102 protein-coding genes and 1 rRNA gene (1 of these 103 running past the window's edge) are annotated in these 115343 nt (G+C 63.3%); 74 read left to right on the plus strand and 29 right to left on the minus strand.

Annotated features, from left to right (window positions below):
- Positions 1-135: 135 nt before the first annotated feature.
- Positions 136-252: ribosomal RNA gene (rrf, locus tag KOL99_RS19205) — 5S ribosomal RNA — on the plus strand.
- Between the two features lie 62 nt (positions 253-314).
- On the opposite strand, the gene KOL99_RS19210 is transcribed toward rrf, so the two are convergent.
- Positions 315-1844, minus strand: a complete 1530-nt coding sequence (locus KOL99_RS19210; RefSeq protein WP_216512090.1) for a radical SAM protein — start codon at positions 1842-1844, stop codon at positions 315-317.
- A gap of 248 nt (positions 1845-2092) precedes the next feature.
- Here KOL99_RS19210 and ung point away from each other — a divergent pair, with 248 nt between their 5' ends.
- Positions 2093-2785 (plus strand): uracil-DNA glycosylase, encoded by a 693-nt coding sequence (gene ung, locus KOL99_RS19215; RefSeq protein ID WP_216512091.1) that lies wholly within the window; start codon positions 2093-2095, stop codon positions 2783-2785.
- Between the two features lie 64 nt (positions 2786-2849).
- Here ung and KOL99_RS19220 read toward each other — a convergent pair whose 3' ends face one another.
- Positions 2850-4448 carry a methyl-accepting chemotaxis protein gene (locus KOL99_RS19220; RefSeq protein ID WP_216512092.1) on the minus strand — a complete coding sequence of 533 codons (1599 nt, stop codon included), beginning with the start codon at positions 4446-4448 and terminating at the stop codon, positions 2850-2852.
- Between the two features lie 302 nt (positions 4449-4750).
- Here KOL99_RS19220 and KOL99_RS19225 point away from each other — a divergent pair, with 302 nt between their 5' ends.
- Positions 4751-5053: a hypothetical protein gene (locus KOL99_RS19225; RefSeq protein ID WP_216512093.1), complete on the plus strand. Its 303-nt coding sequence runs from the start codon at positions 4751-4753 to the stop codon at positions 5051-5053.
- Positions 5054-5126: 73 nt separating this feature from the next.
- On the opposite strand, the gene KOL99_RS19230 is transcribed toward KOL99_RS19225, so the two are convergent.
- Genes KOL99_RS19230 through KOL99_RS19240 form a run of 3 tightly spaced genes read right to left on the minus strand, consistent with a single transcriptional unit; the run spans position 5127 to position 8479 of the window.
- A complete protein-coding gene (locus KOL99_RS19230; protein ID WP_216512094.1) occupies positions 5127-7292 on the minus strand; it encodes an ATP-binding protein in 2166 nt (721 codons plus the stop codon).
- On the minus strand, positions 7279-8154 hold the full coding sequence (locus KOL99_RS19235; RefSeq protein WP_216512095.1) for an HDOD domain-containing protein: 876 nt from the start codon (positions 8152-8154) through the stop codon (positions 7279-7281). The genes KOL99_RS19230 and KOL99_RS19235 overlap by 14 nt, the downstream gene beginning before the upstream one ends.
- On the minus strand, positions 8144-8479 hold the full coding sequence (locus KOL99_RS19240; protein WP_328760838.1) for a hypothetical protein: 336 nt from the start codon (positions 8477-8479) through the stop codon (positions 8144-8146). The genes KOL99_RS19235 and KOL99_RS19240 overlap by 11 nt, the downstream gene beginning before the upstream one ends.
- A gap of 221 nt (positions 8480-8700) precedes the next feature.
- Between KOL99_RS19240 and KOL99_RS19245 the strand changes: the two genes are divergently transcribed.
- The 3 genes from KOL99_RS19245 to KOL99_RS19255 all read left to right on the plus strand — a co-directional run bounded on the left by KOL99_RS19245 (position 8701) and on the right by KOL99_RS19255 (position 11226).
- The gene (locus KOL99_RS19245; RefSeq protein WP_216512097.1) at positions 8701-9627 is read left to right on the plus strand and encodes a DMT family transporter; all 927 of its coding nucleotides are present in this window, start codon (positions 8701-8703) and stop codon (positions 9625-9627) included.
- An 80-nt stretch (positions 9628-9707) separates the two neighbouring features.
- Positions 9708-10493: an Fpg/Nei family DNA glycosylase gene (locus KOL99_RS19250; protein ID WP_216512098.1), complete on the plus strand. Its 786-nt coding sequence runs from the start codon at positions 9708-9710 to the stop codon at positions 10491-10493.
- Between the two features lie 205 nt (positions 10494-10698).
- Complete coding sequence (locus KOL99_RS19255) at positions 10699-11226, plus strand: DUF4142 domain-containing protein (RefSeq protein WP_216512099.1); 528 nt, start codon at positions 10699-10701, stop codon at positions 11224-11226.
- Positions 11227-11550: 324 nt separating this feature from the next.
- On the opposite strand, the gene KOL99_RS19260 is transcribed toward KOL99_RS19255, so the two are convergent.
- Positions 11551-13089 (minus strand): cytochrome B6, encoded by a 1539-nt coding sequence (locus tag KOL99_RS19260; protein WP_216512100.1) that lies wholly within the window; start codon positions 13087-13089, stop codon positions 11551-11553.
- Positions 13090-13346: 257 nt separating this feature from the next.
- On the opposite strand from KOL99_RS19260, the gene KOL99_RS19265 reads away from it, so the two are divergent.
- The 5 genes from KOL99_RS19265 to aroC all read left to right on the plus strand — a co-directional run bounded on the left by KOL99_RS19265 (position 13347) and on the right by aroC (position 19455).
- Positions 13347-13883, plus strand: coding sequence for a hypothetical protein (locus KOL99_RS19265; RefSeq protein ID WP_216512101.1), 537 nt, complete (start codon positions 13347-13349; stop codon positions 13881-13883).
- Position 13884: 1 nt separating this feature from the next.
- Positions 13885-14412 (plus strand): glycine zipper family protein, encoded by a 528-nt coding sequence (locus KOL99_RS19270; protein ID WP_216512102.1) that lies wholly within the window; start codon positions 13885-13887, stop codon positions 14410-14412.
- A gap of 157 nt (positions 14413-14569) precedes the next feature.
- Complete coding sequence (gene lnt, locus KOL99_RS19275) at positions 14570-16120, plus strand: apolipoprotein N-acyltransferase (protein ID WP_216512103.1); 1551 nt, start codon at positions 14570-14572, stop codon at positions 16118-16120.
- 104 nt (positions 16121-16224) lie between these two features.
- Positions 16225-18357 carry a glycogen debranching protein GlgX gene (glgX, locus tag KOL99_RS19280; RefSeq protein ID WP_216512104.1) on the plus strand — a complete coding sequence of 711 codons (2133 nt, stop codon included), beginning with the start codon at positions 16225-16227 and terminating at the stop codon, positions 18355-18357.
- A gap of 15 nt (positions 18358-18372) precedes the next feature.
- Positions 18373-19455 (plus strand): chorismate synthase, encoded by a 1083-nt coding sequence (aroC, locus tag KOL99_RS19285; protein WP_216512105.1) that lies wholly within the window; start codon positions 18373-18375, stop codon positions 19453-19455.
- 6 nt (positions 19456-19461) lie between these two features.
- Here the strand turns inward: aroC and KOL99_RS19290 are convergent, their stop codons facing one another.
- Both KOL99_RS19290 and KOL99_RS19295 read right to left on the minus strand, forming a co-directional pair.
- On the minus strand, positions 19462-19890 hold the full coding sequence (locus KOL99_RS19290; RefSeq protein ID WP_216512106.1) for a hypothetical protein: 429 nt from the start codon (positions 19888-19890) through the stop codon (positions 19462-19464).
- A gap of 4 nt (positions 19891-19894) precedes the next feature.
- Positions 19895-20344 (minus strand): hypothetical protein, encoded by a 450-nt coding sequence (locus KOL99_RS19295; RefSeq protein ID WP_216512107.1) that lies wholly within the window; start codon positions 20342-20344, stop codon positions 19895-19897.
- Positions 20345-20557: 213 nt separating this feature from the next.
- Between KOL99_RS19295 and KOL99_RS19300 the strand changes: the two genes are divergently transcribed.
- Positions 20558-21073 carry a DUF1440 domain-containing protein gene (locus KOL99_RS19300; RefSeq protein WP_216512108.1) on the plus strand — a complete coding sequence of 172 codons (516 nt, stop codon included), beginning with the start codon at positions 20558-20560 and terminating at the stop codon, positions 21071-21073.
- A 49-nt stretch (positions 21074-21122) separates the two neighbouring features.
- The gene (locus KOL99_RS19305; protein ID WP_216512109.1) at positions 21123-21992 is read left to right on the plus strand and encodes a sterol desaturase family protein; all 870 of its coding nucleotides are present in this window, start codon (positions 21123-21125) and stop codon (positions 21990-21992) included.
- A 90-nt stretch (positions 21993-22082) separates the two neighbouring features.
- Here KOL99_RS19305 and KOL99_RS19310 read toward each other — a convergent pair whose 3' ends face one another.
- The 3 genes from KOL99_RS19310 to KOL99_RS19320 form a co-directional block, all read right to left on the minus strand.
- A complete protein-coding gene (locus tag KOL99_RS19310) occupies positions 22083-22268 on the minus strand; it encodes a hypothetical protein (RefSeq protein ID WP_216512110.1) in 186 nt (61 codons plus the stop codon).
- A gap of 129 nt (positions 22269-22397) precedes the next feature.
- Positions 22398-22910: a M48 metallopeptidase family protein gene (locus KOL99_RS19315; RefSeq protein WP_216512111.1), complete on the minus strand. Its 513-nt coding sequence runs from the start codon at positions 22908-22910 to the stop codon at positions 22398-22400.
- 82 nt (positions 22911-22992) lie between these two features.
- Positions 22993-24300, minus strand: coding sequence for a 4Fe-4S dicluster domain-containing protein (locus tag KOL99_RS19320; RefSeq protein WP_216512112.1), 1308 nt, complete (start codon positions 24298-24300; stop codon positions 22993-22995).
- 275 nt (positions 24301-24575) lie between these two features.
- Here KOL99_RS19320 and bioF point away from each other — a divergent pair, with 275 nt between their 5' ends.
- From bioF to bioC, 3 genes are all read left to right on the plus strand, one after another.
- Positions 24576-25745 carry an 8-amino-7-oxononanoate synthase gene (gene bioF, locus KOL99_RS19325; protein WP_216512113.1) on the plus strand — a complete coding sequence of 390 codons (1170 nt, stop codon included), beginning with the start codon at positions 24576-24578 and terminating at the stop codon, positions 25743-25745.
- Positions 25746-25849: 104 nt separating this feature from the next.
- The gene (locus tag KOL99_RS19330; protein WP_216512114.1) at positions 25850-26629 is read left to right on the plus strand and encodes an alpha/beta fold hydrolase; all 780 of its coding nucleotides are present in this window, start codon (positions 25850-25852) and stop codon (positions 26627-26629) included.
- 76 nt (positions 26630-26705) lie between these two features.
- The gene (gene bioC / locus KOL99_RS19335; protein WP_216512115.1) at positions 26706-27524 is read left to right on the plus strand and encodes a malonyl-ACP O-methyltransferase BioC; all 819 of its coding nucleotides are present in this window, start codon (positions 26706-26708) and stop codon (positions 27522-27524) included.
- A gap of 80 nt (positions 27525-27604) precedes the next feature.
- On the opposite strand, the gene ettA is transcribed toward bioC, so the two are convergent.
- Positions 27605-29290: an energy-dependent translational throttle protein EttA gene (gene ettA / locus KOL99_RS19340; protein ID WP_216512116.1), complete on the minus strand. Its 1686-nt coding sequence runs from the start codon at positions 29288-29290 to the stop codon at positions 27605-27607.
- 171 nt (positions 29291-29461) lie between these two features.
- Here ettA and KOL99_RS19345 point away from each other — a divergent pair, with 171 nt between their 5' ends.
- The 40 genes from KOL99_RS19345 (at position 29462) to ptsP (ending at position 72519) form a co-directional block, all read left to right on the plus strand.
- Entirely contained in the window at positions 29462-30838 is a 1377-nt protein-coding gene (locus KOL99_RS19345) for an RCC1 domain-containing protein (RefSeq protein ID WP_216512117.1), read from the plus strand.
- A gap of 143 nt (positions 30839-30981) precedes the next feature.
- Positions 30982-32460, plus strand: coding sequence for a lysine--tRNA ligase (lysS, locus tag KOL99_RS19350; protein WP_216512118.1), 1479 nt, complete (start codon positions 30982-30984; stop codon positions 32458-32460).
- Positions 32460-33710, plus strand: coding sequence for a lipoprotein-releasing ABC transporter permease subunit (locus KOL99_RS19355; RefSeq protein ID WP_216512119.1), 1251 nt, complete (start codon positions 32460-32462; stop codon positions 33708-33710). Before lysS ends, KOL99_RS19355 begins: the two co-directional genes overlap by 1 nt.
- Entirely contained in the window at positions 33703-34383 is a 681-nt protein-coding gene (locus KOL99_RS19360) for an ABC transporter ATP-binding protein (RefSeq protein WP_216512120.1), read from the plus strand. The genes KOL99_RS19355 and KOL99_RS19360 overlap by 8 nt, the downstream gene beginning before the upstream one ends.
- Positions 34384-34441: 58 nt before the next feature.
- Positions 34442-36853, plus strand: coding sequence for an outer membrane protein assembly factor BamA (bamA, locus tag KOL99_RS19365; RefSeq protein WP_268898964.1), 2412 nt, complete (start codon positions 34442-34444; stop codon positions 36851-36853).
- A gap of 25 nt (positions 36854-36878) precedes the next feature.
- Positions 36879-37394: an OmpH family outer membrane protein gene (locus KOL99_RS19370; RefSeq protein ID WP_216512121.1), complete on the plus strand. Its 516-nt coding sequence runs from the start codon at positions 36879-36881 to the stop codon at positions 37392-37394.
- 187 nt (positions 37395-37581) lie between these two features.
- On the plus strand, positions 37582-38625 hold the full coding sequence (gene lpxD / locus KOL99_RS19375) for a UDP-3-O-(3-hydroxymyristoyl)glucosamine N-acyltransferase (RefSeq protein WP_216512122.1): 1044 nt from the start codon (positions 37582-37584) through the stop codon (positions 38623-38625).
- Positions 38626-38685: 60 nt separating this feature from the next.
- Complete coding sequence (gene fabZ, locus KOL99_RS19380; protein WP_216512123.1) at positions 38686-39120, plus strand: 3-hydroxyacyl-ACP dehydratase FabZ; 435 nt, start codon at positions 38686-38688, stop codon at positions 39118-39120.
- A gap of 15 nt (positions 39121-39135) precedes the next feature.
- Positions 39136-39912 carry an acyl-ACP--UDP-N-acetylglucosamine O-acyltransferase gene (gene lpxA, locus KOL99_RS19385; RefSeq protein ID WP_216512124.1) on the plus strand — a complete coding sequence of 259 codons (777 nt, stop codon included), beginning with the start codon at positions 39136-39138 and terminating at the stop codon, positions 39910-39912.
- Between the two features lie 111 nt (positions 39913-40023).
- The gene (lpxB, locus tag KOL99_RS19390) at positions 40024-41142 is read left to right on the plus strand and encodes a lipid-A-disaccharide synthase (RefSeq protein ID WP_216512198.1); all 1119 of its coding nucleotides are present in this window, start codon (positions 40024-40026) and stop codon (positions 41140-41142) included.
- On the plus strand, positions 41139-42887 hold the full coding sequence (msbA, locus tag KOL99_RS19395; protein WP_216512125.1) for a lipid A export permease/ATP-binding protein MsbA: 1749 nt from the start codon (positions 41139-41141) through the stop codon (positions 42885-42887). The genes lpxB and msbA overlap by 4 nt, the downstream gene beginning before the upstream one ends.
- Positions 42888-43003: 116 nt before the next feature.
- The gene (locus KOL99_RS19400) at positions 43004-43915 is read left to right on the plus strand and encodes a lysophospholipid acyltransferase family protein (protein WP_216512126.1); all 912 of its coding nucleotides are present in this window, start codon (positions 43004-43006) and stop codon (positions 43913-43915) included.
- Between the two features lie 503 nt (positions 43916-44418).
- Positions 44419-45729, plus strand: coding sequence for a 3-deoxy-D-manno-octulosonic acid transferase (locus KOL99_RS19405; RefSeq protein WP_216512127.1), 1311 nt, complete (start codon positions 44419-44421; stop codon positions 45727-45729).
- A gap of 25 nt (positions 45730-45754) precedes the next feature.
- Entirely contained in the window at positions 45755-46798 is a 1044-nt protein-coding gene (lpxK, locus tag KOL99_RS19410) for a tetraacyldisaccharide 4'-kinase (protein WP_236026475.1), read from the plus strand.
- Between the two features lie 7 nt (positions 46799-46805).
- Positions 46806-47861 (plus strand): lipopolysaccharide heptosyltransferase I, encoded by a 1056-nt coding sequence (waaC, locus tag KOL99_RS19415; RefSeq protein WP_216512129.1) that lies wholly within the window; start codon positions 46806-46808, stop codon positions 47859-47861.
- A gap of 45 nt (positions 47862-47906) precedes the next feature.
- Complete coding sequence (locus tag KOL99_RS19420) at positions 47907-48140, plus strand: acyl carrier protein (protein ID WP_216512130.1); 234 nt, start codon at positions 47907-47909, stop codon at positions 48138-48140.
- Positions 48141-48145: 5 nt separating this feature from the next.
- The gene (locus tag KOL99_RS19425; protein WP_216512131.1) at positions 48146-49597 is read left to right on the plus strand and encodes an MBOAT family O-acyltransferase; all 1452 of its coding nucleotides are present in this window, start codon (positions 48146-48148) and stop codon (positions 49595-49597) included.
- A gap of 13 nt (positions 49598-49610) precedes the next feature.
- Positions 49611-50789, plus strand: coding sequence for an SGNH/GDSL hydrolase family protein (locus tag KOL99_RS19430; RefSeq protein ID WP_216512132.1), 1179 nt, complete (start codon positions 49611-49613; stop codon positions 50787-50789).
- A gap of 203 nt (positions 50790-50992) precedes the next feature.
- Positions 50993-52003 carry a UDP-N-acetylglucosamine 4,6-dehydratase (inverting) gene (gene pseB, locus KOL99_RS19435; protein WP_216512133.1) on the plus strand — a complete coding sequence of 337 codons (1011 nt, stop codon included), beginning with the start codon at positions 50993-50995 and terminating at the stop codon, positions 52001-52003.
- A 10-nt stretch (positions 52004-52013) separates the two neighbouring features.
- Complete coding sequence (gene pseC / locus KOL99_RS19440; RefSeq protein ID WP_216512134.1) at positions 52014-53183, plus strand: UDP-4-amino-4,6-dideoxy-N-acetyl-beta-L-altrosamine transaminase; 1170 nt, start codon at positions 52014-52016, stop codon at positions 53181-53183.
- The gene (gene pseF / locus KOL99_RS19445) at positions 53180-53875 is read left to right on the plus strand and encodes a pseudaminic acid cytidylyltransferase (RefSeq protein ID WP_216512135.1); all 696 of its coding nucleotides are present in this window, start codon (positions 53180-53182) and stop codon (positions 53873-53875) included. The genes pseC and pseF overlap by 4 nt, the downstream gene beginning before the upstream one ends.
- A 19-nt stretch (positions 53876-53894) precedes the next feature.
- The gene (gene pseH / locus KOL99_RS19450; protein WP_216512136.1) at positions 53895-54455 is read left to right on the plus strand and encodes a UDP-4-amino-4,6-dideoxy-N-acetyl-beta-L-altrosamine N-acetyltransferase; all 561 of its coding nucleotides are present in this window, start codon (positions 53895-53897) and stop codon (positions 54453-54455) included.
- Positions 54452-55510 carry a pseudaminic acid synthase gene (gene pseI, locus KOL99_RS19455; RefSeq protein WP_216512137.1) on the plus strand — a complete coding sequence of 353 codons (1059 nt, stop codon included), beginning with the start codon at positions 54452-54454 and terminating at the stop codon, positions 55508-55510. Before pseH ends, pseI begins: the two co-directional genes overlap by 4 nt.
- Positions 55511-55577: 67 nt before the next feature.
- Positions 55578-57056 (plus strand): capsular biosynthesis protein, encoded by a 1479-nt coding sequence (locus KOL99_RS19460; RefSeq protein WP_216512138.1) that lies wholly within the window; start codon positions 55578-55580, stop codon positions 57054-57056.
- Between the two features lie 135 nt (positions 57057-57191).
- On the plus strand, positions 57192-58202 hold the full coding sequence (locus KOL99_RS19465; RefSeq protein ID WP_216512139.1) for an NAD-dependent epimerase: 1011 nt from the start codon (positions 57192-57194) through the stop codon (positions 58200-58202).
- A gap of 172 nt (positions 58203-58374) precedes the next feature.
- A complete protein-coding gene (locus KOL99_RS19470; RefSeq protein WP_216512140.1) occupies positions 58375-59331 on the plus strand; it encodes a hypothetical protein in 957 nt (318 codons plus the stop codon).
- A 184-nt stretch (positions 59332-59515) separates the two neighbouring features.
- The gene (locus KOL99_RS19475; protein ID WP_216512141.1) at positions 59516-60055 is read left to right on the plus strand and encodes a transposase; all 540 of its coding nucleotides are present in this window, start codon (positions 59516-59518) and stop codon (positions 60053-60055) included.
- Between the two features lie 154 nt (positions 60056-60209).
- Positions 60210-61673 (plus strand): bifunctional D-glycero-beta-D-manno-heptose-7-phosphate kinase/D-glycero-beta-D-manno-heptose 1-phosphate adenylyltransferase HldE, encoded by a 1464-nt coding sequence (hldE, locus tag KOL99_RS19480; RefSeq protein WP_216512142.1) that lies wholly within the window; start codon positions 60210-60212, stop codon positions 61671-61673.
- Positions 61674-61745: 72 nt separating this feature from the next.
- Positions 61746-62798 (plus strand): GDP-mannose 4,6-dehydratase, encoded by a 1053-nt coding sequence (gmd, locus tag KOL99_RS19485; RefSeq protein WP_216512143.1) that lies wholly within the window; start codon positions 61746-61748, stop codon positions 62796-62798.
- A complete protein-coding gene (gene fcl / locus KOL99_RS19490) occupies positions 62788-63717 on the plus strand; it encodes a GDP-L-fucose synthase (protein WP_216512144.1) in 930 nt (309 codons plus the stop codon). The genes gmd and fcl overlap by 11 nt, the downstream gene beginning before the upstream one ends.
- 204 nt (positions 63718-63921) lie before the next feature.
- Positions 63922-64494, plus strand: a complete 573-nt coding sequence (gene lptC / locus KOL99_RS19495; RefSeq protein ID WP_216512145.1) for an LPS export ABC transporter periplasmic protein LptC — start codon at positions 63922-63924, stop codon at positions 64492-64494.
- A complete protein-coding gene (lptA, locus tag KOL99_RS19500; protein ID WP_216512146.1) occupies positions 64494-64985 on the plus strand; it encodes a lipopolysaccharide transport periplasmic protein LptA in 492 nt (163 codons plus the stop codon). Before lptC ends, lptA begins: the two co-directional genes overlap by 1 nt.
- Positions 64966-65703: an LPS export ABC transporter ATP-binding protein gene (lptB, locus tag KOL99_RS19505; RefSeq protein WP_216512147.1), complete on the plus strand. Its 738-nt coding sequence runs from the start codon at positions 64966-64968 to the stop codon at positions 65701-65703. Before lptA ends, lptB begins: the two co-directional genes overlap by 20 nt.
- 241 nt (positions 65704-65944) lie before the next feature.
- The gene (gene rpoN, locus KOL99_RS19510) at positions 65945-67492 is read left to right on the plus strand and encodes an RNA polymerase factor sigma-54 (RefSeq protein WP_216512148.1); all 1548 of its coding nucleotides are present in this window, start codon (positions 65945-65947) and stop codon (positions 67490-67492) included.
- 61 nt (positions 67493-67553) lie between these two features.
- Positions 67554-68102, plus strand: a complete 549-nt coding sequence (gene hpf, locus KOL99_RS19515; protein WP_183349769.1) for a ribosome hibernation-promoting factor, HPF/YfiA family — start codon at positions 67554-67556, stop codon at positions 68100-68102.
- 148 nt (positions 68103-68250) lie between these two features.
- Positions 68251-69201 (plus strand): HPr(Ser) kinase/phosphatase, encoded by a 951-nt coding sequence (gene hprK, locus KOL99_RS19520; protein WP_216499982.1) that lies wholly within the window; start codon positions 68251-68253, stop codon positions 69199-69201.
- Position 69202: 1 nt separating this feature from the next.
- Positions 69203-70066, plus strand: a complete 864-nt coding sequence (gene rapZ, locus KOL99_RS19525; protein WP_216512149.1) for an RNase adapter RapZ — start codon at positions 69203-69205, stop codon at positions 70064-70066.
- The gene (locus KOL99_RS19530) at positions 70063-70458 is read left to right on the plus strand and encodes a PTS sugar transporter subunit IIA (protein WP_216512150.1); all 396 of its coding nucleotides are present in this window, start codon (positions 70063-70065) and stop codon (positions 70456-70458) included. The genes rapZ and KOL99_RS19530 overlap by 4 nt, the downstream gene beginning before the upstream one ends.
- Before the next feature lie 53 nt (positions 70459-70511).
- On the plus strand, positions 70512-70778 hold the full coding sequence (locus tag KOL99_RS19535) for an HPr family phosphocarrier protein (RefSeq protein WP_183349776.1): 267 nt from the start codon (positions 70512-70514) through the stop codon (positions 70776-70778).
- Complete coding sequence (gene ptsP / locus KOL99_RS19540; protein WP_216512151.1) at positions 70759-72519, plus strand: phosphoenolpyruvate--protein phosphotransferase; 1761 nt, start codon at positions 70759-70761, stop codon at positions 72517-72519. Before KOL99_RS19535 ends, ptsP begins: the two co-directional genes overlap by 20 nt.
- On the opposite strand, the gene KOL99_RS19545 is transcribed toward ptsP, so the two are convergent.
- Complete coding sequence (locus KOL99_RS19545; RefSeq protein ID WP_216512152.1) at positions 72516-73295, minus strand: phosphorylase family protein; 780 nt, start codon at positions 73293-73295, stop codon at positions 72516-72518. The genes ptsP and KOL99_RS19545 overlap by 4 nt on opposite strands.
- Positions 73296-73450: 155 nt before the next feature.
- Between KOL99_RS19545 and hpnJ the strand changes: the two genes are divergently transcribed.
- From hpnJ to KOL99_RS19565, 4 genes are all read left to right on the plus strand, one after another.
- A complete protein-coding gene (gene hpnJ, locus KOL99_RS19550; protein ID WP_216512153.1) occupies positions 73451-74872 on the plus strand; it encodes a hopanoid biosynthesis associated radical SAM protein HpnJ in 1422 nt (473 codons plus the stop codon).
- 126 nt (positions 74873-74998) lie between these two features.
- Positions 74999-75865 (plus strand): hopanoid biosynthesis-associated protein HpnK, encoded by an 867-nt coding sequence (gene hpnK / locus KOL99_RS19555; RefSeq protein WP_216512154.1) that lies wholly within the window; start codon positions 74999-75001, stop codon positions 75863-75865.
- A complete protein-coding gene (locus tag KOL99_RS19560; protein WP_199390410.1) occupies positions 75858-76238 on the plus strand; it encodes an EamA family transporter in 381 nt (126 codons plus the stop codon). Before hpnK ends, KOL99_RS19560 begins: the two co-directional genes overlap by 8 nt.
- Before the next feature lie 165 nt (positions 76239-76403).
- Entirely contained in the window at positions 76404-77159 is a 756-nt protein-coding gene (locus KOL99_RS19565; protein WP_216512155.1) for a DUF3108 domain-containing protein, read from the plus strand.
- A 105-nt stretch (positions 77160-77264) separates the two neighbouring features.
- Here the strand turns inward: KOL99_RS19565 and asnS are convergent, their stop codons facing one another.
- Entirely contained in the window at positions 77265-78650 is a 1386-nt protein-coding gene (gene asnS, locus KOL99_RS19570; RefSeq protein ID WP_216512156.1) for an asparagine--tRNA ligase, read from the minus strand.
- Between the two features lie 109 nt (positions 78651-78759).
- Between asnS and KOL99_RS19575 the strand changes: the two genes are divergently transcribed.
- Both KOL99_RS19575 and KOL99_RS19580 read left to right on the plus strand, forming a co-directional pair.
- Positions 78760-79143, plus strand: a complete 384-nt coding sequence (locus tag KOL99_RS19575; RefSeq protein WP_216512157.1) for a S41 family peptidase — start codon at positions 78760-78762, stop codon at positions 79141-79143.
- A gap of 2 nt (positions 79144-79145) precedes the next feature.
- On the plus strand, positions 79146-79514 hold the full coding sequence (locus KOL99_RS19580; protein WP_216512158.1) for a glutaredoxin domain-containing protein: 369 nt from the start codon (positions 79146-79148) through the stop codon (positions 79512-79514).
- Between the two features lie 182 nt (positions 79515-79696).
- Here KOL99_RS19580 and KOL99_RS19585 read toward each other — a convergent pair whose 3' ends face one another.
- Positions 79697-80674: an HD-GYP domain-containing protein gene (locus KOL99_RS19585; protein ID WP_216512159.1), complete on the minus strand. Its 978-nt coding sequence runs from the start codon at positions 80672-80674 to the stop codon at positions 79697-79699.
- A gap of 257 nt (positions 80675-80931) precedes the next feature.
- On the opposite strand from KOL99_RS19585, the gene KOL99_RS19590 reads away from it, so the two are divergent.
- Complete coding sequence (locus KOL99_RS19590) at positions 80932-81114, plus strand: MerR family transcriptional regulator (protein WP_216512160.1); 183 nt, start codon at positions 80932-80934, stop codon at positions 81112-81114.
- A gap of 129 nt (positions 81115-81243) precedes the next feature.
- Positions 81244-81747, plus strand: coding sequence for a chemotaxis protein CheX (locus KOL99_RS19595; protein WP_224984964.1), 504 nt, complete (start codon positions 81244-81246; stop codon positions 81745-81747).
- Positions 81748-81907: 160 nt separating this feature from the next.
- Here the strand turns inward: KOL99_RS19595 and KOL99_RS19600 are convergent, their stop codons facing one another.
- The 4 genes from KOL99_RS19600 to KOL99_RS19615 all read right to left on the minus strand — a co-directional run bounded on the left by KOL99_RS19600 (position 81908) and on the right by KOL99_RS19615 (position 88117).
- Positions 81908-83533: a fumarate hydratase gene (locus KOL99_RS19600; protein ID WP_216512161.1), complete on the minus strand. Its 1626-nt coding sequence runs from the start codon at positions 83531-83533 to the stop codon at positions 81908-81910.
- A 231-nt stretch (positions 83534-83764) separates the two neighbouring features.
- Positions 83765-86257, minus strand: coding sequence for an Ig-like domain-containing protein (locus KOL99_RS19605; protein WP_216512162.1), 2493 nt, complete (start codon positions 86255-86257; stop codon positions 83765-83767).
- 25 nt (positions 86258-86282) lie between these two features.
- The gene (locus tag KOL99_RS19610; RefSeq protein WP_216512163.1) at positions 86283-87644 is read right to left on the minus strand and encodes an OmpP1/FadL family transporter; all 1362 of its coding nucleotides are present in this window, start codon (positions 87642-87644) and stop codon (positions 86283-86285) included.
- A 209-nt stretch (positions 87645-87853) separates the two neighbouring features.
- On the minus strand, positions 87854-88117 hold the full coding sequence (locus tag KOL99_RS19615; RefSeq protein ID WP_216512164.1) for a hypothetical protein: 264 nt from the start codon (positions 88115-88117) through the stop codon (positions 87854-87856).
- 247 nt (positions 88118-88364) lie between these two features.
- On the opposite strand from KOL99_RS19615, the gene KOL99_RS19620 reads away from it, so the two are divergent.
- Positions 88365-88946, plus strand: a complete 582-nt coding sequence (locus KOL99_RS19620) for a class I SAM-dependent methyltransferase (protein ID WP_216512165.1) — start codon at positions 88365-88367, stop codon at positions 88944-88946.
- 214 nt (positions 88947-89160) lie between these two features.
- On the opposite strand, the gene ubiE is transcribed toward KOL99_RS19620, so the two are convergent.
- Complete coding sequence (gene ubiE, locus KOL99_RS19625; protein ID WP_216512166.1) at positions 89161-89868, minus strand: bifunctional demethylmenaquinone methyltransferase/2-methoxy-6-polyprenyl-1,4-benzoquinol methylase UbiE; 708 nt, start codon at positions 89866-89868, stop codon at positions 89161-89163.
- Between the two features lie 188 nt (positions 89869-90056).
- Here ubiE and cdaA point away from each other — a divergent pair, with 188 nt between their 5' ends.
- The 3 genes from cdaA to KOL99_RS19640 all read left to right on the plus strand — a co-directional run bounded on the left by cdaA (position 90057) and on the right by KOL99_RS19640 (position 94157).
- A complete protein-coding gene (gene cdaA, locus KOL99_RS19630; protein ID WP_216512167.1) occupies positions 90057-91226 on the plus strand; it encodes a diadenylate cyclase CdaA in 1170 nt (389 codons plus the stop codon).
- A gap of 128 nt (positions 91227-91354) precedes the next feature.
- On the plus strand, positions 91355-92377 hold the full coding sequence (locus KOL99_RS19635; RefSeq protein ID WP_216512168.1) for a C40 family peptidase: 1023 nt from the start codon (positions 91355-91357) through the stop codon (positions 92375-92377).
- A gap of 64 nt (positions 92378-92441) precedes the next feature.
- Positions 92442-94157, plus strand: a complete 1716-nt coding sequence (locus tag KOL99_RS19640) for a B12-binding domain-containing radical SAM protein (protein WP_216512169.1) — start codon at positions 92442-92444, stop codon at positions 94155-94157.
- 194 nt (positions 94158-94351) lie between these two features.
- On the opposite strand, the gene KOL99_RS19645 is transcribed toward KOL99_RS19640, so the two are convergent.
- The 6 genes from KOL99_RS19645 to KOL99_RS19670 form a co-directional block, all read right to left on the minus strand.
- Complete coding sequence (locus KOL99_RS19645) at positions 94352-94771, minus strand: hypothetical protein (RefSeq protein ID WP_216512170.1); 420 nt, start codon at positions 94769-94771, stop codon at positions 94352-94354.
- A gap of 115 nt (positions 94772-94886) precedes the next feature.
- Positions 94887-98069, minus strand: coding sequence for a DUF3971 domain-containing protein (locus KOL99_RS19650; RefSeq protein ID WP_216512171.1), 3183 nt, complete (start codon positions 98067-98069; stop codon positions 94887-94889).
- A gap of 178 nt (positions 98070-98247) precedes the next feature.
- Positions 98248-100509, minus strand: coding sequence for a sensor histidine kinase (locus tag KOL99_RS19655; protein WP_216512172.1), 2262 nt, complete (start codon positions 100507-100509; stop codon positions 98248-98250).
- A gap of 129 nt (positions 100510-100638) precedes the next feature.
- Entirely contained in the window at positions 100639-101556 is a 918-nt protein-coding gene (gene lpxC, locus KOL99_RS19660) for a UDP-3-O-acyl-N-acetylglucosamine deacetylase (RefSeq protein ID WP_216512173.1), read from the minus strand.
- Positions 101557-101748: 192 nt separating this feature from the next.
- The gene (locus KOL99_RS19665) at positions 101749-103434 is read right to left on the minus strand and encodes an ABC1 kinase family protein (RefSeq protein ID WP_216512174.1); all 1686 of its coding nucleotides are present in this window, start codon (positions 103432-103434) and stop codon (positions 101749-101751) included.
- Positions 103422-103754 (minus strand): phasin family protein, encoded by a 333-nt coding sequence (locus tag KOL99_RS19670; protein WP_216512175.1) that lies wholly within the window; start codon positions 103752-103754, stop codon positions 103422-103424. Before KOL99_RS19670 ends, KOL99_RS19665 begins: the two co-directional genes overlap by 13 nt.
- Before the next feature lie 155 nt (positions 103755-103909).
- Between KOL99_RS19670 and KOL99_RS19675 the strand changes: the two genes are divergently transcribed.
- Together KOL99_RS19675 and msrA are read left to right on the plus strand one after the other, a co-directional pair.
- A complete protein-coding gene (locus KOL99_RS19675) occupies positions 103910-105697 on the plus strand; it encodes a GspE/PulE family protein (RefSeq protein WP_216512176.1) in 1788 nt (595 codons plus the stop codon).
- 47 nt (positions 105698-105744) lie between these two features.
- Positions 105745-106299 (plus strand): peptide-methionine (S)-S-oxide reductase MsrA, encoded by a 555-nt coding sequence (gene msrA, locus KOL99_RS19680; RefSeq protein WP_216512177.1) that lies wholly within the window; start codon positions 105745-105747, stop codon positions 106297-106299.
- A 16-nt stretch (positions 106300-106315) separates the two neighbouring features.
- On the opposite strand, the gene KOL99_RS19685 is transcribed toward msrA, so the two are convergent.
- The 3 genes from KOL99_RS19685 to KOL99_RS19695 form a co-directional block, all read right to left on the minus strand.
- On the minus strand, positions 106316-108454 hold the full coding sequence (locus KOL99_RS19685) for a hybrid sensor histidine kinase/response regulator (RefSeq protein ID WP_216512178.1): 2139 nt from the start codon (positions 108452-108454) through the stop codon (positions 106316-106318).
- Positions 108455-108542: 88 nt separating this feature from the next.
- Positions 108543-109784 (minus strand): glucose-1-phosphate adenylyltransferase, encoded by a 1242-nt coding sequence (gene glgC / locus KOL99_RS19690; protein ID WP_216512199.1) that lies wholly within the window; start codon positions 109782-109784, stop codon positions 108543-108545.
- Between the two features lie 51 nt (positions 109785-109835).
- Positions 109836-111095: a ChaN family lipoprotein gene (locus KOL99_RS19695; protein ID WP_216512179.1), complete on the minus strand. Its 1260-nt coding sequence runs from the start codon at positions 111093-111095 to the stop codon at positions 109836-109838.
- A gap of 431 nt (positions 111096-111526) precedes the next feature.
- Between KOL99_RS19695 and leuB the strand changes: the two genes are divergently transcribed.
- From leuB to truA, 4 genes are all read left to right on the plus strand, one after another.
- Entirely contained in the window at positions 111527-112615 is a 1089-nt protein-coding gene (gene leuB / locus KOL99_RS19700) for a 3-isopropylmalate dehydrogenase (protein WP_216512180.1), read from the plus strand.
- Between the two features lie 69 nt (positions 112616-112684).
- Positions 112685-113782, plus strand: coding sequence for an aspartate-semialdehyde dehydrogenase (gene asd, locus KOL99_RS19705; protein ID WP_216512181.1), 1098 nt, complete (start codon positions 112685-112687; stop codon positions 113780-113782).
- A gap of 135 nt (positions 113783-113917) precedes the next feature.
- Positions 113918-114937, plus strand: coding sequence for an aspartate-semialdehyde dehydrogenase (locus tag KOL99_RS19710; RefSeq protein WP_216512182.1), 1020 nt, complete (start codon positions 113918-113920; stop codon positions 114935-114937).
- A gap of 53 nt (positions 114938-114990) precedes the next feature.
- Positions 114991-115343: the 5' portion of a tRNA pseudouridine(38-40) synthase TruA gene (truA, locus tag KOL99_RS19715; protein WP_216512183.1), read on the plus strand. Its footprint extends 400 nt past the window's final position; only the first 353 of its 753 coding nucleotides appear in the window; it begins with the start codon at positions 114991-114993; its stop codon lies beyond the right edge, outside the window.

Here is a 115343-nt window from a genome sequence, read left to right on the forward strand (position 1 = left end):
AAATTCTTAGAGAGGGGGGTGGTTCTCCACCCCCCGATCATAAACTGCCGATGCTGCCAACCTACATTCATGATGATGCAATTGAAGAGAAATAGACTGTAGGGGCGAATGATTATTTGTCCTTACCAAGAGTTTCTCTGTGGCTATGCCGAGAGGGTCACACCCGTTCCCATCCCGAACACGGAAGTTAAGCCTCTCAGGGCCGATGGTACTGCACTGGTAACGGTGTGGGAGAGTAGGTCGCCGCAGGGAATTTAATAGAGAAAGCCCCGTCTGATAACCAGACGGGGCTTTTTCGCATTCTGGGGCCGATGTCACATGCCGCTCTCGGCCAGCACCATGGGACATTGAGCAGGCGGTACCAGCACCGTTCCCGACTGGAAGTAGGCATCGCGGAAACAATATCCCGCCTTGGTTTGGCACTTCGCCAAGTTCTTGCAGTCGTAGCACGCCGCTCCCTTGAGTTGCTCCGTTTTGGGAGTGGAATGGTTCAACAGAGGCTCGCTGTTCCATACCTCGAGGATCGAGTTGTGCGACACATCACCCACGAAGAGGGCTTCGTCTTCGGGCACGATGTCGTAGAGCATGACTTTCCCGTCGGGAGTTATCGTCATGCTGCTGTGCGCGCCAAAGGAATGATCCTCTTCCTTCCATCTCCTGATCCTCTCTTGGATCTCGATATCCTCGCCTGGTAGCGCATCCAGAGGTTTCGCGTTTAGCCGCTTTGGTACCCCGACCGTGTCCTGTGCAGGCTCGCACCCCGTAGTCCTCAGGTCTATCTCGGGGAAATCGACCCTGGCACGGCGACACTGCTCGGTTATCGAGTTTCTGTCTTCCTTGCTCAGGAACAACCTGTCATTTTTGCCGTAGATGCTCCTGTTGTACGCAGCCACGGATATCTGGCGCACACCCATGTCCTGCAGCTCGTCGACCCACTCGTAGATGTGCGGAACGGTGAGCGCGGTCGCCACCGTTTTTACTCTCAGGTTGAAACCCCTCTTCAGCAAGTTCCTGATGCTGTGCACCGCCCTGTGGTAGTAGCCCGGGCTGCCGGCGAGTTTGTCCGCTGTCGGTTCATCAGGGTCCAGGTTCAGTTGGATCTCGCGCACGTACTGGTTCACGGGTTGCGTCATCCCGATGGAAACCAGCCGGTCTGCTATCTCCTCGGTGATGTAGCACTTGGTGGAGAGGGCGAAGAGCATGTCCAGATCGATCAACTCCTCGATCAGCTTCAAGGCGTCCTTCCGGAACAGCGGGTCGCCGCCGGAAAGGGACACCTGGTCTATACCCAACCCCTCCGCTTCCCGTAGCAGTTCCTTCCAGCGCTCCGTCGAGAGCAGTTTGCTTTCTGGGACGCAGTGTCCCTTCGCGAAACAGTACGAGCAATTGGTGTGGCAATCATTGGAAAACATCAGGTTGAGGGACAACGGTACCGCCGGTCGCTCCTGGGACTTCCACTTCGCTGGTTGTACCGTTAAGTCGAAAGGATCGATCCTTTTGACATACGGCTCCAGCTCAGGAGTCATGTTGACGACGGCATCATCGTCCCGGTTGGCGGCCATGATGGCGCGGGTGACGAATTCCTGAGATTTCTCCTGGGACTCCAGGTCGAAGGCGTACTGGGCGATCATGGACAGGTGCCTGAAGGTCAACCTGCCGTCCATGAGCGCGAGCGTCGCGCCCATTTTGGGGGACAGCATGGAGTAGCGCACCTGCTCGTGCTCGTAGCGGCACAGCAGGCCCCAATGACCATTTCGTTTCAGGCGCCAGTAAGGAGAAATAACGGGAATTGTGGTCTCGGTGATAGCTACGTCCTTGCCCAAAACCGAACATTCTAGTGGCATGGTCTCCTCCTTCGGGTTTCGCCTCTGTTTTACAACCCCAACAGTCTACTCCAGCATTAAAAACTGTCAATGTCTGTTGCTTCGGGGCGCTATTCCTGCAACAAAAGTTGCTTTGCCTGTTGCGGAGGAACAGGTGAAGGAGGTGATGCGCAGCTACATTGGGTGCGTGTAAATTCGGCTTGGCTGTCGTTGGGAGGGTATGGTAGTTTCTGCTCTATTCAATGGATGAAGCACGCGGAGTTGGCACGATGACAAATGAATCGCAGGTGCGTTTGGAAGCGAGTTGGAAATCCCATCTCGTGGAGGAGTTCGAGAAACCCTACATGCGGGACCTCAAAGAGTTCCTGCGCCAGGAACTGTCCCGGCGGAAGGTGATCTATCCCAAGGGGAGCGAGTACTTCAACGCCCTGAACTCCACTTCCTTTGACCACGTCAAGGTCGTCATCCTGGGCCAGGACCCGTATCACGGCCCGGACCAGGCTCACGGGCTGTGCTTCTCCGTGCAGCACGGCATCGACATCCCCCCTTCGCTGGTAAACATTTTCAAGGAGATCCAGAGCGATCTTGGGCTGGCGCCGGCTGACTTCCGCCATGGACACCTGAGGGCGTGGGCGGATCAGGGCGTGTTGCTGCTTAACAGCGTGCTTACGGTGGAGGGGGGCAGGGCGGCGTCGCACCAGGGGAAAGGGTGGGAGGTCTTCACCGACCGCGTCATCGCGCTTTTGAACGAGAAGAAGGAGCACGTCGTTTTCATGCTCTGGGGAGCCTACGCTCAAAGAAAGGGAGCCGTCATCGACGAGAGCCGGCACCTGGTGCTGCGCGCCCCGCATCCCTCACCACTTTCGGCGCACCGCGGCTTCCTGGGGTGCCGGCATTTTTCCAAGGCCAACGCCTACCTGGTGCAGCACGGCCTGTCCCCCATCGACTGGCGCCTCCCCTGACCCACCAATAAAAACGGCCCGGGCATCGCCCCGGGCCGTCCTAGTCCTGGTCATACCTTTTTAGTTAGTAGCTGAACCGGCTGATCTGTCCTTTGAGGTTGGCCGACAGCGAGTTCAGTTTGTCCGCCGTGGTCATGGACTCGCGGTTGGCACGGGCCGTTCCCTGGATGATCCCCGTTATCTGGTGCACGTTGTTACTGATCTCGCGGCTGGTGGCGCTTTGCTCCTCCGCCGCCGTGGCGATCTGGCCTATCTGCAGGGTCACCTCGTTGATTTGCTTCAGGATACCTTCAAGGCTCTGCCCCGACTTCACCGAGTCCTCCGCCCCCTTGGCCGCTTCCCTTGCGCTTTCCTGCATCACTTGAACCGCCCGCGTGGTCTCCTCCTGGATGGACCGGATGTTGTTCTCGATCTCCTTGGTGGCGTGGGTGGTCCGCTCTGCCAGGCTGCGCACCTCGTCGGCGACGACGGCGAAGCCGCGACCCTGCTCGCCGGCACGGGCTGCCTCGATGGCGGCGTTGAGCGCCAGGAGGTTGGTCTGGTCAGCGATGTCCTGGATGGTGTTGATGATCTCTCCGATCTGCTGGGACATGGCACCCAGGCTGCTCACGCTTTCGGAGGTAAGGCGCACCTTCTCGTTGATGAGCTGCATGCCAAGGATGCTCCGCTCGACGTCGGCGGAGCCGATGGTGGCCATGTCGCAGGCGCGCTGCGCGCTTTCCACCGCCTGCAGGCAGTTCTTGGAGATGTCGGCGGAGGTTGCCGCCATCTCCTCTCCGGCGGTCGATACCGTTTCGGTCTGTCCCGCAACTTCTTCGGTGGTCCGGGCCAACTGTTCCGTGCTTTGGTGCAGCTCCGAACTCGCCTCTGTCACCGAGTTGGCATTGTCGGCTACGGTCTGGACGATGGCGTGCACCCTCTCGATGAAAAGGTTGAAGTAGCGGCTCGCGGTCCCGATCTCGTCATCTGACTCGGCCAGGCGCCGGGTCAAATCACCGTCCCCCTCGGCGACGTGTTTCAAGGTCGCGATCAGGGCCCGCATCGGCTCGAGCGCCCGGTGCATGACCAGGAAGGCGACCAGCGCCAGAAGCCCCGCCAGCAGTACCGAGATCCCCAGGCTCAGGTACTTCAGGTCGTCGAACACGGCCAGGAATTGCGACTTCTTATCGCCGACGAAGAGGGCGCCAATCACCTTCCCCTGATTGTCGAGCAGCGGCAGGTACGAGGCGAAATGGGGCACGCCGAGGATCTTGGCCTCGCCGAGGTAGGTGGAGGCGTGGTCCATGACTGCGTCCCTCGCCGCCCCCTGCAGGGAGGTCCCCACCGCACGACTGCCGTCATCCTTCTTGATGGTCGTGGCCACCCTGACGTCGCCCCGGAAGATGGTCGCTTCGCCCCCGAAGATTTCCTTCATCTTGTCGGTCAAATCGTTGCGCCCGTCCAGGACGGTGCCGTTTGCCTGCAGCTTACCGTCCACCATCGCGAATCCGGTGCCGTTCGGGGCCACGAACTCGCGAAAGGCCTTGGTCCGTGAGGTGAGCCCGACGGTGACCTGCCGGGTGATCTCCTTCTTGATCACGTAAAGCGTTACTGCCGATGTGGTGATGGTGGCGATCAGGACGATGGCCACATTGGCGATGACAATCTTTTTACTGATGTTCATTAATACGCACCTCTTGTCGCTGATGGTGGACGCAGTTGTCCGTCGATTTGTAATACATTTCGACTTACCGGCTAGAAAATTTAGGGATTTCCGCGGTTCTTTTTGTATACAGTATACGGATTGTCACAGGCTGGCATGTTCAGGGCAGGACACTGGCATAAATCGCCTTGAGGTGGGCATATCAGAGTCGCTGAAGACACGATTTGAGGATGAGTGTACGATATCGAAATTCACTTGCAAACAGAGGCGAGCCTTCCTATACTCATAATATCCTGAATTGTCGTTGAAAAAGGAGGCTCGCCATGAAAGGTATTGTCAGGAAGCTCGGTTTTCTTGCCGCTGTTACTCTCATATCCGCCCTCCCGGTAGCTGCCGAATCAGGCATGGGGATGAGCGGTTCGGATAGTGTTCAGAAAGATGAGTGCCTGCTGGTAGCGCAAACGTGCCGCGACAGTGTTGACTCACTACAGCAAAGGATCGCCAGGCTCCAACGCGAGATCGCCAAGGGGACCAGCGTGTACACCAGGGATGAGCTGAGGAGCCTGGAGTTCCAGCTCAAAGATGCGATTCAAACGATGGAAGTCTTGACCAGGGGCGGCGCGTAACCGAATCTCCGCCGCGAAAAACGGGATGCAACGGGATGGGGGCCGCAGCTTGGGCCTCCATTTCCGTTGCGCTTCATTCTTTCGGGGGGGCGGCAACCGCTACAAACGCCGCGAAGGCTTCCTGCAACTGGTCAAAAAGCGGGGACAGCAGCTGGAGATCGTTGTTCTTGACTGCCTGTTCCATCTGGGCCGCTAGCTTGCGCACGCGCGCCGCGCCCATGTTGGCGGCGGTTCCGGCGATTGTGTGCGCCTTGAAGTAGCAGGTCTCGTGGTCCCCGCGCCGCAGCGCCTCCTGCAGCAGGCGAAGATGCTCGGTCGCTGCCTCCATAAACTTCACCACGAACAGCCCCACCAGATCCTCGTCCCCATCGAGACGTTCCAGGAGGTCACCAAGGTCGAAATCCGGCTCCTCGCATGGCGTCCCCGACGAGGGTTTCGCTCCCTCCGGCACCTCCGCGGTGTGCAAGGAGCGCTGCCCGTCGCTGCAGATCCTCCTGATGACCGCGTTCAGTTCCTTTTCCCGCACGGGCTTGGAGATGTGGCTGTCCATCCCGGCCTGGCGACAGATCTCCACGTCCTCCTTCATCGCGTTGGCGGTCATGGCGCAGATGTGCACCCTTTGCCCGGTGTCTTTTTCACGGCAGCGGATGATCCTGGTGGCCTCCAGCCCGTCCATGACCGGCATCTGCACGTCCATGAAAATGAGGTCGTACGGCGCTTGCCCCCACTTTTCCAACGCCTCCTCGCCGTTGGCGGCGCAGTCGACCTGGTGATTGCCGGTCTTGGCGATGAGCTTCAAGGAGATGAGCTGGTTGATCGGCACGTCGTCGACCAGCAGTATGCGCAGCGGGCTGAGCCCTTCGGCGCCCGATTCTTCCGAGTCCTCAGTGGGCAGCTCTCCCGCCAGCGGGAGCCGCGCCTGCAGGGTGAAGCTGAAGACGCTCCCTTCGCCCAGCCGGCTCTCGACACCGAGGGTCCCCCCCATGAGCTCCACGAGGCTTCTGCTGATGGAGAGCCCGAGACCGGTACCGCCGTAGAGCCGCGTGGTGGAACTGTCCGCCTGGGAGAACTTCTCGAAGATCACATCCAGCGCCTGCGGAGCTATGCCGATGCCGGTGTCGGCGACGGCGAACTTCAGCAGCACCCCCCCCGCGGTGTGTTCCAGCAGCCGGCAGCTCACGGTGATGGTTCCCTTGTGGGTGAACTTGAGGGCGTTGCCCACCAGGTTGCCGAGCACCTGGCCGATGCGTACCGAATCCCCCACGATGAGCTGCGGCAACCCCTGGCCCACTTCCAGCTGGACCTGCACGCCCTTTTCCTGCCCGCGCAGTATGAAGGGCTGCAGGGAGCGGACCAGGAAACGATGCAGGTCGAACACGATCTTCTCCAGCGTGATCATGCCGGCTTCGACCTTCGATATGTCGAGGATCTCGTTGATGATGGTCAGCAGGCTCTCTGCGCAGTCGGAAAGCGATCCCAGGTAGTCGCGCTGCACCTCGTCGAGGGGGGTATCCATGAGCAGGCGGGCCAGGCCGATCACGCCGTTCATCGGGGTCCGGATCTCGTGGCTCATGTTTGCCAGGAAGATGCTCTTCGCGGCGGTCGCCGCCTCCGCCTGGACCAGCGCGTGCTCCAGCTCTGTCGTGCGCTGCTGCACCTTCAGCTCCAGGTTCTGCATGTGCTCCTGGAGCATGTCGTAGAGCTCGGAGTTTTCCACGGCGTAGGCCGTGTTGATCAGGATGCTGCTCAGGGCGTTGAGCGTCGATACCTCGGTGTTCAGATGGTTGCCCGGCATGATGCCGGCGAACATGCCCCTGATCCGGCTGTTGGTCGCCAGGACGTGCAGCACCAGCGTCTCGGCGCCGGATATGGTGGGTACCACCACCGGGTGGTTCTGGTTTAGGGCCCAGGCGAAGGTCCCGTCCTGCACCCTCGCCTCCACCTCTTTGCGGACGCTCGCCTTGGCGCGCTCCGGCTCGCACACCGTGAGCCCGAAGGAGGAGTCCTCGTCGATGCCGAACATGGAGAGGGTGGCGAAGGGAATGAGCCGCCTTAGTTGCCCGAAGACCGCCTTGATCACGAAGGAGGACTCCTTGAGGCGATAGATGTCGGACTGGAAGTCGCTGCAGGCGGTGAGGACGTCGAGGGTCTTCAGGTAGTTGAGGTTGGTCTCCTCGAGAAAGTTGACCCGCTCCTGGAGTTTGCGGATCTGGATGTCCCTGGGGTCATCGGGCGGCATCTTCACCCCCGAAGAGAGCGGAAACGGTCTGCTCGTAGGTGGAGTCCACCTGCTTCACCAGCGTCGGCAGGTAGAAGCTCGAAATCTGCAGCCGTTCCCAGACCCCGTGGTCCAGTTCCGGAACGAAGACCTCTCCGCTGTTGCCTATCTGCAGCGCGTGGGCGATCACGTCCGCGAAGTGCAGAATGGCCCCCTCCCTCGGGTACTGATCCCCCTTGCTGCAGTCGTGGTGGGTGCCTACCGGTTCGGCCACCCTTGGCGGGATTTTCCAGCGCTTGAGCAGGGCGCTCCCCACCTCGGCGTGATCGAAGCCCAGCCGCTCCCGCTCGGCGCGGTGCAGCAGCGATCCCGTGGCGCGGCATTGCTCGAGCAGCTCCAGGCAGATCTCCGGAATCTTCACGTACATCACCAGTCTCCCGACGTCGTGCAGGATGCCGGCCACGAAGAAGCGTTCCAGGTTTGACTCCCGCTGGCTGGTGGCCAGAAGCCTGGACGCGAGACCGGTGGCGATACTGTGCTTCCAGAACTGCTCCATGTTGACCAGGTCCCCGGGGATGCCCCGGAAGACGTCCATGACCGAGAGGGCCAGCGCCAGGTCACGCACCTGGAGGACCCCGATGATGGTGACCGCCTGGGTGATGGTGTCGATCTTGGAGAAATAACCGAACAGCGGGCTGTTGGCGAGCTTCAGGATGCGCGCGGTCAGCCCCTGGTCCTCCGCGATGATCTTGGCGATGTCGCCGATGGAACTGCGGGGATGGTCGATGGCCTCCGACAGCTGCGAATAGAAAAGGGGGAGGGAGTGGATGGTGGAGACGTCCTCCACCATGTGCTCCACCGACAGTTGGGGCTTACGCAGCACGGGTAGCCCTCCTCTCGGTGCAGATGCGCATCAGTTCCTTGATGGCGGGGTGTTCCGGATCGTTGTAGATGAAGAGCCGCTCCATCTCCGCCCTGGCGTGCGCCAGGAGCGCCGGGTCGATTTCCTGGCTCAAGGGGGGTGTTGCCTCGTCGTCATCTATAATGGCGTCTCCGGCCACCTCGACCTCGAGAACACCCCACATCCGGAAGATGGAAAAATGCTTGTCGGTAAGCTCGGCGCCGGCGGGGAGGAGCATGCGGCCGCTGCGGTCGCAGACGTTGCGGCTTAGGACCATGCCGGGTGTCAGGTTGTCGATGTGGACCACTGCCAAGGCAAAGCCTCCTTTCGGGGGACGCTGGCTGCACCAGCGCCAGTCTTCATAGTATCGGCGGGCGCCCACTTTTACTTTAGCGAAGATAGATGGACCTCCAAGTGCTGCCACCGCGGCTGAGGGTGCTTCTGTTACAGCCTTAGAGAAGTTTAAGTCATAGTGTTCCGGCGTCACAACAGTTGACATCCGCGGTCACCCCTGTCTTTAATAGGCGGATGCAAAGAACACAACACGACGATCAGCGCTCATCCAGAGCGACCTTCTGGCTGATACTGACCACGGTCTTTTGGGGTGGCAGTTTCATCTTCAACAAGATAGGGTTTCGCGAAATCCCCCCCGTAACTTTCCTGTTTTACCGCTTCGCCCTGGCGACGCTGCTCATGGGGCTACTCTGCCTGCCGCGCCTTAAGCGTTTCAACCGACGCACCTTGCGGACCGGCTTGCTGGTGGGGCTAGCGCTCGCCGCCACCAACCTCTCCTTCGTCCTCGGGGTGAGCGGAACCAGCGTTTCCCGGGCCGGGTTCCTGAACAACCTGTTCGTGCTCCTGATTCCGCTGCTTTGCTTCGCCTTCTGGCGGGAGCGGCTGGACCGCCTGAGCGCGGCCGGGCTGGTGCTGGCGCTTGCGGGACTCTGGCTGCTGGCCCGGGGGGGTGTTGACGGCTTCAACAAGGGAGACCTGCTGTCGACCCTCTGCGCGCTGTTCATCGCGCTGCACATCATCTCGGTGTCGAAGCTTCTGCGCGACGAGGACATCTACCTGCTGAGTTTCGTCCAGTTCGCCACGGTGGCCGTGGTTGGGGGGACCCTGGACCTGCTGCTTCCTTCCGCCCCCCTGTCCGTCACCTGGGTCTCGCTCGGCTCGCTCATCTACTGCGCCATCTTCCCGACCGTGATCTGCTTCACCTTGCAGAACACCTACCAGCGCTACACCACCCCCACCAAGGCGGGGCTCATCTACACCATGGACCCGGTCTGGAGCATGATGGGTGGTACCATGCTGCTGGGTGAGAGGCTCACCGTCGAGGAGTGGACCGGCTGTGCCCTGATCTTCGCCGCCGTCGTGCTCCCCCTGTCCGTGAAGCGCCTGCGCGAGCGTCAGCTCGGCGTCGACTACCGCGCCGAGGGCGCTGCCGCCGACTGAGGTACTCGCCCCCGGCGTTGACATCGCGCCGTCGCGGGCTACGCTCACCCGAGTGAATCTTCCGCTCAAAGGAGGCACCCATGCCCGAACTCCCCGATCTCACCGTCTATGCCGAGAACCTCGCCAAAGCCCTGACCGGCAAGAAGGTTCACGAGGTGGCGTACCACCAGAGGGGCAAGCTGAACGTCTCCGAGGCCGAACTCTCCAACGCGGTCGCGGGAGCCGCGGTGACCGGCGTCGAGAGAGCCGGCAAGCAGGTCGCCTTCCGGTTCGGCAACGGAAACATCGTGCGGGTGCACCTCATGCTGACCGGCGGCTTCGTCCTGTCCGACTCCGCCAAGCGGGACCGCCTGGGGTACCTCGTGCTCACCGTCACCTTCGAAGACGGTTCCGTCCTCGCCGTCACCGACGAGAAGGGGTGGGCGAGCGTGACCCTCAACCCCGGCACGGAGAAGGACGCACCCGATGCCCTGGCCGTCACCGAGGAGCTGCTGGAGCAGCTCTGCCGCAAGAAACCGAAGACCCTCATCAAGCCGCTGCTGCTCGACCAGGCGCTGATCGGCGGTATCGGCAACGCCTACGCCGACGAGATCCTTTGGGCCGCGCGCATCTCCCCGAAGTCACCCGCCGGCAAGCTCCCTTCCGAAGCGGTCCGGGCCCTGGCGGACGCGATCCCGCGGGTGCTTCAGGATGCCATAGCCGAGCTGAGGACGCGGCACCCGGACATGGTGTCGGGCGAGTACCGGGAATTTTTGAAGGTGCACCGCCCCGAACTGAAGACTTCGCCCACAGGCGCCAAGGTCATCAAGGAGAACGTGCAGTCAAAGCGCACCTACTACACGGAGGAGCAGCGGCTATACCAGTAACGGCGCGCCCCGGCGCCGCCGGCGACATCCATTTTCTCCAGTCATCCTCGAGCGCCCGCACGGGCGCTTTTTCGTTGTGCCCCCCGATGGTCCCCCGGCTACCGGTTCCTTCCGGTTGACAAGAGGGCGAAGGCCGCTACTTTTAGATGGTTAGATTTTGCTAATCTGACATATCATCGGCTTCGGCCAACAAAAAGGAGGCAACATGAAGAGAAAACTGGTGTGGATGGCGGTGGTTTCCCTGTTTGCGGTGTGCAGCCTGGTGCTCCCGGCACTGGCGGCCGACAAACTGACCATGGGCGAGAAATCGTTCGTGAAGGAGGCGGCCAGCGGCGGCATGATGGAGGTCGAACTTGGGCAGATGGCCAAGGAGAGGGGCAAGTCGCAGGAAGTGAAGGATTTCGCCCAGCGCATGCTGACCGACCATGGCAAGGCCAACGACGAGTTGAAGAGCGTGGTGGGCAACAGGGTGAAGCTGCCGACCAAGCTGGAACTGAAGCATAAGGCCACCGTGGAGAGGCTCTCCAAAGCTTCCGCCGACGAGTTCGACAGGAAGTACGCAGAGGCCATGGTGAAGGACCACAAGAAAGACGTGGAGAAGTTCACCAAGGAGAGCAAGAAGGTCAAGGATCCGGAACTCAAGGGGTGGATCGAAAAGACCCTGCCGGTGCTGGAGCAGCACCTGCAGCACGCCAAAGACATGGCTCACAAGCTGGGCGTGAGCGAGAAGTAACGCCGCGGCGTCAGCCGTGCACGGTGGCAATTGGGGAGGGGCTTCGTCGTCAGGCGAAGCCCCTCTTCGCTTCAGCGGGCCCGACCATACCTGACCGTCATGTCCGCCAGGCGAGGGGCGATGCCCATGAGGTCGCACGACGGCGGCAGCCGCCACTGCCAATTCCCCTCGGTCATCCCGGCGTGTTCGTCCTCGATTCCTCCACGCCTCCCAGCAGGTCCTGCACCTGGTTGATCGCGGTCCGCGCCACCGACATCAGTGAAAAAAGCCCCACTCGTGGAAGTGGGGCTTTGGCTGCAAGGTGACGGGTGCCGCGTGCTGAGGCTAGAGCACGCGCAGGAAGGCGACCAGGTTGTTCTGCTCCTCCTGGCTGAGGCGCAACCCCAGGACGAGATCGAAGAACTTCACCGTATCCTCGAGGGTCAGGCAACGGCCATCGTGCAGGTACGGGGGGCTCTCCTTGATGCCGCGCAGGGTGAAGGTCTTGATGGGGCCGTCGCCGGGCTCCCTGGTGAAGCGGTCCAGCTGCAGGTCGTGCATCTGTTGGTCCAGGTAGAACGGGGCCGGGTGGCACAGGCCGCACCTACCCTTGCCGAAAAACACCTGCTGCCCGGCAAGCTCGGCCTGGGTCGCCCTCTCTGGGACGAGGAAACCAGCCGGGTCGAGCTTGGGAGCCGGAGGCACGTCGAACATGTTCTGCATCTGGGCCATGTGGGCGACCTGGACGCGGCTGATCACGTTCATCCCCTTCTTGGCGGCGTGGATCTCGTCACCGTTAAAGTAGGCGGTGCGCTGCTCGAACTCGGAGAAGTCCTCCACCGAACGCAGGCTCCTTTTCGAGGCGTGGATCTGCTGGTTGAAAAGCCCCCTCAGGCTCACGGTATCGAGCCGGAAGCGCCGCTCCTGCGGGCGGATGTCGGGGCTCAGGTGAAACTGAGCTGTGGTGTGTCCGTTGACATGGCAGTCCAGGCAGGTGACCCCGAGGCTCGGCTGTTCGCTTTTCCTGTCGTCTGTGGGGTTGAACTCCTCCTGGGGGAACGGGGTCAGCAGCATGCGCAGGCCGTCAAGCTGGACCGGGGTGAGCAGGTCCTTGAACAGGCGGTAGTAGTTGTTGATGGAGACCACCTCGCCGCGGGAGACGTCGCCCAGTTCCGGCCGGTTCTGCAGGAAGATCGCCGGGGGGAATTCGGGCAGGAAGGCCTCGGGGATGTCGAAGTCGACGTCGAAGCGCTGCAGCCTCGGGAACATGTCGATCTGCATCTGTGGGAAGACCTGTCCGCCGTTGACCTGCTTGGGGTGGGGAAGCGGCGGGTAGGGGAACAGGTTCTTCGCCCTGATCTCGCCGGGAGGCATCGCCGCCAGTCTCTCCCACGAGGCGCCTTGGGCGAGCCGCGCCGTCGGGCCGACTGCGATCGGCTTGCCGCGCGACATCTTGACGTCCGGCGACAGCCTCGGGCGCAGGTCATAGCGCGATTCCAAAAGCCGGCGCTGGGTCTCCATCACCTTGGGCTTCTCCGCAACGTCCTTCTGGTACACCTCCTGAAAGGTCATCATCGGTTTCTTGGCGTCCAGCGGGTCGCGGTAGAACTCGAAGCCCAGGATCTTTCCTTCATCAGGCTGGTTCTTCAGGGCGGTCGAGACAGGGGCGGCTTTGGTCGCCTGGAAGATGTCCGACTGGTCGTGGCTTCCCTTTTGCTGTTCCGGACGTTTTTGCGGTACCTCCCTCGGTGTCTGGGCTTCCATGACGGCGTCCGGCGGTCCCTTGGGGGGGAGGTGCCGCTCGGCGGTCCACGAGTTGACGGCCGGGACTATCAGAGCTGCTGCAAGAAAAAGGGACGAGACGATGGTTGAATTTTTTCTCATACGTTAGCTCCTTTCAGACTGGGAATATTTAGAACCCGCTAATTTTTACATGGTCGGCAGGGAAGTCAAACTGCTTGGGGTGGAGGTGGCTTGGGCGCTGGTCGGTGCTGTATCAACCACACTGTTTGCGGTGGCAGCTTCACATTGACAGGGTAGACCCCGCGGGGTATGTTGTCTCCGGGTTAGCTTTTGCAGATATTTCGGGCAGGTAGTATACTGAAATGGTTGCAAAACATCCCTCAAAGGAGGGCTACGTCATGAAGATGATCCGGATTAGCACCCTTTTACTTCCGTTGTTCCTGGTCGCTGTGTCAGTGACCGCTTCCGTTACCGCCAGCCGTGCCGATTCGGGAGCGCGCGGGGAAACGTTCACGCGCGTCGCCGGCCGAGGCGGCGGTGAAGTCGGAGCCCGTGCGGCGGGGCGGGGTGGGGGCGGCTACAGCCGCGGCGGTTACGGCTACGGCGGCCACAGGGGCGGCGGGTACTTCTCCGGCAGCGTCTATATCGGCCCGGGGTGGGGCTGGGGGTGGGATCCCTTCTTCTATCCCTACTACTACACCTACCCGTACTACTACACTCCGCCCACCGTGGTGGTGCCGCAGGAACCGCAGGAATACATCTCCCCCGACACCGACACCGGGACCGGCACCGGAACCGAGCAAACCGGGTACTGGTATTACTGCCGCAAGCCGGAAGGTTACTACCCATACGTGGAGCGCTGCCCGAGCGGCTGGATGAAGGTCGTGCCCAATACCACGCCACCGGCACAGTCAGAGGACGACAAGGAGGATTGACATGAGAAAGACCAGGACCACAGTGTGGTCGTTGCTAGCCTTCCTGGTGCTGGGTGGTTGCGTCACCATGCCCACGGGCCCAAGCGTCAGGGTGCTGCCGACCCCGGGGAAATCCTTCGAGCAGTTCGTGGCTGAAGACTCCCTGTGCCGCAGGTACGCCGAACAGAGCCTGGGCATGAGCCCGCAGGATACCGCGAACCAGAACACCGCTACCAGCGCGGTCGTCGGTGGTGCCGTCGGGGCCGGCGTCGGGGCCCTGTTAGGCGCGGCCGGCGGCAATGCGGGTGCCGGCGCGGCGATCGGCGGCGGTACCGGCCTTCTCTTCGGCGCGGCGAGCGGTTCCGAGTCGGGCCGGGGCTACGGCTACGAGGCCCAGCGGCGCTATGACAATACCTACGTGCAGTGCATGTACGCCAAGGGGAACCAGATACCGGGCTCGGTGCGCAAGGTGCGCCGGGCACGCCCCTACACCCCTCCTCCTCCGCCCGACATGTACTCGGTTCCACCGGACTATTATCCGGAGCGTTAAAAGAACGTGGGGCGCCTTCCCGGGCGCCCTTTCTTTTGGGCGGCGCGGGTTGCGCCCCTGTTAGATTGTGATTATTAAGCGGCTGTGCTATCGTGCCAGGCTGCGCGGCGTCGGGGCGCCACCCCCTGCTGCAGTTATTGCGAAAAGAGGTTCATCCTTGGCTACTTCCCCCGATTTCAAGATCCTGTTCCCCTGGGGCGCCGCCGTCGCGAGCGGGGTCCTCATGTTCCTGGGCTACGCCGGTTTCGATCAGTTCTACCTCGAGTGGTTCTTCCTGGTTCCCTTGCTCTGGGCCCTGCGCGACCAGCGCCCGGGGCGCGCCTTCCTCCTGGGCTGGCTGGCCGGGATCGTCGGACACGGCGGGGGCTTTTACTGGATCATCCAGATGTTCCAGCAGTTCGCCGGCGCCCCCTTTGTCGCCGGGGTGTTCGGCCTGTTACTCCTCGCCGCCGCCAACGGGATGGTGCTGGCGCTCTGGGCCCTGGGGACCCGCCTTCTGACCCGGGACCGGCAATGGTACGTGCTCTGGGCCGCACCGGTCCTCTGGACGGCCATCGAGAAGCTCTGGCCGGAGGTCTTTCCCAACTACCTTGGGGCGAGCCAGTACCGCATCTCGCATCTCACCCAGATTGCCGACTTCGCCGGCATCCTCGGCGTCTCCTTCCTGGTGGTCTACATGAACGCCACCCTGTACTGGGTGACGTTGCGCTGGCGCGAGCAGAGGGAGTTGCCGTGGCGCCCCGTTGCGGCCCTCACCGTGACGCTGCTCCTGGTCGCGGGGTACGGGGAGTTGCGCCTCAGGGAGGTGGACCGAAAGCTCGCCGCGGCGCCAAGGCTGACGGTCGGCTTGGTGCAGACCAACCGGGGAGCGGCCGACAATCACCTGGCGGTGGACCTGATGCAGAAGGAACATCGCGAGCTGTCGCAGGACCTGGTGGCGAGACAAAAGCCCGACCTGGTGGTCTGGCCCGAGGGGGTCCTGAGCGTTGCCCTCGATTCCCGCGACGGGAGCCTTCCCACCTGGGCGCTGGGTGATCTGCGCACGCCGCTCCTCTTCGGGGCGTGCCTGCAGATCAAGGAGCAGGGGGAGACCCGCTTCTGCAACAGCGCCCTCCTGGCCGACGGCTCGGGGCGCATCCTCGGGAGCTACGACAAGACGGTGCTGGTACCCTTCGGCGAGTACATTCCCTTCGGCGATACCTTCCCCCAACTCTACGCCTGGTCCCCGTACAGCGCGAAGTTCTACTCGGGCAGGAGCGCCGAACCGCTGAAGCTGGGGAACCACCTGCTCTCGGTGAGCATCTGTTACGAGGACATCTTCCCCACCCACATCAGAAAGCTCATGCGCGGCGGGGGGGCTGGGCGTCAGCCGGAGGTCATGATCAACATGACCAACGACTCTTGGTACGGGAAATCGGTGGAGCCCATGGAGCACCTGGCACTGGCCAGCTTCCGCTCCATCGAGAACCGCCGCTCCCTGGTGCGGGTCACCAACACCGGCATCTCGGCCTTCGTGGACCCGGCGGGACGCATCGTCAGCCGCACCGGGGTCTGGACCCGCGAGGTACTGGTGGGCCGGGTGCCGCTTCTCGAGGGGGGGACGCTGTACGGCGCCGCCGGGGACTGGATCGGCTGGCTCTGCGCGGTCATCTCGGTGTGCGGCATTGCCGTCGCGACTCTTTCTAAAAAAGAACGCTCGTCGGTTTGACTGAAAAACATAATCATCTATAGTCTCACAGGGTAAAAAGAGCAGTTACAGCCTCATCCTCACAGAGAACGCGCTCACGCTATGTGATCGGCCGGAAGGACACAATGGCGACAACGACTGGAAGGGCAGGCAGGAGAAACGGCGAACTCCCCAGGGGGAACACCTCCCCCCTGGGCGCCACGGTGATCCGGGGCGGGGTGAACTTCAGCGTCTTCGCCAGGGATTGCACCGGCGTGGAACTGCTCCTCTTCGACCGCGCCGACGACACCGCCCCCGCCCGCGTCATTACCCTCGATCCCAAGCACAACCGCACGTATCATTACTGGCACGTCTTCGTTCCCGGGATCGGTGCCGGGCAGCTCTACGGCTACCGCGTCGCCGGCCCCTTCGAGCCCCAGCGGGGGCGCCGCTTCGATCCCGGCAAGGTGCTCATCGACCCTTATGGCCGCGCCATCTCCGTCCCCGACGGGTACCGCCGCGGCGACGCCTGCCTCCCCGGCGATAACGCGGTGAGCGCCATGAAGAGCGTGGTTGCCGACCCGCGCGGCTACGACTGGGAAGGGGACCTGCCGCTCAAGCGCCCCTATTCGAAGACGGTCATCTACGAGATGCACGTGGCGGGCTTTACCAAGCACCCCTCCTCCGGGGTCGCCGAGGAGAAGCGCGGCACCTATGCGGGCCTGGTCGAAAAGATCCCGTACCTTAAGGAACTGGGCATAACCGCCGTGGAGCTCCTGCCGGTATTCCAGTTCGACCCGCTCGACGCCCCCCTGGGGCTGCGCAACTTCTGGGGGTACAGCCCGGTCTCCTTCTTCGCGCCGCACGCCGCCTTCAGCTCCAGGAAGGGGCCGCTGGGGCCGCTGGACGAGTTCCGCGACATGGTCAAGGCGCTGCACAGGGCGGGCATCGAGGTGATCCTGGACGTGGTCTACAACCACACCTCCGAGGGGGACCACAACGGCCCCACCTTCTGCTTCCGCGGCTTCGCCAACGACGTCTACTACTCCCTCGACGCCGACGGCGGCTACATCAACCACACCGGCTGCGGCAACACGCTGAACGCCAACCACCACGTGGTGCGCCGGCTGATCATCGACTCCCTGCACTACTGGGTCAAGGAGATGCACGTCGACGGCTTCCGCTTCGATCTCGCCTCCATCCTTTCCCGCGACGGCCAGGGGCGCCCGCTCAAGAACCCCCCCATCCTCTGGGACATCGAGTCCGACCCGGCCCTGGCCGGAATCAAGCTGATCGCGGAGGCCTGGGACGCCGGCGGCCTGTACCAGGTGGGTAGCTTCATCGGCGACAGTTGGAAGGAATGGAACGGTGAGTTCCGCGACGACGTGCGCCGCTTCCTGAAGGGAGACGAGGGGGTGGTGTCGCGCTTCGCCGCGAGGATGCTGGCGAGCCCCGACATCTACGGCCACCAGGAGCGAGAGCCCGAGCAGAGCATCAACTTCGTCACCTGTCACGACGGCTTCACGCTGAACGACCTGGTTTCCTACAACGACAAGCACAACGAGGCCAACGGCGAAAACAACCGGGACGGTTCCGATACGAACCTGAGCTGGAACTGCGGCGTCGAGGGGCCGAGCGAGGACCCCGCCGTCGAGGCGTTGCGCAACCGCCAGGTGAAGAACTTCATGGCGGTCACCCTGCTCGCGCTGGGGACCCCGATGATCCTCATGGGTGACGAGATGCGCCGCACCCAGCGCGGCAACAACAACGCCTACTGTCAGGACAACGAGTTGGGGTGGTTCGACTGGGACCGGCTCGCCGTCCATCCGGATGTCTATCGCTTCACCAGGGAGCTGATCCGGGCGCGGCTCAGGCAGAGCGACACGCCGGCGGAGGCGCTGACGCTGAACCAGCTCCTGGGGCAGGCGCGCCTGGAGTGGCACGGCGTCCATCTCGGCACCCCGGACTGGAGCTACCAGTCCCACAGCATCGCCCTCACGGTGTGGAGCGCGTCGAAACATCTCGTGTTCCATTACATGGTCAACGCCTACTGGGAGCCGCTCACCTTCACGCTGCCACCGCCCAGAAGGCTTCCCGGCGGCGCCTGGCATCGCTGGATCGACACCTCGCTCGACTCACCCGACGACATCTCCCCCTGGGAGGACATGCCGGTGCTCGGGTCGGAAAGTTACCGGCTGCCGCCGCGCAGCCTGGTGGTGCTGGTTGCGAAGCGGCACCCGAGAAATACCTCCCGGGCCGCCGCCAAGGCCGCCCGGTAAGGGGAAGGAGCTGATATGTCGTCCATCTTCGGTACCTTGTTCAGAGTCGCCACCTTCGGCGAGAGCCACTGCCCAGCCGTCGGCGCCATGGTTGACGGAGCGCCGGCCGGGATGCGTCTTTGCGAGGCCGACATCCAGCCGCAGCTGGACCGCCGCCGTCCGGGACAGAGTGAACTGAGCACCAAGCGCCAGGAAGAGGACCTGGTTACCATCCTTTCCGGCGTCGAGGACGGCATCACCCTGGGCACCCCCATCGGCCTCATCGTCCACAACCGCGACCAGCGTCCCGGGGACTACCAGGAGATGTCGCAGGTCCCGCGCCCTTCGCACGCCGACTACACCTACCAGGTGAAGTACGGTGTGCGCGCCTCCAGCGGCGGCGGGCGCTCCTCCGCCCGCGAGACCATCGCCCGCGTGGCGGCCGGCGCCATCGCGGAAAAGTTCCTTTTCGAACGGCACGGCGTCGAGATCGTGGCCTGGGTCGATGGCGTGGGGGCATTGGAAGCGGGCGACGTCGACCTGGAACGGATCACGCGGCAGCAGGTGGATGGGCATCCGGTCCGCTGCGGCAACCCCGCCATGAGCCAGGCCATGGCCGACCTGATCGCCCAGGTGAAAAGCCGGGACGATTCCGTCGGCGGGACGGTCCGCTGCGTCTGCCGCAACCTTCCCGCCGGACTGGGGGAGCCGGCTTTCGACAAGCTGGAGGCGCTCCTGGCGCATGCCATGCTCTCCATTCCGGCCAGCAAGGGGTTCGAGATCGGTTCCGGGTTCAGCGGCAGCCGCATGCTGGGCAGCGCCCACAACGATCCTTTCGTGGATAAGGGAGGGCGGCTGGGGACGGCGACCAATTACTCGGGAGGCGTGCAGGGGGGGATTTCCAACGGGGAGCCGGTGTACTTCCGCGTGGTGTTCAAGCCGCCGGCGACGGTGGCCCTGCCGCAGAAAACGGCACGCTTCGACGGCAGCGAAACGGTCCTGGAGGCGAAGGGGCGCCATGACCCGTGCATCGTGCCGCGGGCGGTGCCGGTCGTGGAGTCGATGGCGGCGCTGGTGTTGATGGACCTGTTGTTGCGGCAGGAGTACCGCAAGAGGTAGCAGCGGCTAGGGCTGGCAGGCCTGCTGAAGGACTAGTCCCATGCGCGTGTCGGGTGGCAGGTATTGCCACTGGGTGACGGCGGCGAGGTCGCTGGTCTTGAGGATGTCGCCGTTACTGTCCAGGTGGCTTGCGGCGAGCAGGTGCCCCTCGCGTTCCTCGCAGTTGATTTCATAGCTGTAAAGGGTTTCGTGCAGCATGGCCAGCTGCGGCAGCCCTTTCAGCATCCTGAGGGCTTCCTTTCTCCCCTGGTCGCTGTAGACGACCCGCGTCCTGACCTGGATCACCCCTTCCCGGACCTTGTTGCCGCCGCCTCTATCGTAGAAAAAGCTGGATTCCTCGTTCTGGTCCAACAGAAACCAGTCCGGCGCAGCGCACCAGGCCGCGGTCGAGAAAAGGGCTCCCGCGCATAACGTGGCAAGAAAGAACGCTCGCATCTGCTCACCCCCTCGCGTCCGACTCCTCCGCCCGCATTTTCACCTTCTGCATCTCCGTTTCCAGGTCGGTGAGGATTTCCTCTTCCCCCCGGACCACTCCCTGCACCTTCAGTGACTTGCGCAGCAGGTCCAGGTCGTACTCGAGGTAGAGCGGGGCGACCGGGCTCTGCCGCGCCGATTTCACGATTTTCCTCACGATGAAGCCGGTGAATTGCGGGTGCTCCAGGAGTTCGTGGCGCAACGCCCCGTCATAGGGACGCACCAGCACCCGTTCCTTCACCTCTTCCCCGTGCAGGGTCATCTCCGAAATGAAGACGTCGGCGCTTTCCTCGGTGAGCCGGGGATCGACCACCCCCTGCATGTAGCGCTCCGGGTGCTGCAGCCTGTCCATCAGCATGTTCCACAGCGTCTTGTGCTCGCAATGTACCACCACTTGCAGGGTGCGGACCAGCATGGGAGCCTCCTGAGCGTTTCGTTGCGCTGCTCTCTGAAACGCGTCGTAATTATAAAACGCTCTCTTAGAGGGTCAAGCGGCCCTGTCTCAGTAAAACCGCCGGCGTTCGTGTGGGTTGCCCTAAATTGACAGCCCAACTGCGGGGGCTACAATGTGGGAGCTGTTCGGAGTGGGTCGAAAATCAAACATCAATGCAGGCACAAGGAGGCTGGCATGTTCACGGAAGATCGTCCGCGGTCCTTGATGGTGCGGCACCCGGTCCTGTTGTCGATGGCGGCGGGCCTGGTGGCCGGTGCGGTGGCGGCCGGCAGTGACAAGCTGCTGGACCGGTTGGTGAGCGCGAAGCAGAAGAGGCGTGACCGGCGGGTCAGGGAAGCGCCGGCGCACCAGATGGCGGGGCCGTATTTTGCCTCCAAGGTTTTGGGGCGCAGGCTGGATTCCGCGGAGAAAAAGCGGGCCCGGGCCGCTTTCGGCGTCCTCTACGGCGTTGGCTGGGGCGTTATCCACAGCCGGCTCACCAGGACGTTTCCCATTCTCACCCGTTGGGGCGGTCTCCCCTTCGCCGTCCCCTTTTTCTGCGCCTGCGACGGGATGATCGCGCCCGCGCTCGGGGTTTCGCCCGGATTGCGTCGCATTCCGTGGCAGCCGAGCGCGAAGGAGTTGTGCAACCACATCGCCTGGACCGCCGCCGCCGAGTTGGTGCACCGGGTGGCGGGGGATAAACGGTGAGTGCTGGCCTAGCCACCCTGTGGCGGGGCCGGTGACAAGGGAGGACGGCATGGCTGGTCGAAGGGATCCCCTGAGGGGCGAACTGCCCAAGTGGTTGAACGCGGCGCTTATCTTTGGCACCTTCGCCGCGGTCGCGGCCAGGGAGCTCAGTCGTCCCCTCCGGCGCGGGAAGGAGGACAAGCTGCGCCGCGACGCCCGTAACGCCGCGTTTGCGGTCCTGGCCGCCGCGACCGTGGCGGTCGCCGAGAAGCCGGTGGTGGGGCCGCTCGCCCTGCGGGTGCAGGCGAAGCGCCTGGGGCTGCTGAAGTTGTTGTGCCTTCCGGCCTGGGCCGAGGTGGCGCTTTCGGTCCTGCTCCTCGACTACACGCTCTTCATCTGGCATGTACTGACCCACAAGGTTCCCCTGCTCTGGCGCTTCCACAGGCCGCACCACGTCGACCTCGACCTCGATGCCAGCACCGCGCTGCGCTTCCACTTCGGGGAACTGGTCCTGTCGGTGCCCTGGCGGGCGGCGCAGGTCAGACTCATTGGCGTCTCGCCGCTGGGGCTTGCCCTGTGGCAGACCCTCACCCTGATGGCGATCATGTTCCACCATTCGAACCAGAGGCTCCCCTACCGGGTCGAGCGACGCTTGTGCCGCGTCATCGTCACCCCGCGCATGCACGGGATCCATCATTCCGTGGTGAAGGAGGAGACCGACTCCAACTGGTCGACCATCTTCTCCTGGCCGGATTACCTGCACGGCACCATCCGCCTCAACGTGCTGCAGGACTCCGTGGACATCGGCGTCGCCGGTTACCAGGACCCGCGGCAGCTGACCCTCGGCCGGGTGCTGGCGATGCCGTTCTCCCCGCAGGAGGAGGGACCGGGGCCGAAGCGCGAACCGCTGCCGGTGCCACCGACCGTGCTGGCGGTGTGACTCTCTGACCATCAGACGCCCCAAAAGAAAAGAGACCCATCGAAGTTCATGATGGGTCTCTTTTTTGGCACCGCACGGAAACGCTGTGGGTCAGGCCAGCGGCCCACGGGGAGGATCTTTGGGGCGGGTGTGGACCACCCCTGACAGGATGCCGATCCCCAGTAGTATGATGCAGACGATGGCGATCTTGAACATGGCCACCCCCGCCGCGACCAGGGTCCAGGCGATGCCGCCGATGATGAGAATGAACCCGATGATGTAGAGCGCGAACGACATGGGATCCTCCTTGTGCCATGGGAGACAGCGGGAAAGATTAGTTGTTGTTAACTTTGCAGCAGACTAAATGCTAGCGGGAGGCTTGCCGTTGTCAATGGCGGAGGGGGCGCCGGGAGCGAGGGGGGCGGCTCAGGGTTCCTGGTACAGCGGGCCGAAGGCGTCGAGGTGGGTCAGGTACAGCCTGGTGTCAAACTCGAGCTGGTGGTAGGAGGGTTCCATGTACTCGCAGAGCTGGTAGAAGGCCTTGTTGTGCTCCTTCTCTTTGAGGTGGGCCAGCTCGTGCACGACGATCATGCGCAGGAACTCGACCGGGGCCGTTCTGAACAGGGTGGCGATCCTGATCTCGTGTTTCGCCGTCAGTTTCGCGCCTTGTACGCGGGAGACAAAAGAGTGGAGGCCGAGGGCGTGGTTGATGACGCTGATTTTCGGGTCGTAGCTCACCTTGCTGAGGGGTTGGGACTTGCGCAGGAATTCGTTCTTGAGGTTGACGGTGAAATCGTAGAGGGCCCGGTCGGTCCTGACCTGATGCGGGGTAGGGTACTTGGCCAGCAAAACGCCCCCCAGCTCGTTGTGCGCCAGGAGGCGCTCCACCTTCGAGGTGACTTGTTCGGAGTATCCAGCCAGGTATTTCAATCCGCGCATTTCATTATTCCCGCCACGATGTGGTACGACCAGCCGCGAAAGTAGCACATCGTCCCGGGAAGTGCAAACCGGGAGACGGGGTTCACAGCCGCAAGGGCATCCGGCTGGAGCGCTCCGCCACCCGCTGCATCATCCACCCAAGGTAGCGGGAGCCGAGCTCGCTGGCCGCCAGCTTCCGCTTCACCGCCGGGAGCCTGAGGATCGCGCCCACGATGGCCGCCATGGCCCGATGGTTGAACATGGCGCGGTTGTCCCAGATCAGGTGCTGCAGCTTCCCTTGTTCCAGCGCCATCAGCACCAGCCGGTGCGCGTTGTCGACCGGCGTGACCACCCGCTCGCCCTTCGGGATGAGAACCAGGGAGTTGGTGCGGCACACTCTCACGCAGACGCCGCAGCCAAGGCAGCGCTCCTGGTCCTGCACGCATCGGCGCTGCCAGGGATGCTGCGGGTCGTTGGCCGATACCAGCCGCATCGCTTCGGCGGGGCAGGCGTCGACGCAGCGGCCGCAACCGCTGCAGCGCTGCGGCCCCAGCTCCGCGAGGTAGTTGGTGCTGCAGACCGGCTGGAGGCTGCAGAACTTGCGGGCCCGGATCAGGGTTTCGCAGCAGCAGCTGCAGCAATTGCAGATGGAGCTGACGCCGAACTGCGCGTTGTCCGCCACCTGGACCAGGTTCTGTTCCCTGCTTTGCTGCAGGAGCTCGAGACACTGCTCGGCGCTGGTTTCCCGTGCGTGCCCGTGCCGGATCAGTGAGTCGGCCAGGGCGTCGAAGACCATGCAGGTTTCCAGGGGCGCGGAGCACGCCCGCCCGACGTGCCTCATCTTATGGCGGCAGCTGCAGGTGCCGACGCCGATCCTTTTGGCCCCCTGGATGACCTCGCTAGCCCGCTCGTAGTTGAACAGCCGCGCCAGGTTCGAGGACGGGACCTGTTCCTCATCCACCATGATCCGCGTGCTGGGGGTGCTGGCGCCGGTGTATAGGTCGCGGATGTACTCTTCTTCCTGGTTCATGTACTGGTCGAGCAGCCGGCTCAGGGCGGGCTGGTCCACATCCTTCCTGACCCGCATCAGAACGAAATCGAGGAATCCCGCCATGGGAGGCGGCAGGATGTAGAGCTTTTCCCCTTCCTGCTCCGTGTCCAGCAGCAACCCCCGCTCCGCCAGCCCTTCCAGGGTGCGGTAGGCCTCGACTTCCCTCACCCCCCAGGCGTGGGCCGCCCGTGCCGCGGAGAAGGGGTGCATGGGGAGCTGTCCCACGAGCTTCGCCTCCTGTTCGGTGAAAAGCAGGGCGAGGATTTTGGCGAAGAGTTCCGAGGGGGGAGCTCCCTGGGGAAATCTTTCCAGGCGCTCCATCAACGAGCTGTATCCGTTGCGACTTTGGAGATGCGGCATGGCGGCTCTCCTGATGATCCAGTTCGGCGAGAGTATCAGCTGTTGCGCTTCCGGCGTTAAAAAAACTTTAAGAGTATATCCCTCTTCCCGGGGGGCGCAATTCCGGCGCGGAGGGCGGGCCGGACGGCAACTCGGCGATAATTCGCTTTCATATCAGGTGAATAGAAATATCAGCATACAATTGTCAACCGTCGCCGGCTGGCAGGTTGACGAACCGCGGCGCCTGTGCTAATAACAAGTGCTCCACGTGTAACCTGCCATCGAAAGGAGAAGCTGTGCAGACATTCGCGGAAGAACTGGACCAGTTGCGCTCCGAGGGGCTGTACCGCAGCATGCGGGTACTAAAGGGGGCGCAGGGGAGCCACGTCGAGCTGGACGGTAAAAAGGTGCTCCTGCTTTGCTCCAACAACTACCTCGGGCTTGCCGATCACCCCGCCCTGCGCCGTGCCGCCGTCTTCGGTGTCGCATTCGGGACCGGAAGCGGCGCTTCCCGGCTGGTTTCCGGCACCATGGAGCTGCACGCGGAGCTGGAGGAGCGTATCGCCCGGTTTAAGGGAACCGAGAAGGCGCTGGTTTTCAATTCCGGTTATGCCGCCAACACCGGGATCATCTCCGCCTTGGTGGGGCGCGGCGACGCCATCTTTTCCGACAAGCTGAACCATGCCAGCATTGTGGATGGCGCATTACTCTCGCGGGCGAACTGCCACCGTTACCCGCACCGGGACATGGCGGCCCTGGAGCGGCTGCTGCAGGATAAGCCGGGCACGGGGCGGCGACTGATCGTCACCGACGGCGTCTTCAGCATGGACGGCGACATCGCCCCGTTGCGACGGATGGTGCAACTCGCGAGGCAGTACGACGCCCTGCTCATGGTCGACGACGCCCACGGCACCGGTGTCCTTGGAGCAACCGGGCGTGGCACGGCCGAGCTCCTCGGGGTGATGGACGGCGTGGATATCCACATGGGGACGCTGGGCAAGGGGCTGGGGAGTTTCGGCGCCTACGCGGCCGCCTCGCAAACGATCTGCGATTACCTGGTGAACAAGGCGCGCAGTTTCATCTTTTCCACCTCGCTGCCGCCGGCGGTGCTGGCCCCGTCCATCGCGGCCCTGGACCTGGTTGACTCCCGGGAGGGAAAGGAACTGCGGGACAGGCTGTCGGCAAACGTGGCGCTGTTCAAGGAGAGGCTTGCCGCCGCCGGCTTTGATACCATGGGGAGCGAGACCCAGATCGTCCCCGTCTTCGTGGGGCCGGCCGAGGCAACCATGCAGTTCAGCAAGGAACTTTTGGACCAGGGAATCTTCGTGCAGGGGATCAGGCCTCCCACCGTTCCGGCCGGCAGCTGCCGCCTGCGCTGCACCATCATGGCGACCCACGACCCCGCCGATCTCGAAGCCTCCGCCGACACCATCGCCCGAGTGGGAAAGAAACTCGGCGTAGTTTAAATCGAAAAGCGGAACACAGAGGACCTTTCAGAAGCCCCCTTGTGCTGGTCTCTGTGCCCTCTGTGGACCTCCGAGACCTCTGTGGTCAGCTTTTGAGGATCTTTATGACTTTGCATTTTCAGGAGACAGGAGCGGGAAGGCCGGTTGTTTTTGTCCACGGCTGGGCCATGTCCGGCAGAGCCTGGCGCTTTCAACAGGGGCTGCAGGATGCGGGGCGGCTCATCTTTTTGGACCTGCGCGGCCACGGCCATTCGGCGCCGACTCCGTCCTACACGATCGATGATTACGCCTCGGACCTGGCCGCTTTCTTCGAAGAGCTCGCCTTGTGGGACGCGGTGCTTGTTGGGTGGTCGATGGGGGTGCAGGTGGCGCTGCAAGCCTTCCCCGCGCTGCGCTCCCGGCTGGCCGGCATGGTGCTGGTCGGAGGGAACGCCAGGTACGCCAGCACCGACGACTATCCGCACGGCAAGGCGCCGGTCGAGGTGAAGGGGATGGGGCTGCGCCTTCGGCGCGACCACCAAAAGACGATGGGCGACTTCTTCAAGGGGATGTTCGCGGAGGGAGAGCTGGACCACGCGCTCTACCAGCGCATCGTGCACGAGATCGTGATGGGGGGGCGTTCCGCCGACACGGAGGCGGTGATGCAATCGCTGAACATCCTGTCGTCCGCGGACCTGCGGGAGCGACTGCCGCAGGTGGACCGGCCGGTGCTGGTCATCCACGGCGAAAAGGACACCGTCTGCCCCGTCGCCGCCTCGGTTTATCTGGCGCAGCACCTCCCGATGGCCAAGCTGGAGATATTCCAGGAGTGCGGTCACGCCCCCTTCATGACCAGGCCCGAGCGGTTCAACGCGGTGCTGCGCGAGTTCATCGCAGGACTTTAAATTTGAGTACTTGGGGGTGCATCCTTTCCCCCTCCCTAACCCTCCCCCTCCGGGGGAGGGAATTGAGAAGGTATCGATGGCGGCAGAGATAGACAGAGACAAGGTGCGGGCGTCGTTCCACCGGCAGGCCACGGATTACGACCGGCACGCGGTGGTGCAGGGGCGGGTGGTGGACAAGCTGCTCGGGCTGCTGCAGGCGGAGCAGGTAGCACCCGCGTCCCTGCTCGACATCGGTGCCGGGACCGGCAGGCTCTTGGCGCGGTTGACCGAGCTCTACCCGGAGATGGATGCCGTCGGCGTCGATCTCGCGCCGGGGATGTGCGAGGCTGCCGCCGCGAACCTTGCCGGCAGGCGGGTACGCATGGTGAATGCCGACGCCGAGTCGCTCCCCTTCGATGCGGAGAGCTTCGACGTGGTGGTCTCCACCTCGACCTATCAATGGCTCGCGACGTTGGACGGTGCCTTTGCCGAGGCGCGGCGGGTGCTGAGGCCCGGAGGGGTGTTCTGCTTCGCCCTGTTCGGGGAACGCACCCTGTTCGAGTTGCGGGAGTCCTACCGGGCGGTGCTCGATGGGGGCGCCGACCGCACCCACAGCTTTTTTGCCAATGACGAGGTGGCGGCCGCGCTGGAGCGGTCGGGCTTCGAGGCCCCGCGGGTCGGCTCGGAACTGGAGGTGGAAATGCACCCCGACGTGCCGGAGCTGCTCCGGTCGCTGAAGAAGATCGGAGCCGGGAGCACGGCGCCCGCCAGCGGCAAGGGACTGTCGGAGCGGCGGCTGATGCTGGAGATGATGGCGAGCTACCGCAAGCGGTTCGGCAGAGAGGACGGTGTGCCGGCGACCTACGAGGTGGTGTACGGGGTGGCGAGGAAGGGTGGGGGCGAATTGGGCGAATAATTATTCGCCCCTACAGGAACACAAAGGGGGGCGGCCGATTTTCGGCCGCCCCCTTTTTTTGCTGCTTGCTCCTCCGCGGTCTAGGCGCGGGTAAGCTGCCGGTACCTGATGCGGTGCGGCTGGTCGGCCGCATTGCCGAGGCGGGCGTGGCGGTCTTCCTCGTACTCGGAGTAGTTCCCCTCGAACCAGACCACCTTGCTGTCCCCCTCGAAGGCGAGGATGTGGGTGGCGATCCTGTCCAGGAACCAGCGGTCGTGGGATATGACCACAGCGCAGCCGGCGAAATTCTCCAGGGCCTCTTCCAACGCGCGCATGGTGTTGACGTCGAGGTCGTTGGTCGGTTCGTCCAGGAGGATGACGTTGCCGCCGTCCTTGAGCATCTTGGCCAGGTGCACGCGGTTACGCTCACCGCCGGAGAGCATGCCCACTTTCTTCTGCTGGTCGGCGCCGGAGAAGTTGAACCGGGCCACGTAGGCGCGGGAGTTCACCAGCTGCTTGCCGAGCTGCAACTGCTCCTGCCCCTCGGAGATCACCTCCCAGATGGTCTTGTCCGGATCGAGGGCGTCCCTGCTCTGGTCAACGTAGGCGAGCTTCACGGTCTCGCCGGTCTTGAAGGTGCCGGAATCCGGCTTCTCCTCCCCGGTGATCATGCGGAACAGGGTGGTCTTGCCGGCGCCGTTGGGGCCGATGACACCGACGATGCCGCCCGGCGGGAGCCTGAACTCCATCCCCTCGATGAGGAGCTTGTCGCCGTACCCCTTGCTGACGTTCTCCGCCTCGACCACCACGCCACCCAGACGCGGCCCGGGCGGGATGAAGATCTCCAGGTCCTTGGCACGCTGCTCGCTCTCGGTGTTCAGCATCTCCTCGTACGAGGTGATGCGCGCCTTACCCTTGGCGTGGCGCCCCTTCGGGGACATCCTGATCCACTCCAGCTCGCGCTTCAACGTCTTCTGACGCTCGCTCTCGCTCTTCTCCTCCTGGGCCAGGCGCTTCTCCTTCTGCTCCAGCCAGGATGAATAGTTCCCCTGCCACGGGATCCCCTGGCCACGGTCGAGCTCAAGGATCCAGCCGGCCACGTTGTCCAGGAAATAGCGGTCGTGGGTGACGGCGATGACGGTGCCGGCGTAGCGCTGCAGGTGCTGCTCCAGCCAGGCGACGCTCTCGGCGTCCAGGTGGTTGGTCGGCTCGTCCAGAAGCAGGATGTCCGGCTTCTGCAACAGCAGGCGGCACAGGGCCACGCGGCGCTTCTCACCACCGGAGAGGTTGGCGACGTTGGTCTCGGGGGGCGGGCAGCGCAGCGCGTCCATGGCGAGCTCGAGCCGGCTGTCCAGGTCCCAGGCGTCCAGGTGATCCAGCTTCTCCTGCACCTTGGCCTGGCGGTCGCAGAGCTTCTCCATCTCGGCGTCGGTCATCTCCTCGCCGAACTTCATGTTTATCTCGTTGAACTCGTTGACCAGGTCGACCACTTCCTGCACGCCTTCCTCGACGCACTGGCGCACCGTCTTGCTCGGGTCGAGGGTGGGCTCCTGCTCCAGGAAGCCGACGGTGTAGCCCGGGGAGAGGATGGTCTTGCCGTTGAACTCCTTGTCGACGCCGGCCAGAATCTTTAACAGCGAGCTCTTGCCCGAGCCGTTCAGGCCGAGCACACCGATCTTCGCGCCGTAGAAGTAAGAGAGGTAGATGTCCTTCAGCACCGGTTTCTTATCGTAGAACTTGCTCACACCGATCATCGAGTAGATGACCTTGTTCGGCTCGATCGCCATGACTGCCTCCGTATTGTTTTATTAAGCTTTGTATCCTTTTGTAAAAGGCCAATTATTACATGTAAGCGGTGCGGCGTGTCAACTGCCATCGCCCCGGAGTCCGTCCTTGACATTCTACTTTATGTATAGTTAAATCCGCCGGATCGAATTAACGAGCAAGGGGTCTCTCATATGCAAACTCGCAGGCGTCACAGGCTTTTTATCTACGCCGGGCTTCTCTCCGCCGCACTCTCCGGTTGCGGCGGTTCCTCCTCCAAAGACCATATCCCCTCCACCGTCAGCATCTTCTTCAGCCACAGCGTCATCTTCAGGAACCACAGCACCTTCACCATGGGGTACAACGGTTTCGGCCAGCTGGGCGACGGCACCCTGACCAAGCGCGAAGTCGCGGTTCACGTGCCGGGGGCTGACAACATGGTTCTGCCGGGCGCCAAGGCCGTGGCGGGCAACGAGCACACCATGGTGTTCGGCAACATCTCGAGCCTGATCTCCACCTGGGGGTACAACCTCTACGGTCAGCTCGGCGCGGGAAGCAAGGTCTCCACGACCTATCCCGATGCCTACAGCTCCAAGCCGGTGGAGGTCTGGATGCACGCCACCGTCACCGACATCGCAGCGGGCGGCTACCACTCGCTCGCCGTCGCCGGCGACAAGCTTTACGCCTGGGGGCAGAACACCTACCATCAGGCTGGCAACGCCACTTCCACCACCAACTATACTGCCCCCGTCCTGGTCACCACCGGTCGCGACGGCGAGAACCTGACCCAGCTGCATCCCATTCAGGTGGCAGCCGGCGGCCTCCATTCCCTCGCGCTCCTGAGCACCGGCGGCGGCACCCCCGTCAACTACGTCTACGCCTGGGGCGGAAATGACTTCGGGCAGGTCGGTTTCGGCAAGACCAGCTTCGGCACCTACTCGACCAGCAGCGCGCATCCCAGAAGGATGACCTTCCCTTCGGAAGTGACCGGCACTATCGAGCAGATCGCCGCCCTAGGGAGCGCGAGCCTCGCCCTCGAAGTGCAAAGAAACAACCTCGGCGCCATCACCTCCGAGATCCTGTGGGGCTGGGGCTACAACGACGCGGGGGAGCTTGGCGACCTGATCGAGCACGGCAAAGTCACGCCGCTGACCTTGAAGAGCAGCCCCGATCCGGTCCGGGTGTTGACCGTGGACGTCGCCGGTACCGGCAAGGAAATCAAGAAGATGGCCACCGGGACTAACCATATCCTGCTGCTCTTGGGGGCTCCCGGCAACGACGGCAGCGACGGCAGCTACGAGATCCAGTCCATCGGGAACAACTACTACGGCCAGCTTGGCAACGGCACCTTCGACAACACCAGCAGCCTCGTCTACGTGCTTCAGGCGCTGGGCGGCGCCCGCTTCACCGGGCCCACCGACATCGCCGCCTTCGGCACCAGTTCCTTCGCCAAGGTGAACGGCGTCTGGTACGCCTGGGGCAATAACAGCTTCGGGCAGGTCGGCAACAAGGTCGACACCACGGCGGGAGTTCCCTATTTCAAGACGCCGGTCACGGTGAAGTTCCAGTAGCACATTTGTCAGGATAGATACGGCTTTAGCCTTGTGTCACGGGCTGAGCCGTACCCCCTTTTCCCTTGACTTGGCTGGCGCAAATAGTTTAGTTTGACGGATTGTTTCACAGCCCAACGCGGTAAAGAAAGGTTGCAGATAACATGGAAGAGTTGAGCGAACTGCTGCTGCAGAGAAGACGCAAGGTAGATGCATTGTGGGAAGCGGGTATCAACCCGTACCCGAACGATTACAAGCCCCAGCACACCTCCGCCGACGTGCGCGACGCCTACGGCGACAAGGAAGTGATCGAGGACGACCCGCAGACCTTCGTGGTCGCCGGCCGCATCATCATGCGCCGCTCTTTCGGCAAGGCCGCCTTCGTGCAGGTGCAGGACCGCAAGGGGCGCATGCAGCTGTACCTGAAGAAGGACACTCTCGGCGAGGAGCTCTTCGCCGAGTTCGAGAACTACGACATCGGCGACATCATCGGCGCCACCGGCACCCCGTTCCGCACCAAGACCGGCGAGCTGTCCCTCGCCGTCTCCACCGTCCGCCTCCTGACCAAGTCGCTTTTGCCGCTGCCGGAGAAGTTCCACGGCCTCACCGACGTGGAGACCCGCTACCGCCAGCGCTACGTCGACCTGATCGTCTCCCCGGAGGTGCGCGAGGTCTTCTACAAGCGCTCCAAGATCGTGCAGCTCATCCGCGAGTTCATGACCAAAAAGGACTTCCTCGAGGTCGAGACCCCGATGATGCAGCCGATCCCCGGCGGCGCCACCGCGAAGCCGTTCGTGACCCACCACAACGCCCTGGACATGGAACTGTTCCTGCGCATCGCCCCGGAGCTCTACCTGAAGCGCCTGGTGGTCGGCGGCTTCGAGCGCGTCTTCGAGATCAACCGCAACTTCCGTAACGAAGGCATCTCGGTGCGTCACAACCCCGAGTTCACCATGATGGAGTTTTACCAGGCCTACGCGACCTTCGAGGACCTGATGAATTTCACCGAGGAGCTCCTCTGCCACGTGACCCAGGAACTCCTGGGAACGCTCGACTTCACCTACGGCGGCGAGGCGATCAGCTTCCAGCGCCCCTGGAAGAGGTTCACCGTGAAGGAGGCCATCCTCGAGTACGGCGACATCGACGCGAAGTCCCTCGAGGACCGCGACCTCGCCTACGCCTACTCCCAAAAGATCGGGCTGGAGCTTCCCGAGGACATCGGCTACGGCAAGCTGATCACCGAGATCTTCGAGGAGGTCGCCGAGACCAAGCTGATCCAGCCGACCTTCATCACCAACTACCCGACCGAGGTGTCGCCCCTTTCCCGGAAGAACGACCACGACCCGGACTACGTGGACCGCTTCGAGTTCTTCTGCGCAGGGCGCGAGATGGCTAACGCCTTCTCGGAGCTGAACGACCCGCGCGACCAGAAGGAGCGCTTCCTGGCCCAGGTCGCCGCCAAGGACAAGGGTGACGAGGAGGCGCACTACATGGACGAGGATTACATCCGCGCCCTGGAGTACGGCCTGCCGCCGACCGCCGGCGAGGGTATCGGCATCGACCGCCTGGTCATGCTCCTCACCGACTCCCCGTCGATCCGCGACGTCATCCTGTTCCCGCAGCTGCGCAAAGAGGGCAAATAATGCCCTTTGAGCTCTTCATAGGGCTGCGCTACCTGAAGGCCAAGCGCAAATCGACCTTCATCTCGCTGATCACCCTGATCTCGGTGGCCGGCGTGGCGCTGGGTGTCATGGCCCTCATCATCGTGCTGGCCGTGATGACCGGGTTCGAGGAGGACCTCAAGGAGAAGATCCTGGGGACCAACGCCCATATCGTGGTCCTCAACGGCGTCGGCGCCGTGCAGGACTACCCGCAGGTGATGAAGAAGCTGCAGGGGATCGACGGCGTGGTCGCCGCCACCCCGTTCATCTACAACCAGGTCATGCTCTCCACCGGCAAGAACGTTTCCGGCGTGGTGCTGCGCGGCATCGACGTGGCCACCGACGCCAAGGTGACCAACCTGCACAAGTCGATGGTCGAAGGGGACCTGAACTCGCTGGAAGCCGAGGTGGGGAAAACGCCGGGGGTGGTGATCGGCAAGGAACTCGCCAAGAACCTGGGACTCTTCCTGGGGGACACGGTCGACGTCATCTCCCCGATGGGGAACATCACCCCGCTCGGCATGATGCCCAAGCTGAACCGCTTCCGCATCACCGGCATCTTCAACACGGGCATGTTCGAGTACGACTCGACGCTCGCCTACGTCTCGCTCAAGGAAGCCCAGCAGTTCCTGGGGCTGGGCGACGTGGTGACCGGGATCCAGTTGAAGGTGCGCGACGTCTACAAGACCGGCGAGCTGGCCCGCCGGATCGACCGCGAACTGGGCCCCCCGTACCACGCCCGCGACTGGATGCAGATGAACAAGAACATCCTGTTCGCGCTGAAGACCGAGAAGAGCGTCATGTTCATCATCCTGACCCTGATCGTGCTGGTGGCGGCCTTCGGCATCGCCTCGACGCTGTTCATGGTGGTCATGGAGAAGACCCGCGACATCGCGATACTGAAGTCGATGGGGGCGACCAGCCGCAGCATCATGCGCATCTTCGTCTTCGAGGGGCTCATCATCGGCGTCCTGGGCACCATCCTCGGCGTACTGGGGGGACTCCTGGTCGCCCTCAACCTGGAGCCGATTGTCTCGGTGATCCAGAAGCTGACCGGGTTCGAGCTTTTCAGCAAGGATATCTACTACCTGGACCACTTCCCGTCCCAGGTGGTGGCCTCCGACGTGGTGCTGATCAGCGTCACCGCCGTGCTCATCTCCTTCGCCGCGACGCTGTACCCCTCCTGGGCCGCCTCGCGCATGGCCCCGGCGGAGGCACTGCGCTATGAGTAACCTGCTCGAGGTAACGAACCTGTTCAAGTCCTACGGGACCGGCGAGGCGAAGGTCGAGGTCCTCAAGGGGATCGATCTCACCGTGGCGGCGGGCGACACCATCGCGCTGGTCGGCCCCTCCGGCGCCGGCAAGAGCACCCTGTTGCACGTGATGGGGACCATCGACCGTCCCACCTCCGGCGAGGTGCTCTTCGACGGGGAGAGGGTGTTCAACCTCGCGGACCAGCCGCTGGCGTCCTTCCGCAACCGCTCCATCGGCTTCGTGTTCCAGTTCCACCACCTGCTGCCGGAGTTCTCGGCGCTGGAGAACGTGATGATGCCGCTTCTGATCGGCGGGGAGAAGCGCTCCCGCTGCGAGGGGCGCGCGCTTAAGCTTTTGAAGGACGTGGGTCTGTCGCACCGGGTCACCCACCGGCCGGGCGAGCTTTCCGGCGGCGAGCAGCAGCGGGTGGCCATCGCGCGCGCCCTGGTGCGCGAGCCGAAGCTGCTTTTGGCCGACGAGCCGACCGGCAACCTGGACATGAAGACCAGCGAGGAGGTGCATGCGCTCCTGTACGAGATCCAGCGCAGGACCGGCATCTCGTTGGTGATCGTGACCCACAACGAGCACCTCGCGGCCGGCATGGCACGCACCGTCCGGATGGTCGACGGCAAGGTAGTCGAGGCGGCCTGAAGCGGCGCCTCCCTTTTTTAATCGATGATTATTCTTTTTGCCTTTTTCGGGGGACCCTTTGCTGCGTAAATCGTTATCTACCCTGCTTGCCGCTCAGCTGATGCTTTGTCTGACGGTTTCCTCCGCCCAGGCCGAGCAGGCTGCCGCGGGGAAGGCCACCGATCCCGCCGCGGGTAAAGCCGCTGCCGACAAGGCCGCCGGCGAGAAGGCCGCCGGCGAGCAGGCGGCGAGTGACAAGGTTGTGGCGGTCAAGGTCGGCGGCAACCACCGCATCGAGACCGCGGCCATCCTCCAGGCGGTCCGCCTCAAGGCGGGCGACCTCGTCACGCCCGACAAGGTCGACGCCGACATCCGCGCCATCTACAAGCTCGGGCACTTCACCGACGTCAAGGCGCAGAGCGAGGCGAAGGACGGCGGCGTCGTCGTCGAATACGTGGTGACCGAGAAGCCGATCGTGCGCGAAGTGAAGATCGAGGGGGCCAAGGAGCTCTCCACGGACAAGGTGCGCGAGGCGATCGACATCAAGCCCAACAGCGTCTTCTCCGCCAAGGACCTGCAAAAGAGCGTCAAGAAGGTGAAGAAGCTCTATACCGACGAGGGGTACTACCTCGCCGAGGTCTCCGGCGACCTGAGCATCCGCTCCGATACCGAGGTGCACGTCATCTTCCGCATCAAGGAAGGGGACAAGGTGCTCATCCAGCAGATCGAGTTCGACGGCAACCACGCCTTCCCGGACAAGAAGCTGAAGAAGACCATGGAGACCAACGAGAAGTGGTTCCTGTCCTGGCTGACCGGCGCGGGCACCTACAAGGAAGAGGTGCTCAAGAACGACGTCAACCTCCTCACCGAGCACTACATGAACAACGGCTACGTCAACGTGAAGGTGGGCGAGCCGAAGGTGGAGCTGCTGTCCGACCGCAAGGGGCTCAAGGTGACCATCGGCATCACCGAGGGTGAGCAGTACCGCATCGGCAAGTTGGGCTTCAAGGGGGAACTCCTGGAGAGCGAGACCGTGCTCAACGGCAAGCTCAAGGAGAAGCCCGGCCAGCTCTTCAGCCGCGCCGACCTGCGCGCCGACGTCTTCGGCCTGACCGACCTGTACGCGGACAAGGGGTACGCCTTCGCCAACGCCAACCCGCTCACCAAGATGAACCCCGACAGCCACACCATCGACATCACCTTCGACATGGAGAAGGGGCAGAAAGTCACCATCGACCGGATCAACATCAGCGGCAACGTGAAGACCCGCGACAAGGTGGTGCGCCGCGAACTGAGGCTCGACGAGGGGGACCTGTACAGCTCCACCGCGCTCAAAAAGAGCAAGCAGAACCTGATGAACACCGGCTTCTTCGAGGAGGCCAACCTGGCCACCGCCAAGGGGAGCGCCGCCGACAAGCTCGACCTGAACGTCGAGGTCAAGGAGAAGCCGACCGGGACCTTCAGCATCGGCGCCGGTTACAGCTCGCTGGACGGCATCATCGGCCAGGGGTCGGTGCAGCAGGCGAACTTCCTGGGGCTGGGCCTCAAGATGACCGCCGCCGCGTCGCTGGGGAGCAAGTCGCAGACCTACAACCTCGGCCTCACCGATCCGTACTTCATGGACACCAAGTGGACCCTGGGCGCCGATATCTACCGCAACGAGCGCCAGTACCTCGACTACACCCGCAGGGCCACCGGCGGCGACATCAAGGCGGGCTACCCCCTCACCGACACGGTGAGCACCTTCTGGCTCTACAAGTACGAGACCAAGGAGATCTTCGACGAGTCCGAGGACCTGCGTCTGAACATCCTGAACGGGACGGTGCTGCAACCGGAGACCAACTCCACCACCAGCGCCATCATCGGCAGCCTCTCCAGGAACACCACCGATTACCGGCTCGATCCCTCCACGGGGATGATGAACTCCCTCTCCATCGAATTCGCCGGCGTGGGGGGGAGCAACCGCTACATCAAGTACATTACCGAGCACACCCTGTTCCAGCCGCTGTTCTACGGCGTCGGGTCCGTCCGCGGTACTCTGGGGTACGTCCAGTCCTACGGCGGCAAAGAGGTCCCCATCGACGAGAAGTTCTACCTGGGCGGCATCAGCTCGCTGCGCGGCTATTCCTCCAGGACCGTCAGCCCGAACAAGACCACCCCGGTCCCGGTCTCCGGCATCGGCGGCCTGACCGGCAGTAAGGACAACCGCGTCTACCTGGGCGGTGCCGTCGAGGCCGTGGCCAACGTGGAATGGACCTTCCCGCTGCTGAAGGACGCGGGGCTGAAAGGGGTCGTCTTCTTCGACGCCGGTAACTGCGACAACACCTTCAACGGCACCTTCAATAACATCCTCACCTCGTACGGCGGCGGCATCAGGTGGTACTCGCCGATCGGCCCGCTGAGGCTCGAGTACGGGGTTCCCCTGAACCCGAGGGAAGGGATCGACAGCAAGGGCGGCAAGCTCGAATTCTCAATCGGCAGCATCTTCTAAATCCATGCATTGCAAGGAGCAAGTCATGAAACGTTTCATCGTGGCAATTTCGCTGGTTCTGGCACTTCCGCTTTCGGTACTGGCCGCCGACGGTTCCAAGATCGGTTCCGTTGACATCCAGAGAGTGCTGTCGCAGTCCGACGCGGGCAAGGAGGCCAAGGACCAGCTGATGCAGAAGGCTTCCAAGTACGAGGCCGAGAAGGCGGCCAAGGAGGCCGAGCTCCTCAAGCTGAAGGGGGAGTTGGAGAGCCAGGGGACCGCGCTCTTGAACGAGTCCGCCCGCAGCGCCAAGGACCGTGACTACCAGAAGGGGATGAAGGATTACCAGCGTTTCCTGAAGGATGCCCAGGACGACCTGCAGTTGAAAAACGCCGAGTACACCAACAAGATTCTCGACGAGATCGGCAAGGTGGTCCAGGAGTTCGGTCGCAAGAGCGGCTACACCGCCATCTTCAGCAGGGAGACCATGGTCTACGTCGACCCCGCCGCCGATGTCACCGACGCGGTGCTGAAGACCTTCAACGAGAGCAGGAAGAAGTAGAAACCTAACTGCCGTTCTACGTTCTATGTACGTTCTACGTTAGAAGCACGTCTGAAGGTGCGGATACCCTGCTGCCTCAGCCGTCACCGGATCATTTCGATGAGCCCCCTTTTCACGAAGGGGGACTTGTCGTTTTTAACGTAGAACATAAAACGTAGAACCTAGAACGGTCTTCAAGGACGTTGCCATGAAAAAGACACTTCGTGAGATTGCGGAATACCTCGGCGGCACGGTCGCCGGGGACGGCGAGATCCTGATCGGCGGGCTGGCCACGCTGGACGACGCGGGAGAGGGGCAGCTCACCTTCCTCGCCAACCCCAAGTACGCCGCAAAGGTCGCCACCACCAACGCCTCGGCCGTGCTCATGGGCATGGGCGGCAACACCCACGGCAAGAACGCCATCTTCCACGCCAACCCCTACCTGGCCTTCGCGAAGCTTTTGACCCTGTTCTACACCGCGCCTGCCGCGCCGCTGGGCGTGCTTCCCGGCGCCTTCGTGGCTCCCGGGGCGAAGATCGGCAAAGACGTCACCATCTACCCCGGCGCCAGCGTCGGCCCCGGCGTCACCGTCGGCGACCGCGTGACCCTGTACCCGGGCGTGGTGCTCTACCCCGGCTCCAGCGTGGGGGACGACGTCACCCTCTACGCCAACGTCAGTGTCCGCGAGCGCTGCCGCATCGGCAACCGGGTCACTATCCACGACGGCACCGTGGTCGGCTCGGACGGCTTCGGCTATGCCCCCGACGGCAGCGCCTGGTACAAGATCCCGCAGATCGGCATCGTGGTCATCGAGGACGACGTCGAGATCGGTTCCAACGCGGTCATCGACCGCGCCGCCCTCGAGGTGACCCGCATCAAGCGCGGCACCAAGATCGACAACCTGGTCCAGATCGCGCACAACTGCGTGATCGGCGAAGACTGCATGATCGTCTCCCAGGTGGGGATCTCGGGGAGCACCCAGCTTGGCAACCACGTCATCCTGGGCGGCCAGGTGGGCGTTGCCGGGCATCTCAAGATCGGCGACAACGTCATGATCGGCGCGCAGTCCGGCGTGCCGGGGAACGTCGAGCCGAACCAGGTCCTTTCCGGCACCCCGGTCATGCCGCACCGCGAGTGGTTGAAGAGCTCGACCCTGGTCCCCAAGCTTCCCGAGTTCAGGAAGACCCTCTCCGCGCTGGAGAAGCGGGTGGCCGAGCTGGAAGAGAAGCTGGCGCAGAGCAACAACGACTGAAATGAAATAACTTCGGCTCAAGCCCAAGGGGCGTGAGGCCGATGCGAGGAGAGAATCAGCATGCTCGACATAGTCCAGATTATGGAAATTCTGCCCCACCGTTACCCGTTTCTCCTGATCGACAAGGTCCTCGAACTCGAGCCGGGCAAGCGCGTGGTGGCCATCAAGAACGTCACCATGAACGAGCCCTTCTTCCAGGGGCACTTCCCGGGCTTCCCGGTCATGCCGGGGGTCCTCATCATCGAGGCGATGGCGCAGTCCGCCGCCATCCTCGCCTACACCGCGATGGGGGCCGATGCCAAGGAGAAGGTCAGCTACTTCATGGCCATCGACAACGCACGCTTCAGGAAACCGGTCAAGCCGGGCGACACCCTGAGGATCGAGGTGGAGACCCTGTTCAGCAAGCGCGGCATATGGAGCTGCGCCGCCAAGGCCTACGTGGGCGACACCCTGATGACCGAGGCGGAACTGAAGGCAACGCTGGGCGACAAGTAGTAAACGGAGAAAGCTATGATCCACAGCACCGCAATAATCCACCCGGGCGCCAAGATCGCCGAGGGTGTCGAAATCGGCCCGTACGCCGTCATCGGCGAAAACGTGAGCATCGGCAAGGGGACCAAGATCGGTCCGCACGCGGTCATCGACGGCTGGACCGAGATCGGCGAGGCGAACACCATCTTCCACATGGCCTCCGTGGGCGCCGTGCCGCAGGACCTCAAGTACCGCGGCGAGAAGACCTGGCTGAAGATCGGCAACGGCAACACCATCCGCGAGTTCGCCAGCCTGCACCTGGGCACGGTCACCGGCGACGGCGAGACCACCGTCGGCGACAGCAACCTGTTCATGGCCTACTCCCATGTGGCGCACGACTGCCACATCGGCAACAACGTGATCATGGCCAACTCCGCGACCCTCGCCGGGCACGTCACCGTCGAGGACTACGCCATCCTGGGCGGGCTGTGCGCCGTGCTCCAGTTCATGCGTATCGGCGCGCACGTCATGGTGGGGGGGATGACCTCCGTCCCCATGGACGTTCCCCCGTACACCATCATCACCGGCGACCGTTCCGAAAGCCGGCTGCGCGGCCTGAACCTGATCGGGCTTAAGCGCCGCGGTTTCTCCGACGAGACCATCTCGAGCCTGAAGAAAGCCTACAAGCTCCTCTCCATGTCGGGACTGAAGCTCGCGGAGGCAGTCGAGAAGATGAAGTCCGACGTTCCCAAGTGCCCCGAGGTGGATCACTTCATCGAGTTCATCGAGAGCTCCAAGCGCGGGGTCGCAAGGTAAGAAGCAGGTTGAGGTTGAGGTTGAGGTTAAGGAAGACGCTTTTTCTCGACCTTAACCTCAACCTCAACCTGTTTTTCAGAGGTTCTTTTGCAAGACAAGAAACAATCAGTGATGGTCGTCGCCGGGGAGGCTTCCGGCGAGATGTACGGCGCGCAGATCGCGACCGCCATCCGCGCGCTGTCCCCCGAGACCCGCTTCTTCGGCATGGGGGGGAACTGCATGCGCGAGGCCGGGGTCGAGACCCTGGTCGATGCCAACGTGATGGCGGTGATGGGGCTCGTGGAGGTGGTGGCGCACTTGCCGACCATCGTTCGCGGCTTCACCACCCTCAAGAGAAAACTCCTCACCGATCCCCCCGACCTCTTGATCCTGATCGATTACCCGGACTTCAACCTGCGGCTCGCCAAGGTGGCCAAGAAGGCGGGCATCAAGGTGCTCTACTTCATCTCGCCGCAGGTCTGGGCCTGGAGAAGTCACCGCGTGCACGGTATCGGGCGCGTAGTCGACATGATGGCGGTGCTCTTCCCGTTCGAGGTCCCCTTCTACCAGAAGGCGGGAGTACCGGTCACCTTCGTGGGGCATCCCCTTTTGGACCTGGTCAAGCCGACCATGAGGCGGGACGAGGCGCTCGCCTCGCTGGGGCTCGACCCGCAGCGGCGCTGCGTCGGCCTCTTCCCGGGGAGCCGCCGCTCGGAGCTGCAGAAGCTCCTCCCCATCATCCTGGAGTCGGCGCGAATCCTCAAGGAGCGCATGCCCGACCTGCAGTTCGTGCTGCCGCGCGCCACCTCCTTGAAGGACGAGGACCTGGCGCCGTATCTGGCCGGCACCCGCCTGGAGGTGAAGGTGGTGGCCGGGAGAAACCACGACGTGATGAGCGGCTGCGACGCGGTCATCGCAGCGTCGGGTACCGTGGTCATGGAGCTGGCCCTCGTGGGGGTGCCGCACGTGATCATCTACAAGATGTCCACCCTCACCTACGAGATCGGCAAGAGGGTGATCAACGTGCCGCACATCGGCATCAGCAACATCGTCGCGGAAAAACGGATGGTCCAGGAACTGCTGCAGCACGAGGCGGAGCCTGAGCCTATCGCCGACGAAATCGACGCCCTGCTGAACCGGCCGGGGTACGCGGCACAGATGCGCGAGGATTTCGCGGCCATGAGAGTGAAGCTTGGTAACGGCGGGGCCCTGGGCCGTGTGGCCCGACTCGCCTTGGAGATGATGAAATGAGCAGTAGCAGTGCAGCACCCGTTACACCCAACGTATTTCAACGCCTGTTAAGCTACAGCCGCCCCTACGGGTGGCGCATCGCGCTGGCCGCGCTCGGCTCGGTCGGCGTGGGGGGCATGGACGGCGCCATGGCCTACCTGGTGGAGCCGGTCCTGAGAAGGATCTTCTCCGGCAAGGAGACCGCGATCTTCGTCCTCTTGCCGCTGGGGATCGTCGTCCTCTACGCGCTGCGCGGCCTGTGCCGCTACACCAACGACTATTTCATCCGCAGTGCCGGGCAGCTCGCGGTACAGGACGTGCGCAACGACCTCTACGAGAAGAACATGAGGCTCAGCATCGGCTACTTCCACCGCCACGAGACCGGGACGCTCATGTCGCGCGTCCTCTCCGACGTGAGCATGATGCAGGAAGGGGTGGGGCAGGTGATCACCGGCCTGTTCCGCGACGGCCTCTCCGCGGTGGCCCTTTTAGGGGTCATCTTCTACCGCGACTGGCAGCTCGCGCTGATCTCCTTCGTGGTGATCCCGTTGACCGTGGTCCCGGCCCGCAAGATCGGCAAGAGGATCAAGCGCGTGGCGCGCCAGGGGCAGGAGAAGATGGGGGATCTCGCCAGCATCCTGCAGGAGACCTATTCCGGCATCAAGGTGGTCAAGGCCTTTGGCCTGGAGGACCGCGAGATCGAGCGCTTCCGGGCGCGCAACCGCGACTTCTACCACTTCACCCGCAAGAACATCAAGTACGAGGGGCTCTCCACGCCGATCATGGAGTTCATCACCTCGTTCGGCATCGCCGCGGTGATCTGGGTCGGCGGCTCCAACGTCATGCACGGCACCAAGAGCGCCTCGGAGTTCTTCTCCTTCATCACCGCCATGGTGCTGGTGTTCAACCCGATCAAGCGCCTCTTGACCGCCTTCAACAACCTGCAGCGCTCCATGGGTGCCGCCGAGCGGGTCTTCGAGGTCATGGACGAAGAGCCGGAGATCGTGGACGCCCCCGGTGCCCGCGACCTGGGCAAGGCGCGCGGCGAGGTGGAATTCCGCGACCTGCGCTTCAAGTACGAGGACGACTACGTGCTGCAGGGGGTGAACCTGAAGGCGCAGCGCGGCGAGGTGATCGCCCTGGTCGGTCCCTCCGGCGGCGGCAAGACCACCCTGGTCTCGCTGATCACCCGCTTCTATGACCCCACCGAGGGGCAGGTGCTCATGGACGGCGTGGACATCCGCGAGCGGACCATGAAGAGCCTTCTGGAGCAGATCGCGCTGGTCGACCAGGAGACGATCCTGTTCAACGACACCATCGCCAACAACATCCGCTACGGCAGGATGGCGGCCACCGACGCCGAGGTCGAGGCCGCGGCGCGGGCCGCCTTCGCCCACGACTTCATCCAGGAACTCCCCGAGGGATACCTGACCAACATCGGCGACCGCGGCGTGCGCCTTTCCGGCGGCCAGCGCCAGAGGCTCTGCATCGCCCGCGCGATACTCAAGGACGCGCCCATCCTGATCCTGGACGAGGCGACCAGCGCGCTCGACACCGAGAGCGAGCAGATGGTGCAAAAGGCCCTCAACAACCTGATGCAGAACCGCACCACCTTCGTCATCGCCCACCGCCTCTCCACCATCACCCACGCCGACCGGATCGTGGTGCTGGAGAAGGGCGTGGTGGCCGAGATGGGAAGCCACGATGACCTGCTCCAGGCGGAAGGTATCTACAGCCGCCTGCACGGCATGCAGTTCAGGGCGTAATCTCGGCACTCCCCTCCCGCAAGGGGAGGGGGAAGCGTACACAAGACTTTTATTCCCCTTCTTTTGGATGGGCTGCCATGGTAGCCGTGAAGGATGGGGTGTTGAGGGATTTTTTGATGCTGAAGCATCTGCGCTGGTATCTTGAAACCGGATTCTTCCTGGCCATCTCCTCCACCGTCGCGTTGTTGCCCGATGCTCTGGCGCTCGCCGCCGGGCGCGGGCTCGGGCGTATCGCCTTTGCGCTGCTGGGCAAAAGGCGCAGGATCGCCATCGCCAACTTCGAGGCGAGCCTCCCCTTCCTGGAGCGCCAGCCCGGCTGGCAGGGGGGGAGCGCGCGGCAGCTGGCGCGCGGCGTCTTCGAGAACCTGGGGTGCTGCATCGTCGAGGTCTGCAAGATCTACGGCGGGCGCGGGCAGGAGCTGATCGACGCGGTGGAGATTCGCGGGGCGGAGCACTTCGACGCCGCCTTCGCCAAGGGGAAAGGGCTCATCTTCATCACCGCCCATAGCGGCAACTGGGAGCTTTTGGCGCTCGCCTTCGGGGTGCGCAAGCACGAGCTCTCCGTGGTGGCCAGGCGCCAGGACAACCCCTACCTGGACCGGATGATCGAGCAGATCCGTAAGAGCTACGGCAACGGGCTCATCTACAAGGACGGGGCGCTCAGGGCCATGTTCTCCGCGCTTAAGAAGCGCGAGGTGGTCGGGCTCCTGATCGACCAGGCGGTGCAGTCCGAGTGGGGGATCCTCGCCGATTTTCTTGGCCGTCCCGCCTGGACCATGCGCATGCCCTCCCTGATTGCCAGGAAGAGTGGCGCGCCACTATTGCCCGCCTTCATCCACCGCGAGGGGAACAAGAGCATCATCACCATCCACCCGGAGTACCGGCTCTCCGAAGCCTGCGATCCCGAGGTCGCCGCCGCCGAGGACGCCAACGGGCTGAACCGTTACATCGAGGAGTACGTGGTGGCGCATCCCGATCAGTGGTACTGGGTGCACAAGCGCTGGAAGAACGCGCCGTCGGCCGCGTGAGGCGAATGGCCGTTTCGCCCGTCTCCTCCGGCAACCGCGCTTGGCAATGTCCCAACCCCTCTCCTCCGTCGACCACTGTAGGGGCACATAATCATTTGCCCGGCCGCCGGTGCCCGGTCGCCATCGCTGCAGGAGAGAGCAGGCGCGCCTAAAGGCGGGCGAATGATTATTCGCCCCTACAGGCATTGTTCGAGTTCCCTCGCGTGGTCAACCTTCTGTAAGAAGCGCCGCGATGGCCTAAGGCCATTGGCAATGTCCCAAGCCGTCTCCTCCGGCAACCGCTGTAGGGGCAAATAATCATTTGCCCAGCCGCCGGTGCCCCGGTCGCCATCGTTGCAGGAGAGAACAGGTGCGCCCAAAGGCGGGCGAATGATTATTCGCCCCTACAGGTGCTGTGTGCCGGTGCATTTCCCCAGGCGCCGGTGCCCGACCGGCGTCTTTGCAGGAGAGGTCGCACGCGCCAAGGGGGCAATGATTCGCCCCTACGAGGTCTTTGCATAGAAATGATCAACATCATCTACAACCTGCTCCTGTGGCTCGTCCTGCCGCTACTGGTGCCCTACCACGCCTACCGGTCGCTCTCCCGGGGGCGCCGTACCGCCTTCCTGGAACGCTTCGGCCGCATCCCCGCTGATGAGCTGAACCTGATCGGCGGCGGGAACGGCACCATCCTGGTGCACGCGGTCTCCGTTGGCGAAACCAACGCCGCGCTGCCGCTCCTGAAAGGGATCCGCACCCGCTTCCCCGGGAAGAAGATCGTTATCTCCAACGTCACCGAGACCGGTCGCAGCGTGGCCCAAAAGAGCAAGGCGGCCGACCTCTGCATCTACTTCCCCTTCGACTTCCCCTTCGCCGTCCGCGCCGTGCTGGAGAGTATCCGGCCCGAAGTCGTCGTCATCATGGAAACCGAGATCTGGCCCAACTTCATCGGCGTCGCGCGAGAGATGGGCATCCCGGTGCTCCTGGCCAACGGCCGCATCTCGGACCGCTCTTTCGGCCGCTACCTGCGCCTGTCCTGGTTCTTCCGCCCGGTGCTGCGGCGCCTCTCCGCGCTCTGCATGCAGACCCCCGTCGACGCTGAGCGCATCGCGGCGATCGGGGCGCCGTCCGCCGCGGTGCACGTGGGCGGCAACCTGAAGTACGACATCCCGGTGGTCAAGGCGAAGCCTGAGCAGGTGGCCGAGATCAAGGCGAAATACCAGATCCCGTCGGACTGCTTCGTGTTCGCCGCGGCGAGCACCCACGAGGGTGAGGAGGCGCAGGTCCTCTCCGCCTACCGCGACCTCCTGGCGCGCGATCCGCACAGCTTTCTGATCCTGGCGCCGCGCCACCCGGAACGCGCTCCCGGCGTCGCCGAACTGATCAGGAAGGAAGGCTTCCCCTTCCAGTCCCGCTCCGCCCTGGACGGCTCCGGCCCCTTGCCGGCGGGAGGCATCCTGCTGCTGGACACGGTGGGGGAGCTGGCCGGACTGTACCGCGCCTCGGACCTCGTCTTCGTCGGCGGGAGCCTGGTCGCGACCGGCGGACACAACCCGCTGGAGCCGGCCGCCTGCCAGGTGCCGGTGCTGTTCGGACCGCACATGGAGAACTTCCGCGAGATCGCCGCGCTCTTCGTCAAACATTGCGGCGCGGAGGTGCAGCCCGCCGACCTGGAGGGACTGAAGGCCGAGTTGCTGCGGCTCTCGGCGGATGCGTCGCTGCGGGAAGAGCTCGGGCGCCGCGGCGCCGGCATCCTCCTGGAGAGCGCGGGCGCCACCGGCCGCCATCTGGACGTGATGGCGTCCCTGCTGGAGCGAGGAGGAAAACGTGGCTGACCTGGAGACCTACTATCGCGACCTGATGGCGGGGAAGCGCTCGGCCCCGGGCGACCGGGCCCTGCTCGGCCTGCTGCGGCTCGCCTCGCGCCCCTACGCGGCGATTCTGCGGCTGAGGGCGCTCGGGTACCGGCTCGGGCTCATCCCGTCGCACCGGCTGCCGCGCCCGGTGATCTCGGTGGGCAACCTGGTCCTGGGCGGCACCGGCAAGACCCCGACGGTCGCTTGGCTCGCCGGCCGCCTCATGAGCCGGGGCAAGCGGGTCTGCGTGCTGTCACGCGGCTATGGCGGCAGCGCCGAGGGTGAGATCGGCATCGTCTGTGACGGCGAGAAGCTCCTGCTCACTCCCGCAGAGGCCGGCGACGAGCCATGCCAACTGGCGGGAATGCTGCCGGGACTCATGGTGGTGATCGGCTCCAGCCGCTACCGCGCGGGGCTGCATGCGCTGGAAAAGCTCAACCCGGACGTCTTCATCCTGGACGACGGCTACCAGCACCTGAAGCTGAAAAGGGACCTGAACCTCCTGCTGCTGGACGCCTCCAACCCCTTCGACAACGGACTCACCCTGCCGGGCGGTTTCCTGCGCGAGGCGCCGGCGGCGGCCGGCCGCGCGGACCTGGTCATCTGCACCCGGACGCCGGAAGCAAAGGGGAGGACCGCCCCCGTTCCCGGCAAGCCGACCTGCTGGACAAGGCATCGACTTTCTGGCATAGTCCCGCTCGGCGGCGGCCCCGCCGCCGGCTTCGAAGCGGCGCAGGGTCCCCGCGTCATGGCCTTTTCCGGGATAGCCAACCCGGGCGCTTTCTTCGACGGGCTGGAAGCGGTCGGGGTGAGGCCGGTGACCACGCTCTCCTTCCCGGACCATGTGAGCTACGGCGAGCCCGAGATTGCCGCCATCCTCCGGCTGAAGACCGCATCCCGCTCCACGGTCCTCCTCACCACTCAGAAGGACGCCGTGAAGTTGCTGCCCCACGCCGACAAGCTTTCCGGCTGCTTTGCCGTCATGTTGGAACTGGAGTTCGAGGACTCGCGTCCCCTGGAGCAGGCTTTGAACCGTTGCTGTGAGTGAAACGAATATGCGCGTACTGATCATCAAACCATCCTCCCTCGGCGACGTGATCCAGACCCTGCCGGTGCTCGACTTCCTGCACCAGGCGGTGCCGGGCATCGAGGTCGACTGGGTGGTCGAGGAAAACCTCGAGGACCTGCTGGCGGGGCACCCGCAGGTAAGCCGGGTGCACCCGGTCCCGGCGGCCCTGTGGCGCAAGCATCGCTTCTCAGCGAAGACCTGGCGCGGCGTGTCGGCCCTGCGCAAGACCCTGTGCGAGAGGGCCTACGACCTGGTTTTCGACCTGCAGGGGGACCTGATCAGCGGGGTGATCTCCCGGTACTCCGGTTGCGCGGACCGGCTCGGTTTCGAGCGCGATGCCGTCGTGGAGCCGCTGAACACCTGGTGCAACACGCGCCTCATCCCGGTGCGCAGGCAGGAGTATCACAACATCGACCGCTTCCTGCGCCTGGTCAGCATCCCCTTCGCCAAGGACTTCCGCACCATGGAGCTTCCCGGCCACCTCGTCAGCTCTCCCGAGGACGAGGCCAACGCAGAGGCGCTCCTCGCCACGCTGGCGGACGGGCTGGTTTTCCTGTTCCACCACGGCACTGCAAACCCGACCGAGGCCTGGAGCGAAAAGGGGTGGACCGGATTGGGGCGGGAGGTGCTGGAGCGCTTCCACGACGCCACCATACTGCTCCCCTGGGAGAACGAGGCGGAGCGCCAGGCAGCCTTCTCCATCGCCTCCGCCATTGGCCAGGGGTGCCGGGTGCTGGACCGCCTTTCCCTGAAGGGGATGGCGGCCCTCTTGAAGAAGGTCGATCTCGTGGTCGGGGGGGACGCCGGGCTGGTGCAGATGGCCGCGGTCCTCGGCACGCCGACGGTCTCGTTTTACCGCGGCACGCAGGCCAAGCGGAGCGCGCCGCGCGGCGACGCCCATGTCGCCCTGCAGTCCCCGATGCACTGCGCGGGCTGCCTCAGGGCCCACTGCGACAAGGACGCCAAGTGCCGCGACAGCATCAAGGTGGAGGCGATGCTCGCCGCCGTCACCCGCCTGCTGGCGCTGCCGGGAAACATGTAACTTCGGGCTGGCGTTGCCGCCCTATCGTGTACAGGAGAATTTGAAATGGAATTGCAGGAGAGGCTGAACGAGGTTTTTTGCCAGGTATTCGACGATGACGACATCCGCATCGCTCCCGAGATGACCGCCGACGACATCGATGGCTGGGATTCGCTGTCCCACGTGAACCTCATCGTAGCTGTGGAAGCTACCTTCGGGATCCGGTTTACCCACAAAGAAGTACTCACCTTCAAGAACATCGGCGACCTGCTCAACTGCATCACCGCGAAAGTGCAGTAGGCTCGATGCCGTTCAACTCGCTGGATTACTTTCTCTTCCTGCCGGCGGTGTACCTCGTGTTCTACCTGGCGGGCGACCGGGCGCGCTGGGGCGTGCTGCTGGCGGCAAGCTTCGGCTTCTACGCCGCCCTCAAGGTTCCCTACCTGCCGGCGGTACTGGCGCTGGTGGCGGTGAGCACCTACTGCTTCGGGATATGGCTGCACCGGGCGCAGGCACCGGGGGCGAAGCGCGCCCTGCTTTGGGGCGGGGTGGCGGCGAACGTCCTGGTGCTGGTGGTCATGAAGTACCTCCCCTTTCTCTCGGAGAACCTGAGAGGGGTCACCCAGCTCTTCTCCCTGGAGTTCCAGGTCCCGGCAGTCCGGGCGCTGGTGGCCATCGGCGTCTCGTACTACGTCTTCCAGGCCATCTCCTATCTCATCGACATCTATTATGAAGTGGAGGAGCCCGAGCCCCATTTCGGGTACTTCGCCCTGTACCTCTCCTTCTTCCCGAAACTGCTGCAGGGGCCGATCGAACGGGCGGGCGACCTGCTGCCGCAACTGAAGACGCCCTACCGCTTCGACTACGACAACATGCGCTACGGCATGCTGCTTTTCGCCTGGGGCCTGTTCAAGAAGATGGTCCTCGCGGACCGGCTCGGCATCTACGCCGACGCCGTCTACAACGACGTTCACGCGGCCAGCGGCTTGCAACTGCTCCTGGGCACCTACGCCTACGCCTTCCAGATCTGCATGGACTTCTCAGGCTATACCGACATGGCGCTGGGGACTGCCCGGCTGTTCAACATCAGCCTGACCCAGAACTTCAACAGCCCCTACCTCGCCACCTCGGTGGCCGACTTCTGGCGCCGCTGGCACATCAGCTTCTCGCGCTGGATTCTCGACTACATCTTCAAGCCGCTGCAGATGCAGTGGCGCGACTGGAGAACCTGGGGCACCGCCCTGGCCCTGGTCACCGCCTTCCTCATCTCCGGGATCTGGCACGGCGCGAGCTGGGGCTTCGTGATCTGGGGCGGCCTGCACGGGCTCTACATGGCCTGCTCCGTCTTCTATAAGCCGTACCAGAAGAAGATCTACCAGGCGTTCGGCATCCAGAAGAGCCCGTACCTGAAGTACTGGCAGATGCTGGTCACCTTCCACCTGGTCTGCTTCGCCTGGGTCTTTTTCCGCGTCAACACCCTGAGCGACGCCCTGTACATCTGCACCTTCAAGTTCCTTTCCGTGAGGCACCGCGGCGCTTCGCTTCTCGTGCATGGCTTCGACAGGGGCGACGCCCGCCTGGTTTTTGTTGCCGCCACCCTGGTGGTGCTGGGGGGATGGCTGTCGCGTCACGAGCGGGCACAAAGGATGTGGAACGGTTCCACCCTGCTCCGGTGGGGGTGCTACAACGCGCTCGTGCTCGCGCTGATCTTCCTCGGTGTGAAGTCCCAGGGGACCTTCATCTACTTCAACTTCTAAGGCAAAGGCTTCGATGAAACGGCTGCTCATAAAAATAACGCTGCTGGCAGCGCCCTACGCCTTGTACCTGGCCCTTCCGTTTTGGATGCTGCTCGGGACCGGGGAGTTCCGCTTCAACGTCGACGAGATGGTGGGGCGCGCGGTGAGCGGGACCCCTCAACTGGTCGGTTTCCGGTTCAACGAGTCCCCCTACAAGTATCTCAAGCTGAGAACGCTGTCCGCACTCCCCCGCAGGGATGTGGTCGCCCTGGGGTCGTCGCGCGTGCTCCAGTTCCGGGACAGGATGTTCACTCCCGCCACGTTTTACAACGCCGGCTATACCATTACCTCCATCCCCCACTTTTTAGCCTTCGTCTCCGCGTTACCTGAAGACAGGCTCCCGAAGACGCTGATCGTGGGGCTTGACCAGTGGATGTTCAACAAAAAGGCCGACTCCCTGGACTCGGCATCGGCCAAGGTCAACTTCACCACGTATGAGCAGATGGATTTCGTATCCGTCTTCAACGCCTCGGACAAGATCTACAAGAAGGTTTTCGACGGGTCGCTGCGGCTTGGCGAGGTCCCGCCGACGGGGACGGCCGTGTGCGGCAAGGGTGCCGGCGCGGCGCCGCTCACCGAGGTGGGCTTCAACGCCTGCGCCAACAAGACCGGTTTCCTGAACGACGGCAGCATGCATTACGGCGGCCAGATCGAAAAGCTGGTGGCCGGCGACAAGTCTGCCGACGACTACCAGTTCAGGAACACTCTGAAAAAGATCGAAAAGGGAGACACCAAGTTCAGTCATGGCGACCGGATCAATCCTGAAGCGGTGCGCCAACTGAGGCCGTTTCTCGAATTCTGCCGCAAGAAAAACATTCGCGTGGTGGCCTTCCTGCCGCCGTTTTCCGATACTGCCTACCGCGCCATGCTCGGCAGCGGCAAGTTCCAGTACCTGGAGCAGTTGGCACCTGCCTTGGCGCCCGTGCTTCAGGAATACGGCCACGAGTTTTACGACTTCAGCAGCGTCAGCCGCGCCGGTTCCACGGACCTGGAGGCGATCGATGGCTTTCATGGCAGTGAGTCGGTGTATCTCAACATGTTGATCAGGATGCTCGAAGGCGGATCGGCCTTGAATAGCGTTTGCGACCTCAAGGCTTTGCGTGAGACGGCTGGACACAAGAAGAACAGGTATTTGGCCTATGACATGTACTGAAAGGCATTGACGGGCAATACTTGCACAAAAGGCGAGGGGGATGCTGTCCTTACTCGCTTTTTTGTGGCGTTTCTGCTATGTTGTGCGTTGTTTTGCCCGGAGCCTGCCTGGAAGGCTCGGGACGCGGTCAGAGTAGTAGGCGGGGACGGCGCTGCCGCCCGGCCTGAAAAGATATTCATCGAAATTACGAGCGAGGGACGAACGTGTTAAAAAATCGCAGCATTCTGGTTACCGGTGGCACCGGGTCGTTTGGCAAGAAATTCGTGGAAACCATTCTCACGGCGTATCCGGAGATCGAGCGGGTGGTGGTCTACTCCCGTGACGAACTGAAGCAGTTCGAGATGTCGCAGCAGTTCTCCCACGACAAGTACAAGCAGATCCGCTACTTCATCGGCGATGTCCGCGACCGCGAGCGCCTGGCCAAGGCCATGGAAGGGATCGACATCGTCATCCATGCCGCCGCGCTCAAACAGGTCCCGGCCTGTGAGTACAACCCGTTCGAGGCGATCAAGACCAACATCCACGGTGCTCAGAACGTGATCGAAGCGGCCATCGAGCGCGGCGTGAAGCAGGTCGTCGCCCTTTCCACCGACAAGGCTGCCGCCCCGATCAACCTCTACGGCGCCACCAAGCTCTGCTCCGACAAGCTCTTCGTCGCCGCCAACAACTTCAAGGGAAAGCACGACATCAAGTTCTCCGTGGTCCGCTACGGCAACGTCATGGGGAGCCGCGGTTCCGTCATCCCGTTCTTCATGAATAAAAAGAGCTCCGGCGTCCTCCCGATCACCGACGAGCGCATGACCCGCTTCAACATCACCCTCGAGGACGGCGTCAAGCTGGTGCTCTACGCGCTGGAAAACATGTGGGGCGGCGAGATCTTCGTCCCCAAGATCCCGAGCTACCGCATCAACGACATCGCCGAGGCGATCGGCCCCAACTGCAAGCGCGAAGTGGTGGGCATCCGCCCGGGCGAGAAACTGCACGAAGAGATGATCACCATGACCGACGCCATCTCCACGGTCGAATTCGAGAAGTACTTCGTCATCCTCCCCTCCATCCCGCTTTGGGACGTGGACAAGTTCGCCGCCGCCTTCAACGGCAAGCTCTGCCAGGACGGGTTCTGCTACAACTCCGGCACCAACAGCGAGTGGCTGGGCGTCGAGGAGCTGCGCGAACTGATCAAGGAACACGTCGACCCGAACTTCACCTACTAGGAGGCAGGGCGTGAAACAGGCACCGATCCCCTACGGCCGGCAGTCCATCTCTGAGGCCGACATCCAGGCGGTTGTTGACGTCCTGCGTTCCGACTGGCTGACGCAAGGGCCGTCCATCGAAGCCTTCGAGCAGGCGGTGGCGCAGTATTGCGGCGCGAAGTACGCGGTGGCCGTCAACAGCGCCACCTCCGCCCTGCACATCGCCTGCCTCGCCGCGGATCTCGACGAGGGGGACACCCTCTGGACCACCCCGAACACCTTCGTCGCCTCGGCCAACTGCGGCCTGTACTGCGGCGCCGGTGTCGACTTCGTGGACATCGACCCGAAGACCTACAACCTCTCCGCGACCGAGCTGGAAAAAAAGCTGGTAAAGGCCAAGGCGACCTGCAAGCTCCCCAAGGTGGTGGTCCCGGTACACTTCTCCGGCCAGCCCTGCGAGATGGACAGGATCGCCGCGCTCTCCCGCGAGTACGGCTTCACCGTCATCGAGGACGCCTCCCACGCCATCGGCGGCAAGTACCAGGGGGAGCCCATCGGCGGCTGCCGGTTCTCCGACATGACCGTGTTCAGCTTCCACCCGGTGAAGATCATCACCACCGCGGAAGGCGGCATGGTGCTCACCAACCGCAAGGAACTCTACGACCGCTTGATCCGCCTGAGAAGCCACGGCATCACCCGCGACCCCGCCTTCATGGAGTGGGAGAGCGACGGCCCGTGGTACTACCAGCAGATCGAGCTCGGCTTCAACTACCGTATCACCGACCTGCAGGCCGCCCTCGGCCTTAGCCAGATGAGCCGGCTGGACGAGTTCGTGGCGGCGCGGCACCGCCTGGCGGCCCGCTACGACGAGCTCCTGGCCGACCTCCCGGTGGTCACCCCGTACCAGCACCCGGACAGCTATTCCGGCCTGCACCTCTACGTGATCCGGCTCGAGCTGGACCGGATCTCCAAGAGCCACCGCGAGGTGTTCGAGTCGCTCAGGGCGCAGGGGATCCTGGTCAACCTGCACTACATACCGGTGCACACCCAGCCTTACTACCGGCGCCTGGGGTTCACGCCGGGCGACTTCCCCGAGTCCGAGCGCTACTACGCCGAGGCCATCAGCCTTCCCATGTTCTCGAGCCTCAGCGACGAGCAGCAGGATAGGGTGGTCGCGGCGCTCAAAGAGGCGCTGTCGTGAACGTAGCCGTCATCCCGGCCCGGGGCGGCAGCAAGCGCATCCCCCGCAAGAACATCAAGGAATTCTGCGGCAAGCCGATGATCGCCTGGTCCATCGAGGCGGCGCTTGAAAGCGGCTGCTTCAGCCGGGTGCTGGTTTCCACCGACGACGCCGAAATCGCCGAGGTGGCCCGGAAGTTCGGGGCGGAGGTTCCTTTCCTGCGTCCCGCCGAGCTTTCCGACGATCACACCGGCACCATCCCCGTGATCCGCCACGCCGTGGAGTGGGTCGCCAACGAGGGCGAGCGCCCCGAGTACGCCTGCTGCATCTACGCCACCGCCCCCTTCGTGACCCCGGCGGATCTCAAACGCGGCCTCGATCTGATCAAGAAGGCCGGCTGCTCCTACGCCTTCTCGGTGACGAGCTACCCCTTCCCGATCCAGCGCGCCATCCGGATCGACGGCAACGGCCGCGTCGGGATGTTCGATCCCGCCCAGTTCACCACCCGCTCCCAAGACCTCGAAGAGGCCTTCCACGACGCGGGGCAGTTCTACTGGGGGAGCGCCGATGCCTGGATCGCCGAGGAGAAGATCTTCTCGGAAAAGGCGGTCCCCGTTCTTTTGCCCCGCCACCAGGTCCAGGACATCGATACCCTGGAAGACTGGCACCGCGCCGAGCTGATGTTCCGGGCCTGGCGCGCAGAGGACAAGTAAAAAACCATCGAGGTGACAGATGCGCCCTGAAGAGTTCAACCTGCGCCCCATCGAAGAGCGTGACCTCGACCTGGTCCTCTCCTGGCGCAACTCCGAGCGCGTGCGCTCCTACATGTACACCGACCACCTGATCGCCCCCGAGGAGCACCGGGCCTGGTTCGCCCGGAGCCGCGACGCGGAATTCCCCGCCACCCTCATCTTCGAGTACCAGGGGCGGCCGGTCGGGCTGAAGAGCTTCAACCAGATCGACCGCCACTCCAACCGCTGCCACTGGGGTTTTTACCTGGGGGACCTGGAGCTGCCGCGCGGCTGCGGCACGGTGATGGGTTTTCTGGCGCAGGAGTACATCTTCGAGCGGCAGGGGTTCCGAAAGCTCTGCGCCGAGGCGTTCGCCTTCAACGAGGGGAGCATCAAGTACCACACCCGCCTGGGCTTCGCGCAGGAGGGACGCCTGGTGCGGCACGTGCTGAAGAACGGGTGCTACGAGGACGTGGTCGTCTTCGGCACGTTCAAAGAGAACTGGCTCGCCAACAAGGAAGCGTTGGCGGCAAAGATATTCCGGGAGGACGCAGCACAATGAGTTCTATCCAGATCGGCGGCAGGTTCATCGGCCCGGATCACGCGCCGTTCATCATCGCGGAGATGTCGGGCAACCACAACCAGTCCCTGGAGCGGGCCCTGGAGATCGTCGAGGCCGCGGCCGCTTCCGGCGCGCACGCCCTGAAGCTGCAGACCTACACCGCCGACACCATGACCCTGGACATCAAGGAGGGGGAGTTCTTCATCGAGGACCCCAAGAGCCTCTGGAAGGGGCGCTCCCTGTACGACCTGTACCAGGAGGCGCACACCCCGTGGGAGTGGCACAAGCCGATCTTCGACCGCTGCCGCGAGCTTGGCCTCATCTGCTTCAGCACCCCCTTCGACGCGACCTCGGTCGAGTTCCTGGAGGAGCTGGACGCGCCTTGCTACAAGATCGCTTCCTTCGAGAACACCGACCTGCCGCTGATCCGCACGGTGGCGGCCACCGGGAAGCCGGTCATCATCTCCACCGGCATGGCGAGCCTCGCCGAACTGGACGAGACCGTGCGCGCGGCGCGCGAGGCGGGGTGCCGCGACCTGGTGCTCCTCAAGTGCACCAGCACCTACCCGAGCACCCCGGAAAACACCAACGCGCGCACCATCCCGCACCTGAAGGAACTCTTTAACTGCGAGATCGGGCTCTCCGACCACTCGATGGGGGTCGGGGTCTCGGTAGCGGCGGTGGCCCTCGGCGCCACGGTGATCGAAAAGCACTTCACCCTGCGCCGCGCCGACGGCGGGGTCGATTCCACCTTTTCGCTGGAGCCGGAGGAGCTGAAGAGCCTGGTGGTCGAGACCGAGCGCGCCTGGCAGTCGCTGGGAACGATCAGCTACGGCCCGACCGAGAAGGAGAAGAAGTCGCTGGTGTTCCGGCGCTCGCTCTACGTGGTCGAGGACGTCAAGGCGGGCGAGCCGTTCACCGAGAAGAACGTCCGCGCCATCCGGCCCGGCAACGGCCTTCCCACCAAGTACCTGGGGACCTTCCTGGGCAAGCGGGCCGCCACCGACATCCGCAGGGGGACGCCGCTCTCCTTCGACCTTTTGGGCGGGGCCTAGCGCTGAGAGGTTTTTCCGCTGCGGATCATGCTGCAGCAGATGTTAATTAAAGAAGAGGTTTTTCCGAATGGCAATGCGACTGCTGTGCGTCTCCACATCTAAGAACACCAGCGTGATCTTGCAGAAGATCATGGACCAGTACCGGGATGAGGTCGAGTTCCTGCTGCACGTCGGCGACAAGGACTCCGATCTCAAGGCCTCGTCCATGACCCGGATGACGAGGACCAGGGCGGTCGGCAAGACCCATGTCATGGATGGGCAGAAGTTCAACGGCCTGCTGCACTCGGTGATCACCCGTGACGACTTCGAGAAGGACATCTCCATTTTCATCGATCACCTGCATCGCAGGGACGAAAAATTCTGCTATAAATCTCACAATCTGGCTTGCATGCAGGATTACCTGGATTACTACTACATCCTGTTCGACGTCATGGCGGAGAAGGTGATCGAGAACAACATCACCCACATGCTGTTCTTCAACGTCCCGCACCTGGCCTACGACACCATCCTCTACCAGATCGGCAAGAGCCTCGGGTTGAAGATCGTGATCGTGACCCAGTCCCTGTTCCCGAACAAGTACTTCTCCATGCCCTCCATGGACGCCTACGGCAGCTTCGAACCGAAGCGGCACCAGGCGCCGCCGGCGCACATCGAGAAGAACAAGGAAATCGACCTCTTCTACATGAAGAACGTGAAGCAGGAGCAGGGGGAGACCGGGAAGATCACGGCCAAGGCCATCGGCCACATCCTCTCGTTTTTGGCCATCAAGAAGCCCTCGTACCTGGCGAACCCCGTCAAGCTGTACGACATTCTGAAGCGCACCAACGACATCTACCGGCGGCTGCCCAAGTGGCGCGACCCGTTCGCACGGTTCTTCCATGTCAACGAGCTGGAGTACTTCGAGCACATCATCCAGTACGAGAAGGCGGAATACGACCTGGACGTCCCCTTCGTCTACTTCCCGCTGCAACTGCAGCCGGAGATGACCACCTCGGCGCTGGGCGGCTACTTCCGGGACCAGGCGCTCGCCATCGAGTGCCTGGCCAGCATCCTGCCGGACAACGTGAAGATCTACGTCAAGGAGAACCCGAAGCAGGGGGCCTACAACAGGGGGCCGCTCTTCTACCACCGCCTGCGGCGCATCAAGAACGTGGTGGTGCTCCCCTCGTTCGCCAACACCCATACCCTGACCGACCGCTCCCTCTTCGTCTGCACCATCACCGGCACCGTCGGCTGGGAGGCGCTCGTCAAGGGGAAGAAGGCGCTCATCTTCGGCAACACCTGGTACCAGTCCTTCCCCGGCGTGTTCAAGTACGGGGAGGCTACCAGCTATGACGAGATCATGAACTACCGGATCGACCACGCGGAACTGGAGCAGGCCTTCGGGGCGCTCCTCTCCCAGTGCCACGACGGCGTGGTGGACCGGCACTACACCAAGCTGGTTCCCGACTACAGTCCTGAAAAGAACGACGAAGGTGTCTGCACGCTCCTGATGGACCTTCTCAAGGGGAAGGCGGACTTCACCTTCGGCTCCCGCCCGGCGTAAGGGCGGTAACAAGGCGCAGCCGCGGCAGCCGCGGCGCTCCATGCCAAACGCCGGCCTTGGGCCGGCCTCCTGTTGCAGCCAGTACATTTTTGCCGTTCCAGAAATCTGGCCGCCCCCCGCGGCATAGGAGGAGTCATGAGGAAGATGCTGGTTACCGGTGCCGCCGGTTTCATCGGCTTTCACCTGAGCAAGAGGCTTTTGGCCGCCGGCGTCGAAGTGGTCGGCCTCGACAACCTGAACGACTACTACGACGTCAACCTGAAGTACGGACGGCTGAAGCAGCTCGAAGAGACGCCCGGCTTCCGCTTCGTCAAGATGGAGCTCGCCGACCGGGAAGGGATGGCGGCCCTGTTCGAGCGCGAGCGCTTCGATGTCGTCGTTAACCTGGCCGCCCAGGCGGGTGTGCGCTACTCCCTGATCAATCCCTACGCCTACGTGGACAGCAACCTCTCCGGTTTCATGAACATCCTGGAAGGGTGCCGCCACCACGGGGTCAAGCACCTGGTGTACGCCTCCTCCAGTTCGGTGTACGGCGCCAACACCGCCATGCCTTTCTCCGTGCACCACAACGTCGACCATCCGGTCTCGCTCTACGCCGCCACCAAAAAGGCCAACGAGTTGATGGCCCACACCTATTCGAGCCTCTACGGCATCCCCACCACCGGCCTGCGCTTCTTCACCGTGTACGGACCCTGGGGGCGGCCGGACATGGCGCTCTTTTTGTTCACCAAGGCGATCCTCGAGGGGCGTCCCATCGACGTCTTCAACTACGGCAAGATGCAGCGCGACTTCACCTACGTCGACGACATCGTCGAGGGGGTCACCCGCGTCATCGACAAGGTGCCCGAGAAGGATTCCACCTGGAGCGGTGCCCATCCCGACCCGGGCACCAGCTACGCCCCCTACAAGATCTACAACATCGGCAACAACAATCCGGTCGAGCTCTTGAGGTTCATCGAGGTGCTGGAGCAGGCCCTGGGCAAGGAGGCGCAAAAGAACCTGCTCCCGATCCAGGCCGGCGACGTGCCCGCCACCTACGCCGACGTGGACGACCTGATGCGGGACGTCGGTTTCCGCCCCGCCACCTCCATCGAGGACGGCATCAGCCGCTTCGTCGCCTGGTACCGCGAGTTTTACGGGATCTAAAGAGAGGGGACTGGCTCCCCAGGTGCCTGTCCCCTTATCTTCCCTTCTCTTGTCAGGCTCTCCAGTCCCCTCTCCCTCCGGGAGAGGGGATGTAGATGCCTTTGGTGCAGAGGCAGTAGCTCACCCGCCTCCGCGCAGTTAACCACCACTAAAAGCTGCAGAAAGGATCGCTGTGAAATACCGGCCACTCGATTTTTCTGGTGTCAGCACCTACCCGATAGCATCCCGCAAGAACAAGATGAACGTGCAGGAGCACTTCGCCAAGCCGATCCGCGCTGGCATGAGCGTGGCCGAACTCCTCGGAGCCATGCCCGACCAGTTGGGTGCCCAGGCCTTGATCGGCGTGATCGACGCCGTGGTCGCCGCCCGCGCCAAGGGTAAGCCCGTGGTGATGGCCATGGGCGGTCACGTCATCAAGTGCGGCCTCCAGCCTGTGCTCAAATCCCTCATCGACGCCGACGTCATCACCGCCGTCGCCTTGAACGGTTCCGGTTCCATCCACGACTTCGAGATCGCCCTCATCGGCGCCACCAGCGAGGACGTCGGCGCCGTGCTGCATGCCGGCAGCTTCGGCATGGCCGAGGAGACCGGCGCCCAGATCAACGAGGCGTTGAAGCAGGGCGTCGCCCAGGGGCTTGGTCACGGCGAATCGCTCGGGCGGATGATCCTGGAGCGCGAACTTCCCTATCGTGATCAGAGCCTCATGGCGGCCTGCGTGCAGAAGGGGATCCCGGTCACCGTGCATGTCGCCATCGGCACCGACATCACCCATCAGCATCCCTCCGCCGACGGCGCCGTCTTCGGGGCTGCCAGCTTCACCGATTTCCAGATCTTCACCTCCGTCGTTTCCGAGCTTGGTGACGGCGGCGTCTATCTGAACATCGGCAGCGCCGTGTTGTTGCCCGAAGTCTTCCTGAAGGCCCTTTCCATCGCGCAGAACCTCGGGCACCACGTCGACCGGTTCACCACCGCCAATTTCGACATGCAGCAGCACTACCGGCCGCTGGTGAACGTAGTCAAACGCCCCACCTCCGGCGACAGCCGCGGCTACACGGTCACCGGGCACCACGAGATTATGATTCCGCTGCTGGCAGCGGGGGTGCTTGACCGGATAGGGAACAAAAGGTGACCTTGCGGGTTGGTCAAGGGCGAATGATTATTCGCCCCTACAACGCGCTGGTTACTCGTCTTGATCCAGGTCATGCATACGTTTCGGCCGCCGTGTGGGTAATGCTGCAAACATTGTCAAACCTGTAGGGGCGAATAATCATTCGCCCGCGCCGCAGGCTATTCCACACGCCTTGGAGGTCGCGATGCCCTACGAACCGCACCTGCACCATCGCCGCTCGGTTCGGCTGGATGGATTCGATTACGCTCAGGATGGCGCGTACTTCGTCACCGTTTGCACCTATGGAAGACAGGCGTTATTCGGCCATTTAGTGGAGGAGGCGGCCGGAATAAAGGCGAAGCTGACCGGGGCTGGAATGGCGGTGCGAAGTTGTTGGCTGGAGATACCGCGACATTTTCCTCTGGTGACCCTGGATGCATTCATTGTCATGCCCGATCATGTGCACGGCATCCTGTTCCTGTCAGGGCATGAACAGAGCCTGGGGCGGGTAAGGGGGGCGAATGATTATTCGCCCCTACAGGAAAACGGAACATCATTGACGGTAGGTTCAGTGGTTAGAGGATTCAAGATTGGTGTAACGAAATGGTTCAAAGAAAACCAGCCATGTGCCGATAAGGTTTGGCAGCGCAGTTACTATGAGCACGTCATCCGAAACGACAACGAGCTGGATCTGGCCCGGCAGTACATACTTGAGAATCCAGCAAAGCTGCACGAACACCAATGAAGGTGCCACGGGCTGAACTGTAGGGGCGAATAATCATTCGCCCTGACCACCCTGAAAGCTGCACGAACACAAATAACGCTGCAAACGGACTGCACCTGTAGGGGCGAATAATCATTCGCCCAGTCCACCGCCCCAAGCACCATCAGGAGAACCCATGGATAGGCGAGAAGTAGAATCCTTTTTTGAGCGCGCCGCCTCGGTGCGTGCCCTCGTGGTAGGCGACCTGATGCTGGACGAATACCTCTGGGGACGCGCGGAACGGATCTCGCCGGAGGCGCCGGTACAGGTGGTCGAGGTGGCGCGCGAAGACCTGCGCCTTGGGGGCGCGGGCAACGTGGTCAACAACCTCGCCGCCCTCGGCTGCCGCGTGTCTGTCGGCTCCGTAATCGGCACTGACGAAAACGGCCAGCTTCTGCGCCACGCGCTGGAGGAGAAGGGGACCGGGGTGGACGGGCTGGTCGAGGACCCTGAGCGGACCACCAGCAAGAAGACCCGCGTCATCGCGGCCAACCAGCAGATCGTCCGGATCGACCGGGAAATGCGCTCCTCCATCGGAGCCGCCAGCGAGAAGGCGCTGCTCGATTACCTCCTGGCCCACCTGGGCGAGTTCGACGTGGTGGTGGTCTCCGACTACCTGAAGGGGGTCCTGACTCCGCCCCTGCTCGCCGCGCTCTGCCGCAAAGGCAGGGAACTCGGCGTGCCGGTGGTGGTCGACCCCAAGGGGGACGACTTCGCCAAGTACCGCGGCGCAACCGTGCTCACCCCCAACCGCAAGGAGGCGGAGGTCGCCTCGGGGACCGCCATAACCGACCAGGCCTCGCTGGAACAGGCGGCGTCCCAAATACTCTCCAGCCTGGAGCTGGACGCGCTCCTCATCACCCGCAGCGAGGCGGGCATGTCGCTCTTCCCGGCACAGGGGGAGGCGGTGCACATCCCGACGGTCGCCCGCGAGGTCTTCGACGTGACCGGCGCCGGCGACACGGTGATCTCGGTCCTCTCGCTGGGGCTTGCCTGCGGGCTCACCCTCGCCGACGCGGCCTGGGTCGCCAACGTGGCGGCCGGCATCGTGGTCGGCAAGCTCGGCACCTCCACGGTCTCGCCGCGCGAGATCATCGCGGAGGTCGGACACTCCCTGCGCGACAGCGATTCGAAGATCAAGAACCTGGACGTCCTGGCCCACCTGATGGCCCGGGAGCGCGCCCGTGGCAAAAAAATGGTCTTCACCAACGGCTGCTTCGATCTTTTACACGTGGGGCACGTGAAATACCTGCAGAAGGCGCGCGAGTTGGGCGATCTCCTGGTGGTGGGGCTCAACACCGACGACTCGGTGCGCCGGCTCAAGGGGGAGGGGAGACCGCTCATCGAGGAGACGGAGCGGGCGCACATCCTGGCGGCCCTGGGCTGCGTCGACTACGTCATCCTTTTCGACGAGGACACGCCGCTGCGGCTGATCGAGGCGCTCCGCCCCTCGATCCTGGTCAAGGGGGGGGACTACAGCATCGACGAGGTCGTGGGGCGCGAACTGGTTGAATCCATGGGGGGGCGGGTCGAGCTGATCGAGTTCGTGGACGGCCGTTCCACCAGCCGCATCATCGACAAGATCCTCTCTTCCAAATAAGTTTCGGCGCTCCCGGTTGCCATACCGCCGCCGCATGCTATTCATTATTGGATCAAATTTTATGGAGGCCTCATGAAGAAGGCGTTTATCACCGGTATCACTGGACAGGACGGTTCCTATCTCGCCGAACTTCTCTTGCAGAAGGGGTACGAGGTGCACGGTATGATCCGCCGCTCCTCCTCCTTCAACACCGGCCGCATCGACCACATCTACCGCGACCCGCACGAGGCCGACACGCGCCTCTTTCTCCATTACGGCGACCTGAATGACGCCAGTTCGGTGAACCGCCTGCTGCGCGAGATCCATCCGGACGAGATCTACAACCTGGGCGCCCAGAGCCACGTCCGCGTCTCGTTCGACGTCCCGGAGTACACCGGCGAGGTGGACGCCCTCGGGACGGTGCGCATCCTGGAGGGGATCCAGGAAGCCGGCATCACCACCCGTTTCTACCAGGCCTCCTCCTCCGAACTTTACGGCAAGGTGCTGGAAACTCCCCAGAAGGAGACCACCCCTTTCTACCCCCGCTCCCCGTACGCCTGTGCCAAGGCCTATGCCTTCTATATCACGGTGAATTACCGGGAAAGCTACAACATGTTCGCCTGTAACGGCATCCTCTTCAACCACGAGTCGCCCCGCCGCGGCGAGACCTTCGTGACCCGCAAGATCACCCGCGCCGCCGCGCGCATCAAGCTGGGGCTGCAGGACCGTCTCTACCTGGGGAACCTGGAGGCGAAGAGGGACTGGGGCTTCGCGGGCGACTACGTCGAGGCGATGTGGCGCATGCTGCAGGCGGACCGCCCCGACGATTACGTCGTCGCTACCGGCGAGACCCACAGCGTCAGGGAGTTCGCCGAGCAGGTCTTTGGCAGCCTCGGCATGGAACTCACCTGGAAAGGGGAGGGCGAAGGTGAGCGGGGGATCGATGTCAAGACCGGCAAGACCCTGATCGAGATCGACCCGCGCTACTTCCGTCCGGCGGAGGTCGACCTGCTGCTGGGGGACGCGACCAAGGCCAGACGCGAGCTTGGGTGGGAGCCGAAGACGAGCTTCCCGCAGCTGGTCAAGATGATGACCGAGTCCGATCTCGCCATCGCGCAACGGGAGCTGCGGGCCGATGGAAAATAACGCCAAGATATTCGTGGCCGGGCATCGCGGCCTGGTCGGGTCGGCCCTGGTGCGGGAGCTGGAGCGCCAGGGGTACGCCAACCTGGTGCTGCGCAAGAGCTCCGAGCTCGACCTGCGCGACCAGGCGGCGACCCGGACCTTCTTCGAGGCGGAGCGCCCGGAGTACGTGTTCCTGGCGGCCGCCAAGGTGGGGGGCATCGTCGCCAACAACAGCTTCCCCGCCGACTTCATCTACGACAACCTGATGATCCAGAACAACGTGCTGCACTCGAGCTACCTCGCCGGGGTCAAGAAGCTGCTCCTCTTGGGCTCCACCTGCATCTACCCGAGGCTCGCGCCGCAGCCGATCAAGGAGGAGGCGCTGCTCACCGGCCCGCTGGAGCCGACCAACGAGCCGTACGCCATCGCCAAGATCGCCGGCATCAAGATGTGCCAGTCCTACAACCGCCAGTACGGCACCCGCTTCATCTGCGCCATGCCCACCAACCTCTACGGCCCCAACGACAACTTCGACCTCACCACCTCCCACGTCCTCCCCGCCCTGATCCGCAGGTTCCACGAGGCGAAGGCGGCCGGGGCGGAGAGCGTCACCATCTGGGGGACCGGGACCCCGTACCGCGAGTTCGTGCACGTGGACGACGTGGCCGGCGCCGCTTTGTTTCTCATGCGGCATTACGAGGGGTGGGACCCGGTGAACGTGGGGAGCGGCGAGGAACTTTCCATCGCCGAACTCGCGCGGAAAATAGCGGCGGTAGTCGGCTTCGCCGGTGCCATCCTCTTCGACACTGCCAAGCCCGACGGCACCCCCAGAAAGCTCAGCGACGTGAGCCGCATCCACGAGCTGGGGTGGCACCATACCATCGAGCTCGACCAGGGGCTCAGAGACACCTACGCCTGGTACCTCGCCAACCGCTGCTGATTTCGTCTCCTCTCCCGACAGATCGGAGCGCTGCCGGTGCCGTTTTCGAACCGGGACCGGCGGCGCATTAAGCTGCCGAATTCTCATGAATTACTCGGCCAACTACCGTTTTGCGCCTTCTTCAATCTTTGTGCCAAAATTTTCGAAGCGCACCAAAATGCGCTTTACAGTGAATTTTTTAGATGCTATACTTCCAGCGAAATCATGCATAACTTCAATAATTTCAAGCGATTCCTCGGCGTCCTGGCAGTTGTCGCCTCCCTGATGGTGATTGCCACCATAGTCTTCCGTATGCAGCAGGAAGTAGCCCCGAAACTGTCGGTGCGCAAGCTTCCTCTCCAGGTGGATGTCTCCCTGCACAATTTCCATTACACGGAAACCAAACAGGGGGTCAAGTATTGGGAGCTGGCGGCGGCACGGGCCGACTATAACAAGCAGGCCGACATCTCCTACCTCTCCGGCGTTCGGATGGTGGTGCATGGGGCGGGAGGGGTCGGCGAACTGCTGATTACCGCGGACCGCGGCGAATATCACAACGGGACCAGGGACGTCGCCCTGATCGGCAACGTGCGGGGTAAAAGCAACAAGGGGTACGGTTTTTCCGCCCCCCGCGTCAACTACGTCGCGGCGCGCGGCATGTTGCAGACCGCCGAGCGGGTCAGGTTGACGGACATCGGAAGCGAGTTGGAAGGGACAGGTATGGAGTACTACACGCAGACCAGGAAGTTCAGATTGTTGAAGGACATAAGCGCCGTGTACCGGCAGGGAGGGAAGTGATGCGCCGAATCGTCTCCTGCCTCGCGCTGCTGCTTGCCCTGGCCACGGCGGGCCACGCCGCCCAGGGCAACGCCAACAAAGAACCATTAAAGATAAAGTCGGACACCCTTAATACCGATAACGAGAAGAAGACCGCGACCTTCGAGGGGAAGGTGGTCGCCCGCCAGGGCGACATGACCCTGTACGCGGACCGCCTGATCGTCTCCTACAGCGGCCCCAACAACGAGGTGTCTCAGGTCGAGGCCTTCGGCAACGTGCGCATCGTGCAGGAGGAGCGCCAGGCCACCGGCGCCCACGGGATCTACGATCCCAAGCTGGCGCGCATCATCCTGGACGGCAACCCCAAGGTGGTTTCCGGCGAGGACGTGGTGACCGGCAGGATCATCACCTACTACGTCAACGAGCAGAGAAGCGTGGTTACCAGCGGCCCGAAGGAACGGGTGGAAGCGGTTATCCATCCGGGAGGGAAGAATGTCGGTGCCAAGCCGTAGCACCCTCTACACCAAGGGGCTGCAGAAGGGTTTCAACAAGCGCATGGTGGTGAAGGGAGTGGACCTGGAGATCTCCTCGGGAGAGGTGATCGGGTTGCTCGGCCCCAACGGCGCCGGCAAGACCACCACCTTCTACATGGTGGTCGGGCTCACCCGGCCGGACCAGGGGGAGGTCTTCCTGGACGGCGAGCCGATCACCGGGCTCCCCATGTACCAGAGGGCGCGCCGCGGCATCAGCTACCTCCCCCAGGAGCCGTCGGTGTTCCGGCGCCTTACCGTCAGGGATAACCTGATGGCCGTGCTGGAGACCATGGAACTCGAGCCGGTGCGGCGCCGGGAGCGGGTGGAGGAGCTCTTGGCCGAGTTCCGCATCGAGCACATCGCCGGGAGCCTCGGCTACGCGCTTTCCGGCGGGGAGAGGCGCCGCGTCGAGATCGCCCGGGCGCTGGCCACCGATCCCAGCTTCATCCTCTTGGACGAGCCGTTCGCCGGCATCGACCCGATCGCGGTGATCGATATTCAGAACATCATCACGGCCTTGAAGGGAAAGGGGCTCGGGGTGCTCATCTCCGACCACAACGTGCGCGAGACCCTCGGGGTGTGCGACAAGGCCTACATCATGAACGCCGGAGAGGTTCTCGAGGTGGGCGATCCGATACAAATATCCCAGAGCAAGAAGGCGCGTGAGATCTATCTGGGAGACAAGTTCAGGCTGTAAAGAAAAAAAGACGTTCTATGTTCTAGGTTCTACGTTCTACGTTAAAAATGCAAACCCCAGTCGCCAAAGATTGTGGCTTGCGCTATAATGAGAACAAAGGTAAATCGTACTCCATGAACACAGGAATCTGCCATTCTCATACAGCCGCACCCTTGTCATTTACACGGTTTTTCAACGGGTTTCCACGCTTTCAACGTAGAACATAGAACGTAGAACGGGTTTCAAGGGTTTGTGAGGACTTATGGCAATTGAGATGCGCCAGCAGATGAAAATGAGTCAGCAACTGGTGATGACACCCCAGTTGCAGCAGGCCATCAAGCTGCTTCAGCTCTCCAGGCTGGAGCTGCAGGACGTTGTGCGGCAGGAACTGGAGGAAAATCCCATCCTGGACGAGGTCATCGAACAGGAGGAGATCCGCGAGCCCGAGCAGCTCGAACTGCGCGAGAAGGAAGCCGAGCCGGAAAGTTCCGCCAGCGACTTCCAGGAGGTCCGCGCCGGCGAGGAGACCCGTGAGGCCGACTGGGATTCCTACATAGACGGCTACAACTACAGCTCCGGCGAGCAGTACTACGACGACGAGGACCGTCCCTCCTTTGAGAATCTCCTCACCAAGAAATCAACCCTCTTCGACCACCTGCTCTGGCAGCTCAGCCTGACCCGACTCACCGAGCGCGAGATGGCGGTCGGCGCCGAAATCATCGGCAACATCGACGAGGACGGCTACCTGCGCGCGAGCCTCGAGGACATCGCCTCGGCCTGCGTCCAGGTCCCCCCCTTCAGCGACGAGGCCCTGGAGTGGGCGGGGCTTGCCGCAGGCGCTTCCGAGGAGCAGCTGGCCGAGGCGGTCGACGGTTTCGCCGAGAGCGTGCTGACCCCGCTGGTGGAGGCGGTCCTGAAACGGATCCAGGAATTCGACCCGGTCGGGGTGGGGGCGCGCGACCTGCGCGAGTGCCTGCTGATCCAGGTGGCGAGCCTGGGCATGTCGGGGAGCCTGGTCGAGGCGCTTTTGCGCGACCACCTGAAGGACCTGGAGAGCCACAAGTACAAGCAGGCCGCAAAGGTGCTGGGCGTCGACGTGAACGATATCCTGGCCGCGACCCGCATCATCGCCGAGCTCGACCCCAAGCCGGGGCGGGTCTTTGGCAGCGACGACGTGCAGTACATCTCCGCCGACATCTTCGTGCACAAGGTGGGGGACGAGTACGTGGTGATGCTGAACGACGAGGGGATGCCCAACCTCAGGATCAACCCCATCTACGCACCCGAAGCCAAGTCGAGCCGTGCGGTGGACAAGGTGGCCGAGGACTACATCGGCGAGAAGATGCGCTCCGCCATCTGGCTCATCAAGAGCATCCAGCAGCGCCAGCGCACCATCTTCAAGGTCGCCAAGAGCATCGTCAAGTTCCAGCGCGACTTCCTGGACCGCGGCATCGAGCACCTGCGCCCGCTGGTTTTGCGCGACATCGCCGAGGATATCGGCATGCACGAGTCCACCATCAGCCGCGTCACCACCAACAAGTACATGCAGACCCCCCAGGGGCTCTTCGAGCTGAAGTACTTCTTCAACTCGGGGATCTCCACCGGCGAGGGGGATTTCATCGCCTCCGAGAGCGTCAAGAGCAAGATCAAGGAACTGGTGGACAACGAGGACCCCAAGCGCCCCTACTCGGACCAGCGCCTGGCGGAGCTCCTGTCCGGCCACAACATCGTCATCGCCCGGCGCACTGTCACCAAGTACCGCGAGATGCTCCGCATCGGCTCGTCTTCGGAGCGCAAGAAGCATTTCTAAACGCGAACACCGCTTGTGGCGGGCGCTTCGCGTGTATTGTCAATAAAGGGAGGTACTTCGTATGCAGATAACCACGACATTCAGGCACATGGAACCGAGCGAAGCGCTGAAGAGCTACGCGGAGGAGAAGCTGGACCGGGTTAAGAAATATATAGACGAGCCGATTGTCGTCCAGGTATTTTTGACCGTTGAGAAGATCCGCCACATGGCCGAGGTGACCATCAACGCCAAGGGGATCACCATCAAGGCCGCGGAAGAGACCAACGACATGTACGCCTCCATCGACGCCGTATCCGACAAGATCGAGCGCCAGCTGCGCCGCTTCAAGGAGCGCATCAAGGCCCACAAGCCCGCCTCCGACGCGCGCGAGCGCCAGGTGCAGAAGGCGATCGTGCAGGCCCAGGGGATCGAGGAAGGGACCCAGGCGCCGGTCATCATCAAGACCAAGAGCTTCACCATGAAACCGATGTCCGTCGAGGAGGCGGTGATGCAGATGGAACTGCTGCATAAGGACTTCCTGGTCTACACCGAGTCCTCCACCGAGACCATCAACGTGGTGTATCGCAGGAAAGACGGCAACTACGGCCTGATCTCGCCGGAGAACCCGTAGCGCTCCTTGAGCTGGAAAAAGGATCCGGAGCCCGGGCTTCGGATTGAAAAAGCGGATGGGAGGCGTCCCCGTGGCGCCTCCCATCGTGATAACGGCCCCTTCTGGGGCTGTTCGCGTGCACGGGGGAAAGGTCGCAGCATTGACAAGCATGAGCCTCAGCATCAAGGATCTGTTGGAAGACAAGGCTTACGGCCTCGACCTGCAGCTTCTGTGCGGTGACGAGGGCCTGAGTAACCGGCTCTACAGCTCCCGCATCCAAAAGCCGGGCCTGGCCCTCACCGGCTACACGGAGCACCTGCATCCGGACCGCGTCCAGGTGCTGGGGAACACCGAGATCTCCTACCTGAGCCAGATCCCCGAGGAGGTCGGCTCCCGGCACATCGAGAAGCTCTGCAGCTACCCCATCGCCTGCTTCATCGTCACCAAGGGGCTCGATCCTCCCGAGTTCTTAAAGCGCAGCGCCCAGGCGGCCGGCATCCCCCTTCTGGTGACCCACCACCAGTCCTCCACCTTCATCAGCCTGATCACCAAGTTCCTCGAAGAGAGCCTGCTTCCCTCGACCCATATCCACGGCGTGCTGGTCGACGTCCTCGGGGTCGGCGTGCTCCTTCTGGGCAAGAGCGGCATCGGCAAGAGCGAGTGCGCCCTCGACCTCGTCATCCGCGGCCATCGCCTGGTCGCCGACGACGTGATCCATATCAAGAAGAAGATGCCGGCGGCGCTGGTGGGGCAGGCCGGGGAGACCATCCAGTACCACATGGAGATCCGCGGCCTGGGGATCATCAACATCAAGGACCTGTACGGGGTCTCCTCGATCCGCGAGAAGAAGATCATCGACATGGTGCTGGAGCTCATGGAGTGGGACGCGAACCAGGAGTACGAGCGGCTGGGGATCGACGAACCGGTCAAGACCATCCTGGGGGTGGACCTGCCGCACCTGAAGATACCGGTCCGGCCGGGCCGCAACCTGACCTCGATCATCGAGGTGGCCGCCAGGAACTTCCTTTTGAAGGGGATGGGGTACCACTCGGCGCGGGAGTTCCACGAGAAGCTCCTGGCCCGCCTGGAGTTCCGCCCCCTGGGCAACGAGGTGGAGTAGCATGCGCATCGTCATCATAACCGGCCTCTCCGGATCGGGAAAATCGACGGCGGTGAAGGCGCTGGAGGACGAGGGGTTCTTCTGTCTCGACAACCTCCCGGTCTCCCTGGTGAGCACCTTCATCGAGCTCGTGGAGCACTCGCGCGAGGACATCAAGGACGTGGCCCTGGTGATGGACATCAGGAGCCGCGATTTCATCAAGGGGTACGACCAGGTGTTCCAGGCCATCGCCTCGGCCGGGCACAGCGTCAAGATCTTCTACTTCGACGCCACCGACGAGGTGCTGATCCGGCGCTTCTCCGAGACCCGGCGCCGCCACCCGGCGCTGGAGGGGGCGAGCGTCCCGGAGGGGATCCGCTTCGAGCGCGACCAGCTGGCCGGCCTTAGGCGCATCGCCACCGCCATCATCGACACCTCGGAGATGAACGTGCACCGCCTCAAGGAGGTGGTGATCGGGCTGGTGAAGGGGGGCGAGGGGGCCCTGGAGATGCAGGTGAACCTGCAGTCCTTCGGCTTTCGCTACGGGCTCCCCCTGGAGAGCGACCTGGTCATGGACGTGCGCTTTCTCCCCAACCCGTACTTCGTGGCCGAACTGCGCCACTTCTCCGGCCTGGAGCCGGGAGTGCGCGATTACGTCCTCAAGCAGAAGGAGACCATCGTGTTCCTGGAGCGTTTCCGGGACATGCTGGAGTTCCTGCTGCCGGGTTACCGCAGGGAGGGTAAGTCCTACCTCTCCGTTTCCATCGGCTGCACCGGCGGCAGACATCGCTCGGTGGCCATCGCAGAAGAGCTGTACAACTACTTCCGGCAGCGGAACGTGAACATAAAAATTTCCCACAGGGACATAGAGAAGGGGCTGGGATGATAGGACTGCTTTTGGTAGCACATGCCGGCGTGGCCAGTGAGCTTCTGACCGCGGCGGAGATGATAGTAGGGAAGTTGGAACTGGCCGAGGCGGTGGCGATCGCTCCCGACGCGTCGGCCACGGACGTCATGTCCGCCATCAAGGACGCGGTGGCCCGGGTCTCCGGCGACGGGGCCATCATCATGACCGACATGTTCGGAGGCACCCCATCCAACATGAGCATCTCCTTCCTGCAGGAGGGGAAGGTCGAGGTGTTGACCGGTGTGAACCTCCCCATGCTGATCCGCTTCACCCAGGAGCGCAACCGCTGCGGCGTGGCGGAACTCGCCCTGAAGCTCAAGGAGAGCGCGCAGGAGGGGATCACGGTAGCAGGGGACTTCCTGAAAAAGTAAGCAAAGGAGGATATCCCTACCGATGCCTTGGGCGCAGGTGGGGGAGTGCACATATGATAGAAGGCGAATTCGTAATACCCAACAAGCTTGGGCTGCATGCCCGGGCCTCCGCGCTCCTGGTGAAGACCTCCAGCGGCTTTTCCTCCGAGATCAGGATTGAGCGGGAGGGGGTCGAGGTGAACGGCAAGAGCATCATGGGGATCATGATGCTGGCGGCCGCCAAGGGGAGCACCATCACGCTCAAGGTCGAGGGGGCGGACGAGGTCGAGGCCTACGCCGCAATCGGGGAGCTGATCCGGAATGGATTCGGAGAAGAGTGAGTCGAGACAGCTGAGGGGGATCGGTGCCTCCGCCGGGATCGCCATCGGGCAGGTGCGCATCACCGACCGGCGCCGCGTCGCGGTCACCGAGGTGCTGGTGGCCAACGAGGAGATCCCGGGCGAGATGGAGCGCTTCAGCCGCGCCATCGAGCGGGCCAAGGGGGAACTCTGCGACCTGAGGGAGCAGCTCTCCAGCACCCACGGTCCCGAGCACCTCTGCGTCATCGACGCACACCTCATGCTCCTGGACGACACCATGCTGGTCGGCGAGACCACGCAGTACATCGAGCGCCTCGGCATCAACGCCGAGGGGGCCCTAAAACGGACCCTGGGGCGCTTCAAGGCCTTCTTCGAGGGGGTGGACGACGAGTACCTGCGCGAGCGCGGCGGCGACGTGGAGACGGTGGTCGAACGCGTGCTCCGGCACATGGTGGGGCAGAAACAGGAGCCGATCGACAACATCGAAGGGAAGGCGATCGTGGTGGCCCACGACCTCTCCCCGGCCGACATCCTGCAGATCGACAGGACCAAGGTGATGGGCTTCATCACCGACCTCGGGGGGAAGACCTCCCATTCCTCGATCCTGGCCCGCGCCTTCGAGGTCCCCGCCGTGGTGGGGCTCGAGCGGGCGACGACCGAGGTCCGCGAAGGGGACACGCTGATCATCGACGGCTCCACCGGGGTGGTCATCGTCAACCCAAGTGCCGAGGAATTCAAGGAGTACCTGCAGAAGAAGCAGCGCTACGAGTACGTGGAGCGGGAACTCCTGAAGCTGCGCGACCTGCCGGCCCAGACCCTGGACGGGCACCGGATGCGTCTCAAGGGGAACGTGGAGTTCATCGAGGAGGTCGCCTCCGTGCACAAGCACGGCGGCGAGGGGATCGGGCTCTACCGCACCGAGATGCTCTTTTTCAACCGCAGCAAGCTCCCCACCGAGGAGGAGCAGTTCGAGGCGTACGCGGCGCTGGTGAAGGAAATGGCGCCGCAGCCGGTGACCATCAGGACGCTCGATATCGGCGGCGACAAGTGCCTCACCGACCTCGACCTCTCCGACGAGATGAACCCGGCGCTGGGGGTGCGGGCGATCCGCCTCTCGCTGCGCCAGCCCGAGGCCTTCAAGGCGCAGTTGCGCGCGATCCTCAGGGCGAGCGCCTTCGGCGAGGTGAAGCTCTTCTTCCCGATGGTGTCAGGTGTGCCCGAGGTGCGGGCCGCCAAGGCCCTGTTGGAGGAAGTGAAGGAGGAACTGCGCGGCAGGCACCCCTTCGATGAGAAGGTGCAGGTCGGCATCATGATCGAGATCCCGTCCGCCGTGGTCATCGCCGATCTCCTGGCGGCCGAGGTCGATTTCTTCAGCGTCGGCACCAACGACCTGATCCAGTACACGCTGGCCATCGACCGCACCAACGAGCACCTCTCCTCGCTGTTCCAGCCGCTGCACCCGGCCGTGCTCCGTTCGCTGAAGACCATCGTCGACGCGGCGCATGCGGCGGGGATCGAGGCCTCCATCTGCGGCGAGATGGCGGGGGACCCGGAGTACCTCCCGATCCTTTTGGGGCTTGGTTACGACGAGCTTTCCATGAACGCGGTCTCCATCCCGCGCGTCAAGAAGATCCTTCGTCGTTGCACCGTGCAGGAGGCGCGCGAGGTGGCCCTGAAGGCCCTGGGCTTTGCCACCGCCGCCGAGGCGGACGCCTACCTGAAAGGCGAGATCGCCGCCCGGTTTTCCGAGAGCTTCGACTAAAGCGGGGGCTGCCGCGTCAGCGCCTGCAGCGCGAGCTCGACGGCCAGCGCCAGCCGCTTCCCCGCCCTCCGGCAATTTCCCGACAGCCTGATCAGTTGCGGAATCAGCCACGGCCGCTTGGTCATGGTCCACGCCACCCGCCACGGGACCAGGTTGAGGCTGGCGTCGCAGAACTCCTCGATGGTGAACCCGAGCTCCTCGTCGGCCGCGTCGCTTACCCCCCGGATCGCCACCAACGGAACCCCCGCGGCCTGCGCCTGTTCGAGCACCGCCGCCGTCTCCATCTCGAGCAGCGGCAGCGGTGTGCTCCCGCCGAGCAGGCTCGCCATCTCGCCCTTGTTCCTGATGCCGCTGGCGGTGATGAAGCCTCCGCGCCGCAACTGCACCCCCACCCTGGCGCAGCTGTCCTGTAGCAGGGCCGCCAGTGCCGAGTCGGGCGGCGGGAGCTCGCTCAGCCCGTCCTGGTCCAGGCGAAAGACCCGGTCCGCCAGCACCAGTTCGCCGACCTCGAGGCCGGGCAGGACGGCGCCGCCGAAGCCGAAATGGAGGATCGCATCCGGTTGCGCGTGCCTGATCAGCGCCCTGGTTGCCGCCGCGCCCTGCGCGGGACCCATCCCGGACTCGATCAGGTTGACCAGGCTGCCGTTCACGGGGAAGCGGTACAGGTTGCGCCCGTCGATGTTGCCGCGCGCGTATCCCTTTATGCGCGCCAGTACCGGCGCTATCTCCTGGGGCATGGCGGCCACCACGCCCAGGCTTTTGTTTTCCTTGGCCATTTTGGTTCTCCCTTTCGACCGGTCACTTTATCAGAGGGGAGGCGCAACCGCAACGCTTTCCCTGGCTAAAGGCCGGTTCGCCTTGACAAAAGGTGGCCGCCGTCTTATAGTCAGGCTTCTTTTTTTTGGTGTGACGCTATTAATCTGGAGGGTGTATGAAGCCGTTGTTTTTGAACCCGCCGACCTTCGAAGATTTTGACGGAGGTGCCGGTGCGCGCTACCAGGCCTCGCGCGAGGTGACCTCTTTCTGGTTCCCCGGCTGGCTCACCTATCCTGCCGGGATGATCGAAGGCTCCCGCGTGGTCGACGCGCCGGTGCAGCGCCTGGACCTCGATGCCTGCCTTGATATAGCCAAAGATTACGACATGGTGGTGATGTACACCTCCACCCCGACCCTCGCCATCGACGTGGAGACCGCACGCCGGGTCAAGGCGCAGAAACCCGGGACGGTGACGGTACTGACCGGTCCCCACGTGAGCATCCTCCCCGAAGAGAGCCTCCGCTTCGCCGCCGGCGCGGTCGACATCGTCTGCCGCGGCGAGTTCGACTACTCCACCAAGGAACTGTGCGAGGGGAAACCCTGGGAAGAGGTGGACGGCATCAGCTTCCTGAAAGACGGCAAGGTGGTGCACACCAAGGACCGCCCCCCGATCGCCGACCTGGACGCGCTTCCCTTTGCCAGCAAGATCTACCAGCGCGACCTCCCCATCGACGAGTACGTGATCCCTCATTTCCGGCATCCCTACGTCTCCATCTACGCCAGCCGCGGCTGCCCCTCGCGCTGCATCTACTGCCTGTGGCCCCAGACCTTCTCCGGGCGCACGCTCAGAAAGAGAAGTCCGCAGAACGTGTACGAGGAGGTGAAGTGGATCAAGGAGAACCTCCCCCACGTGAAGGACATCTCCTTCGACGACGACACCTTCACCGCCGACAAGCAGCACGCCATCGCCATCGCCAGGCTCATCAAGCCGTTGAACGTCTCCTGGGTGATCAACGCCCGCGCCAACTGCGACTACGAGACCCTGAAGGAGCTGCGCGAGGCGGGGATGCACCACGTGGTGGTGGGCTACGAATCCGGCAACGAACAGATCCTCAAGAACATCAAGAAGGGGGTCACCAAGGCGCAGGCGATCGAGTTCACCAAAAACTGCAAGAAGCTCGGCATCACCGTGCACGGCGCCTTCGTGCTGGGACTTCCCGGCGAGACCCGCGAGACCATCAAGGAAACCATCGCCTACGCCATCGATCTCGACCTCACCTCGATCCAGGTCTCCCTGGCCTCCCCGTACCCGGGGACCGAGTTCTACCAGATGGCCAAGGAGAACGGCTGGATCGCCTCCGACAGCTTCCTCGACGAGACCGGGCACCAGAAGTGCGTCATCAACTACCCCGATCTCACCAACCAGGAGATCTTCGACGCGGTGGAGCTGTTCTACAACAAGTTCTACTTCCGCCCCCGCTACATAGCGCGCAGTATCTTCAGCATGCTGGTCGACTCCCAGGTGCGCCGCAAGCTCCTGAAAGAAGGGGCACAGTACCTGAGCTACATGAGAAAGCGCAAGCAGGCCGCCTGCTAGCGAGCTTTAGACGATTTTGCACCGGCGTGGTTCCCTCCCCCGGAGGGGGAGGGTTAGGGAGGGGGACGTTGTGTCGTTCCCCCCTCCCGACCTCCCCCCTCCTGGGGGAGGAGACGATAGGTCCCTATGAAAGAGATAATCTTGAACGCCGACGACTTCGGCCTGAGCGACGGGGCGAACCGCGGCATCATCAAGGCCTGGCTGGAAGGTCTGCTCACCAGCACCTCCCTCATGGTGGGGGGAGACGCCTTCGAGGAGGCGGCCGCCTTCGCGCGCGCCAACCCCTCCCTGCAGGTCGGGCTGCACCTCACCCTGGTGCAGGGGAGCGCGGTGCTGGCGCAGGGGGGATTGCCCGCCCTGACCGACGCGGGAGGGGAGTTCACCGACGACCCGGTCCTGGCCGGGATGCGCTACTTCTTCCTGAAGGGGCTGAGGAAAAAGCTGCGCCTGGAGATCGACGCCCAACTGGCGAAGTGCCGGGACGCCGGGGTCGAGTTGTCCCACGTCGATGGCCACCTCAATATCCACATGCACCCGGTGGTGTTCGACATTCTGTGCGAGCTGATGCCCACCTACGGCATCAAGAGCTTTCGGCTCACCAGGGAGAACCTCCCGGCGAACCTCGCGCTAAACCGCAGCCGGCTGGTGGGGAAGTGCGCCGACGCCTTCATCTTTGCCCGCCTGGCCGATCGCTGTCGGCCACGTTTGGAGCGCCTGGGCATCCGCTATGCGCACGAGGTGAAGGGGCTGCTGAACTCCGGGCAGATGACCGAGGCGTACCTGCTGCGGGCACTGGACGGGGTAGGGGAGGGGCTCACCGAGATCTACTTCCATCCCGGCTGCCATCCCTGTGCCACGCTCAAGCGCCGCATGCCTGATTACCAGCACGAGGCGGAGCTGGCGGCGCTCACCAGCCCCCGTGTGCGTGAGAAACTGGCGGCAGCCGGCATCAGACTGAAAAACTATCGCGGAGAGGAAAAGGCGTATGTTTAAGACCGTAGTAGTCATGCTGGCGGCGGTCACGGCGGGGACCATAGGGGACCTGCTGCTGGCCAGCGGCATGAAGGAACTGGGGGACATTTCCACCATGAACCTGAGGGGGATCATGAGGGTCGCCGTGCAGGCGCTCACCACCCCGAAGCTGGTCTTTGGCACCGCCATGCTTGCCGTCTTCTTCTTCCTCTGGCTCGCCGTACTCTCCTGGGAGGACCTGTCGGTAGCCCTGCCCATGCAGGCCCTGAACTACATACTGGTCGCCTTCCTGTCCCAGTACTTTCTGCACGAGGTGGTGAGCCCGTTGCGCTGGGCGGGGACCGTGCTGGTCGCAATCGGCGTGATCATGATCACCAAGAGCAGCGGGGCGTAGGGGCGAATAATCATTCGCCCTATCCCCCCCATCCCCTCGCCCCAGGACAACCTCCCACGTCGAATTCCCCGATTTCGACGCCGCCTCGTGTGAAACGTCTAACATTAGGTAATGCCTAACGTTTTTCTCTTGAAATAAAATATCGCGAGGGGCTAATCTGTGGGAATGAAAATTTCAGCCTTATTGTCCTTTTTCGCCGTTCTCATCCTTTCCGCCCTTCCTGCCAGCGCCATGAGCCCCAACGAAAAGTTGGTTTACGACGTCAGTTGGACCGGCGTCAAGGCGGGCACCACGACCCAGGAACTGAGCACCAAGGGTAACGAACTCCACATCGTCACCACCACCCGTTCCACGCCGTGGCTGGACACCTTCTTCCGGGTGGAGGATCGTGCCGAGTCCGTGGTGGTGCGCGGCAGCGGCGACCGCTTCGGTTTCCCAAAATACTTCCGCAACAAGATCAGCGAGGGAAGCCACCGGCGCCTCAAAGAGGCCAGGTTCGACCAGCAGAAGCTCAAGGTTGAGTCGAAGGACCTCCTGCACAAGACCCAGCGCATCGACGACATCAGCGCCACCACCTACGATCCGCTTTCCATCGTCTACTACGTCCGTACCCTGGATCTGGTCCCCGGTCGCTCCCTCTTCGTGGACATCTATGACTGCAAGAAGCTGTGGAACACCGAGGTAAAGGTCCTCAAACGGGAAGAGATCGAGACGCCGGTGGGGCGTTTCAAGACCATCGTGGTGCAGCCCATGATGAAGGCCGACGGCTTCTTCGCCCGTACCGGCGAGGTGAAGGTCTGGCTCACCGACGACGCCCTCAAGATACCGGTGATGGTTTCGACCAAGGTGAAGATCGGGAAGATAAAGGCGGTCCTTACCGGGGGCAGCTACTGGCCGCAGGCGGCGCAAAAAACGGATTAAGACTGAGACTAAGACTGAGAAAAGAAGAGAGGCAAAGGTCGCCATGGCCCTTGCCTCTCTTTTTTCCCGCTTTGCAGTTCTCTCAGTCGTAATCTTTACCTGTCTCTAGAACTCCGCATGTCTCGGCGTCCTGGGGAAGGGGATGACGTCCCTGATGTTCTCCATCCCGGTGAGGTACATGATCAGCCTCTCGAAGCCAAGCCCGAAGCCGGCGTGCGGCGTCGAGCCCCAGCGCCTGGTATCGAGGTACCAGGAAAGGGATTCCGGAGCGATCCCCGTTTCCCGCATGCGCTGTTCCAAGAGGTCCAGACGCTCCTCGCGCTGGCTCCCGCCGATGATCTCCCCCACCTTGGGAACCAGCAGGTCCATGGCGGCGACCGTCTTGCCGCCGTCGTTCTGCCGCATGTAGAAGGCCTTGATCTCCTTCGGGTAATTGAGGATAAAGACGGGACCTCCCACCACTTGCTCGGTCAGGTAACGCTCGTGCTCGCTTTGCAGGTCGAGCCCCCACTCCACGGGGAACTGGAACGACACCGGCGCCTTCTTGAGCCGTTCGATCGCCTCGCCGTAGTCCATGCGCGCAAACGACGCCTGCGCCACCGCCTCGATCCTCTGGATCAGCCCCTTGTCGATCTGGGTGTTGAAGAAGTTCATGTCCTCGCCGCAGTGGTCCAGCGCGAAGCGGCACAGTCTCTTGAAGAAGGCCTCGGCGAGGTCGGCGTCGTCGGCCAGGTCGGCGAAGGCCATCTCCGGTTCGATCATCCAGAACTCGGCCGCATGGCGGGCCGTGTTCGAGTTCTCTGCCCGGAAGGTCGGCCCGAAGGTGTAGATGTCGGAGAAGGCCTGGGCGAAGAGCTCCCCCTCCAACTGGCCGCTCACGGTGAGCCCGGTGGCGGTGGCGAAGAAGTCCTTGGAGAAGTCGACTTCGCCGTTCACCAGCGGCGGGCGGGCGAGGTCGAGCGTGGTGACCCGGAACAGCTCGCCGGCCCCCTCGCAGTCGTTGGCGGTGATGATGGGGGTGTGCACGTAGAGGAAGCCGCGTTCCGCGAAGAAGCGGTGCACCTCCTGGGCCAGGGCCGAGCGCACCCGGAAGACGGCGCCGAAGGTGTTGCTGCGCACCCGCAGGTGCGCGATGGTGCGCAGGTACTCGAAGGTGTGCCGCTTTTTCTGCATCGGGTATTCCTGGTCCGCTCCCCCGACCACCTCGATCCGCTGCGCCTTCAGTTCCAGGGCCTGCCCTGCTGCCGGCGACTCCTGCAACTGCCCGGTAACCGCCAGGGCGCTGCCGGTGCCGATGCCGGTCACCTCCTCGTAGTTCTCGAGGTCGGGCTCGACCACCACCTGGATCCCGGAGAGGCACGAGCCGTCATTGAGAGAGATGAAGGTGACCTCTTTACTGTTTCTGACCGTGCGCGCCCACCCTTTGACGAGGATGGTGCTGCCGGGTTTACCTTGGTCCAGCGCCTGTTTCACCTTGGTTCTAGCGGTCATGTGAACGACTCCACTGGTGGATTTTAAAGCATCATTTATAACATAGAGGGCTTATCACGGCAAAAGCATAGTTGACAGCCGGGGTGCCTCTCGTATAACTTCACTGGCCATGATCAAGACCCTATGCGCCATACTGCTCTTCGCCCTGGTGACCCTGCCGGGGCACGCCCAGGCCACCGCCGCTTTCGGTGGCGTCGGCATCGACGGCGTCCCCAGGGGCGACGGCACCATCGTGGTGCGGCAACTGGTAGCGGGGGGACCGGCGCATCTGGCCGGGATCAAGGCCGGTGACATCATCACCCAGGTCGACGGCACCCCGACCGCCGGGAGCGACTTCAAGTTCATCGTCGAGCGGCGCCTGCGCGGGCGTGCAGGGACCCCGGTGCTCATCCTGGTGCGGCGTCCCGGCAACCCGAAGACGCTCACTTTCAAGCTGGTCCGGCGCCAGCTCAATGTAGCCGGCAACGTTAAAAAAGAAGCAAAGGGGGAGTGAACATGCGCATCCTGTTGACCGCAATAGTGGCCGTATCCCTGCTGGCCCCGGCCGCCGGGGTCGGCGCCGAGCAACTCCAGCAGAGTCCGCTGGGCAGCCACAGCGTCCAGACCAAGTATCCCAAGGTCGTCCTCTTCTCCACCTCCTGGTGCCCCCACTGCAAGGCCGCCAAGGAATACTTCACCAGGAACAACATCCCCTTCATAAACCGCGATGTTGAAATCGACAGCGCGGCGATGGAACTGGTCACCGGCAAGTACAAGAGCCAGGGGGTTCCCGTCATCGTGATCGGGGAGGATGCCAAGGTGCTGAAGGGGTTCGACGAGAAGCGTTTCGAGAAGGCGCTGGACGAGGTACGCAAGAAGAAATAAACGGCCCGGATCGGCCGTCGGTAAGGGGGAGCGTCAGCGATGCTCCCTTTTTTTATGCAAAACCTTTAGCCACGGAGAAAATCTGAGCACTTCGGAGCAGGCAAAACCAGGAGCTTGGGGTTACCAGTAAAGTTTTTGGTTCTCTCGGATTTCCTCAGATTTTCTCCGTGGCCAATGGTTTTTCAGATTTCGGTCGGTTGGTCTTCGGCCAGCAGGAAGAAGAGCACCTGCACCAGCTTGGGGTCGAGGTTGGAGCCGCTCATCCCCTTCATGGTCCACATCACCTCTTCGCGGTTGAACCCCCTCCGGTAGGGGCGGTCCATGGTCAACGCGTCGCAGATGTCGGCCGTCGCCACGATCTGCGCTTCGATCGGGATCTGGCTCCCTTCCAGCCCGTAGGGGTACCCCTTGCCGTCGAATCTCTCGTGGTGATAGAGCACGATGTTCTGAACCGTCTTGGAGAGATTCGCCTTGCGCACCACCTCGCACCCCCATTCGGGATGCTTCATGACGATTTTGAACTCCTCCGGCGTCAGCGCCCGCTCGGCGTTCAAAATCGCCTCGGGTACCCCGATCTTGCCGCAGTCGTGCAGCCAGCTCCCGTACCGGATCTCCTGCTGAACATCCTCCGGGACGCCGAGCTTCCCCGCCAGCCTGAGGGCCAGGGTGGCCACCCGGTCGCAATGCCCCTTGGTGCAGGCGTCCTTCAACTCGATGGTCTGCGCCAGCGAGTGCAGGATGAACTCGTCCTCCCGCTTGATAGCCTGCAGCACGCGGTAGCGGCGGATGCCGTCCTTCACGGCCCGCAGCATCTCGGCCTTCTTCCACGGTTTCAGGACGAAACGGAACACCTCGCCGCTGTTGATGGCCGCCAGGGTCGTGGAAAGGTCGGCGCTCCCGGTCATCATGATCTTCACCGTGTGGGGCGAGACCTCCTTGATGCGAGAGAGGAGCTCGATGCCGCGCATGCCGGGCATCTCGTTGTCCGAAATCACCACGGCTACGGACTGGTGCTCGACGATCTCCAGCGCCTCCATGGCTGAAGACGCGGTCAGGACGTTGAGTCCCCTGTTCTCGAAGAGCTCGCTGGTGTAGGCCAGGTAACTTTTCTCGTCGTCCACGAACAGGACCGTTTCGCGTTGTTGTTCCTTGTTTTGCATGTGCCCTCGCTGCTAACTACTCATTAAGTAGCCGTCCTCCTCTTATCGGCACAACTCCGCCGGAGAAAAGTAAAAAAACGCATTCGCCGAAAATGTTAATCGTTTTGCGGTGCTACGCCCCGCCTCCCGCTTGACATGGTAGTCATAAGCGGTACCATCCAACGGTGGAACTGTAATTAAAACCGAGGCCACCGCTCTCTTTTTTTGGGGCGGACGCCTCAGCTCCGGGTGGGACCGAAGCGAAGGAGGAATCGATCATGCTGGTATCCAAGACTTGGTACACCCCGGCGGAGGCGTGCGAGAAATTCGGCGTGGAGATGGAGCGTCTGCAGGTATGGATCGACGAGGGGGTGATCCGCACCGAGGAGGAGAATGGGCAAGTGGCGCGGGTGAACGGCGACGACCTGGAGCTGAAGATCGAGGAGTTGACGGGGATCTAGGCGATTTTGGCCATAGGCCCTAAAGCCGGCGGAGAAAGTGACGAAGAGAGAGACTGGAACCTGCCTGTTATCCGGGTTCCCATTGTCAATCAGCCATTGTCAATTATCCATTGAGTGAAGGGGGTTGCCTTGAGCAACAGCATAACGTTCGAAGAGATCATGTTCACCATCATGTCCGCCACGCAGGATACCTTCAAGAGCTACATGAACACCGACATCTATGCGGGGAAGGTGGAGAAGAAGATCAACCCGCTGCATAGCGACGTCGTGGGCATCGTTGGCGTCGCCGGAGACCGGGTCGGCTACATCATCTTCGCCACCGAGAAGGGGCCTGCCGAACAGATCGCCAAGGACCTCCTGATGCTGGATGAGGCGGACGACGAGGCGATCAACGACGCGGTCGGCGAGGTGGCCAACAACATCGCCGGGGTCTTCAAGACCAAGTACCATGAACAGTATGGCAGCGTGGCCCTCGGGCTCCCCCTGGTCCTTTCCGGGCGCCTGCGGCCGATGACCGACCCCCCCGAGCAGTCCACCATGGACGGCAGCATGAGCGTGCAGTGCAAGGGGGTCACCATTCCCTTCACCACCATGGACGGCAGGCTCCACTTCCGGGTCATGGTTTATATGTAACGGCAGGGCTAGGGGCTGGAAAACCCCGCCCAAGGGCCTACGTCTCTTCCGGCTCACCATGCTACTAAAAAAGCCCCCGCTGCCATGACGGCAACGGGGGCTTTTGTTCAACCAACGCTTCTGTAGGGGCGAATAATCATTCGCCCCCCTGCCTCTTGCCCTAGATACCCAACTGCTTGAAGAAGTCGTTCCCCTTGTCGTCCACCAGGATGAACGCCGGGAAGTCCTCCACCTCGATCTTCCAGACCGCCTCCATCCCCAGTTCGGGGAAGTCGATGCACTCGACCTTCTTGATGTTCTCCTCGGCGAGGATAGCGGCCGGGCCGCCGATGGAGCCGAGGTAGAAGCCGCCGTGCTTCTTGCAGGCGTCGGTCACCTGCTGGGAGCGGTTCCCTTTGGCGATCATGACCATCGAGCCGCCGTTGGCCTGCAACAGGTCGACGTAGGAGTCCATGCGGCCGGCGGTGGTGGGGCCGAAGGAGCCGGAGGGCTTGCCTACCGGGGTCTTGGCCGGGCCAGCGTAGTAGATCGGGTGGTTCTTCAGGTACTCCGGAAGCGGCTTGCCGGAGTCGAGGATCTCCTTGAACTTGGCGTGAGCGATGTCGCGGCCGACCACGATGGTGCCGGAGAGGAGCAGCGGGGTGGAGACCGGGTGCTTGGAGAGCTCGGCCAGGATGTCCTTCATGGGCTGGTTCAGGTTGATCTTGACGCCGTGCTCGTGCTTGCCGCGGAAACGCTCGGGGATGAGGCGCCCCGGGTTCTCGTCCATCTGCTCGACCCAGATCCCTTCCTTGTTGATCTTCGCCTTGATGTTGCGGTCCGCCGAGCAGGAAACGCCCATGCCGACCGGGCAGGACGCGCCATGGCGCGGCAGGCGGATGATGCGCACGTCGTGGGCGAAGTACTTGCCGCCGAACTGGGCGCCGATGCCGGACTCCTGTGCCGCCTTCAAGAGCTCCGCCTCGAGGGCCAAGTCGCGGAAGGCCTGGCCGTGCTCATTGCCGCTGGTCGGGAGCGCGTCGAGGTACTTGGCGCTGGCGAGCTTGACGGTCTTCAGGCAGGCCTCGGCGCTGGTGCCGCCGATGGCGAAGGCCAGGTGGTAGGGGGGGCAGGCCGCGGTCCCGAGGGTCTTCATCTTGGCCACCAGGAACTTGATCAGGCTGTCCGGGTTCAAGAGAGCCTTGGTCTCCTGGTACAGGTAGGTCTTGTTGGCGGAGCCGCCACCCTTGGCCATGAACAGGAACTTGTACTCGGCGCCCTTGGTGGCGTACAGGTCGATCTGGGCCGGGAGGTTGGTCCCGGTGTTGGTCTCCTTGTACATGTCAAGCGCCACGGTCTGCGAGTAGCGCAGGTTCTCCTCGGTGTAGGTCCTATAGACCCCTTTGGAGAGATACTCCTCGTCGTTGGCGCCGGTCCAGACCTGCTGGCCCTTTTTGCCCATGACGATGGCGGTGCCGGTGTCCTGGCAGATGGGGAGCTCGAAATTCGCCGCAACCTCGGCGTTTCTCAGGAAGGCGAGGGCAACACCCTTGTCGTTTTGGGAGGCTTCCGGATCGGTCAGGATCTTGGCGACCATCTCGTTGTGCTCCGGGCGGAGCAGGAAGGAGAGGTCCTTCATGGCGGCGTTGGCCACCACGGTAAGTGCCTCCGGAGACACCTTGAGGATCTCCTGCCCTTCGAAGTTGGCGACCGAGACATACTGCTGGGAGTCCGGGATGAGGCGGTACTTGGTGGTGTCCGGCCCGAGCGGGAAAGCTTCCTGGTACTTGAACTCTGGAGTTGCCATCGATTCTGTTCTCCTTTGCGTGGGATTGATGGTGACTGGTATCCGTAACCGTGCGGACGGCACGGCGAAAAATGTATACACGATTCGCGGAATATATTGCAAAAGGCCAATTTTGTCGAGAGCTAAGTTTAGCTGGGGAGTGCCTGCAAAGGAATTGGGGAAGGGGGGTGGCGGCCTGGGTGGTGCCGGATGGGGGGCGGGCCCCGCCCGAGATGGCGGGGCCCGGCTGGATCAGGACGGAGCGGCGAAGAGCCGCGCTGCCGGCGCCGGGATCACCCGGTAGAGCGGCAGGGACGGCAGGGTACGGCTCCCCTTGGGGAGCGAGGCGGAGACGACGGTGGGATCGATCACCAAGCCGGTGCGGACGAAGTAGAACATTTGCCGCTGGCCCAAGAGGAAGCTCTGCGGCGAGGTGACCGGATCGATGAGGAAGCCGTGGCTCACGTCGGGCTGGTCGAACTGGAAGTACCCTTCGCGCGGCCCGGCCGCGCCGGCATCTCCCGCGGCGGGGGCGGCCTTGGGGACCACGGCGCCGCCGGAGACGGTCGTCATGAAGGGGACGGGGACCCGGCCGGAGAGGTAGCTCAACTGGTCGAAGCCGGGCGCCACCGCGAATGCCTCCGGGGTCCCCAGCGCGCCGCGCCCTCCCAGGGCGTCACCCAGGTACCGGGTGCTCCAGTTCGGTATCACCAGGTCGCCGTTGGTCGGGCGCCCGTTGGCGTCGAAGGCCGTGCTGGTCGCCTCCTGGATCAAGACCCTGCCGGAAAGCCGGGAGGGGAGCGCGCTTGCGGTGCGCAGGTCGGGAAGCGGCGTGGTCATGGTGGCGGGGTCGACCGGGTCGAACACCGACTGGGTCAGCTGGAAGAACTTCTCGTAGGTCGGCGAGCCGGAGGGTATCCCGGCTCGGGCGAGGCCGGCGTTGATGCTGGGACCGAAGTCGACGCTGTCACGCAACAGGTAGGCGATGCGCGCACCGGGGACGCTCAAAAGCCCCTTCATGTCGGCGTCGAGGGTGGCCTGGCTATAGGGAGGGGTCCCCGCCGTCGCGGAGAGGGTGGTGTTGCCGGCCAGGTAGTAGGCCCCGACGATGGCGCCCAAGCTTACCCCGACATATTTCGGTTTCAATCCCGGGTTGGGCGCGTTGGCCCCCAGTGCGGCGAATCCGTGCCCGGCGAAAGCCGGGTTGAACGACGGGGTCGCCACTACCAGCTCCAGCCGGTCCAGGTTGAAGGCGGCCTGCTGCATGTTGGTACGCGCGGCCAGCGGCGCTCCCAGCGCGATGAAGTCCTCTCCCCAGACGGTGCCGGTCAGGTGTCCCGGCAGGGCGAGAGCGCCGTGCAGCGGGAGATCGATGGCGACCACGGCATACCCCGCGGCGGTGAGGGTGCCGGCCACGGCGATCGCCTGCTCCTTGCTGCCGTTGATGGCGTGCTGGTAGATGGCGAGGGGCCATCCCCCGGCGGGAGCAGTCCCCGAAGGGGCGAAGTAGACGAAGGGGATCTGGCGGTTGCTGTAGTAGAAGCCGGTGAGCCTGCCGGTCCCCGCATCGCGGAAGGGGAGCAGCACCGCGCTCGCCGCGCTGTAGCTGCCGAAGGCGACGTTCTGGTTCATGACCGGGTTGCCCCGGGCGACCACGGGGTTCATGGAGATGTCGGCACTGGCGATGCTTCCGGTGATCACGGCGCCGACGCTGGCCGGCGCTACCGCTGGAATACCGGTCCCGGCTAACACCGCGCTCCAGTAGGCTGCCGGGGCGAGGGTCGCGGTCACGGTGGCGGCGTTCAGCCCGGCGCCGAGCCAGGTCTTGCCGGGCAGCCCGCCGGGGAGGTCGCTGCCGGCGGCGAAGGCGCGCAGCGCGCTTTCCACCGACACCAGGCTCCCGACCGGATCGGCCGGGTCGGTGGCCACGAAACCCGCCGCCGTGGTGTTGAAGCGCCCAAAGAGGGCGATCTGGTCGCGGCTCGAAACGCTGGTGACCGACGGCGCGGCGGTGAGGTCGTTCATCACCTTGGCGTAGCCGGAGAAGAGCACGTTGCCGCTGCCGTCCAGCGTGTTGCCCCTGATCTGCTCGAGCGGCGCGAAGGGGCCGAGCAGGGGAAGCTCCGACTTCAAGGCGGAGAAATAGACCGAGCTGCTCACGGAGCCACCGGTGGCCGCGTCCTTGACCCGGTTGGTCACCAGGTACACGTAGCGGCTGCCGGGCTGAAGCGGGAACCTGGGGAAGAGCGAGACGTCGCTGCGCCCGGCGGTGTAGCTGAAGCTGAACGTGCCGGTGACATCGCTGAAGCGGAGCGGGGTATTCTCGGTGGCGCTCGGTGCCGCGCTGTCGGCTCCGATACGGAACACCTTGATGTTGTTGCCGTTGACCGTTGCGGGCTGCAGCGGCCGGGCGAAGCGCAGGTAGATCGGCGCGTTGACGCCGGCCACGGCATTGGTGCCGCCGACCTCGTAACGGTTCACGTAGGCGAGGGCCTCCAGCGGGTTCATGGGGCGGTTGGCGGGCCTCACACCCACCGCTCCCGTGACCGGGTCGGTGTACTGGGTGATAGGGTCGCGGGCCGTGGCGGTGGCCAGCACGTTGGGGAGCGGCACCTCGCCGGTGCTGGGGTCGAAAAGGGCGGTGTTGGGGCTCACCGACTGGCTCATGCCCGAGTCCGAGCCGCACCCGGCCAGGGTCACGAGCAACAGCAGGATGCCGAACAGGCGTAGCAGGTGCTGAGTCATGGTTTCCTCCGCAGCCGTTTAGGCGTCAGAACTTGAGGTTCAGGTTGGCGGCCAGCAGGTAGGCGTCACTCTTATAGACGCCGTTGGCGCCGCGCAGGGTGGTCATGTCCTGGTTGTGCACCGTGCGGTCCACGAAGTGCACCCACATGTAGGCAAGATCGACTGTGCCGAGGGCGTTGCCGATGCCGGCCCCCACCGAGAAGCTGTGCCGGTCCGCATCGGGGAGCAGCGGGTCCACGGTCTCATTGGGGACGGGGGACTCGTCAAAGGAGTAGCCGGCGCGCAGGGCCAGGCGCGGATTCACCTGGTACTGGGCGCCGAACTTGTAGCTCCAGACATCGCGCCAGTTTTTCGGGTCGGGCTGGTTGTTGAAGGCGGCGAACTGCGGGGAATCGAAGTGGATCTCGAGCTTCTTGAAGCTGCTCCAGCCGGTGCGGGTGGCGTCGAATTCGAGGGTGAGTTGCCGGGTCGGCCGCCAGGCGACCGCGACATCCAGGGTGTCGGGGAGGGGGATGCTGGTGGAGGCCCTGCTGCTGGCGCGGGCCCTGGTGTAGGGGAAGACGGCGGAGTCGGCGAGGCCTATGGCGCCCATCCCCGTCGGGGTGGTGGCGAGGTAATTGGCGTCTCCCTCGATGCCGAGCGTGATCTTGCTCCGGTAGGCGAGGCCCAAGTTCAAGTCGCTGCGCGGCTTCCACAGGAGCCCGAAATTGTACCCCACGTCGGTGCCGGTGCCGTCCACACCGAGCGAGCCCAGCTCGTAGGCCCCGAATGGGGGCGCCGGCGCGGTGGGGTCGATGGCCGGCGAGTAGAGCGACTTCTGCAGCGACACCACGGCGTAGGTGACGTCGATGCCGGCGGCGACCCCGAGCTTCAGGTCGTCGAAGCGGTAGGCGACGGTGGGCTGGAAATTGACCGGCTTGATCGACGCGATCTGGACCTGGTTGCGGAAGACGCTGGAGTCGCTCCAGGACTTGGACAGCGGGTAGGTCGCGTTGACCCCGAAGCCGAAGCAAAGGGGAAGGGTGTCGAGCGCGTAGCTCGCGTACAGGGTTGGGGCGATGACGATGTCGCGCCGGGAGTGCTCGATGGCCGTGGTGGTCCCCGTATCCAGCGGGGCCGTGCCGGACAGGGGGGTGGTCCCCTTGAACTCGGTCTGGGGCACCAAGATCCCCAATGCGCCGAGGCTCATCTGGATGCCGGGGAGGAAGGCGATACCGGCGGGGTTGAAGTAAAGGGCGCTCGGGTCGTCGGCCTGGGCCGCGAACGCGTTGCCCATCGCCATCGCCTTCGCTCCCTGCTCGCTGACCTTGAAGCCGGCCCCGTGAGACACGCCGCGCAGCCCCGGAAGGGCGCAGAGCATCAGGACGCACCACAACCACTTTCTCATTGGTTTCCCCCCCTGCCGATCCTGCTGGTGTCCGGCCGGTCCGGGCTTTGCCACGGGTGGCAAGGTCGCGTCAACCGGAAGGTTTTCGCCCGAGGGGAGTGGGGCGCCGCGAAGCGCCCGCCTGCATGTGAACCTCGGAGGATCGGTAATAATTAGCATTCGCTAATGCTACTGTCTGCGAGTTCGAAGTCAAGCGGGGGGAGCGGGCCTTAGTGCACCGTCTTTTCCTTCATCATCCCTTCCAGCATCCGGCGCAGGGCGTCCTCTTCCACGAAGCAGAACAGCGCGCTGTCGCCGAAGGCGACCTCTACCGAGCCCTTTCTCTTTTTCAGGGTGACCTCAACTTCGTGTACCCCGTTGCCCAGGAGCCCGTGGTAGACCTGCTGAAAGGATTTGCCGGTGCGCAGCGCTTCCCTGCCCCGCATCTCGAAGTAAACCGCCTGGTCCAGCGCGTCGTTGGTTAGGTAGATCATGGTGCACCTCCTGTTTTTCTACAGGAAACCACAGGTGCGCGACAGAAAATGTCGCTAATGCCGGATGTGGTCCGCTCGGCACCACGGGAGAGGCTGCTTTTTCTGTCTCTGCTCCTTCGGCTGCGACAGCCTGTTTTGGGCCTTAGCCTTCGTAGTCCTGCGCGGCGGGAGTGGGAAAGGCTTGACAAGCGGGCCTAAAATGGGGAATTTGGGCTCTACTTGAGCAAGGGCAGGGGAGGGGCAGTCCATGGAGTCCGATCGCGTCAAATGGGACCAGCGTTACAGCGGCCCGGAACATTTCTTTTCGTTCACCCCTTCGCGGCTGTTGGCCCATTCGCTGGAGCGGATCATGGCCCTGATCCCGGGGCGGCGGGCCCTCGACCTTGCCTGCGGCGAGGGACGCAACTGCATTTACCTGGCGCAGCACGGTTTCGAGGCCACCGGCGTGGATATCTCGCCCCGCGGGCTGGAGCGGGCCAGGAGGCGGGCGGCCGAGGTCGGCGTCAGCGTCGAGCTTATCGAGGCGGACCTCGAGTGCTGGCGCCCGCACGGGGAGTACCACCTGATCCTCAACTTCAACTTCCTGATACGGGAGCTGATTCCGTCGCTGATCGAGGCGCTGGCCCCGGGAGGGGTGCTCCTCATGGAAACCATACTGGACGCGCCGGGGATGCCGGGGGAGCATCGCAAGGACTTCCTGCTGCAGCCGGGGGAATTGGGACGGCTCTTCGGGGGCTACGGCGGGAGGATCCTGCTGCTGGAAGAAGAGGTGGACGCGCCGGAGATGCCGGTGGCGCGGGTGATGTTTCAGAAGGGAGTTCAAGGCTGAGGCTGAGGTTCAGAAACGCTGGCAGCTAAAGCCAAATCCCCCCTGTCCCCCCTTTCGCAACAGGGGGGACGCTGGTCTACCGGTAGCGCTTCAGGTGCGGGGGTGCTGTTGGCTGGAACCAGATGCTGCCCCGAACTCAACGGCGGGCAAAAGAAAAGGCTGTGGTCATCGACCACAGCCTTTTTCTTAACCTCAACCTTAACCTCGACCTGTTCTACTTGGTGCCGACGTAGACGGTGGCGATGCCGCCGGTGAGGTCGAAGTGGTGCACGTCCTTGAAACCGACCTGCTCCATCATCCCCTTGAACACCTCGCGGGAGGGGAACTCGAGGACGGAATCGGGCAGGTACTGGTAGGCGCTGAAGCGGGAGAAGGCACCGCCGATCTTGGGGAGCACCTTCAGGAAATAGAAGTGGTAGATGTCCTTGAACACCGGCATGGTCGGGGTGGAGAACTCCAGGATCACGATCTTGCCGCCGTCCTTGAGCACCCGGCGCATCTCGGTCAGCCCCTTGATGCGATCAACCACGTTCCTGATGCCGAAGGAGATGGTGGCGGCGTCGAAGCTGCCGTCGGGATAGGGGATGTCCTCGCAGGGGGCCACTTCCAGCTTGATGCGGTCGGCGTGGCGGGACTCCTGCACCTTGACGCGCCCAAGGTCGATCATCTCCGGGGTGAAGTCGATGCCGACGATGTTCACGGAAGAAGGGGTCTGGGTCGCTATCTCCAGCGCCACGTCGCCGGTGCCGGTGGCGACGTCCAACACGAGCCCCGGACCGCGCAGACCGATCTTGCCCACGGCGAAGCGGCGCCAGCGCCGATCGATGCCGAGCGACAGGAGCCTGTTCAAAAGATCGTAGCGCGGAGCTATGCTCCCGAACATGGCGCGGATGCGCTCACCCTTTTCCGACAATGCGTACATATTTTCCTACCTTTTTTGCGCCTGAAATGCTATAAATTTTGACCGCTTCCCGAATCGGGGAGCCCTTTTGCAAGGCTTGATTTTTAGCACAAAGCGCCACGGCTTGCCAGCAAAAAGCGGCCCCGCCACGTTTTAAACGCCGTCCGCTTCCGGCTCCCCGCCCGCGCCGTCCCCCAAGGAGGCAACCGTTGTTCCCGCAAATCAGGCCGCAGGATATCGCCGATATCCTGATCATGACCTTCCTGCTCTACCAGCTCTACAGTTGGTTCAAGAACTCCAAGGCGCTCCAGGTGGTGTTGGGACTCTTGTTCCTGGGCGTGATCTACTTCGTCACCAAGAGCTTGGGGCTCTTCATGACCAGCTGGATCCTGCAGGAACTGGGGACGGTGCTCCTGGTCCTGCTGATCGTGGTCTTCCAGTCGGAGATCCGGCAGGCCCTGTACCGTCTGAGCCTTTTGCGCAACCTGTTCGAACACCAGGAAAGCGTGGTGCGCCTCGACCTGTTGGAATTTTCCTCGACGGTCTTTTCGCTCGCCTCCCAGCGTATCGGCGCCCTCGTGGTGTTCCAGCGCGAGGAACTCCTGGACGACCTGATCCTGCATGGCGTCCCGATGGACTCTCTGGTCAGCGGCTCCCTGGTCACCAGCATCTTCATACCCGGTTCGCCGCTGCACGACGGGGCGGTGCTGGTGAAGGACGGCCGGGTGGCACTTGCCTCCTGCCACCTGCCGCTGTCGGTCTCCGCCGACGTGCCGCAGCACCTGGGAACCCGCCACCGCGCCGCCCTCGGCCTTTCCGAGCGCTCCGACGCGGTGATCGTGGTCGTCTCCGAGGAGCGGGGCGAGGTCTCCCTCTCCCTGCAGGGCGAGCTGGAGGTCATGGCATCGCAGGCGCAGCTGCACGAGCGGTTGACGTCTCTGCTGCAGCCGCTCTCCCGCGAGGAGCAGCGCGTCGGCATCTTCAAGCGGCTCTTCTCCAACTTCTGGCCCAAGGTCGCTATTTTCTGCGTCGTGGTGGTGAGTTGGCTCCTGATCACCTACCGGCAGGGGGAGATCCTCACCGTGACCGCTCCGGTCACCTTCCATAACCTGCCCGACAACCTCACCCTGACCCGCAGCTTCCCTGACGAGGTGGACCTGCAGCTGAAGTCCTTCTCTAACCTGGTGGCATCCCCGAAGAACCTCGACATCGTGGTCGACCTGGACCTGTCCAAGGCCAAGGAGGGGAACAACAACATCCAGATCAGCAAGGACCTGATCCGGCTCCCGCCCGGTGTGGTGGTGGTGAACCTGGATCGGTCCCTGGTGCGGGTCACCGTGGAAAAGAAACAAGCGAAACCTTCCACCCACAAACGCTAAAAGCCTGATATGAGGAGGTTTGTTTCCCGGGTTCGCGCGTGAAGAGGTCATTAACGTTGACAGGGTGCGCCTTTTGTTATATAAATTGACGCACCCGCTTTTTTTTCTAAAACAATGAAGGAGGACTCATGATAAGAAGCTTGAAGCTCTTTACCCTGTGCATCGTCATGCTCTCCATACCTTCGCTCGCCTTCGCCGCAAAGACCCATCGCGTAAAAAAGCACGAAACCCTATACACCCTCGCCAAAAAATATAACGTCACCGTCGAAGAGCTGAAGGCCGCCAACAACCTGGTCGGCAACAGCGTCAAGCCGCGCGTGCTCCTGGTCATCCCCCCCCGCTCCGTTTCCGAGGGGAAGAGCGCTTCGGCCGCCTCCGACACCAAGGTGTACAAGGTCAAGAAGAGCGAGACCCTGTCCCGCATCGCCAAGAAGACCGGCGTATCGGTCGCGGAGCTGAAGCGGTTGAACGGTATCACCGGCAGCAGGGTGAAGGCGGGGAAGGTGCTGGTACTCAAGGAAAGCGTGCCTGCGGACGAGCCAAAGGTCAAGGTTACCAGGAAGTTGCAGCTGCGTCACCCCGATCTCTTTAACGAGAAGGACTACGAGCAGAGCATCCAGGAACTCGCCTCGCTCGAGCCGGAGCACCAGGTCGATCTTTCCAAGAACACGGAACTCAAGGCGGACAGCATCAAGGAGCTGAAAAAGTCGGCTTACGGCTTCCTGGGGACCCGCTACCGCTTCGGTGGCAGCTCGCGTTCCGGCATCGACTGCTCCAGCTTCGTGCAGCATGTCTTCAAGGAGCTGGAAGTATCCCTGCCGCGCACCGCGCGCGAACAGTTCGAGGTCGGCAACGCCGTGGCGCCGGGCGACCTGCAGAGGGGTGACCTGATCTTCTTCGCCACCTATGCGTCCTACCCTTCGCACGTCGGCATCTACCTCGGCAACAACAAGATGATCCACGCCTCCTCGCGTGACCGCAGGGTCGTGATCTCCTCGCTGAACACCTCCTACTACCGTTCGCGCTTCCTGGGCGCCAAGCGGATCGCCAAGGTCAACCCGGATGTCTTCAAGCTCGACGACCTGATCCTCGGTGTCGAGGAGGACAACTCCGAAAACTCGATGGAAGAGGACGGCCTGACCAGCAACTAGCCTCTCTTCCCCCTTTATCGTCAACGAATCCGGCCCTCGGGCCGGATTTTTTTATGGGCTGCGCATGAACATTCTCCTGGCGTACAAGTGTCATCCCGAAGGGGCCAAGGACCCGTTCACCTCGCTGTTGCCGGTCGGCCTGCTTTCCCTGGGCGGCGTGCTCAGGAGGGGGGGGCACGAGGTCACCTTGGCCAATCTCTCCGGTTGCTCCTGGCAGCAGGCGCGTCAGCTTCTGCTCCGGCTCTCGCCCGACCTGGTCGGCATCTCCCAATTCACCCACAACCGTACGGAATCGCTGAAACTCGCCTCGCTGGCAAAGGAGGCGGTCCCCTCCTGCCGCGTCGTTTTGGGGGGACCACACGCCACCCACTCGTGGCGGGAGCAGCTGGAGCGACACCGGGACGTGGACGTCGTCGTCCTGGGGGAAGGGGAGGAGACCCTGCTCGAACTGGTTCGGGCGCTGGAACAGGGGCGGCCTCTCGCGGAAGTGGCCGGGCTCGCCTGGCGCGACGGCGACAACGCGATGCAAGGGGCGCCGCGTGCCGCGATCAGCGAGCTGGACCTACTCCCGCTGCCGCTCGAGGACGTTGGGGAGACCATCGGTGTCGACCTGCGCCGCCAGCTCGAGTTCGTGATCACCTCGCGCGGCTGCCCGGCCAGTTGCCTGTTCTGCTCCTCACCGCTGTTTTGGGGGCGCGGTGTCCGTTTCCGCTCACCCGCCTCGGTGGTCGAGGAGTTGCGCCTTTTGAAGGAACGCTACGGCCTCATTTACTTCTCTTTCCGCGACGATACCTTTACCGCCAACCGCGCCCGGGTGCTGGAGATCTGCCGCCTGATCGAGGAGCAGCGGCTGCACATCCTCTGGAACTGCCAGTCACGCGTCAACGCGGTGGACCAGGAGATGCTGGTGGCGATGAAACGGGCCGGGTGCGAGTGCATCCAGTTCGGTGTGGAGTCCGGTTCGCCGGAGATGCTCAAGGCGCTGGGGAAAAAGATCCTGCCGGCCGATGTCGAACGGGCGGCGGCCGCGGCCCGCCGGGCGGGGATCAACCTTTCGGTCTACCTCATCACCGGGATCCCGGGGGAGGACGACGAGGACCTGCAACAGACGGTGCGCCTCATCGACCGGATCCGTCCCCAGGACGGGCAGGTCTCGCCGCTGGTGTACTACCCGGGTACGGAACTGCTGCACGGCGCGGTGCGCCGGAAGGAGGTGCCGCCCCATCTTTTCGAGGAAGAGGAGGGGGAGGGGTTCCTGGTGCGCCGCGATCCCTTCGTGGAGCGCTCGCGCCAGTCCATGCTGAAGGCGTTGCAAAAGGCTGGCAAGAAGGCGCGCTTTACCCGGGCCGATTTCACGGCGCAGCGGGAGCTCGTCGGCTACAGTTTCGTGACCGAGCTGCTGCAGGCGGAAGTGCTGGAGCAGGAAGGGGACTGGGAGGGAGCCGTCAAGCTCTGCCGGGCCATGACACGCCAGGAGGCGGACAACCCCTGGGGATGGCTGCAGTTGGCGGGCTTGCAGGAGCGTGGCGGCGACCTGGCTGGCGCCACCCGCTCCTACCGACAGCTGGCGCGGCTGGTTCCCAACCACCTTCCCGCCTTCGTGGCGCTGGGGGAACTGGCCCTGGCCCAGGGGGATCGTGCGGCGGCGGCAGGCCACTACCAGAGGGCGCTGGAGCTCGACCCGAATGACGAGGCCGCTCTTGAGGGTGCCGCGCAGGCCGGCGTCGGGCCTGGTAAATCCGGCGGAAAGGCTGGGGGCAAAGGGGCACGAAGGAAGTAAAGAAACACGGAGGACCGCAGCGGTGTTGGCCACTACCGTACCCGTGCCATAGGGGACGTCAGTCGCCTGTTCCGCTTCGTGAACAGCAGCAGATAACGGTCACCGGAGATCATGGGTCAATCTCCCCAACGAGCATAAAAAAAAGCGCCTCCCTTGCGGGGGGCGCCTTTTTTTATCTTGTGGCAGGGAACGGCTTACTTGTTGACAGCCAGGCCCGGTGCGAAGATGATCTTGTCGAAGGTGCGCTTCAGAGTCTTGCTCTGGAAGTTGATCATCGGCGGGGAATCCGGGAATTCTACGGTGTCGCCGACTTTCACCTGGGTCTGCATCGCTGCAACCCACAGTTTCTCGCCTTTCTCCTCGATCAGGACGTAGGTGTACCCGCCGGAGTCCATGGTCTCGAGGACCTTACCTTTGTGACCTGCGCCCGGCTTCACTTCCTGCGGCTTCAGGCCTGCGTGCGGATCGGTGCCCGGAGCTGCTGCGGGCATCTGGGTTGCGGGAGCTGCAGCCGGTGCCTGCTGTGCAGGTGCCTGCGGAGCTTCTTCTTTCTTCTTGCAGCCGGCAGCTGCCACGGCAACGATTGCCAACAATACGACCAAAGTCTTCTTCACAGTCTCCTCCGTGTTGGATGAAATTAAGGAATTCACAACGGTTAAAAAAAATAGCACAACCCAACCTGACTTTACAACTAAAAAAAGTCTGGTATACGCACGGCCCCAGACCGCCTTAGCGCCCGATGATCACTTCGCCCGTGTCGGTGATCAGGCGCGCCGGAAGCTCGAAGACTCGCTTGAAGATATTGAAGACCCCCTTGGCGAGCGATTTGACCGGCACCGCCGTCACCTGCGGATCCTCGATACGCCCCTTCGCCTCGAAATACGTGGTGATCAGGGACTTGTCCTTCCCGGTCAGGATCCACCCGAAGATGGGAATCTTGCTCACCACCTTGTCCACCGTCTGCAGCGGCTGCACCCCCACGTTAAGGTCGATCTCGTCCTTGACGAAGTCCATTTTACCCACCGCCGAGATGTTCATGGCGTTGCTGTCCACGAACAGGTTCTGGGTCGAGGCGACGCCGTTATTGAAGGCGATGTCCCCGGTGATCTTGTTGAAGGGCATGCCTCCGGACACCATGTCGGGAAGCTCGCCCTTGAAGAGCTGCGAAACGTTGAGGATCGAGAAGATCTTGGAGAGGGTGGAGAATTTCCTGATGCTGCCGCGCTCGATCCTGAGCTTCACGTTCCCCTGGATGCTCTTCTTGAAGTCGGTCGCGGTCTCTCCGCGCACGGCCAAGTCCCCCTGCAGGGACATCGCGCCGGTGATCTCCTGCCTCTTCACCCCCAGCGAATGCAACAGCGCGGCCGCCGACACCTTCTGCGCGGTCACCGAGAGGGTGTGACGCGCCGGCGCGGTGAGGTCGCTGCGCAACCTGCCGGTCACTTCCCCCTCGAAGGAGTTGAACTCGAAGGGGAGCAGTTGCAGCACGCGGTTCTCGTAGAATAGGGTGGTCTTTAGGTGCTGGAACGGGAAATCCTTCAGCTTTCCTTCAGTTGCTGTCACGTGAGCGTGCAATGTGAGCTGCCCGTCCCCCCCCGTCCCGCCGAACAGCGGCATTATGTCGTCAGGGTTCAGGTAAGGGGAGCCTACCACCAGTTCCGCCTGCGTGTGCTTCTGCTGCAGGTCCTTGACGCTCCCCTTCACCTGGAAGGAACTCTTGCCGAGCGAGCCGGAAAGCGAGGCGATCTGCAGGTTGTCCTTCTGGTAGCTGATGCTCCCCTGGACCCGCTCCACCCGTACCGGCGCACCGCCGGTCGGGAAGCCAATGTCCGCCGGGTCGACCGAGGGGGAGGTGAAGTTTAGCTGCCAGTTCGGGTTCTGCAGCCCGGTCACCACCCCACGCCCGTTGATGCTGGTGCTGCCAAGACGGGCCTGCAGTTGCGAGGTCTCGAAGGTCTCGCCGTTCACCTTCACCGTGCCGTTCACCCCGGTCAACGGCTTGATCTTCTCCCCGGGCTTCAGTGTGACGCCGGCGAGCCCGACGTTGCCGCTCCAGGTGAGCCGGTCCATGTCGGGACCGGCGGCGTGCAGTTGGAGCTGGACCATGCCGGTGGGGTGGTACTTCTTCACCATGGGAACCAGCTGGCCCACTTCCGTGCTCTGGAACTGGTTGGTCCGGATGTCGAAGCTGACCGGGCCGTCGTACCTGCTCACCGCGGTGGCGGAGAGTGAGGCGGGGGGGAGCTGGTAGCGCAGCGAGGTGATCCGGAACTGATCCTTGTCGAAATCCATGCTGAAGGAGACGCTGTTGGTGCGCCCCGCCGGCTTGGCGACCAAGTCCTTGAACGCGTAGGTCGCCGTGGCGAGGTCGCTGTCGCCGGAGAGCCGGTAGAGGTCGGTGCCTCCCTCGCCCTTGAGGTTGAGGATCGCGTTGGTGGTAAAGGAGCTGATCCCCTTGCCCAGAAGCCAGACCACCTCGGGCTGCCTGGGCTGCACCTTGGCGGTGAAGGGGTACTGCGAGGGATGGTCGAGGGGGTAGTCGGTGATGCGCCCCTCCAGGGTCAGCGGTGAGGTGCCGAACCTGCCGGTCATCCCCTTGAGGATGAAGTCCTTGCCGGAAAGCTCGAGCTGCCCCTTGACGCCGGTGAAGATGGGGATGCCGGAGCCGTAGTTGACCACGCCGTCCTCGACGTGCGCCTTGATGTAGAGCACGTTGTAGTTCTGCCCGCGCTCCATGTGCAGGATCTGGCTTACCCTGCCGTCCAGGCGTCCCTGGTCCAGGCGGTAGACGCCGCCGGTGATCTTCTGCTCGATGAAATGCGCGGTGCCGTCGACGATGATGCCGTAGGGGATGTACTGCCGGTAGTCGCGCAGGTTGAAGCTGTTGCTGCTGGCATTGGCGGTGATGCGCAGGTCGCCTGAGTGCAGGTCGGAGAGCTTCACCTTGCCGCTCACCTTGAAGCCGTCCAGGTCGGCCTTGACGTGGTCGATGTCGAGGTCGCGCTGGGTGAGCTCGAGGGAGCAGGAGCCTTTGAAGGACTTCGGCGTGAGCCTGGCGTGGAACACCTGCGGGTAATCGAGGTTCATCCCCGTGAAGCGGAACTCGGTCTTCCCCTTGAACGCGTCCAGGTGCCCCTTCAAGTTGGCTTCCAGCTCCAGTTTTCCGGAGAGGGCGCGGAAAGGGACGAAACGGCTGTAGTAGGGCCAGAAATGGCCGACATCAACCGGGCCGGTCTTGATCTTGCCGTGCACCGGCATGGAGGTGAACGGGACCCCGGCCGCGGGGATTCCCGCCACCCCGGAGAGCTGGATGGGGACCTTGGTCTTGCCCGAGGCGAGCTGGCCGTTGAGCCTGAAGTCGCAATCCCTGCCGCGGGTGATCCGGCCCAGGAAGAGGTCGGTGTCGGAGAGCTCGGTGACCACCGGCTGGTCGGAGAAGGCGTAGTCGGTGAATCGGATCTGGGCCTTCTTGAGCTCGACGCCGTGGATCCCGGGCGCCTCGCCGCCGCTGGGGGTGAGCAGGTCGGAGATGTTGAATATCCCCTGGCGGTCGCGCCACAGCCTCAGGGTCGGGCGCTCCAGCTCGATCCGGGAGAGCACCACTTCGCGACGCAACAGGGGGAGAATGGCGATCCTCACCGTGAGCCGGTCGGCGCTGGCGAAGTCGGTGGAGCCGTCCTTCTCCTTGATGGTGACGCCGGTGAAGGTGAAGGCGGGGGTGAGCCGCATGGTGAAGGCGCCGGTCTGGTATTGCAGGTCCCGTTTCAGGGAACTTTTCACCTGGGCCAGGATCTCGGCCTTGTAGGTGTCCAGGTCGATCAGGCGGGGGATGAGGCTCGCCGCGAGGACGACGACGGTCAGTATGGTGGCCACAAGCGGCAACAGCCAGGCACGGATTTTTTTAAGCGGCATAGCGGGATCTCTGGGGCTTCCGGGGCAGTCATCCGACCCATGCCCCTCATTCGTTATCTAGCTTCGAAACCGATTCGTCTCGTCTCTTGTATGAAATGCCCCCTCACGGCTTCGCGGACCGAAGCGCTACGGCGCGCAGGCCCGTCAAGGGGAGGGGGGGAGTCTGCTCGGCCGCGGTTCAGGCGTCGGCGGGAAGCTCGATGATGAAGCGGCTCCCCTTGGGGTGGTTCTCCTTGGCGCGGATGAAGCCGTGATGGTCGGAGATGATGGTATTGACGATGGCGAGGCCGAGGCCGGTGCCACTCTTCTTCCTGGAGAAGTACGGCTCGAAGAGCCGGGGGCGGTCCTCCGCGGCGATGCCGTGGCCGGTGTCGGAGACGGTGAAGGTGGCCATCTTGAGGGTGCTGTCGTAGCGGGTGGCGAGCTCGATCTCTCCCTCCCCCTCGATGGCGGCCACCGCGTTGTCGAGGAGGTTGATCACCACGCGCTTGATCTGGTCCCGGTCCAGCATGATGGGGGGCATCCGCTCGTCCTCGTTGAGCGTGAAGCGGATGTGGCGGTGCGCCTCCACGTAGAGGGTGAGCGCCTCCTTGAGGATGTCGTTCAGGTCGTTGGGCTTGGGAACCGACGCCGGCATCCGGGCGAAGTTGGAGAACTCGTTCACCAGCCCCTTCAGCTCGTCCACCGACTTGATGATCATGGCGGTGCACTGGTCGAAGACCTCTTCCTCCCCCTCGAAGCGGGAGAGGTAGCGCTTTCTCAGCCGCTGCGCGGAGAGCTGGATCGGGGTGAGCGGGTTCTTGATCTCGTGGGCGATCCTTCTGGCCACCTCGCGCCAGGCCGCCATCCGCTGCGCCTTGATCAGCGAGGTGAGGTCGTCCAGCACCACCACCATCCCCATGAAGGCGTCGTTCTCGTCCTTCAAGACGGTCAGGTTGGTGAGCAGGGTCAGCTCGCCGTCGCGCATCGGGATGGTCACCTGGCGCACGATGGCGTCGTGCTTGTCGAGCACCATGTCGCGCAAAAGCCCCTTGACGATGTCCAGGTGCTCGACCTGCAGCACCTCGCGGAAGTTCTTCCCGGTCACCTTCTCGCTGTTGATCAAGAGGAGCTTCTCGGCCGATTTGTTCACCGTGGTGAGCAGGCCGTTCTTGTCCACCGAGATGATGCCGGCGGTGACGTTGGCGAGCACCGCCTCCATGTAACGGCGTCGCTGGTCCAGCTCCATGTTGCTCTTCTGCAGTTCCTCGTTGGTGTGCTGCAGGGCGAGCTGGTTCTCGCGCAGGTCCTCGGTCATCCGGTTGAAGGAGGCGATCAGCATGCCGATCTCGTCGCCCCCCCCCTCGCCCAGGTGCACGTCCAGGTTCCCCTCGGCCACCTGGCGGGTCGCCTCGGCCAGCTCCTGGATCGGGATGGTGAGGCTGCGGGCCAGGTAGACCCCGAACCAGACCGCGAGGAACACGATCACCATGGTGATCAGGAACAGGGTCAGGATGTAGCCGGTGGCGATGGGGTGCTTCAGGATCTTCAATTGGCGGAACTCGTGGTAGGAGGCCGAGATCTCGCGCATCTTCGAGACCAGGGAATAGGGGACGTAGTAGTTGACCACGATGACCCCGACCACGTCGTTGTCGTTGAAATTGCTCCGGATCGGGACGATGCCGCGGATCAGGTCGGCCTTGCCGATGGCGTTGACCCGGGTCAGCTTCTGCCCGGCGAGCCCCACGTTGATGTCCTCGGAGGAGGGGTTGGTGAACTCGCCCAGGGGGAGCTTCGGGTTGCCGGCGCGGAAGAGTTCCTCGCGCTGGGCGGAGAAGACCTCGACCACCCCCAGGTTGTACTCCTTCTGCTTCTGGCGCACCAGGGCCTTCAATTGGGGGAGGTTCTCCTCGTTGAGGAGCTTTCTCTCCTTGATGGCGTCGCTGATCTGCTCGCCGTAGTAGAGCGCGTTGGTGGCCGAGGTCTTGTAGTAGACCTGCGCCACCTCCATCGACTCGTTCAGGGAGGTTTCCACCTGCTTGTTGAACCAGTTCTGGATGCTGTTGGTGATGAAGCCGGCGGAAACGAAGAAAAGGAGCATGGTCGGCACCAGGGACAGGGTGACGAAGGCGAGCACCAGCTTGGTGCGCAGCTTGGCGCCCGGGGTGTTCTTGCGCCGCTCCAGGAAGAGCTTGGTGATGTTCCTGAACACCAGGTAGACCAGGAGGATGATGAGCAGGATGATGACGTTGATGATGCCGAAGATGATGATGTTGCTCCCCATCGGCACCTCGGAGGAGAGGCGCGACAGGTGGATCTCGAGGTAGGTGAGGAGCACGATCATGAACAGCGACACGCAGACGATGATCGCCTCGCGCTTGCGCTTTCTGATCTCTCCGGCGGGCAGTTCGCCCCCCTGGATGTGCGGGGGGAGCCCTTCTTTTTGGTCGGACATCGGCATCACGCCACTCTATACGAACGGATGAGCAGTTTCAAGCACTTCCATGCTGCGGGGGGACGAAAAAAAGCAGTCCCGCGAAGGGACTGCTTTGGATTTTTCTTGACCGCAACCGTAATTTCGACCTGCCTGTTAAGCCTCCAGCCAGGCCAGCTCCGGCAGGGCAATGTTGAAGGGGGCGTTGAATGCCTGCGGGGTGAACTCGATCAGGGTGTAGCAGTCGGGGCGCTTCAAGAGCTCCATGACCAGCTTGTGGTTTAGGTCGTGGCCGGACTTGGTGGCCTTGACGTGCCCGATCAGGCGGTGCCCGGCGAGGGAGAGGTCGCCCACCGAGTCGAGGATCTTGTGACGTACGAACTCGTCCTGGAACCGGAGCCCTTCCGGGTTCATGACCCCGTTGTCCCCGATGACCACCGCGTTGTCCAGGGAGCCACCGAGGGCCAGGCCGTGAGCTTTCATCATGTCGACCTCTGCCAGGAAGCCGAAGGTGCGGGCGGCGGCGTACTCGTCGGTGAAGCTGGACTGGCTGAATTCGAAGGAGCGGAACTGGCTCTTCACCGCCGGGTGCGCGAACTGCATGTCGAAGGAGATCTTGTAGTGGCGCGACGGGATGATGGAGGCCTTCTTGTCCCCCTCGGTCACGGAGACCGGCTTCTTGATCACCAGGTACTTGCGCGGCTTCTTGGACTCCTTGATGCCCGCCTTGACGATGGCGGCCACGAAGGGGGCGGCGCTGCCGTCCATGATCGGGACTTCCGGGCCGTTGATGTCGACGTGCGCGTTATCGACGCCGCAGCCGTACAGGGCCGCCATGAGATGTTCTATGGTGGAGACGCTCGCATCGCCGCGACCGATGGTGGTGGAGAGCCTGGTGTTGACCACGTTTTGCGCGTGCGCTTCGATGGAGACAGCCGGGGTGAGGTCAACCCTGTGGAAGACGACGCCGGTGCCGGGCTCCGCCGGACGCAGCGTGATGGTGATCGTCTTGCCGGTGTGCAGGCCGATGCCGCTGAAGGTTACCTTGTTGCCCAATGTCTGCTGGAATATCATCTGCTTGCTCCTGATAGTCAGTATGCTTACTATCTAGCAAATAGTGAGCCAAAACGGGCGCCTTGCTTCTCATTGGAAAAAAGCACGCAGCTTCGGCACTGTAGACGGTGTCGCGCGGGGAGGGGGAGCCTGCGGGAGGTGTGGCAAAAATGCGGCTGTGGTGCCTGTGCAACGGCGAGTGTGGCTTTTTTGCTACAGTCTGCCGGAGCGGAGGATGGCCACCATCCACCAGACGCCGACTATGCCGGCGCAGCTGTAGCCGAAAAAGGCGAAGGCGGGAAAGCCGAACAGCATGGGGCCGCGGTTGCCCTGCATGGCGATGGAGGAGCCGATCAACAGGGCGGCGATGATCAGGGAGAGGCAGAGCCGGTTGGCGGAGCGGTCCAGTTCCTTGGAGAAGCGATCCAGGCCGCGGTGTTCAAGGTCGATGCGGAACTTGTTGCGGTTGATCTTGTTCAGGATCTCCCGGATGTCGCGCGGCAGGTTGCGCGCCAGGGTGAGGTAGCCTTCCAGGCCCTGTTCGACCTCGTGGAACAGGCGGCCGGGGGAGTGCTGCTGGCGGAACTCCCGCTCCAGGAAGGGGCGCAGGTGGCCGACCATGTCGAACTCGGGGTCGAGCTTTCGACCCATCCCCTCCACCACCACCAGCACCTTCACCAGCATGGTCAGGTCCGGGTGCACCTTGATGCGGTGGGTGGAGACCAGGTCGATGAACTCCAGGAGCATGCGCCCCACCTCGATCTCCTTGAGCGGGATCTCCAAGTAGCTGTCCATGAACTCGGCGAGCCCCTTCTTCAGGGCCGGCATATTCACCGTTTCGCCGGTGTCGCCCGCCTCGACGATGATCTGCGCGAGCCCCTCCACGTCGCGGTTGATCACCGCGACCAGGACGTCGGTCAGGTAGCGTTTCACCGCCGGGTCGAGCCTCCCCACCATGCCGAAGTCGAGCAGGCAGATCACGTTGTCCTTGAAGATCAGCACGTTGCCCGGGTGGGGGTCGCCGTGGAAGAAACCGTGCTCCAGCACCATTTTCAAAAAGGTCCTGGCCCCGCGCCGGGCGATCTCGCGCCGGTCCAGCCCCGCCGCCTCGATGGCGCAGATGTCGCTCACCTTGATCCCCTCGACGTACTCGGTGGTGAGCACCCCCTTGGCGGTCGCCTCCCAGTAGACCTGCGGGAAGTAGAGGTGCGGGTCCCCCTTGAAGTTGTCGCGGATCTTCTCGATGGCGTGCCCCTCGCGGGTCAGGTCCATCTCGCGCCGGATGGTGTAGGAGAACTCGCGCACCACCCCGACCGGATCGTAGATGTCGCTGCGCGCCATGTGGCGCTCCAAAAGGAGCGCCACCCCCATGAGGATGTCGATGTCGGTCTCCACAGCCTCGACCACACCCGGGCGGCGCACCTTCACCACCACGTCCTCGCCGGTGATGAGCCGGGCGCGGTGCACCTGCGCGATGGAGGCCCCCGCGATCGCCTCCGGCTCCACGTACAGGAAGCGCTGCCCCAGGGGCACCCCCAGCTCGTGCTCGATCTGGGTCTTGATCTCCTCGAAGGGGAGGCAGGGGATCTTGTCCTGCAGGTGGGCCAGCTCCTGGACGAAGGAGGCGGGGATGATGTCGGCGCGGGTGGAGAGGAGTTGCCCCAGCTTGATGAAGGTGGTGCCGAGCTCCTCCAGGGCGAGGCGCAGGCGCTCCGGCGGCGTCAGGTGCTCGGCCTTCGGGCTTCGGGGCCTGAAGACACGGCGCGAGAAGTCGACCACCTGCCCGAAATTCAGGTACTCCAGGAGGTGCCCGAGCCCGTAGCCGCCGAGCACCGTGATGATCTGGCGGTAGCGCCGGATGCTCCTGACGTTGCGGTTTATATTTACTATCCTAAACACTCATCCTCCGGCTGAGAGGTGACGCTTTCGGCGGCGAGCGCCTCCAGTGCCCTCACGCGCCGCTCCAGTCTCTCGAAGTCCTCGCGCGACACCATGCCCATCCGGTCCAGCGCCTTCTTCACCTCGGCCTCGGCCACTTCGGCGGTCTTTTGCTGCCCGGTGCGCGCCATCTCCTGGATGCGGTCCAGGAAGGCCCGCCCTTCCTCCTCGCTGATCTTGTAGCGGGACTTCATCTCCTGGATCAGCTCCTCGCCTTTTTTCTGGGTGATCGCCGCCGCGCCGAGCGCCGTGAGTACAGCCTTCTCGAACAGTTCGAACATGGTGTCCCTCCTTCTCCAATCGGTAGTGGCACGCCTCCATTATAGGCGCCATTTAATGATATCGGCGAGGCGTCCGTTGTCAAACTCGCACCTCCTTGACATCACTATGTTTCTCGCCGATAATCGCATACTTGTTCACATTAAAGGGTCACGCCATGCAGAAAAAAAAGATGGTCACCATCAAGAACGTCGCCCAGATCCTCCTGCATCGTGGACTGATCGACGAGAGGCAGTTAGAAGATCTGCTGGCCAGGGGGGAGGCGCAGGCGCAGCGGCTGGCGGGCGCGCAGCAGGCGGGGTATTCCCGGCGGCTGCAGCAGACCCCGGAAAAGCCCTCTCCCGCCGAGATCATCGCCTCGCTGAACCTCGAGATCGCCGGCTCCGGCGGCAAGCTCCTCACCGAGGACGCCATCACCGAGGTCCTCGCCGCCGCGGTGGGACTCCCCTACCTAAAGATCAACCCGATGAAGCTCGACCTCGACCTGGTCACGGCCCACATCTCCCGCCCCTTCGCGCTCAGGCACCTGATCGTTCCGGTCGACTTCGCCGACGGCGTGGTGACCCTGGCCGTCGCCGATCCCTTCAACGACCAGGTGATCGAGGAGCTGAGGGCCGTGAAGAGGATGGAGTTTCGCCGGGTGCTCGCCTCGCGCAACGACATTCTCAAGATCCTGAGGGAGTTCTTCGGGTTCCGCGCCTCGGTGCAGGCCGCCGAGAGCGAGGTCGCCACCGCGGTGGACTTTGGCAACCTGGAGCAGTTCGTGCGCCTGAAAAGCGGGCACGAGATCGAGGGTACCGACCGCAACATTATTTCCGCCGTCGAGTTCCTGCTCCAGTACGCCTTCGACCAGCGCGCCAGCGACATCCACATCGAGCCCAAGCGGGAGAAGTCGCTGGTGCGCCTGCGGGTGGACGGGGTGCTGCACAACGTGCACGTGGTACCCAAGCAGCTGCATCCCCCCATCGTTTCCCGGATCAAGATGCTCTCCCGGATGGACCTGGCCGAGAAGCGGCGCCCCCAGGACGGCAGGATCAAGACCAGCCACGACGGGCGCGAGGTCGAGCTGCGCGTCTCCACCTTGCCGGTCGCCTTCGGGGAGAAGGTGGTGATCAGGATTTTCGACCCCGACGTCCTGATGCAGGAGTTGGACAGCATCGGCTTCTACCCGCGCGAGTACCAGCTCTACAGCTCCTTCCTGCGCCGCCCAAACGGCATCATCCTGGTCACCGGCCCCACCGGCAGCGGCAAGACCACCACCCTCTACTCGTCGCTGAGGACCCTTTCCTCCCCGGAGGTGAACATCGTCACCGTGGAGGACCCGATCGAGATGGTGATGGAGGAGTTCAACCAGGTCGGCGTGCAAAGCGGCATTGGGGTCACCTTCGACAAGGTGCTCAGGAACGTGCTCAGGCAGGATCCCGACATCATCATGGTGGGGGAGATCCGGGACAAGGAGACCGCCGAGAACGCGGTGCAGGCAGCCCTCACCGGGCACCTGGTGCTTTCCACGCTGCACACCAACGACGCGCCCTCGTCGGTGACCAGGCTGATTGACCTGGGGGTCCCCTCGTTTCTGATCTCCTCCACGGTGATCGGCATCATCGCCCAGCGGCTGTTGCGGAAGATCTGTCCCAACTGCAAGCGGGAGAGCCAGTTGAGCGCCGAGGAGCTGGAGTACCTGGGGTTGAAGCGGCAGGCGAAGGTCTGGGCCGGAGAGGGGTGCGCCGAATGTCGCGGTACCGGCTACAAGGGGAGGACCGGGATCTTCGAGGTGCTGGACGTGAACGAGACCATCAAGGCCGTGATCGGCGAGCGGGTCGATCTCTCCGAGCTGCAGGGCGCGGCCCGAAAGGACGGCCTGGTGACCCTGCGGGAGCAGGCCGTACGCAAGATGCTGGAAGGAATAACCACCTACGAGGAAGTCATCGCGGTGACGGGGTGACCCCGTCTGACCAGTGCGACTGCGCGCGCCGTGCCTAGGGAGGAACCATGGAAAACAGCGCCACCGACCCCCACACCGCAACCGCCATCTTTGCCGGCGGCTGCTTCTGGTGCATGGAGCCGGTCTTCGACACGATGCCGGGGGTGCTCTCGGTGCTCCCCGGCTACACCGGCGGCACCACGCCCAATCCAAGCTACCAGGAGGTCTGCGAGGGGGAGACGGGTCACGTGGAGGCGGTGCGCATCGTCTTCGATCCGGCCCGGGTGAGCTACCGCGAACTGCTGCGGGTGTTCTGGCGCAACATCGACCCCACCACCAAGAACCGCCAGTTTTGCGACTACGGCAGCCAGTACCAGACCGCCATCTTCTACCAGGACGAGGAGCAGAGACGCGAGGCCGAGGAAACCAGGGAGGAGGCGGCGTGCGCCAACCAGCTCGGCGCGGCGGTGGTCACCGAGATCCTGCCGGCGTCGGAGTTCTACCCCGCCGAGGAGTACCACCGGCAGTACTACAAGAAAAACCCGTACCACTACCAGCGCTACCACGACGGGTGCGGCCGCAACTGGAGACTGAAGGAGTTGTGGGGGCGGGAAACGGAGTAGCCGGAAGCGGCGCCGGTCAGGGGGGCGACAACACCCGCTCCAGCGCCTGTTGCAGTTCCTCGCAGCGGTACGGCTTCACCACCGCGGCGCAGAAACCGTAGTCGGCATGTTCCGCCATGACCGGGTCGTTGGAGTAGCCGCTGGAGACGATCAGCCTCGCGGCGGGATCCAGCTCGAGGATCTGCTGCGCCGCCTCCTTGCCACCCATGCCGGCGGGTATGGTGAGGTCCATGATGGCGGCGGCGAAAGGTGTTCCCTCCTGGACCGCCTCCCGGTACAGCCGTACCGCCTCCTCGCCGCTCGCGCAGGTCACCACCTGGTAGCCAAGGTACTGCAGCATGTCACGGGTCAGCGTCCTGATCGCCTCCTCATCGTCCATGACCAGCACCGTTCCTTCCCCCGCCTTGCGGGGGCGCTCCGATCGCTGCTGCGTCTCTTCCGGCGCGGCCTCGCCCGCGGAGGGGAGGTAGAAGGTGAGGGTCGTTCCCGCTCCGGGCGTCGAACTCACCTCGACCCTGCCGCCGTGCTTGATCACTATGGAATGGACCGAGGCGAGCCCGAGGCCGCTGCCTCCCGGCTTGGTGCTGTAGTAGGGGTCGAAGATGAGCTTCTGGTCCTCGTACGGGATGCCGCACCCCTGGTCGATGAAGGATACCTCGACGTAGTCGCCGGCGGGGAGGCCGAGGTCGTTGTTGGCCCGCAGCGGGGTGTTCCCGGCCCTCACGGTCAGCACTCCACCGCCCGGCATCGCCTGGCAGGCGTTGATGATGACGTTGCTGAAGGCCTGGTTCATCTGCCCCTCGTCCGCCTCGATGGCGTGCAGCCCGTCCTGGAGCTCCAGCCTGGTCTGCACCTTGGTTCCGTGCAGGGACAGGGAGAGGGATTCCTGCAGGAGCCTCCCCAGCGGGACCACTTTCTTGATGGGCTGCCCCCCCTTGGAGAAGGTGAGCAGCTGGTGCGCCAGTTCGGCCGCGCGCTGCGACGCCTTCTCGGCGTTCTTCACCGCCCCCTGGGCCGGGTGGTCGGGGTCGAGCAGCAGTTCGGCGAAGGAGAGGTTGCCAAGGATACCGGTGAGGATGTTGTTGAAGTCGTGGGCGATGCCGCCGGCGAGGACGCCGAGCGATTCGAGCTTCTGGGCCTTCAGCAGCTCCCGCTGCATCGCCTCCCACTTGGTGATGTCGGTCAGGGTGAACAGGATGCGGTGGTGGACCAGGCGGGTGTTCAGGATGATGTGTTTCGGTGAGCCGTCGACGCAGGAGATCTTCGCCTCCTGCGGGGTGACCGGGGCGCCGCTCTCCAGCGTTTTTGCGATCTCTTCGCGCCAGGTGGCCAAGACCTGGTCCCGGTAGGCCGGGTCGGGGAGGGCGCGCTCCATCAGCTCTTCGAGGGTTGGGTGGTCATCGGAGACGTAGCCCAGCCAGTCGTTGACGTAGCTGTTGAGGTACTGGACACGGCCGCTCTCGTCGGCCCACCCCACCCCCGCCGGCATCTCCTCCATGAGGACCTTGAGGATCTCCTCGTTTTGCTGAAGAGCCTCCTCCATCTCGTGGCGCGCCGTGATGTCGCGCACCAGGACGATGACCCGGTCGCTGCCGCCGATGTCGGCCCGGCGCAGGCTCACCTCGGACCAAAACAGCGAGCCGCCCTTCTTCTTGCTGCGCCACCGTACCGTCATCGGGGGACCCGCCGCCGCCTGCTGTAAAAGGCGCCTGGCGTCCCCCTCGCTGTACGGGGGCTCCCCGAGGCTCAACTCCCCGACGGTGAGACCCCGGGCCTCCTCGGGGGTGTACCCGTACATCTCGCACATGGTGCGGTTCACGTCCACCAGCTTGCCGGTGGCGGCATCATGGATGAAGAGGGCGTCGTTGACGTTGTGGTAGATGGCCTGGAAGCGGGCCTCGCTCTCCTCGAGCCTGTCCACCGATTCCGCCAGTCGGCGGGCGAAGCGGGAGATCAGCTGGTAGAGCAGCGCCGAGGTCACCATGATGAACATGAGCCCCTTGTAGACCTCGATCTGCTCCGCGATGTGGCGGTCGGAGACGAGCCAGATCAGGGCGTAGCCGGAGAGGTAGATCCAGGCGCTGCCGAACAGGGCGTAGACCCCGACGATCTTGTTGATCTCGCGTCTTTGGTTGCGCTTCGATGCTGCCCGCATGCGTGCTCCCGCCCCTTAGGGACGACTGGCTGCGGTGGCCGGGGTGTCTGCTGTTGTTGCGATGTCATGGGCGGCCCGGCCGCCCGTTTTACTTGGCTTCCGCCATCGATACCACGACGATCCCGGATTCGGTGACCCGGTACCCCTTGGCCCGATCCTCCTCGTGGTTGTAGCCGATTTCGGTGCCGTCGGGGATGACGATGTTCTTGTCGATGATGGCGCGCTTGATCTTCACGTGGCGCCCGACCGTGACGTTTTCGAAGAGGATGGAATCGTCAATCTCGCTGTAGCTGTTCACCTTGCAGCGCGGGCCCAGGATGGTGCGGCGCACCGTCGCTCCGCTGGTGATGCACCCGGCGCAGACGTAGGAGTCGATGTTCATGCCGCGCCGCCCTTCCTCGTCGAACACCGTCTTCGCCGGCGGCAGGTTGCCCTGGTTGGTCAGGATCGGCCACTTGTAGTTGTAGAGGTTGAGCTGCGGCGAGACGTGGATCAGGTCCATGTTGGCCTCGTAGTAGCTCTCGATGGTCCCCACGTCCTTCCAGTAACCTTTCTCCTCAGCCTTCATGCCGGGGATGATGTTGTCGTTGAAGTTGTAGGCGAAGACCTTGTCGTGGTTCTCCAGCATCATCGGGATGACGTGCTTGCCGAAGTCGAGGTCCTCGTAACGCTTCTTCCCTTCCTGCAGCACCTCGATCAGTTTCTTGGTGGAGAAGATGTAGTTCCCCATGGAGGCGAAGCAGGTGTCCCGGCCGGGGATGCTCTCCGGATGCTTGGGCTTCTCGGCGAAGGCGGTGATCTTGTAGTCATCGTCCACGGAGAAAACCCCGAAGCGGCTCGCCTCCTGCACCGGGACCTCGAGGGCCGCGACGGTCAGGTCCGCCCGGTTTCTGCGGTGGTAGTCGATCATCTGGCTCACGTCCATCTTGTAGATGTGGTCGCCGCCGAAGATGGCGACGTAGTCCGCGTCCGAGGACTCAACGAAGCGCAGGTACTGCAGGATGGCGTCGGCCGTCCCCTTGAACCAATCCTCGTTCTCCGAGCTGGTCTCCGGGGAGATGGCGACGAAGAACTCGCCCAGGCCGGTCCATTTGCCCCAGGACTCCCTGATGTGCTTGTTGAGGGAGTAGGCGCGGTACTGGGTCAGGATGTAGACCTTCTTGATCCCGGAGTTGAACAGGTTGCTCAAGACGAAATCGATGATCTTGTATTTGCCGCCGAACATGACGCTCGGCTTGGCCCTTCTGTTGGTGAGAGGGCTGAGGCGCTCGCCCTTGCCACCGGCCAGCACCATGGCTATGGTGTTTCCGACGTTACTCATCGCATACATAACAGTCATTGTCCTCCGGTATCTCGGTCGGGGCGACTACCCCGGCCGGTGTCAGGGCTTGCCGTGTTTGGGCGCCTCGCCAATCTTGAACAGCACTTCCAGATCCAGCACCTCTCCCTTTCGCTCAAGCTTCAGCGTGGACTTGTCCCCCACGTGTTTCTGCTTCACCGCGTAGATCAGGTCGAGGCTGTCCTTCAACTGCTCGTTGTCCATGGTCAGCAGCAGGTCCCCTTTCTGCACCCCGGCGCGGGCGGCATTGGAGTCGGGGACCACGGTGTTCACCACGAGGCCGCGTCCCTTGGGATCCGGCTCGAACATGACGCCGAGCAGCACGCCCTGCTTGGGCAGCCCCTCATAGGCGTAGTTCACCAGGAAATCGAAGGGAACGTTCGGGAAGTCGGGCAGCACCACCTCCATGGTCACCGGCTTTTCCGCGCGCTGCACCGCGAGCTCGCGCCCCCCAATGGTGGCGTAGGAGGTGGGGAGACGGCGGAAGACGCGGCGCGGGATGCCGAAACCGTAGCTGACGTGATTGCCGCCGGCCACCACCAGGAGGTGGCGCTCCTTGCCAGCGGGGCTGGTGAGGTAACGCACGGCGGACTCCGCCATGGTTTCGTCCCACAGCGTCTGGGCCCGGGTGAAGCCCTCCACCGCCATTTTGCCGTGGCTGTCGTGCCCGCTGAACATGCTTTCGGTCTGGGCGCGCTGGTACGGGTCGGAGAAGTCCATCTCCGGCAGCTGCGCCTTCTGCTCAGGCGTCAGCTCCTCCAGCGGTTTGCTGCGCACCGCCTGCACCAGCTCCTTCTCCGCGTTGAGCGCGACGACCGGGATGTGCTTCTCCTTGGCGTAGAGGAGCAGGTCCCGGTAGTAGGCGAAGTCCATCTTCCAGTTGTCGTACCAGCGTGACGCCTTCAAAAACGCCTTCTCGTCCAAGTCCCCCGCGACCCAGCGGTCCAGGACCGGCTGCTGGCTGCGCACGAACATCTCCATGCCCAGCGCGGCCTTGCCGGGATGGCGCTCCTCGAGCGCCTTAAGGGCGTCCAGTTCCAAGCGGTGCGCCGCCGGGTTGTCGTGGGTCTCGCCGACGTAGACCACCCGGGCGTCGGTGACGACATCCAACATCTGCTGCCGCGTCACCAGGGTCCCGGTGGGGAGGTGGACAATGTCGCCGATCTCTGGGGACTTACGCTGCGGATACGGGTTCTCAGGGTTGCCGAGCAGGTACCTGGTGGCTCTGGGCGCCGAGCAGGCGGTCATGGTGAGCAGGGAGAGGACAGCGGCGAGCTGCCCGAGACGAGCGATGGATAGCATTTCTTCTCCTGAAAATATGTTGTTCCCTCTGGGGATACGATCATGTGGTTCACGGCTCCATCGAGAGGGGGGCTCTTTGCCGGTGGCCAAGGAATGATACCTACTCTAATGAATTTGTCCAGCCGCCGCTTCTCGTTAACCCCGCTCCACGGTAAGCCCCCCGTAGCGAGGCTGCTGGTGCCGGATGGCCTTGCCGGTTAGACGAGAATGTAGCACAATACCTCATGAAGATAAACTGAAAGTTTTATTATTCTCTAATAAAAGTCGGGGCTGAGGTCTGATTTCGTGTCGCGACTGAACCAGCCGGCAGAGCATTAGCTCATAGTCATGGTTTGGGGCGCTAAACGTATGTTTGACGGCCTTTTTTATGTTGACAATATCACTGTCTCGCAAATAGAATCGCTAATTTAATACATATCGGAGGTTGTGCAATGGGACAGCTTTTTAAAGTGGCGGTGCTGCCGGGCGACGGCATCGGCCCGGAGGTTATGGCGGAAGCACTGAAGGTGCTGGATGCGGTCGAAAAGCGTTACGACGTGAAATTCGAGCGCACGCACGCCAACGTGGGCGGTGCGGGCATCGATCTGGAAGGGCGCGCTCTTCCGGACACTACGGTAAATATATGCAAGGCAGCCGACGCCATCCTGTTCGGTTCGGTGGGCGGACCCAAGTGGGAAACCCTTCCCCCGGACGAGCAGCCCGAGCGCGGCGCCCTGTTGCCGCTCAGGAAGATCTTCGGTCTCTACGCCAACCTGCGTCCCGCCATCATCTTCCCGTCGCTGACCAGCGCCTCGTCCCTGAAGGAAGAGGTGATCGCCGGCGGTTTTGACATCCTGGTGATCCGCGAGCTGACCGGCGGCATTTACTTCTCCCAGCCCAAAGGGATCGAAGGGGCCGGCCGCGACCGCGTCGGCGTGGACACCATGCGCTACAGCGTGCCGGAGATCGAGCGCATCGCACACGTCGCCTTCCAGGCGGCGAGGAAGCGCGGCAAGAAAGTCTGCTCCATCGACAAGGCCAACGTCCTTTCCACCTCGGTGCTCTGGCGCGAGATCGTGATCAACATTGCCAAGGAGTACCCGGATGTCGAACTTTCGCACATGTACGTGGACAACGCCGCCATGCAGTTGGTAAAGTGGCCCAAGCAGTTTGACGTGATCCTGTGCGAGAACATGTTCGGCGACATCCTCTCCGACGAAGCGGCCATGCTGACCGGCTCTTTGGGGATGCTCCCGTCCGCATCGCTCGCCGAGGGGACCTTCGGCATGTACGAGCCCTCCGGCGGCAGCGCCCCCGACATCGCGGGGCAGGGGATCGCGAACCCGATCGCCCAGATCCTTTCCGCGGGCATGATGCTGCGCTACTCCTTCGGCATGATCGAGGCGGCCGACGCCATCGACAACGCCGTAGCCAAAGTTCTTGATGGGGGCTACCGCACCCGCGACATCTACCAGGAGAAGGCCGGCGAGAAGCTGGTCAACACGAAGGAGATCGGCGACGCCATCATCGCCAATCTGTAATATAAATACGGTAAAGGCGGGGCAACCCGCCGCAGTCCATCAAAATATAAATAGAGAGGAAGGTCGCCTATGAAAGTCGGAATGGTCGGTTGGCGTGGCATGGTTGGCTCGGTTCTCATGCAGCGCATGCAGGAAGAGAACGATTTCGCAGGTGTTGAGCCGGTATTCTTCACCACCTCGCAGGTGGGGCAGCCCGCACCGCTCAACGCGGGTACGCTGAAGGATGCGTCGGACATCAACGAGTTGAAGAAGCTGGACGTGATCATCACCTGCCAGGGGGGCGATTACACCAAGGCGATCCGCCCCGAGCTGAAGAAGGCCGGCTGGAACGGCTACTGGATCGACGCGGCGAGCACGCTTCGCATGGAAGACGACGCGGTCATCATCCTCGACCCGATCAACCGCAACGTCATCGATGCGGCCCTCTCCAAGGGGATCAAGGACTACATCGGCGGCAACTGCACCGTGAGCCTCATGCTCATGGGCCTGGGCGGTCTGTTCAAGGCGGGCGTGGTCGAGTGGCTTTCCTCCATGACCTACCAGGCGGCCTCCGGCGCCGGCGCCCCGAACATGCGTGAGCTCCTCTCCCAGATGGGCGTGCTGCACGGCTCCGTGGCCGAGCAGTTGGCCACCCCGGGTTCCGCGATCCTCGAGATCGACAAGAAGGTTACCGCCACCCTGAGAAGCGCCGAGATGCCGACCAAGGAGTTCGGCTTCCCGCTGGCCGGCAACGTGCTCCCCTGGATCGACCGCGAGGTCGAGGACGGCCAGAGCCGCGAGGAGTGGAAAGGGTACGCCGAGACCAACAAGATCCTCGGCGCCGCCAATCCGATCCCGGTGGACGGCATCTGCGTCCGCGTGGGCGCCATGCGCTGCCACAGCCAGGCGATCACCATGAAGCTCACCAAGGACATCCCGATCGCCGAAATCGAGGAGATGATCAAGAACGACAACCAGTGGGTGAAGTTCATCCCCAACAACAAGGCCGACTCCCTGGCGGGGCTCACCCCGGCAGCCGTTTCCGGCTCGCTCACCGTTCCGGTGGGTCGCGTGCGCAAGATGAAGATGGGGCCGCAGTACCTCTCCGCCTTCACCTGCGGCGATCAGCTCCTCTGGGGTGCCGCCGAGCCGCTGCGCCGCATGCTGCAGATTCTGAAGGAGCGCTAAACCTTAAGCCCCCCCGCCCCTTGCGGGAGGGGGACGGCTTTTGTCGAAGATCATAGAGAAGTTAACTGCGGAGCGCGTCCCCCGGGATCCATGGGTGGCGCGCTCCCGTTTTTGTCTTGAGGAGATGTAACGAGTATGAAGAAAACGTGGAATGTAGCAGTGGTGGGCGCGACCGGCGCCGTGGGGACCCAGATGATCGAGTGTCTGGAGGAGCGCAAGTTCCCGGTGGGCCGGATCAAGTTCCTGGCGAGTGCGAGAAGCGCCGGCCAGGTGCTCGAGTTCAACGGCAAGCCGGTGCCGGTGGAGGAGCTGACGCACGATTCCTTCGAGGGGATCGACATCGCCCTCTTCTCCGCGGGCGGTGCGCGCTCCGAGGAGTTCTGTCCTTCCGCGGCCAAGGCGGGAGCGGTCTGCATCGACAACTCCAGCGCCTGGCGTATGGACCCGGACGTGCCGCTGGTGGTCCCCGAGGTGAACCCGCATGCCATCGCCGACTATCGCAAGAAGGGGATCATCGCCAACCCGAACTGCTCCACCATCCAGATGGTGGTGGCGCTCAAGCCCCTGCACGACTTCGGCACCATCAAGAGGATCGTCGTCTCGACCTACCAGGCCGTTTCCGGCACCGGCAACAAGGGGATCGAAGAGCTGCGCGTCCAGACCGGCGAGCTTCTGAACGGCCGTCCGCCCAAGAACGAGGTCTATCCGCACCGCATCGCCTTCAACTGCCTGCCGCAGATCGATTCCTTCTGCGACAACGGCTACACCAAGGAAGAGATGAAGATGGTGAACGAGACCAGGAAGATCATGGAGGCGGACATCGCCACCACCGCGACCTGTGTCCGCGTCCCGGTCTTCTACGGCCACTCCGAGTCGGTGAACATCGAGACCGAGAAGAAGATCACCGTGGCCAAGGCGCGCGAGCTCCTGGAGGACGCGCCGGGGGTGGAACTGGTGGACAACCCGGCCAACGGCGAATACCCGATGGCCATGGACGTGGCCGGCGAGGACCTGACCCTGGTCGGCCGCATCCGCGAGGACGCCAGCATCAAGAACGGCCTGAACCTCTGGGTCGTGGCCGACAACCTCAGGAAAGGCGCCGCCACCAATGCCGTGCAAATCGCGGAACTGCTGGTGAAAGACTATCTGAAGTAGCCCCTGGCGGTCTGACCAGCCCGACTAGTCCGGCCCGTCCGACTTTGGAAACTATGCGCAACATCAAACTCATCATAGAATACGACGGCACCGCCTACGCCGGATGGCAGGTGCAGCCCAACGGGCTCACCATCCAGGAGGTCATGGAAAAGGCGCTGGCCAAGATGCTCGGGGAGCACACCACCCTGCACGCCTCCGGCCGCACCGACGCGGGCGTGCACGCCCGCGGCATGGTGGCCTGCTTCAAGACCGAGCGCACCATGCCGCTGCGCGCCTTCCGCGAGGGGCTGAACACGCTGCTCCCCAGCGACATCGCGGTGCGCGACGCGGCCGAGGTGCCGCTCGACTTCCACCCGCGCTTCGACGCGCAGGCGAAGCACTACCGCTACACCATGCTGCTCGACGA

The sequence above is a fragment of the Geomonas azotofigens genome (genome assembly GCF_018919395.1).
GTDB lineage: Bacteria > Desulfobacterota > Desulfuromonadia > Geobacterales > Geobacteraceae > Geomonas > Geomonas azotofigens.

Coding starts and splice junctions, on each gene's coding strand:
- KOL99_RS19210 (WP_216512090.1), bottom strand. CDS start 1,844: ATGCCACTAGAATGTTCGGTTTTGGGCAAGGACGTAGCTATCACCGAG.
- ung (WP_216512091.1), top strand. CDS start 2,093: ATGACAAATGAATCGCAGGTGCGTTTGGAAGCGAGTTGGAAATCCCAT.
- KOL99_RS19220 (WP_216512092.1), bottom strand. CDS start 4,448: ATGAACATCAGTAAAAAGATTGTCATCGCCAATGTGGCCATCGTCCTG.
- KOL99_RS19225 (WP_216512093.1), top strand. CDS start 4,751: ATGAAAGGTATTGTCAGGAAGCTCGGTTTTCTTGCCGCTGTTACTCTC.
- KOL99_RS19230 (WP_216512094.1), bottom strand. CDS start 7,292: ATGCCGCCCGATGACCCCAGGGACATCCAGATCCGCAAACTCCAGGAG.
- KOL99_RS19245 (WP_216512097.1), top strand. CDS start 8,701: ATGCAAAGAACACAACACGACGATCAGCGCTCATCCAGAGCGACCTTC.
- KOL99_RS19250 (WP_216512098.1), top strand. CDS start 9,708: ATGCCCGAACTCCCCGATCTCACCGTCTATGCCGAGAACCTCGCCAAA.
- KOL99_RS19255 (WP_216512099.1), top strand. CDS start 10,699: ATGAAGAGAAAACTGGTGTGGATGGCGGTGGTTTCCCTGTTTGCGGTG.
- KOL99_RS19260 (WP_216512100.1), bottom strand. CDS start 13,089: ATGAGAAAAAATTCAACCATCGTCTCGTCCCTTTTTCTTGCAGCAGCT.
- KOL99_RS19265 (WP_216512101.1), top strand. CDS start 13,347: ATGAAGATGATCCGGATTAGCACCCTTTTACTTCCGTTGTTCCTGGTC.
- KOL99_RS19270 (WP_216512102.1), top strand. CDS start 13,885: ATGAGAAAGACCAGGACCACAGTGTGGTCGTTGCTAGCCTTCCTGGTG.
- glgX (WP_216512104.1), top strand. CDS start 16,225: ATGGCGACAACGACTGGAAGGGCAGGCAGGAGAAACGGCGAACTCCCC.
- aroC (WP_216512105.1), top strand. CDS start 18,373: ATGTCGTCCATCTTCGGTACCTTGTTCAGAGTCGCCACCTTCGGCGAG.
- KOL99_RS19290 (WP_216512106.1), bottom strand. CDS start 19,890: ATGCGAGCGTTCTTTCTTGCCACGTTATGCGCGGGAGCCCTTTTCTCG.
- KOL99_RS19295 (WP_216512107.1), bottom strand. CDS start 20,344: ATGCTGGTCCGCACCCTGCAAGTGGTGGTACATTGCGAGCACAAGACG.
- KOL99_RS19300 (WP_216512108.1), top strand. CDS start 20,558: ATGTTCACGGAAGATCGTCCGCGGTCCTTGATGGTGCGGCACCCGGTC.
- KOL99_RS19305 (WP_216512109.1), top strand. CDS start 21,123: ATGGCTGGTCGAAGGGATCCCCTGAGGGGCGAACTGCCCAAGTGGTTG.
- KOL99_RS19310 (WP_216512110.1), bottom strand. CDS start 22,268: ATGTCGTTCGCGCTCTACATCATCGGGTTCATTCTCATCATCGGCGGC.
- KOL99_RS19315 (WP_216512111.1), bottom strand. CDS start 22,910: ATGCGCGGATTGAAATACCTGGCTGGATACTCCGAACAAGTCACCTCG.
- KOL99_RS19320 (WP_216512112.1), bottom strand. CDS start 24,300: ATGCCGCATCTCCAAAGTCGCAACGGATACAGCTCGTTGATGGAGCGC.
- KOL99_RS19330 (WP_216512114.1), top strand. CDS start 25,850: ATGACTTTGCATTTTCAGGAGACAGGAGCGGGAAGGCCGGTTGTTTTT.
- bioC (WP_216512115.1), top strand. CDS start 26,706: ATGGCGGCAGAGATAGACAGAGACAAGGTGCGGGCGTCGTTCCACCGG.
- ettA (WP_216512116.1), bottom strand. CDS start 29,290: ATGGCGATCGAGCCGAACAAGGTCATCTACTCGATGATCGGTGTGAGC.
- KOL99_RS19345 (WP_216512117.1), top strand. CDS start 29,462: ATGCAAACTCGCAGGCGTCACAGGCTTTTTATCTACGCCGGGCTTCTC.
- lysS (WP_216512118.1), top strand. CDS start 30,982: ATGGAAGAGTTGAGCGAACTGCTGCTGCAGAGAAGACGCAAGGTAGAT.
- KOL99_RS19355 (WP_216512119.1), top strand. CDS start 32,460: ATGCCCTTTGAGCTCTTCATAGGGCTGCGCTACCTGAAGGCCAAGCGC.
- KOL99_RS19360 (WP_216512120.1), top strand. CDS start 33,703: ATGAGTAACCTGCTCGAGGTAACGAACCTGTTCAAGTCCTACGGGACC.
- KOL99_RS19370 (WP_216512121.1), top strand. CDS start 36,879: ATGAAACGTTTCATCGTGGCAATTTCGCTGGTTCTGGCACTTCCGCTT.
- lpxD (WP_216512122.1), top strand. CDS start 37,582: ATGAAAAAGACACTTCGTGAGATTGCGGAATACCTCGGCGGCACGGTC.
- fabZ (WP_216512123.1), top strand. CDS start 38,686: ATGCTCGACATAGTCCAGATTATGGAAATTCTGCCCCACCGTTACCCG.
- lpxA (WP_216512124.1), top strand. CDS start 39,136: ATGATCCACAGCACCGCAATAATCCACCCGGGCGCCAAGATCGCCGAG.
- lpxB (WP_216512198.1), top strand. CDS start 40,024: ATGGTCGTCGCCGGGGAGGCTTCCGGCGAGATGTACGGCGCGCAGATC.
- msbA (WP_216512125.1), top strand. CDS start 41,139: ATGAGCAGTAGCAGTGCAGCACCCGTTACACCCAACGTATTTCAACGC.
- KOL99_RS19400 (WP_216512126.1), top strand. CDS start 43,004: ATGCTGAAGCATCTGCGCTGGTATCTTGAAACCGGATTCTTCCTGGCC.
- KOL99_RS19405 (WP_216512127.1), top strand. CDS start 44,419: ATGATCAACATCATCTACAACCTGCTCCTGTGGCTCGTCCTGCCGCTA.
- lpxK (WP_236026475.1), top strand. CDS start 45,755: ATGGCGGGGAAGCGCTCGGCCCCGGGCGACCGGGCCCTGCTCGGCCTG.
- waaC (WP_216512129.1), top strand. CDS start 46,806: ATGCGCGTACTGATCATCAAACCATCCTCCCTCGGCGACGTGATCCAG.
- KOL99_RS19420 (WP_216512130.1), top strand. CDS start 47,907: ATGGAATTGCAGGAGAGGCTGAACGAGGTTTTTTGCCAGGTATTCGAC.
- KOL99_RS19425 (WP_216512131.1), top strand. CDS start 48,146: ATGCCGTTCAACTCGCTGGATTACTTTCTCTTCCTGCCGGCGGTGTAC.
- KOL99_RS19430 (WP_216512132.1), top strand. CDS start 49,611: ATGAAACGGCTGCTCATAAAAATAACGCTGCTGGCAGCGCCCTACGCC.
- pseH (WP_216512136.1), top strand. CDS start 53,895: ATGCGCCCTGAAGAGTTCAACCTGCGCCCCATCGAAGAGCGTGACCTC.
- pseI (WP_216512137.1), top strand. CDS start 54,452: ATGAGTTCTATCCAGATCGGCGGCAGGTTCATCGGCCCGGATCACGCG.
- KOL99_RS19460 (WP_216512138.1), top strand. CDS start 55,578: ATGGCAATGCGACTGCTGTGCGTCTCCACATCTAAGAACACCAGCGTG.
- KOL99_RS19465 (WP_216512139.1), top strand. CDS start 57,192: ATGAGGAAGATGCTGGTTACCGGTGCCGCCGGTTTCATCGGCTTTCAC.
- KOL99_RS19475 (WP_216512141.1), top strand. CDS start 59,516: ATGCCCTACGAACCGCACCTGCACCATCGCCGCTCGGTTCGGCTGGAT.
- hldE (WP_216512142.1), top strand. CDS start 60,210: ATGGATAGGCGAGAAGTAGAATCCTTTTTTGAGCGCGCCGCCTCGGTG.
- gmd (WP_216512143.1), top strand. CDS start 61,746: ATGAAGAAGGCGTTTATCACCGGTATCACTGGACAGGACGGTTCCTAT.
- fcl (WP_216512144.1), top strand. CDS start 62,788: ATGGAAAATAACGCCAAGATATTCGTGGCCGGGCATCGCGGCCTGGTC.
- lptC (WP_216512145.1), top strand. CDS start 63,922: ATGCATAACTTCAATAATTTCAAGCGATTCCTCGGCGTCCTGGCAGTT.
- lptA (WP_216512146.1), top strand. CDS start 64,494: ATGCGCCGAATCGTCTCCTGCCTCGCGCTGCTGCTTGCCCTGGCCACG.
- lptB (WP_216512147.1), top strand. CDS start 64,966: ATGTCGGTGCCAAGCCGTAGCACCCTCTACACCAAGGGGCTGCAGAAG.
- rpoN (WP_216512148.1), top strand. CDS start 65,945: ATGGCAATTGAGATGCGCCAGCAGATGAAAATGAGTCAGCAACTGGTG.
- hpf (WP_183349769.1), top strand. CDS start 67,554: ATGCAGATAACCACGACATTCAGGCACATGGAACCGAGCGAAGCGCTG.
- hprK (WP_216499982.1), top strand. CDS start 68,251: ATGAGCCTCAGCATCAAGGATCTGTTGGAAGACAAGGCTTACGGCCTC.
- rapZ (WP_216512149.1), top strand. CDS start 69,203: ATGCGCATCGTCATCATAACCGGCCTCTCCGGATCGGGAAAATCGACG.
- KOL99_RS19530 (WP_216512150.1), top strand. CDS start 70,063: ATGATAGGACTGCTTTTGGTAGCACATGCCGGCGTGGCCAGTGAGCTT.
- KOL99_RS19535 (WP_183349776.1), top strand. CDS start 70,512: ATGATAGAAGGCGAATTCGTAATACCCAACAAGCTTGGGCTGCATGCC.
- ptsP (WP_216512151.1), top strand. CDS start 70,759: ATGGATTCGGAGAAGAGTGAGTCGAGACAGCTGAGGGGGATCGGTGCC.
- KOL99_RS19545 (WP_216512152.1), bottom strand. CDS start 73,295: ATGGCCAAGGAAAACAAAAGCCTGGGCGTGGTGGCCGCCATGCCCCAG.
- hpnJ (WP_216512153.1), top strand. CDS start 73,451: ATGAAGCCGTTGTTTTTGAACCCGCCGACCTTCGAAGATTTTGACGGA.
- hpnK (WP_216512154.1), top strand. CDS start 74,999: ATGAAAGAGATAATCTTGAACGCCGACGACTTCGGCCTGAGCGACGGG.
- KOL99_RS19560 (WP_199390410.1), top strand. CDS start 75,858: ATGTTTAAGACCGTAGTAGTCATGCTGGCGGCGGTCACGGCGGGGACC.
- KOL99_RS19565 (WP_216512155.1), top strand. CDS start 76,404: ATGAAAATTTCAGCCTTATTGTCCTTTTTCGCCGTTCTCATCCTTTCC.
- asnS (WP_216512156.1), bottom strand. CDS start 78,650: ATGACCGCTAGAACCAAGGTGAAACAGGCGCTGGACCAAGGTAAACCC.
- KOL99_RS19575 (WP_216512157.1), top strand. CDS start 78,760: ATGATCAAGACCCTATGCGCCATACTGCTCTTCGCCCTGGTGACCCTG.
- KOL99_RS19580 (WP_216512158.1), top strand. CDS start 79,146: ATGCGCATCCTGTTGACCGCAATAGTGGCCGTATCCCTGCTGGCCCCG.
- KOL99_RS19585 (WP_216512159.1), bottom strand. CDS start 80,674: ATGCAAAACAAGGAACAACAACGCGAAACGGTCCTGTTCGTGGACGAC.
- KOL99_RS19590 (WP_216512160.1), top strand. CDS start 80,932: ATGCTGGTATCCAAGACTTGGTACACCCCGGCGGAGGCGTGCGAGAAA.
- KOL99_RS19600 (WP_216512161.1), bottom strand. CDS start 83,533: ATGGCAACTCCAGAGTTCAAGTACCAGGAAGCTTTCCCGCTCGGGCCG.
- KOL99_RS19605 (WP_216512162.1), bottom strand. CDS start 86,257: ATGACTCAGCACCTGCTACGCCTGTTCGGCATCCTGCTGTTGCTCGTG.
- KOL99_RS19610 (WP_216512163.1), bottom strand. CDS start 87,644: ATGAGAAAGTGGTTGTGGTGCGTCCTGATGCTCTGCGCCCTTCCGGGG.
- KOL99_RS19615 (WP_216512164.1), bottom strand. CDS start 88,117: ATGATCTACCTAACCAACGACGCGCTGGACCAGGCGGTTTACTTCGAG.
- KOL99_RS19620 (WP_216512165.1), top strand. CDS start 88,365: ATGGAGTCCGATCGCGTCAAATGGGACCAGCGTTACAGCGGCCCGGAA.
- ubiE (WP_216512166.1), bottom strand. CDS start 89,868: ATGTACGCATTGTCGGAAAAGGGTGAGCGCATCCGCGCCATGTTCGGG.
- KOL99_RS19635 (WP_216512168.1), top strand. CDS start 91,355: ATGATAAGAAGCTTGAAGCTCTTTACCCTGTGCATCGTCATGCTCTCC.
- KOL99_RS19640 (WP_216512169.1), top strand. CDS start 92,442: ATGAACATTCTCCTGGCGTACAAGTGTCATCCCGAAGGGGCCAAGGAC.
- KOL99_RS19650 (WP_216512171.1), bottom strand. CDS start 98,069: ATGCCGCTTAAAAAAATCCGTGCCTGGCTGTTGCCGCTTGTGGCCACC.
- KOL99_RS19655 (WP_216512172.1), bottom strand. CDS start 100,509: ATGCCGATGTCCGACCAAAAAGAAGGGCTCCCCCCGCACATCCAGGGG.
- lpxC (WP_216512173.1), bottom strand. CDS start 101,556: ATGATATTCCAGCAGACATTGGGCAACAAGGTAACCTTCAGCGGCATC.
- KOL99_RS19670 (WP_216512175.1), bottom strand. CDS start 103,754: ATGTTCGAACTGTTCGAGAAGGCTGTACTCACGGCGCTCGGCGCGGCG.
- KOL99_RS19675 (WP_216512176.1), top strand. CDS start 103,910: ATGCAGAAAAAAAAGATGGTCACCATCAAGAACGTCGCCCAGATCCTC.
- msrA (WP_216512177.1), top strand. CDS start 105,745: ATGGAAAACAGCGCCACCGACCCCCACACCGCAACCGCCATCTTTGCC.
- KOL99_RS19685 (WP_216512178.1), bottom strand. CDS start 108,454: ATGCGGGCAGCATCGAAGCGCAACCAAAGACGCGAGATCAACAAGATC.
- glgC (WP_216512199.1), bottom strand. CDS start 109,784: ATGTATGCGATGAGTAACGTCGGAAACACCATAGCCATGGTGCTGGCC.
- KOL99_RS19695 (WP_216512179.1), bottom strand. CDS start 111,095: ATGCTATCCATCGCTCGTCTCGGGCAGCTCGCCGCTGTCCTCTCCCTG.
- leuB (WP_216512180.1), top strand. CDS start 111,527: ATGGGACAGCTTTTTAAAGTGGCGGTGCTGCCGGGCGACGGCATCGGC.
- asd (WP_216512181.1), top strand. CDS start 112,685: ATGAAAGTCGGAATGGTCGGTTGGCGTGGCATGGTTGGCTCGGTTCTC.
- KOL99_RS19710 (WP_216512182.1), top strand. CDS start 113,918: ATGAAGAAAACGTGGAATGTAGCAGTGGTGGGCGCGACCGGCGCCGTG.